Genomic DNA, 114,880 nt, shown 5'->3' with positions numbered 1-114,880 from the left:
ATCCGCGCGTACACCCGGAAGCCGCCGCCGGGCCGCGGGCCGGTCCGCAGGACCCCACCGTAGAGGGCGACCCGCTCCCGCATGCCGACCAGACCGTGTCCGATTCGATCGGCCACCGGCGCCGGGCCGCGCCCGGTGTCGGTGACCTCCACCGCCAGGAAGCCCGGGGTGACGGTGAGCCGGACCAGCGCGGTGGCCCGGCCGGCGTGCTTGAGCGCGTTGGTCAGCGCCTCCTGCACGATCCGGTAGACGGTCAACGCCACCCCGTCCTCCATCGGCCCGGGCGTGCCGTCGACCCGCAGCGTGACCGGCAGCCCGGCCTCGCGGATCTGCTCGACGAGGGCCTCGATGCCGGTCAGCCCCGGCTGCGGGGTCAGCTCGGCGGCCGGTTCGGTGTCGGTGCGCAGCACGTCCAGGAGCCGGCGCAGCTCCCGCAGCGTGGCCCGGCCGGTCTCCTCGACCGTGGCCATCGCCTCGTCCGCCGCGTCCGGGTCCCGGCGCAGCACCCGGCGCGCCCCGGTGGCCAGCACGCCCATCACGCTGACGTGGTGGGCCACCACGTCGTGCAGCTCCCGGGCGATCCGGCGCCGCTCGTCGGCGACCGCCTGCTCGGCCAACGACCGCTGGGTGGCCTCGGCGATCCGCGCCCGTTCCCGCAGCATCCGGGTGGACTGCCGGCGCGCGTGCACCGCCCGGCCCACCGCGAACGCCACCGACGCGGTGAGCAGGTTGTCCAGCACCAGCACGCCGGGGCCCATGTCGAGCACCCCGTCCAGCGGCGCGACCACGTTCGCCAGCACCACCGGCACCCAGAGCAGCAGCGCGGCCAGGGCGGCCGCGCGCAGCGGCCGGTGCGCCGCCATGGTGTAGGTGAGGACGACGAAGGTCAGCCCCTGGGTGGTGGGCGCCAGCGCGAACAGCACCGGCACGGCCAGCGAGGCCACCGCCGCGCCCACGGCCGCCCACGGGGCGACCCGGCGGATCGCCACCGGGGCGGCGCAGAGCACGCTCCAGCCCAGCGCCGCCCAGAGCTGCTCGGGTCGCAGCTCCCGCGGGGTCAGCAGCAGGAACGCCGCGTCCACGAGCGCCAGCGCGACGGCCGTGGCGGCGTCCGCGGCCAGCGGCCGGTCCCGCGCCCACGCGCGCAGCCGGTTGGTCATGCTCCGACGCTAGCCGCCGCCCGGCGCCGGCCCTCGTCGCCGAAGCCGAACCCGGCCTCCTCCGCGAGGAGGAGGATCACTCGTCCGCGCCGGGCGCGGACGGCCGGGACCGGGCGTCGGTCAGCGGGTCGGCCGGCCCGGCCACCGGGAACGGCGGCGGCGTGCCGCCGAAGCTCGGGCACAGCGCCTGGTGACTGCACCAGTCGCACAGCCGGCTCGGCCGGGGCCGGAAGTCCTGCCGGGCGGTGGCCTGCTCGATGGCCTGCCAGAGCGCCACCACCGTGCGTTCGAAGCGCAGCAACTCCTCGGCGTCGGGGGAGTAGTCGCACACCTCGGCGTCCTTGAGGTAGAGCAGCCGCAGCACCCGCGGCACCACCCCCCGGGTCCGCCACAGCACCAGGGCGTAGAACTTCAGCTGGAACAGCGCCCGCGCCTCGAACGCCTCGCGCGGGGCGCCGCCGGTCTTGTAGTCGACCACCCGCAGGGCGCCGTCGGGTGCCACGTCGAGCCGGTCGAGGTAGCCGCGGATGAGCAGCTCGTCGTCGACCACCGCGGAGATCAGCGCCTCCCGCTCGGCCGGCTCCAGCCGGCGCGGGTCCTCCACCGCGAAGTAGCCCTCCAGCAGCGCCGCCGCCGAGCGGAGGAACCCCTCCACGGCGGCCGTGTCGCCCTCGGCGAACAGCGTCGCCAGCTCCGGCTGCTCGGTGACCAGCCGGTCCCACTGCGGGGCGACCAGGTCGCCGGCCGACTCCGGGGTGCGGGCCGCCGCCGGCAGGTCGAACAGGCGCTCCAGCACGGCGTGCACGAGCGTGCCCCGCACCTGCTCGACGGTGGGTCGCTCGGGCAGCCGGTCGATGCTGCGGAACCGGTAGAGCAGCGGGCAGGTCTTGAAGTCGGCCGCCCGCGACGGCGACAGCGACGCCCGGACGGTGGCCGGTGCCCCTGCTGTCGGGCCGTGCTGCGTGTCGATCACCGGTTCCGCCGTCATGCCCGGAAGGTTAGGGCACCGGTGTGACAGGGCTGCCGTCGCCGCACCGGTGCATGATCGGCCCCGCGTAGCATCGTCGAAGTGGAGCAGCGGACCCGACCGTCACGCCGGCCCGGGCTGACCCTCGGCCGGGTCTTCGGGGTGCCGCTGCGCGCCGACGCCTCGATGCTGCTGCTCAGCGCGGTCGTCACCGTGCTCTACGCCGCGCTGGCCCGCCGCCAGCTCGACCTCGGCCACCTCGGCGGCTACCTGGTCGGCCTCGGCTTCGTGGTCTCCCTGCTCGGCTCGGTGCTGCTGCACGAGCTGGGGCACGCGCTGACCGCCCGGCGCTACGGCATCGGTGTGCGGGGGATCACTCTGGAGCTGCTCGGCGGCTACACCGAGATGGACCGGGACGCCCCCAGCCCCAAGGTCGACCTGCTGGTCTCCCTCGCCGGGCCGGCCGTCTCGGCGGTGCTCGGCGCCGGCGCGGTCGCCGCCACCCTGGCCCTGCCCGCCGGCACCCTCGCCCATCAGTTCGCCTTCCAGCTCGCGGTCAGCAACGTCGTGGTCGCCGTCTTCAACAGCCTGCCCGGGCTGCCCCTGGACGGCGGCCGGGCGCTGCGCGCCGCGGTCTGGGCGGTCACCCGCGACCGGCACCGGGGCACCGAGGTGGCCGGCTGGGTCGGCCGCGCGGTGGCGGTCGCCACCGTGGCCCTGGTCGTGCTGCTCACCCTGCGGCGGGCGCTCGCCCCGCTCGCCCTGCCGCTCATGCTGCTGGTCGCCGTGACGCTCTGGCGGGGCGCCGGCCAGTCCATCCGGATGGCCCGGATCGGCCGCCGCCTGCCGCTGGTCGACCTGGCCCGGCTGGCCCGGCCGCTGCTGCCGGTGCCCACCGGCACCCCGCTGGCCGAGGCGCAGCGCCGCCGCGCCGAGGGGGCCACGCCCGACGCCGCGCTCGCCGTGGTCGACTCCGCCGGCCGCCCGGTGGCGCTGGTCGACCCGGCCCGCGTCGCCGCCGTACCCCCGGAAGGGCGCCCGTGGCTCGCGGTGGACGCGGTGGCCCGCGACCTGGGCCGCGTGCCCGCGCTGCCGGTCGACGCCGACGGCGAGCGGGTGCTGGAGACCCTGCGCACCCACCCGGGCGCGCAGTACGTCGTGACGGCAGGCGAAGATGTGGTCGGCGTCCTGCACATCGCGGATCTCGCCCAGCTCCTCGAACCCAAACGGAAGACGAACACGTGACCGCAGACACCTCCACCGTCCCGGCGCTGCCCCCGGTCCACCGGGGGCCGTTCCGCCCCGGCGACCGGGTCCAGTTGACCGACCCGAAGGGCCGGATGCACACCGTGACGCTGGAGCCCGGCAAGGAGTTCCACACCCACCGGGGCATCCTCAGCCACGACACGCTGATCGGCCTCCCCGACGGCAGCGTGGTCACCACCGCCGGCGGCGGCACCGCGTTCCTGGCCCTGCGGCCGCTGCTGTCCGACTACGTGCTGTCCATGCCGCGCGGCGCCCAGGTGATCTACCCGAAGGACTCGGCGCAGATCGTCGCCATGGGCGACATCTTCCCCGGCGCGAAGGTCCTGGAGGCCGGCGCCGGCTCCGGCGCGCTGTCCTGCTCGCTGCTTCGAGCCGTCGGCACCGAGGGCGAGCTGCACTCGTTCGAGGTGCGCGACGACTTCGCCCAGATCGCCCGGCGCAACGTCGAGGCGTTCTTCAACGGCCCGCACCCGGCGTGGCGGCTGCACGTCGGCGACGTCGCCGAGTGCGCCGAGACCGGGTTCGACCGGATCATCCTGGACATGCTCACCCCCTGGGAGATGCTCGACATGGTCGAGCGGGCCCTCGTTCCCGGCGGTGTGCTGATCGGCTACGTGGCCACCACGCCGCAGCTCTCCGAGCTGGTCGAGGCGCTGCGCGAGCGGGGCGGCTGGACCGAGCCCCGCGCCTGGGAGTCCCTGGTCCGGGACTGGCACGCCGAGGGGCTCGCGGTCCGACCCGACCACCGCATGATCGCGCACACCGCCTTCCTGGTCTCCGCGCGCAAGCTCGCCCCCGGGGTCACCGCCCCGCCGCGACGCCGCAAGCCCAGCAAGGGCGCCGAGGCGTACGCCCAGCGCCGCGACGCGCTGCGCGCCGCCGAGGCGGCCCGGCGGTCCGCCGCCGAGGGGGAGGAGCCGGAGCGGGCGTGACCCCGCGGCGCGGGCGCGGATGAGCGGGCGGATCATGGGTCCCGGCGGGGACGACACCGAGCGGGTGGAGACGGTGGCATGAGCGAGCGGATCGGGGCACGCGGCGGGCGCCGCGCCTGCCCCGGCGGTCCGGACCGGCGGCGCGCGGGCCGGGAGGCGGTGGTATGAGCAACCCGGGCTACGGCAACGGCGACCTGCCCGCCGTGTTCCCCGACTGGTCGCCCTACACCGACCTGGAGTCGGCCGCCCGGGCCTACCTGCGCGACCCCGACATCGCCCTGGACGCCCTCGGCGGGGTGCTGCGCGGTGCCTCCGTGCTCGGCTTCACGCTGGAACGCTTCGTCAACGAGGTCAACGGGGTGTGGCAGGAGGTCGTCGTCTGCGACGGCAGCCGGCTGGTGCTCTGGCACGGCGAGGACGTCCCGCCGGGGGAGGGGCCGGCCGGCTCGATGACCTCATCGCTGCGGGTGGTGCCGGTCTCCACGGTCACCGAGGTCGGCTGCCGCCGGCGGCTCACCCGCGCCGACACCGGCGAGGTACGGGTCGACAGCATCGACGTCTACCTGCTGCTCAGCTCGCTGGACGAGGCGCCGCCCAGCGACGAGATGACCGGCGCGCCCCGGCACGACGCGCTGCGCTTCGGCAAGACCCTCGACGACGGCGGCGCCGGGCAGATCACCCGGCTGGAGGAGTTCGCCCGGCTGGTCGCCTCGGTCGTCGGCCGCCCGATGCTTTGAGACACCGCGGGCCGGGGACCCCGCGGTCTCCGGCCCGTCGTGCCCTTCAGCTCAGTCGTCGGCCTCCGGGCCGGCCACCTCCGTGCCGTCGCCGGCGCGCACCACGTGGATGCACTCGCCGGGGCACTCCTTCGCCGAGTCGATCACCTCGAGCCGCAGGTGCTCCGGCACGTCCACCCGGGCGCCCGGGGCCTGGCGCAGCTCGCCGTCCGGCCCCTTGACGTACGCGAGGCCGTCGACGTCGAACTCGAAGACCTCCGGCGCGTACTGCACGCACAGCCCGTCACCCGTGCACAGGTCCTGATCGACCCAGACCTGCAGCTGGTCCGTCGCGACGTCGGTCACGAAGCACCCCCCATGTTCTCCCGTCCCACGCTCCGACGGTACCCGAACGCCCGTACCCGCCCGACGACCAGCCCTTGGCGATCAAGCTTCGGTGACGAGCGCGTTGCGGAGGACCGAATCGGGCTCATAGCGGCTAGTGTTAGGTCAGAACGTTCAAGCCCCCCGGGGAGGTGGGACGTGGCACGCAGCGACGACGCGGACTCGCGCGCCGCACGGTGGGAGAAGGAGGCCCACGATCTCTCCACGCAGGTTGCGTTCCTTCAAGAGGAACTCGCCCTGGTGCGGCGCAAGTTGACCGAAAGCCCCCGACACGTCCGGCAGCTCGAGGAGCGGCTGGCGGCCACCCAGGCGCAGTTGGCGCGGCTGACCGAGAACAACGAACGGCTCGTGAGCACCCTCAAGGAGGCTCGCGCGCAGATCGTGACGCTCAAGGAGGAGATCGACCGCCTCGCCCAGCCGCCGAGCGGCTACGGCGTCTTCCTGGCCAAGCACGACGACGGCACCGTGGACGTCTTCACCGGCGGCCGCAAGCTCCGGGTTGCCGTCTCGCCCTCGCTCGAGGTCGACGAGCTGCGTCGGGGCCAGGAGGTCCTGCTCAACGACGCGCTCAACATCGTCGACGCGTTCGGCTACGAGCGGGTCGGCGAGGTCGTGATGCTCAAGGAGATCCTCGCGGGTCCCGACGGCGCGCCGGGCGACCGCGCGCTGGTGGTCTCGCACTCCGACGAGGAGCGGATCGTGCACCTCGCCGAGACCCTGATCGGTGCGCCGATCCGGGCCGGTGACTCGCTCATGATCGAGCCCCGCTCGGCGTACGCGTACGAGCGGATCCCGAAGAGCGAGGTCGAGGAGCTCGTCCTGGAGGAGGTGCCCGACGTCGACTACACCGACATCGGTGGCCTCCACTCGCAGATCGAGCAGATCCGCGACGCGGTCGAGCTGCCCTTCCTGCACGCCGACCTGTTCCGCGAGCACCAGCTCCGGCCGCCGAAGGGCATCCTGCTCTACGGCCCGCCCGGCTGCGGCAAGACGCTCATCGCCAAGGCGGTGGCCAACTCGCTGGCCAAGAAGATCGCCGAGCGGGAGGGCAAGGAGCGGCACACCAGCTTCTTCCTCAACATCAAGGGCCCCGAGCTGCTCAACAAGTACGTCGGCGAGACCGAGCGGCACATCCGGCTGATCTTCCAGCGGGCGCGGGAGAAGGCCGGCGAGGGCACGCCGGTGATCGTCTTCTTCGACGAGATGGACTCCGTCTTCCGCACCCGCGGCTCCGGTGTCTCCTCGGACGTGGAGAACACGATCGTCCCGCAGCTGCTCAGCGAGATCGACGGCGTGGAGGGCCTGGAGAACGTCATCGTCATCGGCGCCTCCAACCGGGAAGACATGATCGACCCGGCGATCCTGCGCCCCGGCCGGCTCGACGTGAAGATCAAGATCGAGCGGCCGGACGCCGAGGCGGCCAAGGACATCTTCTCCAAGTACATCCTCTCCGGCCTGCCGCTGCACGCGGACGACCTCGCCGAGCACGGCGGTGACCCGCAGGCCACCGTCGCGGCGATGATCGACGCGGTCGTGCTGCGGATGTACTCGGAGACCGAGGAGAACCGCTTCCTCGAGGTCACCTACGCCAACGGCGACAAGGAAGTCCTCTACTTCAAGGACTTCAACTCCGGCGCGATGATCCAGAACATCGTCGACCGGGGCAAGAAGATGGCCATCAAGGAGTTCCTCACCTCCGGACGCAAGGGCCTCCGGCTCCAGCACCTCCTCGACGCCTGCGTCGACGAGTTCCGGGAGAACGAGGACCTGCCCAACACCACCAACCCCGACGACTGGGCCCGCATCTCCGGCAAGAAGGGCGAGCGGATCGTCTACATCCGCACGCTCGTCTCCGGCGGCAAGGGCGCTGAGGCCGGCCGGTCCATCGAGACCGCCAGCAACACCGGCCAGTACCTCTGAGATCGACCGGCCGGGGCGGCGCCGCGCAGGCGCCGCCCCGGCCGCCGTTCCCGTGGGCCACGAAAGCGCGGCGCGCCCGCTAAGGTCCCTCGCGTGCGAAGATCACTCGTCCCGGCCCTGGCCCTCGGCCTCACCGTCCTGCTGACCGCCTGCGGCACCGCCGACGACGCCGGCCCCGCGCCGGCCGCCTCGGCGTCCGCCTCCACCGCCGCGACGGTCGTGGCCGACCCGGTTGCCGCGGTCCGGCAGGGCTTCGACCGGAGCCTGGAGGGGACGGTCAAGCTGGACGTCCTCATCACCGTGGCCGGCCAGAACATCACCATGAGCTCCGCCGTCGAACCCGACACCGGCCGGATGACGCTGCACATGAAGACCCCCGAGCCGGTCACCATGGTCGCCACCAAGGACGCCGTCTACGTCCAGCAGGACGAATCGGACGGCAAACCCTGGTTGAAGCTCGACCGGGACCGCCTCCGGCCGGAAGGACAACTCGCCCAGGGTCTCGACCTCCGGGCGCAGGCCGGCATCCTCGGCGGGGTCGTCTCCGCCGAGCGGACCGGCGACGGCCGCTACACGGGCGTCGCCGACTCCGAGAAGGCCGTCGCCGCGGCGAGCAGCGACAGCCAGCGCGCGGCCCTGCGGAGGGCGTTCAAGGTGCTCAAGCAGAAGTCGGTGCCGTTCGAGGCCACGCTGGACGCCGAAGGGCGGCTCACCCTGCTCACCTACACCTTCGACACCACGGCCGGCGTCATCAAAAACGAGTTGAAGCTGCACAGCTTCGGCGAGCCGCTCGCCATCAGCGCGCCGCAGGCATCGGAGACCGAGGACGCGACGGCCGACGTGTACCGGTTCTTCTGACCCCCTCGAACGGATGTGGGCGGGGCGACGACCGGGGTCCCGCCCACACCGCGTACCAGGGAACCGCGCTCGCCGGGGCCCGGCGCGCCACCTACCGTCGAAGCGGCGACTACTCTCGACCTGACGGGGGACCGGGACGGGCGAGCGGAGCGGGCAGGTCGATGAGCGTTAGACGGATCATGGGCACCGAGGTCGAGTACGGCATCTCCGTGCCCGGCCAGGCCGGAGCCAACCCGATGGTCACCTCCTCCCAGGTGGTCAACGCCTACGGGGCGCGGCCGGAACTCAACCGGGGCGGCCGGGCCCGCTGGGACTACGAGGAGGAGTCGCCGCTGCGCGACGCCCGCGGCTTCACCTACTCCGGGGCGGCCTACGACCCGGCCGAGGCGCTCGCCGACGAGGATCTCGGGCTGGCCAACGTCATACTCACCAACGGCGCCCGCCTCTACGTCGACCACGCGCACCCCGAATACTCGACGCCCGAGGTGACCAACCCCCTCGACGTGGTGCGCTGGGACAAGGCCGGTGAGCGGGTGATGGCCGAGGCGTCCAAGCGGGCCGCCACGATCCCGGGCACCCACCCGATCCACCTCTACAAGAACAACACCGACAACAAGGGCGCCAGCTACGGCTCCCACGAGAACTACCTGATGCGTCGGCAGACCCCGTTCGCCGACATCGTGGCGTACCTGACGCCGTTCTTCGTCACCCGGCAGATCGTCTGCGGCGCCGGCCGGGTCGGCATCGGCCAGGACGGCGGCCAGAGCGGCTTCCAGATCTCCCAGCGCGCCGACTTCTTCGAGGTCGAGGTGGGGCTGGAGACCACCCTCAAGCGGCCCATCATCAACACGCGGGACGAGCCGCACGCCGACGCCGACAAGTACCGCCGGCTGCACGTCATCATCGGCGACGCCAACCTCTCCGAGATCTCCACCTATCTGAAGGTCGGCACCACGGCGCTGATCCTCACCATGATCGAGGAGAAGGCGCTCGGCTCCGACCTGGGCATCGCCGACCCGGTCAGCGAGCTGCGCGCGGTCAGTCACGACCCGTCGCTCAAGCACCTCATGCGGCTGCGCGACGGCCGCAAGCTGACGGCGCTGGACGTGCAGTGGGCGTATCTGGAGCGGGTCCGGTCCTTCGTGGACGACCGCTACGGCGCCGACGCCGACGCCCAGACCATCGACGTCCTCGACCGGTGGGAGAGCGTGCTGGACCGGCTCGGCCGGGACGCGTTCCTCTGCGCCGACGAGCTGGACTGGGTGGCGAAGCTGCGGCTGCTGGAGGGCTACCGGGAGCGGGAGAAGCTCGGCTGGGGCTCGCACAAGCTCCAGCTGGTCGACCTGCAGTACTCGGACGTGCGCCCGGAGAAGGGCCTCTACCACCGGCTGGTGCAGCGGGGCTCGATGAAGACCCTGCTCACCGACGAGCAGACCCGCTCGGCGATGACCGAGCCGCCGGAGGACACCCGGGCCTACTTCCGTGGCCGCTGCCTCGCCCAGTACGCCTCCGAGGTGGTCGCCGCGAGCTGGGACTCGGTCATCTTCGACGTGGGCCGGGAGTCGCTGGTCCGGGTGCCGATGATGGAGCCGGAGCGGGGCACCCGCGCGCACGTGGGGGCGCTCTTCGACCGCTGCGACACCGCCAAGGACCTGCTGGAGATGCTGACCGGCGGCTGAGTCGGATGCCGGAAGGCCCGTCCCGTGCCGGGACCCGGCGCGCGACGGGCTTTTCGTCGTCGGCGCGAGGTAAGTTGATCGCAGGCGATCGTGGAGGAGGCACACCATGGCGACCCAAGAAGGCGGCCAGACCCAGTCCGGCAAGTCGCACGAGGAGGTCGAGGAGGTCACCGCGCAGGCCAACCCCGAGGTTGCCGAGCGGCACGCCGAGATCACCGAGGACGTCGACGACCTGCTCGACGAGATCGACTCCGTCCTGGAGGAGAACGCAGAAGAGTTCGTCCGAGGCTACGTACAAAAAGGCGGCCAGTAGACGTATCGGGTGGAAACGGACATGCCGCTTCCCCTCGATCATCAGAAGGGCCGACGCCGTTGTCGCGACCGCGGGGACTTCAAGCCGCTCGAGGAGTTCTGTGCGAGCAGCAAGCGTCCCGGCGGTCGCGGCAGCTACCGCAAGCCTTGTTTCAACGCGCGCTCCAAGGCGAGCTACGCCAGGCGGGTGAAGGAGCAATACGACCCTGAGGTGAAGCCGGCGCGGGAAGTGCCGGATGGCCACCGCTCCTACGCCGACTGTGGAACCGTCAAGCCCGTGGCCGACTTCCCCCGCAACCGCTCCGACAGCACGGGCTACGCCACCTACTGCAAGCCGGGCCACAACACCCGCACTCGTGAGGCAAAGCAGCGGCTCCACGGCGGCAATCGGGAGTACCACCTGCGCCGGCGCTACGGCGTGGGGGAGAAGGAGTTCCAGGAGCTTCTCGCCGAGCAGGGTGGCGTGTGCGCGATCTGCGGGTCACCCGACCCGGAACACCTGGACCACGATCATCGCACCGGATGGGTGCGCGGGATACTCTGCTTCAACTGCAACGGTGGTCTTGGCCGGTTCAAGGACAGCCCCGAGAGTCCGGCCAGGGCGATCACGTACCTGAGAGGAACCACGTGGCAGCGGGTTTTGATCCATCCGGGCGTCTTCCAGATGTGTTCACCAACGCGGGGACGTCCTCCTTCACAGCGTTCCTGAGCAAGGTGGCTCCCGAGATGCTGCCCGGCCGTCGGCCGCTGCCGCCCGGCATGGCCGCCGACCTGGCGCCGCACGCGACGACCATCGTGGCCATCTCGGCCAGCGGTGGCGTGGTGATGGCCGGCGACCGGCGCGCCACGATGGGCAACCTGATCGCCCAGCGGGACATCGAGAAGGTGCACCCGGCCGACGCGTACTCGCTGGTCGGCATCGCGGGCACCGCGGGCATCGGCATCGAGCTGATGCGACTGTTCCAGGTGGAGCTGGAGCACTACGAGAAGATCGAGGGCGCCATGCTCTCGCTCGACGGCAAGGCCAACCGGCTGGCCTCGATGATCCGGGGCAACCTGGGCGCCGCCATGCAGGGCCTCGCCGTGATCCCGCTCTTCGCCGGCTTCGACCTGGCCGCCGCCGACCCGGCCCGCGCCGGGCGGATCTTCAGCTTCGACGTGACCGGCGGCCCCTACGAGGAGACCGGCTACGACGCGATCGGCTCCGGCTCGCTGTTCGCCAAGTCCGCCCTGAAGAAGCGGTTCCGGGCGGGGCTGTCGATCGACGACGCGACCCGGCTGGCCGTCGAGGCGCTCTACGACGCGGCCGACGACGACACCGCGACCGGTGGCCCCGACCTGACCCGCCGGATCTACCCGGTGGTGATGACCGCGACCGCCGAGGGCACGCACCGGCTCACCGACGCCGAGACCGCGGCGATCGCCGAGGGCGTGGTGTCCGGCCGGATGGAGAACCCGGGCGGCTGACCCCGCTCCCACCACCTGAGTCAGCAGTCCGCAGCACAGCGCCCGAAGGAGAACCGCCGCCGTGGCCATGCAGTTCTACGCCTCGCCCGAGCAGATCATGCGCGACCGTTCCGAGCTGGCTCGCAAGGGCATCGCCCGGGGCCGCAGCGCGGTGGTCCTGAGTTACGAGGGCGGGGTGCTCTTCGTCGCGGAGAACCTGTCCAGCACCCTGCACAAGGTCAGTGAGATCTACGACCGGATCGGCTTCGCCGCGGTGGGCCGGTACAACGAGTTCGAGAACCTGCGCCGGGCCGGGGTGCGGATGGCCGACCTGAACGGCCTGAGCTACGACCGGCGGGACGTGACCGGGCTGGGCCTGGCGAACGCGTTCGCGCAGACGCTGGGCGCGATCTTCACCGAGCAGTCGAAGCCGTTCGAGGTGGAGATCTGCGTCGCCGAGGTGGGCGCCACGCCGGACGACGACTCGCTCTACCGGCTGACCTACGACGGGTCGGTCAACGACGAGCCGGGCCGGATGGCGATGGGCGGCCAGGCCGAGGCGATCACCGGGGTGCTGAAGAACGAGCACCGGCCGGACATGTCGTTGTCGGAGGCGGTGCGGGCGGCCATGAAGGCGCTGAGCAGCGTCGGCGGCGAGGGCGGGGCGGCGCGCACGATCGCGGCGAACCAGCTGGAGGTGGCGGTCCTGGACCGGCGCCGGGTGGGGCGGACGTTCCGGCGGATCACCGGGGCGGCGCTGACCGCGTTGCTGGACGGCGACGCGAGCGCGGACGCGGCGCCGGCGGCCGGGCGGGCGAAGACCCCGACGGTGCCGACGGAGGAGGCGAAGAAGCCGACCACGTCGGCGGGCTCGGCCGACCTGGAGGGTCAGCCGCAGGAGGAGCAGCCCGAGGAGTGACGCCGCCGGCCGGGTGCCGGGTCGCGGGCCCGGCCCCCGTCAGCGGTGCGGCTTCAGGGGCGTCCACCAGGAGCGGTTGGCCCGGTACCAGTCGACGGTGGCGGCCAACCCGTGGTCGAGGTCGACCGCGGGGGTCCAGCCGAGCTCGCGGCGGGTGGTGGCGCAGTCCAGGGCGTACCGGCGGTCGTGGCCCTTGCGGTCGGCGACCGGCCGGACCCGCTCCCAGCCGGTGCCGCACGCGGCGAGCAGCCGGCCGGTGAGTTCCCGGTTGGTGAGTTCCGCGCCGCCGCTCAGGTGGTAGACGCCGCCGGCCCGGCCGCGGGTCTGGGCGAGCGTGACGCCGTGGCAGTGGTCGTCGACGTGCAGCCAGTCCCGCACGTTGCCGCCGTCGCCGTAGAGGGGCACGTCGTGCCCGTCGAGCAGGTTGGTGACGAACAGCGGGATGATCTTCTCGGGGTACTGGTAGGGCCCGTAGGTGTTGGCGCCGCGGGTGACCACGACGTCGAGGCCGTGGGTGCGGTGGTAGGCCAGCGCGAGCAGGTCGCCGGCGGCCTTGCTGGCCGAGTACGGGGAGCTGGGGTCGAGCGGGGCCTGTTCGGTCCAGGCACCGGTGGCGATGGACCCGTACACCTCGTCGGTGGAAACCTGCACGAAGCGGCGCACCCCGTGGCGCAGGGCCGCGTCGAGCAGGGTCTGGGTGCCGACCACGTTGGTGGTCACGAAGTCGGCGGCGGCGGCGATGGAGCGGTCCACGTGCGACTCGGCGGCGAAGTGCACGACGACGTCGTGGCCGGCGACGGTGGCGTCGACCAGGGCGGGGTCGCGGATGTCGCCGCGGACGATCCGCAGCCTCGGGTCGGCGCGGACGGGGTCGAGGGCGCCCTCGGTGGCGGCGTAGGTGTAGGCGTCGAGCACGGTGACGGCGTCCGCCGTGAGGTCCGGCTCGGCACCGGTGAGCAGCCGCCGGACGTACGCCGAGCCGATGAAGCCGGCGCCGCCGGTGACGAGGATTCTCACGGCTGGGACCGTACCCGGCCGTGGGAGGTGCGAACGCGGGGAATGCCCGGCCCGGTGCGGATGAGACCAGTGGGTTGAGCGCTGCCCATCCGGGGCCCCGGGCGGCTAATGTCACATCATGGAGCGGCGAATCTTCGGCCTCGAAACCGAGTACGGCGTCACCTGCACCTATCGCGGGCAACGTCGACTGTCCCCCGACGAGGTCGCGCGGTACCTGTTCCGGCGGGTGGTGTCGTGGGGCCGGTCGAGCAACGTCTTCCTGCGCAACGGAGCCCGCCTCTACCTGGACGTGGGCTCGCACCCCGAGTACGCGACGCCGGAGTGCGACTCGGTGACCGACCTGGTGGCCCACGACCGGGCGGGGGAGCGGATCCTGGAAGGGCTGCTCGTCGACGCGGAGAAGCGGCTGCACGACGAGGGCATCGCGGGCGAGATCTACCTGTTCAAGAACAACACCGACTCGGCCGGCAACTCGTACGGCTGCCACGAGAACTACCTGGTGTCCCGGCACGGCGAGTTCGGCCGGCTGGCCGACGTGCTGATCCCGTTCCTGGTCACCCGCCAGTTGATCTGCGGCGCCGGCAAGGTGCTCCAGACGCCGCGCGGTGCGGTCTACTGCCTGTCGCAGCGGGCCGAGCACATCTGGGAGGGCGTCTCCTCGGCGACCACCCGCAGCCGGCCCATCATCAACACCCGGGACGAGCCGCACGCCGACGCCGAGCGCTACCGGCGGCTGCACGTGATCGTCGGCGACTCGAACATGAACGAGGTCACCACGCTGCTGAAGGTCGGCACGGCCGACATCGTGCTGCGGATGATCGAGGCCGGCGTGGTGATGCGGGACCTGACGCTGGAGAACCCGATCCGTGCGATCCGGGAGGTGTCCCACGACATCACCGGGCGACGCAAGGTGCGGCTGGCCTCCGGCAAGGAGGTCTCGGCGCTGGACATCCAGCAGGAATACCTGGCGAAGGCGACCGAGTTCGTGGAGCGCCGCGGCGGCGACCAGACCGCGAAGCGGGTGGTGGACCTGTGGGCGCGGGTGCTGCGGGCCGTGGAGACCGGCGACCTGGACCCGGTGTCCCGGGAGATCGACTGGGTGACGAAGCTGCGGCTGATCGAGCGCTACCAGCGCAAGCACGACCTACCGCTGTCGCACCCGCGGGTGGCGCAGATGGACCTGGCCTACCACGACCTGCGGCGCGGCCGGGGGCTCTACGGGCTGCTGGAGCGGCGCGGCGAGGTGGACCGGGTGGCCACCGACCCGGAGATCTTCGAGGCGAAGGAAACCCCGCCGCAGACCACCCGGGCGCGGCTGCGCGGCGAGTTCATCCGGCACGCCCAGGAGAAGCGGCGGGACTTCACCGTCGACTGGGTGCACCTGAAGCTGAACGACCAGGCGCAGCGCACGGTGCTGTGCAAGGACCCGTTCCGGGCGTACGACGAGCGGGTGGAGCGGCTCATCGCGAGCATGTGACCCGGGTTCGGGCGGCCGGTGCCGGGGCGCCGGCCGCCGCGTCCACGGGTACGCTGGCGTCGCGATGAACACTTCCGAACCTGCCGGCCGCCCGGGCCGCGACACGTCCGCCGCCCGCGACCGCGGCACCGAGAAGCTCAACTGGGTCGAACGGCGCCGGGAGAAGATCCGCGCCGAGGTCGAGCGCAACCGCCGCGGCGAGTTCGCCGTGCCGACCTGGGTGCTGGCGGCGGCGCTGGTGCTGATCGTGGGCGCCTGGCTGGCCCTGATCTTCCTGGCCGGTTGAACCGAGGGCGCGCGGTCGGCGATCGTGTCGGGGGTGGGCGCTAGCCTCCTGACCGACGGGAGCCGAATCCCCGCCCTTTCGTCCGCCGACGGGAGGAGTCGTGGGTGCCGAGGCGCAGCATGCCGGCCGGAGTGCCGCTGCTGTCCCGCCGGGCGCTGAACCGGGCCACCCTTGCCCGGCAGCTTCTGTTGGACCGGGCCCGCGTGCCGGCGCTCGACGCGGTGCGCCGGCTGGTGGGGTTGCAGGGTCAGGTGCCGACCGCGCCCTACGTGGGGTTGTGGTCCCGGGTCGCCGGGTTTCGCCGCGACGACCTGACCGAGTTGCTGTCGCGACGCGAGGTGGTCCGGGCGACCACCGTGCGCGGGACGTTGCACGTGCTCGCGTCCGACGACTACCGGTGGCTGCGTCCGCTGCTGCAACCGCTGATGGCGGGCCTGCAACGGCAGTTCATGGGCCGGGCAACGGCGGGCGTCGATCCCGTCGAGCTGGTGGCGTATGCCGCGGAACTGCTGGCGGGGGAGCCGCTGAGCCGCACCCGACTTCGGGAGCTTCTGGCGCGGCGCTGGCCGGATCGGGACCGCTCGGCCCTGCTGCACTCGGTGCAGTACCTGCTGCCGCTGGTGCACCTGCCGCCGGCCGGCACGTGGGGCGGTCGCGTGGACGGCCCGTGCGGTCTGGCCGAGGGCTGGCTCGGCGCGCCGCTGGACGCGGCGGATCCGGCCGTCCTGGTCCGCCGCTACCTGGCCGCTTTCGGGCCGGCGAGCGTGGCGGACGTGCAGGCCTGGTCCGGGATGACCCGACTGGCCGAGGTCGTGGAGCCGCTCCGGGGCGAGCTGCGGGTGTTCCGCGACGAGCAGGGGCGGGAACTGTTCGACCTGCCGGACGCGGAGCGACCCGACCCGGACACGCCGGCCCCGCCGCGGCTGCTGCCGGAGTACGACAACCTCCTGCTGTCCTACGCCGACCGGACCCGGGTGCTCGGTGACGTGGAGCACCGGCGGGTGATCACCCCGGCGGTGGCTGCCACTGTGGTGGTCGACGGGTTCGTGGCCGGCACGTGGACGCTCGCACGGCACGACGGCGCGGCGACGCTGGAGCTGCGGCCGTTCCGCCCGCTCACCGGAGCGGTCCGGGACGCGCTGGCCGACCAGGCGGAAAAGCTGCTCGCCTTCGCCGCTCCGGAGCTGCCGGAGCGGGCGGTCCGGGTCGCCGGGCCCGGGCCTTGACCGCGTCACCGACCGCATGATCGTCTATGGCTCACGGGGGACGCCGAGACCTGCGCTCGGGCGCCCCCCAGCCGACGACGAGGGAGCGTGACGTCATCGCACACATCGACCTCGGCCTGGACGAGCAGGCCCACCCCGGCATCAACGGGCTGGCCCGCTACCGCCCGGAGACGGCCAAGCCGCTGTTCGACCTCGCCGACGCGCTGCTGCACGCCCCGCATCCCACGCTGACCGCGGGGGAGCGGGAACTCATCGCCGCGTACGTGTCGGATCTGAACGCCTGCACGTTCTGCTGCGCGTCGCACTCGGCGTTCGCCGCCGCCCAGTTGCCCGCGGGGATGCCGCTGGTGCAGCAGGTCCGCCGGGACCTGGACGGCGCGCCGGTCGAGGGGAAGCTACGGGCGCTGCTGCGGATCGCCGGGGCGGTGCAGCGCAGCGGCCGGGAGGTCACCACCGAACTGGTCGAGGCGGCCCGCGCCGAGGGCGCCACCGACCTCGAGATCCACGACACGGTGCTGATCGCCGCCGCGTTCTGCATGTACAACCGCTACGTCGACGGCCTGGGCACGCTGGCGCCGGCCGACCCGGCGGGCTACACGCGGGCCGCGGAGCACATCGTCGCCCACGGCTACGGGGCGCGCTGAGGGTCAGCCGAGCAGGCGGGCCGCGTGCCGGCCGGCGGCGGCCGCGGTCAGGAAGTAGGCGTGGTCGCCGTCGAGCCCGCGCCCCATCGTCGACAGGCCGACCGGGCTGGCCCGCAGCGCCGCGTCCAGGCCGTCGCCGGGCACGGTGACGATCCGGTGCCGCGCCGCGAGCGGGGCCAGCGCCGCACCCACCTCGGCCGCGAGAGCGGGATCCAGGCCGTCCGGCACGACCAGCTCCGCGGGGGCCAGGGCGACCCGTCCGTACGCGGTGAGGCTGTGGTGGGAGACGCCGCGGTGCCGGGGGCGGGGGTCGGCCGCGGAGATCCGCAGCGAGCCGACCGGCCGCCCGCCGAGCGTGGCGACCGCGTTGACCGCCTCGCCGACGGCCACCCCGGAGAAGCCCCAGCGGGTGCCGGTGCCCAGGTTGCCGGGGCCCTGGGCGACGATCGCGACGTCGGCGCCGAGCACGTGCCGGGCGGCGAGCAGGCCGCTGTGCAGGGTGCTCGCCTCCAGGTCGCCGCCGAACGCCTGGCCCACGCTGACCGTGCCCGCGAGGTGGCCGGCGAGCCCGGCGAGGGTGCGGGAGAACCAGGCCGGCAGCGCCCCGCCGTCGGTGAGCAGGTAGGCCACCCGGGCGTCCGGGGCGTCGGCGTGGACACCGGCCAGGATCGCCGGCAGGGCGGAGTGCAGGTCGGCGGTCACCACCGGCATCCCGTCGACGGACTCGGCGGCGGCCAGGCACGCGTGGTGCGGTGAGGCTTCCTCGTCGACGCCCAGCAGGATCGGCTGCAGCGGGGTGTAGCGGGCCTTGACCAGGTGCCCGGCGTCGCGGGTGTCGGCGGCCTGCGGCGGGTCGGCGGGGAGCCGGTCGGGCAGGGCCACGACGAGGGCGTACCCGCCGGTGCCGAGGCCCATCAGCAGGGCGCCGGCGTTGAGCAGCACCCGGTCGCCGGGCTCCGGGTCGCCGACCAGAGCCGGGTAGGCCAGGGCGCGCATCCGGGCGCCGTCGGGCAGGTCGACGTCGAGTTCGGCGGCGCCGGCCCACCGCCGCCGTACCGCCGCCACCGTGCCGGACCGCCATCGCACCATGCCGGGCACGGTATCGGCCGGCGCCGGGCCGGCCTGCGGCCGGGTCGCCGGCCCGCCGGTCAGGGCACCCCGCCCGGCTCCTGGTCCACGGCCCGCTCGTCCTCGTCCTGGGTGGTCCGGGCCCGGTGCCCGTCGCTGCCGCGCCTCGACCGGGTCGGGTCGAGGAAGACGTACCCGATCTCCGGGAACCTGTCGGTGAGCCGCCGCTCGGCCTCGTCGGCGGCGGCCTCGATGTCCGCGCCGGTGGCAGCGTCGTGGAAGTCGACCTTGGCGGCGACCAGGATGTCCTCGGGGCCGAGGAACATGGTCATCAGGGTGTCGATCCGCTCCACCGCGGGCAGCCCGGCCAGCTCGTGCTCGATCTGCCGGTGCACCCGGTCGGACACCGCCCGGCCGACCAGCAGCGAGATGTTGCTGCGGGCCAGGATGCCGGCGACCACCAGCAGCAGCACGCCGATGAGGATCGAGGCGCCGCCGTCGTAGACCTCGTCGCCGGTGAGGTGTGACAGCGTGAGCCCGGCGGCGGCGAGCAGCAGGCCGATCAGGGCGGCGCTGTCCTCCAGGAAGACCGCCTTGACCGTGGTGTCGGCGGTCAGCCGCAGGTAGCGGCGCGGGGTGGCCCGCCAGCGGCGGGACTCGTTGCGGACCTGCCGGACCGCCCGGGCCAGCGAGACCGACTCGATGGCGAAGGAGACCGCCAGCACGACGTACGAGGCCAGGTAGTCGCCGGTGTGCTCGTGCACGAGGATCGTGGTGACGCCGTGGGTGATGGCGAAGCCGGCGCCGACCACGAACGTGAAGAGCGCGGCGAGGAAGGCCCAGACGTAGCTCTCCTTGCCGTACCCGAAGGGGTGCCGGGTGTCGGCGGGCCGCGCCCCGCGGCGCAGCGCCATGTAGAGCAGGGCCTCGGTGGTGGTGTCGGCGACCGAGTGGGCGGCCTCGGAGAGCATCGCCGCGGAGCCGGAGAGCAGGCCCGCGATCAGCTTGGCGATCGCGATGGCGAGGTTCGCCGCGCCGGCCACCACGACCGTGCCGACGCTCTCGCTCTTGACCTCCGGCTCCGCCATGCGACCCACCATATGGCCGTCATCGGCCCTCCGCGCGGCGACCGGGGCGGGCCCGGGGCGGTGTGGCGCGCATCGCCTCCGCGGCGGGACTCCCGCGCGCCGCGCCCGCGCGGGTGCGCGCTGCGGACGTGCGGGCTGCTAGCGTTTCCCACGTGTCGCGGACCCGTACCGAACGCCTGGTCAACCTGGTGATCTGCCTGCTGTCCACGCGACGGTTCCTGACCGCCGCGCAGATCGCCGCGACCGTGCCCGGCTACGAGCACGATCCGGACGACGCCAAGGACCACGAGGCGTTCCAGCGCAAGTTCGAGCGGGACAAGGCCGAGCTGCGGGAGCTCGGGGTGCCGCTGGAGACCGGCACGGCCAGCGTGTTCGACGCCGAGCCGGGCTACCGGATCGCGCCCCGCGAGTACGCCCTGCCCGACATCCCCCTCGAACCGGACGAGGCCGCCGCCGTGGGCATCGCGGCCCGGCTGTGGCAGCACGCCGGCCTGGCCGCCGCCGCCTCCTCGGGGCTGGCGAAGCTGCGCGCCGCCGGCATCGACGTGGACCCGCAGGCCACGCTGGGCCTGGAGCCGATGGTCACGGTCGACCCGGCGTTCGCGCCGCTGACCGCCGCCGCGCGCGACCGGCGCGAGGTCAACTTCGACTACCGGGTGCCCGACCGGGACGCGCCGACCCGCCGCCGCGTGCAGCCGTGGGGCGTGGTGTGCTGGCGCGGCCGCTGGTACGTGGTCGGCCACGACCTGGACCGGGCGGCGACCCGCTGCTTCCGGCTCTCCCGGGTGGTGGGCGCGGTCCGGGTGACCGGCGAGCCCGGGGCGTACGAGCCGCCCGCCGGCGTGGACCTGATCAGCCACGTGGCCCGCTGGTCCGGGCCGGTGGAGCGCACCGGCCGGGCCACCGTGCTGGTCGCCGCCGGCCGCGCGGCGGGGCTGCGCCGCTGGGCGGTGGAGACCCACGCCGGGCCGGACGGCGACCGTCTCGTCCTGCCCTACGCCGACGCCGACTACCTGGCCGGCCACATCGTCGGCTACGGCCCGGACGTGCGGGTGCTGGAGCCGCCGGAGGTCCGTGAGGCGGTCATCCAGCGGCTGAAGGAGATCGCGACCCGGCACGACGACCTGGCCGTGGCGGGGGGTGCCCGGTGACCCGCCCGGCGGCCCGGGGCGGCCGCGCGTCGGCGGACCGGCTGGCCCGGCTGCTCAACCTGGTGCCCTACCTGCTGGCCCGCCCCGGCATCGAGATCGCCGAGGCGGCGCACGACCTCGGAGTGACCGAGAAGCAGCTCCGCGAGGACCTGGAGCTGCTCTGGGTGTGCGGGCTGCCCGGTTACGGCCCCGGTGACCTGATCGACATGGCGTTCGACGGCGACCGGGTGACCATCACCTACGACGCCGGCATCGACCGCCCGCTGCGGCTCACCCCCGACGAGGCCCTGGCCCTCGTGGTGGCGCTGCGGATGCTGGCCGAGACGCCCGGGGTGGCCAACCGCGAGGCGGTCGAGCGCGCCCTCGCCAAGATCGAGAGCGCGGCCGGTGACCTGGCCGGCGCCCCGGTCGAGGTGCGGCTGCCCGGCGACACGGCCCGGGTCCGCGAGCTGCGCGCCGCCGTGGAGCGCGGCCGCGCGCTGCGGATCACCTACTACACGGCCGCCCGGGACGAGACCACCGAGCGCACCATCGACCCGCTGCGGATGCTGATGGTCGGCGGCCGGGCGTACGTGGAGGCGTGGTGCCGCCGGGCCGAGGCGGTCCGGCTGTTCCGGGCCGACCGGATCGACGCGGTCACCGAGCTGGCCGAGCAGGCGGTGGTCCCGCCACAGGCCCGCCCGCACGACCTCAGCGACGGGGTGTTCCGGCCCTCGCCGGACCTGCCGCTGATCACCCTGCGGATCGGCCGGGGCGAGCGGTGGATCACCGAGTACTACCCGTGCGAGCGGGTCGAGGCCGACGGCGAGCAGTGGCTCGTGTCGCTGCGGGTCACCGACCTGGGCTGGGCCCGCCGGTTCGTGCTCGGGCTCGGGCCGGACGTGACGGTGGTCGCGCCGACCGAGCTGGCCGAGCAGGTGCGGGCCCAGGCGGCCGCCGCGCTCGACGCGTACGCCACTCCGGTCGACCGCGCCGACCCGGCGGTGGCCGGCGTCACCCAGTAGGCTGACCGCCGTGGTGACGTGGATCGTGCTCGGGGTCGTGCTGTTCGCGCTGGTCGTGCTGGCCCTGGCGGTCCGGCCGGTGCTGGCCCGGCTGCCCCGGCTGCGCCGCACGGCGGCGGCCCTGCAGCGGCGCCAGGCCGAGGCGGAGTCGCTGCGCTCCGCCGCCGAGGAGCTCCAGGCGCGGGCCGCGTCGCTGCAGGAGCGGGTAACCGTCGCGCAGGAGCGGATGACGGTGATCAAGGCCCGGCGCGGGGACTGATCGACGCAGACCGCTCCGGCGCGCGTCGGCTGCGCGTTCCGGGACGGGTGCGCGCACGATCGCGCGGCCGCGGGTGGTTGACGGGACACTTCGGGTTGGTCGAGACTTCACCGGCCGGGTCCGCACCAGCAGGCCGGGTGGGGTGGCAAGCCGCTGCGACGCACGTACGATGGGCGGCGACCACCCGTGACCGATACAAAGCGACTGGAGCTTCCCATGGGTTTCCTCAAGCCGTGGCACATCGCGGTACTCGTGGTCGTGCTGATCCTGCTCTTCGGCGCGAAGCGGCTCCCCGACACGGCCCGCTCGCTGGGCCGCTCGCTGCGGATCCTCAAGGCCGAGACCAAGAGCCTGCACGACGACGACGACCGTGACCTGGCCGAGAAGGCCGACGCGCAGGCCGGCTACCAGCCGCTCCCGCCGCAGCAGCAGCACGCTCAGCCGCAGCAGCCGGTCACCCCGCCGGTCGACCCGGTGCAGCGCGTCCGCGAGAACTGATCCGAAAGGGCCCCACCACCGTGGCCTTCGGGTTGAAGAAGCGCGGCCCGAGCACGTTCGAGCGGGCCGCCGACGGCTCGATGACGCTCATCGAGCACTTCCGGGAACTGCGTAACCGGCTGTTCCGCGCGTCGCTGGCGATCGTGGTCGGCTTCGGGTTCGGCGTCTGGCTCTCCGGCCGGGTCCTGCACGTGCTGCAGATGCCCTACTGCAACCTGCCGAAGGCGCGGCTCGCCAACGGCGACTGCAACTTCGTCCAGCTCGGTCCGGCCGACCTGTTCCTGCTGCAGATGAAGGTCGCTCTCTGGGTCGGCCTGATCATCGCGGCACCGATCTGGCTCTACCAGCTCTGGGCGTTCATCGCCCCGGGCCTGCACCGGCACGAGCGGCGGTACGCCTACTTCTTTACCGCCCTGGCCGCGCCGCTGTTCGCGGCCGGCGCGGTGCTGGCGTTCTTCGTCACGTCCAAGGGCCTGGAGTTCCTGCTCAACGTCTCCGGTGGCGGCGACGTCACCACGACGCTGGACATCACCCGCTACATCGGCTTCGTCACGAACCTGATCCTGCTGTTCGGGGTGGCGTTCGAGTTCCCGCTCATCGTGCTGATGCTCAACTTCGTCGGGCTGGCCAGCGCCAAGCGCCTGCTGGGCTGGTGGCGGGTGGCGATCTTCGTGTTCTTCGCGTTCTCCGCGGTGGTCACGCCGACGCCCGACCCGTTCGGCATGACGGCGCTGGCGTTCTGCCTCTCCGCGCTCTACTTCGGCGCGGTGGCGGTGGCGTTCATCAACGACAAGCGGCGGAGGCGCGGCCGGGAGATCTACGCCGACGTGCCCGACGACGAGGTCTCGCCGTTGGACCTGACCGTCGAACCGGTCGGGGCCGTCGGTGGGGTCGAGGCGACCGCCCCGGTCGGAGCGCCCGAGCCGGTCGCCGCCCCGGCGCCGATCGAGCGCCGCTACGACGACATGACCTGAGGCCTGTCGCCGCCGCCCCTCGACAGACCCGGGAGGCGGGGCCGAGCCTTTCACCGGCGTCTCTCGTCCGGCCGGCGCCGTCTCCGGTGCCGGCCGGACGAGCAACGCCGGGGGTCCGGATGGGCCGTCAGATCCCGCCGTTCAAGCCGCTGCGGCCATCTGGTGCCGTCCCAGCGGCGTCCGGAGCGTGGCCACGCAACCTCGCCGACGCTCCGCCGGATGCCGAGCGGGCGGTCCGGGAACAGCGGGCCTGGTCGGTCATCCGACAGGCGCCAGGTGAGCACGAGGGTGGCCGGCCACCAGCCGTCGACGGGCACCTATGCGAGGGCCTCGACGTGTAGTGTGGCGTCGACCGACCCAAGCCGACTGCGCGGTTCAGGAACCGTCGTACACCTCGATGCAATCGGCGTTCCGACGTCGCATTGTGCGAGGCTCGCATTTCCTGCCGGCGGACTGGCGGCTCGATTTCTCGCACGCGCTGGGGGCCGAGGAATTTTCCGGCCCACTCCGTCGACGTCGTTTCTCTTAATGCGCTGCCGATATGCGGGCAGATATGTGTGCGAGGAAAAGGCGCGTGTGCGACGTAGGGGGAAGGAGTCAGTCCAAAAACGACATCGAAATCGGTCGTAGTCAACTCCTTGCGCCCGGTAGCGGGAACATGGCAGAGTCATCCGCACACGGGGGTGTGGTTGCGGCGCTGGAACGCCGCAACCACGTGCACCCCACAACTCGCACCCTAGGAGGGTTTGTGGAGGGCAACAAGATTGTACCTGCCATTCGCAGGTACGCTACCGTCGCTGCGGCCGTGGCCGCGCTGACCATGGGGGCCGCCGCACCGGCTCTCGCCGTCGAAGGTCCTGGTGCCGGCGGGCCGGAGAAGGTTTCGGGCTCGAACTGGTCCGGGTTCTCCAACGGCGCCCGTCTCAACGCCGAGATCTGGATCGAGACCTGGGCGAGCGGCGGGTGCGCCGACTGGACCTCGTCGGCGTTCATCACGAGCGGCAGCAACCCGGTCTCCGGCCACGACTGGATCAAGAACACCACCAAGTTCGACCCCTGGGGCGTCTCGCCGTCGGTGACCGCCTTCGGTCAGAGCGGTGACCCGATCCAGGGCTCGTGGACCAACAACAACGGCTCGCGCGGCTCCTACATGTCGGGCAGCCTCTGCACGAACTGGCGGACGGTGGGCGTCACCGGTTACGAGACCGCGACCGCCTACTACAACGGTCAGACCAAGGTCGTCACGGCGAGCACCTGACATGACCCGCACCGCCACTGAGGCGGGAAGGAGCCGCAGCCGCGTGCTGCGGCTCCTTCCGCGAGGGCGCGCCGCCGCCGCGCTGGTAACCGCACTGGTCCTGGGAGCCGCCGGCGCCGTCGTGATGCTTCCTGACGGCAGATCCGACACCGGGTACGGGGCTTACGCAGGGGTCATCGGAGACCTCCGTGGTCTTGTCGGAGAGAACTCCCTCTACATTCGTCCTGGTCTGAGCTCCGACGGGCAGCCGTCACTCGCGGCCAGCGGCTACGCGCTTCCGGCGCTGGCCGCCGCCACCGGCGAACCCACGGCGGTGAACGACGTCGCAGCCTTGTCGTCGGTCGTCGCGCTCCAGTCGACAACCGATCCCCTGTGGGCCCGTTGGCAGGCTGCCATGATCAAGGAGAGCGGCCAGGTCGCCTTGTCGCGCGACCTCTTCACCGGAATCTCCGACGTCCCGCTACCGACCGGTCCCGCTGCTGTCCAGGTTGCGGGCGTGGCCGCCGTGGTGGAGGTCGCCGCGGCAGCGGACATCCCGCTCGACAGGGCCAAGCGGTCCCAGTTGGCCGACGTGCTGCACGGCGCGGCGGGCGAGAGCCTCGGAGCGTTCTCCAGGTGCCGCGCGGCTCAGGCGGCGGACGGGTTGGGACTGGACCCGTCCCCCTGGCGGACCGGCGGGTCCGCTGGCATCGCGCTTCCGCCGACCCGGTCGGCCGAGTCGTTGATGGACGTCTACGGAGCGCTCTGCCTCGCTCAACGGGCGAAGGTCAGTCTGGACGACGACGTCAGGCGATCGGTGCGCGACTGGCTCCAGCCGCTGCTCGTGATGCCGGCCGCGGGCAACGAACTCGAGTCCTACTACCTCGTCCGATCCTGGCTCGCTGCCGGTCTTCCGCGGGACAGCCTGCGGCCGCTTGCCGCGCGGATCAGCGACAGGCGGGACGACCGGACCGGACTGGTCCGCGACCACATCGTCCGGTTGGGGACGCTCGAGAACACCTACTATGTTGCGGTCCTCGCGAAAAAGGCAGGTGCTGTCGGCGACATGCTGCCGACGGCGACCATTGACGCCGTGCGCGCTCTCATTCCGCAGATCAAGGCCAAGAACAGTCTGACGGACATGCTCATGGCCGCCGTCATTCTTCGGTATGGAGGCAGGGCCGACAGGAACCTGGAGCGAGAGGCGGAAAGCTCCTCCGTCGCATGGTTGTCCAAAGGCTTGACTCGGCAAAATGTGTCCCAGGGCGACCGCGTTATTTCGTTGATGAACGAGTTGGGCATGACGGTGCCACCGGTCCGCGGAACAGCTTTTCCGGTGGTGGGAGAAGAGGACCGCTATCTCGCCTGGACAATGCTCGGCATTTCGAAATTCCTGCAGAACCGTCCCGAGGTGGAAGCCTCTTTCCCGTCACTGCCGAGCCTCGTCGGGCCGGCGTTGCGGAAGCCCGACGGCCTGCTCGTGAAGGAGGTGGCGATTGCCATGCAGGTGCCGGGTAACGGTGTGGAGCCGGATGCGCCGCCTGACTCGTTGTCGACGTGGAGCCGGAGCATCCGCGGCTGTCCCGGCTTCGAGTCGCTCTACCGGCCGGTGCAGCAGGAGACGCGGTGCAGTCTGGAGGCCACGGTGCAGATCATGGACCTCGGGCTCGCGTCCCGGCCTGGTTGAGTCCCGCCGCTGGGCAGGGTCGCACCGAGCACCTGACGCGAGCGCCGTCCCCGCCCCCGGGGGCGGTGCTCGCATCGTCGGCGGTCAGCTGGGCCAGCAGCCGGTCCAGCGGGCCGGGCGTGCGGGCCGGCGGGGCAGGCCCCCCGGTGGCTCGGCATACTGGCGGCCGTGATCGACAACGACCGGGCCGGGCGCCCCGACCTGCCCTCCGCGCTGCGCTTCCTGACCGAACTGGTCGCCTGGGTCGCCACCCCGTGGGCTCTCGCCCGGCACTCCGTGGTGCTGGCGGTCGCCTCGGTGGTCCTGCTGATCGGCCTGCCCACCGTGTTCGCCACCCCCGGCGACAAGCGGCAGGTCATCGTGCCGGTGTCCGGGCCGGTCACCGTCGCGCTGGTGCTGCTGCAACTGGTCGCCGCCGCGCTCGGGGCCTGGGCGGCCTGGCCGCGGCCGGTCGCGGTCGCGGTGACCCTGCTGGCGGCGGCCACCGTGGTGACCGAGCTGCCCCGCTGGCGGCGGCTCGCCCCGCTCGGTCGCGACGGCCGTCCGGCCCGCCGCGCCGCCTGAGCCGCCCCGGCCGGGCCGACGTCACCTCGGTGAGACGGGTGGTCGGGTCGGCGGGACGCCGCCGCCCGCGCGGGGCGTGACCGGAGCCGGCCGGCTCAGGCCACCCGGCGGGCGGCGCCCTCCGGCGCGGCGGGGACGGCGTCCGGGTGCAGGATCGCCGCGATCGCCTCGGCGCCGTCGACCAGGCGCGGGCCGGCCCGCACCACCAGGCCGTCCGCGTCCAGCGCCCAGACCTCCGCGCCGGGGAAGTGCGCGGTCACCCCGGCGGCCTGCCCGGCGGCCCCGTCCAGGTCGAAGCCGCACGGCGCGACCAGCACCACCTCCGGCCGGGCGGCCCGCAGCGCCGCCCAGGTGGTCGGCGTGGACCGGGCACCGGGGTGGGTCGCCACCGGCTCGCCGCCGGCGGCCTCGACCAGGTCGGGGATCCAGTGCCCGGCGCCGAACGGCGGGTCCACCCACTCGACGACGGCGACCCGCCGCCGGGGCCGGCCGGCCACCGCCGCGCGGATCGCCGCGAGCCGCGCCCGCAGCGCGTCCACCAGGGCCTCCGCCCGGTCCGGCACCCGGGCCGCCGCGCCCACGGCCAGGATCGTGTCCAGCACGTCCGCCAGGGTGTACGGGTCGAGCGACAGCACCTCCGCCCGGCAGCCGAGGTGCTCGACGGCGTCCGCCACCCGGCCCGACGGCAGCGCGCAGACCCGGCACAGGTCCTGGGTGAGGATCAGGTCCGGGTCCAGCCCGGCCAGCGCCCCGGCGTGCAGGGTGTAGAGGTCCGCGCCGGCGGCGAGCTGGCCCTTGACGTAGGCGTCGATCTCGCCGGGGCTCATGCCGCGGGTGTCCCGGCCGCCGACCACGACCGTGGTGCCGGACCGGTACGCGGGTGGCACCACGCACTCGAAGGTGACCCCGACCAGGTCGTCGCCGAGCCCGAGGGCGTAGGCGATCTCGGTGGCCGAGGGGAGCAGGGAGACCAGGCGCATCCCGCCATCCTGCCGGCCTCCGCAGTTCCCCCGATCCCCGGGTCCGTGCCGGGGCCCGGCGATAGTCTGGGGCGGCGCCCGAGGCGGTGCGGACGCGCCCGTCGTCGCGGCCCGCCGGGCATCGGTGCCGGCGGCGCGCCGGCCCTCTCCCGGGAGGCGGTGCGGTGTCCGATCCGATCGAGGCGTTCTTCGCGCAGCTCGCCCGGCAGGCACCCGAGCGGGTGCTGCGCCGCACCACCGGCACGATCCGGTTCGAGCTGGAAGGGTCCGACGGGGTCGACGCCTGGCACGTCACCATCCACCACGGCCGGCTCACGGTGGACCACCGCGCGCGGCACGCCGACACGGTGATCCGGACCCGGCGGGACGTCTTCGTCCGGATGGCCCGGGGTGAGGTGAAACCGCTGACCGCCTGGCTGCGCAACGAGATCGTCGCCGACGGGCACTTCCGGTTCGTGGTGCTGCTGGAGCGCCTCTTCCCGGCGCCGGCCGGGGCGCGGCACCCGCGGGAGCGCGCCGGGAAGAGGCCCGGATGAACCAGAACCTGGTACGCGTGCTGGACGGCAACGTCTTCGTGCTCAGCGACGACAACGGCGACATCGAGGCGACCGTGGCCAACCCGGTCGGCTTCTTCGACTTCGACACCCGCTTCCTGTCGGTCTGGCGCCTCACGCTCAACGGCGAGCGGCTGACGTCGCTCTCGATCGCCGAGCGGGACCACCTCCAGATGCGGTTCTTCCTGGTCCCCGGCGCCCCGACGCACTACGTGGACGCCAAGTCGTCGCTCATCCGGGAGCGCGCGATCACCGGCGGCGCCTTCGAGGAGCGGTTGACCCTGTTCAACCACCACCACGTGCCGGAGGAGTTCACCGTCCGGCTGGACGTGGGCAGCGACTTCGCGCCGATCCTGGGCGTCGCCACCGAGCGCACGCCGCCGGGGCGGCTCTACCGGCAGGTCGAGGAGCGCGGGCTGCGCCTCGGCTACCAGCGGGAGAGGTTCCAGCGGGAGACCGTGGTGACCAGCAGCGCACCGGTGCGGGTGGACGAGCGGGGTCTCACCTGGACGGTGCGGCTGACGCCCAAGGAGGCCTGGACGACGACGCTTCGGGTGCGGTCGTTCGTGCTGCGCCCGGACGGCATCGACGTCCGGGACCGGTTGGAGCGGCGGCCCCGGGCCAGCGCCGAGGAACGGCAGGACGATTTGAACGCGTGGCTGTCCCGCACGCCGCAGCTCACCTGTGACTGGGAGGCGTTGACCGAGGCCTACCGGCACAGCCTCGTGGACCTGGCGGCGCTGCGCTACTCGCCGCTGACCCTGCCCGACCAGGTGATGCCCGCCGCCGGTCTGCCCTGGGCGGCCACCATCACCGGCCGCGACAGCATCCTGACCAGCTTCATGGCGCTGCCGGTGGCGCCGGAGCTGGCGTCGGCGACGGTGCGGATGCTCGGCATCGACCAGGGCTCGGTGCTCGACGACTTCCGCGACGAGGAACCCGGCAAGATCCTCCGCGAGTTCCGGTACGGGGAGATGGTGGCGTTCGAGGAGCGCCCGCAGTCCCCGTACTACGGCACCGCCGACGCCACCCCGCTCTACGTGATCCTGCTCGACGAGTACGAGCGGTGGAGCGGCGACGTGGGCCTGGTGCGGGAGTTCGAGGACGAGGCCCGGGCGGCCCTGCGGTGGATCGACGAGTACGGCGACCTGCTGGGCGACGGCTACGTCCGGTACCTGTGGCGCAACGAGCGTTCGGGGGTGGCCAACCAGGGGTGGAAGGACTCGCCGGAGGCGATCTGTTACGCCGACGGGCGGCTGCCCGGCCCGCCGCTGGCCACCTGCGAACTCCAGGGGTACGCGTACGACGCGAAGCTGCGGGGCGCCCGGATGGCCCGGGAGTTCTGGGGCGACCCGGCGTACGCCGACCGGTTGGAGCGGGAGGCCGCGGCGCTGCGGGAACGCTTCGACCGGGACTTCTGGATCGCCGACGGGGGCTACTACGCGCTGGCCCTGGACGGTGACGGCGGGCAGGTCGACGCGCTGGCGTCCAACATGGGCCACCTGCTGTGGAGCGGCATCGTCCCGCCGGAGCGGGCCGCGGAGGTCGCCGCGCACCTGGTCGGGCCCCGGCTCTTCTCCGGCTGGGGCATCCGCAGCCTGGCCGCCGGGCAGGAGCGGTACAACCCGCTCGGCTACCACGTCGGTGCCGTGTGGCCGTTCGACAACGCGCTGATCACCTGGGGCCTGCGCCGCTACGGCTTCGCCGAGGAGGCGGGGCGGATCGCCGAGGCCATCGTGGACGTCTCCCGCTTTTTCCACGGCCGGCTACCCGAGGCGTTCGCCGGCTACGACCGGGCGCTGACGGAGTATCCGGTGGGCTTTCCGACCGCGAACAGCCCGCAGGCGATGGCGACGGCGGCCCCGTTCCTGCTGCTGCGGGCCCTGCTCGGGCTGGAGGCGGCCGGTGAGCACCTGCTGATGGCGCCGCGGGTGCCGGCCCGGTTCGGCCGGGTGGAGCTGCTCGACGTGCCGGGCCGGTGGGGGCGGCGGGACGTGATCGGCAGTGGGCTGGCGCATCTCGCCCGCTGACCAGCCTCGGCGGGTGGCCACGGTCGCGCCAACCTGTCCCCTTGCCAGGGCGGCCGGCCCGCTTAGACTCTCCTGACTCCGCCGAGGTCCCCCCGGGCGGTGTGCCGGGGGTGGTTGTCGGCGTCCGTCCTGGTCAGCCCGCTGACCTCCGCCCCGGAGAGCCGATGAAGAGCCGTACCGCCGCCGTCGTGGCCGCGATCTGCGCCACCGCCGCCCTCACCGCCTGCGGTGACGACGACCCCGCCCCCGCCGGTTGGCAGGTCCCGGTGACCGCCACCGACACCAGCTGCGAGGTCGCCACCACCCTCTTCAACCCGGGCGCGGTCACGTTCGCGGTGACCAACCGGGGGCAGCAGGCCACCGGGGTCTACCTGTACGGCCGTGAGGGGGCCGGCTTCACGAAGGTGGTCGCCGAGGCGGCGGACGTCGCACCCGGGAAGACCGGGGACCTGCTGGCCACCCTCGCCACCGGCCTGTACGAGATGGCCTGCAAGCCGGGCCGGCAGGGCGACGGTGTGCGGACCCGGATCACCGTCTCCGACGACGGCACCGTGGCCAGCGCCGTGGCCGAGACGGCGTACGACCGGGATGTCGCCGTCGAGCTGACGGCGGCCGGTATCACCGGCGCGGAGGGGCTGATCGCCGAGCCGGGCGAGAAGATCCAGTTCCGGGTGACCAACAAGACCACGGCGGCCCGGACGCTGGACGTGCTCGACCCGGACGGCAAGCGCGCGGCCGAGGTCAAGGCCCCCCCGAACGGCACGGCGGACACGGTCGTGACGTTCGGCAGCGCCGGCACCTGGACGCTGAAGGCCAAGGGCGACGGCGCCGCCCCGGTGACCAGGCAGCTCATCGTGCGCTGAGTGGTGAGCCCCGCCACGCGACCGGTGAAGGGAATTCGCGGCGTGTCCCGGGCGGTCTAGTGTTCGCCCGGGGCCGCCCGCCCCGCCGCCGGCCGCACCGTCCCGGCGCCCGCCCCGCTCACCGGGAGGACCTCCACCCATGCGCGCCACCGTGATCCACGGCCCGAACGACGTCCGGGTCGAGGAGGTGCCGGACGCGGCCGTCCGCACCCCCACCGACGCCGTCGTCCGCACCGTCCTGGCCTGCATCTGCGGCAGTGACCTGTGGGCGTACCGGGGGGTCGCCCAGCGGCAGCCGGGGCAGCGCATCGGTCACGAGTTCCTCGGCGTGGTCGAGGCCGTCGGCGCCGAGGTCGGCTCGGTGCGGGTCGGCGACCTGGTGGTGGCGCCGTTCGTCTGGTCCGACGGCACCTGCGACTTCTGCCGCGAGGGGCTGCACACTTCCTGCCCGCACGGCGGCTTCTGGGGTTCCGTCGGCTCGGACGGCGGTCAGGGCGAGGCCGTGCGTGTCCCGTACGCCGACGGCACCCTGGTGAAGCTGCCCGCCGAGGCGGCCGGCGACCCGCGGCTGCTCACCGCGCTGCTGGCGCTCTCCGACGTGCTGGCCACCGGGCACCACGCGGCGCTCGCCGCCCGGGTCCGCCCCGGGGCCACCGTCGCCGTGGTCGGTGACGGCGCGGTCGGGCTCTGCGGGGTGCTCGCCGCGAAGCGGCTCGGCGCCGAGCAGATCATCGCGCTGGGCCGGCACACCGCGCGGACCGACATCGCCCGCTCCTTCGGCGCCACCGACGTGGTCGCCGAGCGAGGCGAGGCGGCGATCGCCGCGGTCCGGGAGCTGACCAGGGGTCAGGGCGCGCACGCCGTGCTGGAGGCGGTCGGCACCGAGGAGTCGATGCGGACCGCGATCTCGATCGCCCGGGACGGCGGCGCGGTGGGCTACGTGGGCGTGCCGCACGGCGGCAGCGCCGGGGTGGACATCCAGCAGATGTTCGACCGCAACGTGTCCGTCGCCGGCGGCGTCGCGCCGGCCCGCGCGTACATCCCCGAGCTGCTGGCCGACGTGCTGGACGGCGCCATCGACCCGTCCCCGGTCTTCGACCGCTCAGTGACCCTCGACGGGGTGCCGGACGGCTACCGGGCGATGGACGAGCGGACCGCGCTGAAGGTGCGCATCACCTTCTGACCCTCAGTGCGGGTAGCGGCCGAACTGGCTGCTCAGCGCCGTGCCGGCCGTGCACGGCAGCTCCCCGGGGGGCGAGCTGGGTGTGGGAGGGCCGCCACGTCTGGGCGCCCGTCGGGCCGACCCGGGCCAGCAGGCAGTCGTACTGGGCGGCGCGCAGAGCCACCCCGACCGTGCCGCGGGCGGCGGCGATCTCCCGCCGCACGGCCGGGTCGAGCCCGAGGCCGTCGACCGCGGCGCGGACGGCCGTCTCGTCCGGGCCGGCGGCCGCGAGGGTCCGCTTCAGGCGGTCGTCCACGCCGCTGAGGGAGGGGTCCGGGCGGATCGGGATCGGGTCGCCCGACGGGCAGTCGACGCCGTCGTCGCGGGCGTCCCGCTCGGGGCCCAGCCGGAACCGGAAGCAGACCTGTACGTCCCCCTGGACGACCGCGCCGTTGCCGTTGACGCCCTGCCCGTGCCCGGTGATCCGGAGCACCAGGGTGACCCCGGTCTGCCAGTGCGTCTCGCCGTGGACCTGGAGCACGGCCACCGCGGGCTCCTGGCCGGCGGTGTGCGCGTAGTCCGCCGCCTTGTAGAGGTGATCGCGTGTGAAGCGCGCCTGGATCCGGTCGGCCGTCTCGGTGGCGTCGGCGACCGCGTTGTCGTGCCAGGCCGGCTCGACCGGGCGCTGGGCCCACCAGAGGCCGCCGGCCAGCAGGAGCGGGGCGAGCGCGATCGGAGCCGCGACGGCGAGCAGGGTGCGCGTGCGCATCACGGGGAGTATGCCGGGCGGTCGCCCGCCGCGCCGCCCCGTCCGTCGTGAACGACGATGTCGCCCCTGGTGAGGGGCGTGGCTCGTGCCGTACGGTGCTCGCCGTGACCGCGCACGATCTTGTCCCGCCCGGCCCGGTGGCCGTGCTCGCCAACCCGACCGCCGGCCGGGGACGGCACCGGGGCCTGCTGCCCCAGCTCCTGGAGCGGCTGGGCGCCGCCGGCCGGCCGGTCGAGCTGCTGCGGGCGCGTACCCCCGAGGAGGCCGAGGCGGCGTGCCACGCGGCGGTCGCGGACGGCGCCGGCGCACTGGTCGCCGTCGGCGGGGACGGCACGGTGCACCGGGCGTTGCAGGCGGTCGGCGGCACGACGGTGCCGTTCGGCCCGGTGCCCGCCGGCACCGGCAACGACTTCGCCGTGGACACCGGCTTCCCGGCCGACCCCCTGGCGGCCGTCGAGGTGATCGCCGAGGCGCTGCGCGCCGGCCGCGCCCGCCCGGTCGACCTGGCCCGGCTGACCACCCCGGGCGGCGGCGAGCGCTGGTACGGCGCCGTACTGGCCGCCGGTTTCGACGCGATCGTCAACGAGCGGGCCAACCGGATGCGCTGGCCGCGCGGTCCGCGCCGCTACGACCTGGCCATCCTGGTCGAGCTGGCCCGGCTCCGGCCGCGCCGCTACCGGCTGCGCCTCGACGGCGCCGAACACGAGGTGGACGCGGTGCTGGTGGCGGTGGGCAACGCAGCCAGCTACGGCGGCGGCATGCGGATCTGCCCCGACGCCGACCCGCACGACGGCCTGCTGGACGTGGTGGTCGGCGGCCGGTTCGACAGGCGCACCCTCATGCGGGTCAAGCCCCGGATCTACCAGGGCACCCACGTCACGCACCCGCTGGTCCGCAGCTACCGGGCCCGCACCGTCGAGCTGGACGCCGAGGGCATCACCACGTACGCCGACGGGGAGCGGGCGTTCGACCTGCCGGTGCGGGTCAGCGCGGTGCCGGCGGCGCTGCGGCTGCTGCGCTGACCAGCGCGCCGCTCTCGGCGTCCGGCCCGGCGGGCGGCGGCGCGGCGGCCAGGGCGCCGGCGCGTACGGCGCCGATACTCGCGGCGATCACCAGGCCGATGGCCAGCACCTCCACCGGGTGCAGCGCCTGGTCGAGCACCAGCCACCCGGCCAGCGCGGCGATGGCCGGCCCGAGGCTCATCAGCACGGCGAACGTCGCCGTGGGCAGCCGCCGCAGCGCCAGCAGCTCCAGGGTGTACGGCAGCACCGAGGCGAGCAGGGCCAGTCCGGTGCCGAGCCCGAGCACCGCCGGGTGCCAGAGCCGGCCGCCCGACCCCACCAGCCCGATGGGCAGGGTGATCAGCGCGGCCACCGCGAGCGCCAGCGCCAGCCCGTCGGCCCGGGGGAACCGCCCGCCGACCCGGGCCGAGCAGACGATGTACGCCGCCCACAGCGCGCCCGCGACCAGCGCCAGCGCGGCGCCGACCGGGTCCAGCCGGTCGAATCCGCCCTGACCGAGCAGGGCCACCCCGGCCAGGGCCAGCCCGGCCCAGCACCAGGCGGCCAGCCGCCGGGCGGTGACCACCGACATCGCCAGTGGGCCGAGCACCTCCAGGGTCACCGCCGGTCCCAGCGGGATCCGCTCGATGGCCTGGTAGAAGATCGAGTTCATGCCGGCCAGGGCCAGCCCGAACGCGACCACGGCCGCCCAGCCGCCCCGGCCGTGCCCGCGTAGCCGCGGGCGGCACCCGGCGAGGCTCAGCAGCGCGCCGATGGTCAGCCGCAGGGTGACCGCCCCGGCCACCCCGGTACGCGGGAACAGCAGCGCGGCCACGGCCGAGCCGAACTGCACCGACAGCGCCCCGCCGAGCACCAGCCCGACGGCGCCGAGCCGGCCCCCGGAGAGCCGTCCGGTGAGCCGGGCACGAAAGGAGCGGTCGGGCGTCATGCCGTGACGCTAGCGCCGCTGGTCAGCTCCGGCGCCGCCGGGCCGCCGGCCGGCAGCCGGCGCACCCGGGCGGTGCGGTCAGTTCCGGAGGGCGAGGTCGAGCACGGCGCCCAGCCCGTTCGGCCGGCCCGGGTCGGCGCCGGGCAGCACCAGCACCTCGCAGCCCGCCGCCACGGCGCCCGCGTCGGCGGGGCTGTCGCCCACCATGAGCGCCCGCTCCGGGTCGACGCCGAGCATCCCGCAGGCCCGGAGGAAGATCCCCGGGTCCGGCTTGCAGCGCCCCACCTCGTACGACAGGGCCCAGGCGTCGACCAGCCCGTCCAGCTTCCACGCGGCGAACAGCGGCCGGAGGTCGAAGCCGACGTTGCTGACGAGCGCCACCTTCACGCCGGCCTCCCGGAGCGTGGCCAGCACCGGCTCGGTGTCCGGGTACGGCACCCAGCCCTCGGGCACCAGCACCCGGCCGTAGAGCGCGTCGGCGAAGCCGTCGATGCCGGCGTCGACCGTTTCGGCCAGCCCCGTGTAGGCGCCCCGGTGGGCGTGCGGGTAGAGGTCGCGGTCGGCCCAGAGCTCCGCCAGCCGGGGCGGCACCCGGGCCGGCAGCGGCCCGCCCGCCCGGCCGGCGGTGAGCAGCCGGTCGGCCAGCGAGGTGGCTCGCACCCGGTCCAGCTCGACCCCGCAGGCCGACGCGGCGGCGATCACCCACTCGCGGGGCTCCTCCACCTGCGCGAGGGTGCCGTGGAAGTCGAAGAGCACCGCCTCGACGGGGCGACGGGACGGGCTCGGGCGGACGGCGTCGTCGGCGCCGCTCGAGAGTCGGGGCGGTTCGGCATGATCCGGCACGTCGTGCACCCTACCGACCCGCTCCGACCCACCTGCCGGACGGCCTTGGGGGGTGGTCGTCGTCGGTACCGATTAATCTTGGGGACATGTCGAGTCCCGCCGAGCGGTACGCCGCGGCGCGCCGCCGGGCCGCGCAGGCTTCCGCCTTTCCGGCCCTGGACGAATTCGCGCTCGATCTGGGGTTCGACCTGGACGACTTCCAGCGGGAGGCGTGCGAGGCCCTGGAACGGGGAAGCGGCGTGCTGGTCTGCGCGCCCACCGGCGCCGGCAAGACCGTGGTGGGCGAGTTCGCCGTACACCTGGCGCTGAGTGGCACGCCCGGTAAGCCGGCGGCGGCCGACGGCGGCGGTGGGCCGACCACCCGGCGCAAGTGCTTCTACACCACGCCGATCAAGGCGCTCTCCAACCAGAAGTACCACGACCTGGTCGACCGCTACGGCGCCGAGCAGGTCGGCCTGCTCACCGGCGACAACGCGATCAACGGCGACGCGCCCGTGGTGGTGATGACCACCGAGGTGCTGCGCAACATGCTCTACGCCGGCTCGGCCACACTGGAGGGCCTGGCCTACGTGGTGATGGACGAGGTGCACTACCTCGCCGACCGATTCCGCGGTGGCGTCTGGGAAGAGGTGATCATCCACCTGCCCGCCTCGGTCACCCTGGTCTCGCTCTCCGCCACCGTCTCCAACGCCGAGGAGTTCGCCGACTGGCTGGTCACCGTGCGCGGCGAGACCGCCGTGGTGGTCAGCGAGCACCGCCCGGTGCCGCTCTGGCAGCACATGCTGGTCGGCAAGCGGATGTTCGACCTGTTCCACGACGCCGACGCGGCCCGCAAGCACGACGTCCATCCGGAGCTGCTGCGCTACACCCGGGACACCGTGCGCCGGCTGGAGCTGGGGGAGGGGCGCAGCGCCGGCCCCGGCGCGGGCCGGCGCGGGCCCCGCTGGCGCGGGCCGATGCGCCCCGACATCGTCGAGCGGCTGGACCGGGAGAACCTGCTCCCGGCGATCCTGTTCATCTTCAGCCGGGCCGGCTGCCAGGCGGCCGTCCAGCAGTGCCTCGCCGCCGGGCTGCGGCTCACCTCGCCCGAGGAACGCACCGAGATCCGCCAGGTGGTCGAATCGCGGATCACGGCCATCCCCGGCGAGGACCTGACCGTGCTGGGCTACTGGGAGTGGCTCGACGGCCTGGAGCGCGGGCTCGCCGCCCACCATGCCGGCATGCTGCCCGCGTTCAAGGAGGTCGTCGAGGAGCTGTTCGTCCGCGGCCTGGTCAAGGCCGTCTTCGCCACCGAGACCCTCGCCCTGGGCATCAACATGCCGGCCCGCTGCGTGGTGCTGGAGCGTCTGGTCAAGTTCAACGGCGAGGCGCACGTCGACCTCACCCCGGGCGAATACACGCAGCTCACCGGGCGGGCCGGCCGGCGCGGCATCGACGTCGAGGGGCACGCCGTGGTGGTCTGGTCGCCGGAGACCGACCCCCGGCACGTCGCCGGCCTCGCCTCCACCCGCACCTACCCGCTGCGGTCCAGCTTCCGGCCCTCCTACAACATGGCGGTCAACCTGGTCGGCACCGTCGGCGCGGAGCCGGCCCGGGCCCTGTTGGAGTCCTCCTTCGCGCAGTTCCAGGCCGACCGGTCGGTGGTCGGCCTGGCCCGGCAGGTGCAGCGCAACACCGAGACCATCGAGGCGTACGGCGCCGAGGCGTCCTGCCACCAGGGCGACTTCGACGAGTACTTCGCCCTGCGGGTGGCCATCGCCGACCGCGAGCGCGCCATGGCCCGGCAGGGCCAGACCCAGCGCAAGGCGGCGGCCGTCGCCTCGCTGGAGCGGCTGCGGGTGGGCGACGTGATCCGGGTGCCCTCGGGCCGGCGGGCCGGCCTGGCGGTGGTGCTCGACCCGGCCACCGGCGGCTTCGGCGAGCCGCGCCCGCTGGTGCTCACGCAGGACCGGTGGGCCGGGCGGGTCAGCCCCGGCGACTTCAGCACCCCGGCGGAGGTGCTCGCCCGGATCCGGGTGCCCAAGCACTTCAACCACCGTTCGCCGGCGGCCCGCCGGGACCTGGCGGCCGAGGTCAGCGGCACCGGGCTGGACCGGCACGGCGGTCGCCGCGGCGGCCGCTCCCGGCAGGCGGTCGGTGAGGACCACCAGCTCAGCCAGCTCCGCACCGAGCTGCGCCGGCACCCCTGCCACGCCTGCCCGGACCGGGAGGAGCACGCCCGCTGGGCCGAGCGGCGGCGCCGCCTGGAGCGCGACACCGAGGAGCTGCGCCAGCGGGTGGCCGGGCGGACCGGTTCGCTGGCCCGCACGTTCGACCGGATCGTCGCGCTGCTGACCGCGCGTGGCTACCTCTCCGCCGACGGCGAGGTCACCGACGCCGGCCGGACGCTGGGCCGGATCTGGACCGAGGCCGACCTGCTGGTCGCCGAGTGCCTGCGCCGCAAGGTGTGGGACGGGCTCTCCCCGGCCGAGCTGGCCGCCGCGGTCTCGGTGGTGGTCTTCGAGGCCCGGCGCGACGTCGACGAGCGGGCGTCGCTGCCGCGCGGCGCGGTCGTCGACGCGGTCGACGAGACGCTGAAGCTGTGGGGCGATATCGAGGCGGACGAGGCCTCCCGGGGCCTGGTGGTCACCCGCGAGCCGGATCTCGGCTTCGCCTGGCCGATCTACCGGTGGGCGCGCGGCGAGGCCCTCGCCAAGGTGCTCGCCAGCGGGCACCAGATCGACGGCGAGATGCCGGCCGGCGACTTCGTCCGCTGGGCCCGGCAGGTGGTCGACCTCCTCGGCCAGTTGGCCGATTCCGGTGGCGCCTCCAGCGAGCTGCGCTCCACCGCCCGGCAGGCGATCGCGTCGGTCAACCGGGGCGTGCTGGCCTATCACGCGGCGGCCTGAACGGGCCGGGCCGCACCTGGCCCGGCCGGGCCGTCAGGAGCGGGGCATGGCGAGCGCGTCCACGAGGCGCCGGCACGAGCCGGCGAGGTTCCACCGCTGCGCCAGCTCCAGCAGCCGGTCCGGGTCCGCGGGCGCCGTCGGCAGCGCGGTGGCCAGGTCCGGCAGCGGTACGTCGAGGGCGACCTGGACCACCTTCGGCGCGACGGCCAGGTAGTCCCGGGCCGCGTTGAGCTTGGTGCGCAGCCCTGGGGCGAAGCCGGAGCCCGGGTCGTCCAGCGCGGCGAGGATGCCGGGCAGGCCGTCGTAGCGTTCGATGAGGCGGGCCGCGGTCTTCTCGCCCACCCCGGGCACGCCGGGCAGGCCGTCGCTCGGGTCCCCGCGCAGCGCCGCGAAGTCGGCGTAGCGGTTGGCCGGGACGCCGTAGCGGGCGCGGACCGCCGCGTCGTCGCAGTCGTCGAGCTTGGCCACGCCGCGCCCGACGTAGAGCAGCCGCACCGGGCGGTCGTCGTCGACGAGCTGGAACAGGTCACGGTCGCCGGAGACCACCTCGGCCGGGCCGGGCTGGGTGACCGACAGGGTGCCGAGCACGTCGTCGGCCTCGTAGCCGGTGGCGCCGACCGCGGTGATGCCGAGCGCGTCGAGGACCTCGAGGATCATCGGCACCTGCGGGGAGAGCGTGTCCGGCACCACCTCGCCGCCCTCGGGCGCCACCCGGTGCGCCTTGTACGACGGCAGCAGCTCCACCCGCCACGCCGGGCGCCAGTCGTGGTCGAGCGCGCAGACCATCCGGTCGGGCCGCCGGGTGCGGACGAGCTGGGCCAGCATGTCGAGGAAACCACGGACGGCGTTGACCGGCTGGCCGTCGTCCGTCTTCGCCGCCGACTCGGGGATGCCGAAGTAGGCGCGGAAGTAGAGGCTCGGGGAGTCGATCAGCAGGATCGGGGGTCGGTGTGCCACGCCGACAGCCTGGCACAGGCCACCGACGAGGTGGGGGACCCGCCGGCAAAATACTAGCCATGTACATCATGTACATGTACGGTTTCCGGCATGGACGGAATCCCGATCGGTCCCAGCCCCGGCCATCTGGTCTGGCGGCTGGCGATGCGCTGGCGGGTGGCGGTCGACCGGGCGCTCGCCCCGCTCGGCCTCACCCACGCGCAGTACGTGCTGCTCTCCTCGCTGCACGGGATGCGCCGCGCCGGCCTGCACCCGAGCCAGCGGGAGCTGGCCGACCACACCGGCCTGGAGCCGCTCTACGTGTCGAAGCTGGCCCGGGCCCTGGAGGCCGACGGCCTGGTCGGGCGCGAGCGCGACGCCGCCGACACCCGGGCGGTCCGGCTCACCCTGACCGACCGCGGCCGCGAGGTGGTCCGCCCGGCGATCGACACCGTCCAGGCGCTGCTCGGCCAGTTGCTCGCCCCCCTCGGGGGCCGGGACGACCCGCGCACGGCGGGGTTCGTCCGTGACCTGACCGCGCTGCTGGACACCCCGCTCGATCCACCCGACTGACGAACTCGACCCATCCGACTGACGAAGGAGCGCCGGGACATGCCCGAGACGCGCGTGCTCGACTCGACCATCCACCACACCGAGACCGGCGACGGCCCGGCGTTCGTCTTCCTGCACGGCAACCCCGGCTCGTCGCACACCTGGCGCGGCGTGCTGCCCCGGATCGGGGCGGGCCGGCTGCTCGCACCCGACCTCATCGGCATGGGCCGCTCCGGCAAGCCCGATTCCCCGTACCTCTTCGCCGACCACGCGCGCTACCTGGACGCCTGGTTCGACGCTCTCGACCTGACCGACGTGGTGCTGGTCGGCCACGACTGGGGCGGCGCGCTCGCCTTCGACTGGGCGGCCCGACACCCCGAGCGGGTCCGCGGCGTGGCGTTCCTGGAGACCATGGTCAAGCCGATGGCGTGGAGCGACCTCTCGCCGCAGGCCCGGGCCCGGTCCGAGGCGATCCGCACGCCGGGCGTGGGCGAGCAGCTCGTGCTCGACCAGGACCTGCTCGTCCGGCAGGCGTTCACCGGCGGGGTGCTCCAGCCGGTGGGGGAGGAGGACCTGAAGACCTACCTCGCGCCGTACCCGACCCGGGAGAGCCGCCGGCCGCTGCTGGCCTGGGCGCGCCAGATGCCGCTCGGCGGCGAGCCGGCCGAGCTGGTCGCCCGGATCGAGGCGTACGACCGGTGGCTGGCCACCAGCGACCGCGTACCGAAGCTGCTGCTGACCTTCGAGGGCTCACCGACGCTGCTGATCACCCCGGAGCTGGCCGACTGGTGCGCGCGGAACATGGCGGCGCTGGAGACGGTGGCGTGCGGGCCGGCCGGGCACCACGCGCCGGAGGACCGGCCCGCCGAGATCGCCGCCGCCATCTCCGCCTGGGCGAACCGCCACCACCTCCGCTGACGGGCGGCGCCGGGTGGAAACCGGGCGGCGCGGGCGGCCCGCCGTGCGCAGACTGGCGGGGTGACGTTCCTACCTGGGCTGACCCTGGCGCACCGCTTCCACGACGAGGTGGTCGCCCCGCTGCTGGCCCGCCGGCTGCCCGACCTGCGCTACGCGGCCGCGCTGCTCGACGGTGGCTCCGAGCTTCTCAGCCTGGACACGCCCCGGTCGACCGACCACGACTGGGGGCCGCGCGCCCAGCTCTTCGTCGCCGACGCGGCCGAGGTGGCGTCCGTGCGAGCGGTCCTCGACGCGGAACTGCCGGCCGAGTTCCTCGGCTGGCCGACCCGGTTCACCGGCGGCCCGACGGCCCGGCTCGGCGTGGCCCGCGCGGACGGTAAGCGGCACGGGGTGAGCGTCGACGAGCTGGGGGTGTGGCTGCGGGACCGGCTGGGCGGGGACCCGCGGGCCGGAATGACGGTGGCGGACTGGCTGGCCACGCCCACCCAGCGGCTCGCGGAACTGACCGGCGGGGCGGTGTTCCACGACGGGCTGGGCGGGGCGCTCACCGCCGTCCGGGCCCGCCTGGCGTGGTATCCGGACGACGTCTGGCGGCACGTGCTGGCGGCCGGGTGGCAGCGGGTCGGGCAGGCCGAGCACCTGGCCGGCCGCTGCGCCGAGGTCGGCGACGAGCTGGGCAGCCGGGTGGTGACCGCCGGGCTGGCCCGCGACCTGATGCGGCTCGGCCTGCTGCTGCACCGCCGCTGGCCCCCGTACGCGAAGTGGCTCGGCACGGTCTTCGCCGCGGTGCCGGCCGCGGCGCCGGTGGTGGACGCGCTGACCGTCGCCCTCGGGGCGGGCGGGTGGCCCCGGCGGCAGGCCGGGCTGGTCCGGGCGCTGGAGGCGGTGGCGGCGTGGACGAACGACACCGGGCTGGCCGTGCCGGTCGACCCGGCCGCCCGGCCGTTCCACGGCCGGCCGTTCCTCGTCCTGCACGCCGAGCGGTTCACCGCCGCGCTGCGCGCCGCCATCGTGGACCCGGCGCTGCGTGCCCGCCCGCCGGTCGGCGCGGTGGACCAGTACCTGGACAACGTCGACGTGCTCACCCGCCCGGCGCGGGCCCGCCGGGTCGCCGAGGCCGTCCTGCCGGACTGAGGGCTTCAGGTCACCGGGCCGCCGCGACGCTCTCCCGGTCGGTCGGCTCCTCGACCCGCAGGTCGGCCAGGTCGCGCAGGTGGCGCACCGGGGACAGCAGCAGGGCCAGCGGAGCCAGCACGGTGGCCGCGGCGAAGCAGAACAGGGTGACCCGGCCCCCGGCGAGCCCGGCGAGCGCACCGGCTAGCAGCCCGCCCACCGGGATGGCGCCCCAGGAGACGAAGCGGACCGTCGCCATCACCCGGGAGAGCAGGTCGGGTGGGCTGGCGGTCTGCCGGTAGGTGCGGGTGGTCACGCTGAGCACCACGACGCCACCGGCGAAGAGCACGTTGCCGGCCGCGAACGCGAGGTACGCCGGCCAGCCGGCGCCCAGCGGCACCAGGAACGCCCCGCCGACGGCCACCACGCAGGCGACCAGCAGCGACCGGGCGGTGCCCCAGCGCCCGGTGATCCAGGGGGTCAGGGTCGCGCCGACCAGCGAGCCGACCCCCTCGACCGCGAGCAGCACACCGACCAGCGCGGCCGGGGCGTGCAGCTCGCGGACCAGGTAGAGGGGGTAGAGGGCGAGCTGCGCCCCGCAGACGAAGTTGACCGCGGTGGCCGTCCACATGGTCGGGCCCATCACCGGATGCCGGGTGACGTACCGCCAGCCCTCGCCGATCATGGCGCGGATTGGGGGCCAGCGGTCCGGTGCGTCGACCCGGCGGGCGGGCAGCGACCCGAGCAGCGCCGCGGAGAACAGGTAGCTGGCCGCGTCGACCAGCACGGCCGGCACCGCGCCGAGGGCCTGCACCGCGAGGCCGCCCAGGGACGGGCCGCTGAGCTGGGTGGCGGCGTGGGTGGCCGAGGTGAGGCTGTTGCGGGCGTGCAGCTGGTCACGGCCGACGATGGCCGGCAGGAAGGTGGAGTTGGCGACGTCGAACAGCACGTTGGCGAAGCTGACCACCAGCGCCACGATCACCAGCTGGGTCACGGTGAGCCGGCCCCACCACCAGGCGAGCGGCACGGAGACCACCGCGGCCGCCCGGGCCAGGTCGGCGCCGACCTGCGCCCCGCGCAGCGGCAGCCGCTGCACGATCACGCCGGCGGGCAGCCCGATGACCAGCCAGGCCACGTAGCTCGCGGCGGCCACGAGCCCCATCTCGAACGCGGACGCGTCCAGCACGGTCAGTGCGGTGAGCGGCAACGCGACGGCTCCGACCGCCGACCCCACCGAACTGGTGGTGCCGGCGGCCCACCAGCGCCAGAACACCCCGGCCCCCTGCCCGACGGACATGCCGCCAACCCCCGATCCGAGCCAGTGAGTTCCAAACTGAAACGCACTATAGTCGGGGCTGCGGGCCGAGCGGGAGGTGGGATGTGAGACGGGCGGACCTCGGCGACGCCGACTGCGGCATCGCGCAGGCGCTCGGCGTGCTGGGCGACTGGTGGACCGTGCTGATCGTGCGCGAGATCGCCGGCGGCGTCACCCGGTTCGATGGCCTGCAGCGCGAGCTGGGCGTCAGCCGCCGGGCGCTCACCGAGCGGCTCGGCGGGCTGGTCACGCACGGCGTGCTGCGGCGCGAGCCCTACTCGGCGCACCCGCCGCGCCACGACTACCTGCTCACCGAGAAGGGGGAGGCACTCCTGCCCGTGCTGGTCGCCCTTCAGGACTGGGGCACCCGGCACGTCATGGGCGACGGCGCGCTGACCGCCACCGCCGACGAGGACTCGGCCGAGGCCCGCCGGGCGCACCGGCTGGTCGGCCGCCGCGTACCCCCGATGAGCCTGCGCCGGCACGACGGCGGCGCGGAGCCGCCCGCGGCGCCCGGGCGGTGGACCGTGCTCTATTTCTTCCCGGGGGCGTTCGCGCCCGGCGCACCGGCCCTCCCGCCGGACTGGGGTGCGATCCCCGGCGCCGCCGGGTGCACGCTGGAGTCGCGGACGTACGCCGACCGGCACCCGCTGTTCCGCGCGGCCGGAGCGGAGGTGCGGGGGGTGAGCACCCAGCGCCCGGACCAGCTCGCCGCCTTCGCCGCGCACGCCCGGTTGCCGTTCCCGCTGCTGTCCGACGAGGACGGTCGGCTCGCCGCCGGCCTGCTGCTGCCGACCTTCCGGGCCGGTGGCGTGGCCCGGTTGAAGCGGCTCACCCTGCTGCTGGACCCGGAGGCGGTGGTACGGGCGGTCCAGTTCCCGGTCACCGACCCGGCCGGCTCGGTGGACGGGATGCTCGCCGAGGTGCGCCGCCGCACCGCCGCCGCGGCGGCCTAGGCCCGCCTTCCGATCGTGTCCGGCGTCCTGTGGCCAAGCGTTGACTGCAGCCGCGAAGTAGCGATGAGCTGGTGATCGGGACCGTACGATTGTTTGTCATGTCAACTGATGTGCGCTGCGCCGTGCTGGACGACTACCAGGGGGTGGCACTCGGCCTGGCGGACTGGTCCCGGGTCCGGGCCACCAGCTTCCGCGAGCACTTCACCAGCGCCGACGAGCTCGTGGCGGCCATCCACGACTGCGAGATCGTCGTCGCCATGAGGGAACGCACGCCGTTTCCCGCCGAGGTGTTCGACAGGTTGCCCCACCTGCGGCTGCTCGTCACCACCGGCATGAGCAACGCCGCCATCGACCTGGCGGCGGCGCGGGCGCACGGCGTCACGGTGTGCGGCACGGGCGGCGGCTCGACCTCGACGGTCGAGCTGACGTGGGCGCTGATCCTCGGCCTGGCACGCCACCTGGTGCCCGAGGCGACCGCGCTGCGCACCGACGGGCCCTGGCAGCAGACCCTCGGCACCGACCTGCACGGACGTACCCTCGGGCTGCTCGGCCTGGGCAGGATCGGGTCGCAGGTGGCGGCGATCGGCCGGGCGTTCGGCATGGAGGTGCTGGCCTGGAGCCAGAACCTGACGCGTGAGCGGGCCGAGGAGGGCGGCGCGCGGCTGGCCCCAGGCCTGGACGCCCTGCTCGCCGGCTCCGACGTCGTCTCCGTTCACCTCGTGCTCAGCGACCGGACCCGCGGGCTCGTCGGCGCGCGGGAACTCGTGCGGATGAAGCCCACCGCCTACCTCGTCAACACCTCGCGGGCCGCGATCGTCGACCAGTCCGCCCTGGCGTCCGCGCTGCGCGAGGGGCGGATCGCCGGGGCCGGGCTGGACGTGTTCGACGAGGAACCGCTGCCCGCCCGCCATGAGTTCCGTACGCTGCCGAACGTGCTGGCCACGCCGCACCTCGGCTATGTCAGCGAGCTGAACTACGCGACGTTCTTCCGGGACGCCGTGGATGACATCGGCGCCTTCCTCGACGGCAGCCCGACCCGGGTGCTGACCTGACTCATCCGACTCCGGTCCCGGCCGGGGAAGGTGTCCTGGAGGCCGCCGGGCCCGTGGTGCGCAGCGTGCAGACCCAGTGGCGGTGTCTGCACGCTGCGCACGGAACCGCTCGACGAGGTGTTCGCCCGGCTCGACCGGCTGGAACGTTGTCGGTCAGAGCCGCTGGGGCGTGGCCGCACACCCACGGGCGGCGAGGGGCCGTTCGTGGGTGTGCGGTCACCGCCGGGGCTGGGGTCAGCGCTCCAGCAGGCGCATCGCGGCTTCGTCGTGGGTGTCGCCGACAGCGGGAGGAAGGTTGTCGAGCTTCTCGATCTGCTCGGCGGTCAGCTCCACGGCGTCGGCGGCACTGTTCTCCTCGACGCGTGCCACGCGCTTGGTGCCGGGGATCGGGGCGATGTCGTCGCCTCGGGTCAGCAGCCAGGCCAGTGCGACCTGCGCCGCGGTGACCCCCGCTTCGGCGGCAACGGCCTGGACCTCGTCTGCGAGCCGCAGGTTGCGCTGGAAGTTCTCGCCCGTGAAGCGCGGGTTGTTCTTCCGCAGGTCGGTCTCGTCGAAGCCGCTGGTCGAGCGGATCTGCCCGGTGAGGAATCCGCGTCCCAGGGGCGAGTAGGGCACGAAGCCGATGTTCAGCTCGCGCAGCAGGGGCAGCACCTGTGCCTCCGGGTGCCGGGTCCACAGGGAGTACTCCGACTGGACGGCAGCGATGGGATGCACGGCGTGGGCGCGGCGGATCGTCTCCGGTCCGGCCTCGGACAGGCCGATGTGGCGGATCTTGCCCTCGCTGATCAGTTCGGCCAGCGTCCCGACGGTGTCCTCGATGGGCGTGTTCGGGTCGACTCGGTGCTGGTAGTACAGGTCGATGTAGTCGGTGCCCAGCCGCTTGAGCGAGCCTTCCACGGAGGTGCGGATGTTGGCCGGGCTGCTGTCCAGTTGCCCCGCCCCGCCGCCCGCGTGCGAGATCATGCCGAACTTCGTCGCCACCACGGCCTGGTCGCGGCGGCCCTTGAGCGCCTTGCCGAGGAGTTCCTCGTTGATGTAGGGGCCGTAGACCTCGGCGGTGTCGAGGAAAGTGACGCCCAGGTCCAGGGCCCGGTGGATGGTGCGGATCGACTCGGCGTCGTCCGTGCCGGCTCCCGTGTAGGCGTAGGACATCGATACCAGGCCCAGACCGATACGGGAGACGTCCAGGTCCCCCAGCTTGATGTGCTTCATGACAGTTCTCCGTTTCGCTGGCAATTCGTACGAGTTGCTGGCACTGCGAACGCTGCGCCGCAACCACCGGGTGGGACGGTCAGGCGACGGGGATCCAGGTGAACCGGCCGTCGGGGCGGCGCTCGGCGCGTCCGAAGACCACGTCGGCGAAGTGGCAGCCGTAGCCGATGGTGTCGGGACGGCTCAGCTCCTGGACCAGGCGGCGGCGGTACTCGCCGGCTTCGGCGGGGTCGTGGTCGATCCCACAGCCCCACTCGGGGTGGGTGACCTGGACCGGCGCGTGCATGGCGTCACCGAACGCGATGAGCCGCTGGTCGCCGTCGGTGATGGTGTACGTGGTGTGGCCGACGGTGTGTCCGACCGAGAACGAGGCCCGCACGCCGGGGAAGATCTCCTCGCCGTCCTCGGCCATCCGGACGCGGGGCGCGAAGGCGGCCAGACGTTCCTCGGTCGCCCCGCCCTCGGCGGCCAGGGCGCGCCGCTCCCACTCGGGTGCCGCGACGAAGTGGGTGGCGTGCGCGAACGGCGGCGCGTCGGTGCCAGGCTCGTTGCTCCAGGCCCAGCCCAGGTGGTCGAGGTGCAGGTGGGTGATGGCGACGGCCTCGATCTGGCGCGGCTCCCGGCCCAGCCGCCGCAGGCCGTCCAGCAGTTCACCGCCGTGGATGCTGCCCAGCATCGGGTTGGCCGGGTCGTCGGGGTGGGACTCGGGTCCGAACCCGGTGTCGATGAGCAGGGCCCGGTCACCGCGCTCGACCAGCAGCCCGCCGATGGCTGCGGGCAGGAAACCGCCGTCGTCGAGATGATCGCGGTTGGCCGCCCAGTCGGCGTCGGTGGCGGCGGGCAGCCAGCCCCGCGGTTTGCACAGAGCCAGCCCGTCCGGGACGTAGGTGATCTTCAGTTCACCCAGGCGGAGCGAACGAACGCGCGGTGCGCTGGTCAGCCGTACGCGGTCGAAACCGGTCGTCGTGGCCATATGGTCCTACCTCTTGCTTCGAGAAGGCGCCGCCGGGCGGCGGTGCCGACTGGAAGTTATAACTAGAACAGCTCTAACTGCAACTATGTGAGCTGCAGTAGACTGTTGCCATGGCCACTGAGCGTGAGACCCCAGCCGACGGCGATCGCCAGCTGTGCGGGCTGGTCAAGGACCTGGCCAATCACATCGAAGCCCACCTTCGGGTCCGGGCGGCCACCCTCGGTCTCACCGCCTCGCAGGGCACCGCGCTGCGCGAGCTGACCGGCCCCATGACCCTGCGCGAACTCGCCGAACGGATGAGCTGCGAGCCTTCCAACGTCACCTTCCTCGCCGATCGCCTCGAAGAGCAGGGCTACCTGGAACGCCATCCACACCCCGGCGACCGACGCGCCAAGCAGCTCGTCCTGACCCCCAAGGGCACCGAACTGCGCGAACGCCTCCTCGAGCTGCTCTCCGAAGACTCCCCTCTGTCCCCTCTCGCCCCCGAAGAGCAGGACGCCCTGCAGCACCTCCTCACCCGCGCCCTCATCCGCTGACCCGACGGCTCGGCGTGTGGGGGCCCGCTCTGTCTGGCAGGGACCCGCCGACGGCGGATCAGACGAGCCCCAACCCCGAGAGTCGGCCTAGGCGCCGGTCGCCGGCCCGGCCGGCCGCCACTCGGCCGCCAGCAGCGACCAGAGCTCGATGTCGACCCGCTCGCCGAGGAACGGGAACGCCGAGCGCAGCACGCCCTCCCGGGTCATGCCCAGCCGCCGCGCCACCGCCCGGCTGCGCGCGTTGTGCGGCACGGTCCGCCACTCCACCCGGGCCAGGCCACGCTCGCCGAGAGCCCAGTCGATCATGCGCTGGGCGGCCCGGGTCACCAGCCCGTGCCCCTCGGCCTCCGGCCCGAGCCAGACCCCGATCTCGCAGACTCCGGCCGCGGCGTCGAAGGTGCGGAACAGGGTGCCGCCGACCAGCTTGCCGTCCAGCCGGATGCCGTGGATGGAGCCGGCGTCGCGGGCCTGGGCGTCGGCGTAGCGCTGGAGGAAGGCGCGGGCGGTGTCGGTGTCGGTGATCGTGTGCGCCCAGGGCAGCCAGGGCGCGAGGTGGGTGCGGGTGCGCGCGACGAAGTCGGCGAACTCCGCGGCCTGCCACGGGGCGAGCGGGTGCAGGGTGGCCCGGTCGGTGAGGGAAAGGGAGAACATGGCGCTCCAAAGTGCGTACCGAACGTTTGTTATGTACTCTAGCCCCCATGCCGGCACGAGGTGACCACGACGCCCGCCGCGCCGACGTCTCGGCGGCGGTCTGGCGGGTGCTGGCCGCCCGCGGTTTCGGCGGGCTGACCCTGCGCGCGGTCGCCACCGAGATGGGGGTCTCCACCGGCCTGCTGACCCACTACTTCCCGAACAAGCGGGCGCTGGTGCGGCACGCCGTCGACGTGGCCGAGCGGCACACCGACGCGCGGGACCGCCACGCCGCGGCGGGGGAGGGCCGGTCCGCGCTGCGGGCCGCCCTGCTCGACGTGCTGCCGCTGACGGACGAGGCGACCGTGATGAGCCGGGTCTGGGTCAGCTACTGGGACGGCGCCCTGGCCGACGAGGAGTTCACGGCCGATCAGCGCCGCCGCTACGACCGGTGGCGGGCGCGGCTGCGCGCCCATGTGGACGCCGCGCTCCGCGGGGCGCCGACCGGACCGGGCGCCGACCCCGACGACCTGGTGGCCACCTGCGCGGCCTTCGCGCACGGCCTGGTCGTCCAGGCGCTCTTCGACCCGGCGGCGTTTCCGGCCCACCGGCAGGTGGCCCTGCTCGACCGCTTTCTCGCCGACCTGATTCCGGCCTGACCGAATCCCGGCCGCCGGCCGGCCGGAGGACTTCCGGAAGTTGTTGTGGGCCATCCGGCCGCGCCCTAAACTCCGATTCGGACCGCCTTGATTCGCGGTCGTCTATCTCGTCTCCGAGGGTCCGGGCCGCCGTCGAAGGCGCCTCGCCGGCGAGCACGCCGCGGGCGCACCTGCCCTGCGCGGCGTCCCCACCACCTCAGGAGATGCCATGCTGCCCAGAAGGAGAAGACTCAGACTGCTCGGCGCCGCCGTGGCCGCCGCCGGGCTGGCCGCCCTGGCGGCACTCACCGCCCCCGGCCCCGCCACGGCCGCCGCGCTGACCGAGGTCACCAACTTCGGCGCCAACCCGAGCAACCTGCGTATGTACCTGTACGTCCCGGACACCGTCGCGGCGCGGCCCGGCCTGCTCGTGGTCAACCACTACTGCACCGGGTCCGGGCCGGCCATGTACTCCGGCACCCAGTTCGCGGCCCTGGCCGACCGGTACGGCTACCTTGTCGTCTACCCGTCGGTGACCCGCAGCAGCCAGTGCTTCGACGTCTCCTCGCCCCAGGCGCTGCGCCGCGACGGCGGCAGCGACCCGGTCGGCATCAAGTCGATGGTCGACCACGTCCGGCAGCGGTACCCCGTCGACCCGAACCGGATCTTCGCCACCGGCGTCTCCTCGGGCGCCATGATGACCAACGTGCTGCTCGGGCTCTACCCGGACGTGTTCAGCGCGGGCGCGGCCTTCGCCGGAGTACCCTTCGGCTGCTTCGCCACCACCAACGGCTCGGAGTGGAACAGCGAGTGCGCCAACGGCCAGGTCGTGAAGACCCCGCAGCAGTGGGGTGACCTGGTCCGCAACGCGTACCCGGGGTACAGCGGGCGGCGGCCCCGGATGCAGCTCTGGCACGGGACCAACGACGAGACCCTGCGCTACCCGAACTTCACCGAAGAGATCAAGCAGTGGACCGACGTGAACGGGTTGGGTCAGACGCCGACGTACACCGACAGCCCGCAGGCCGGCTACACCCGCACCCGCTACGGCGGCGCCGGCGGCACCGCGACGGTCGAGGCGATCAGCATGCAGGGCGTCTCGCACAACCTGCCGGTCGACGCGGCCCAGGCCGTGCGGTTCTTCGGTCTGGACACCACGACGCCGCCGACCAGTCCGCCGCCCACCAGCCCGCCGCCGACGAGCCCCCCGCCCACGACGCCGCCGCCGAGCACGCCGCCGCCGTCCGGCGGGTGCCGGGTCGCGTACGGGGTGAACGCGTGGAACACCGGGCTCACGGCGTCCGTGACGATCACCAACACGGCCGCCACGGCGGTCAACGGCTGGGCCCTCGCCTTCACCCTGCCCGGCGGGCAGAGCATCACCAACGGCTGGAACGCCACGTACGCCCCGGCCAGCGGGGCGGTGACCGCCCGCAACGTCTCCTACAACGGCACCATCGCCCCGAACGGCTCGGTGAGCATCGGTTTCCAGGCCACCCACACCGGCAACACCGGGCGGCCCACCGCCTTCACCCTCAACGGCGCCCCCTGCACCGTCACCTGACCCCGACGGCGGCGGCCGGGAGGGCGCTCCCGGCGGCCGCCCCCGCTTAGTTCCGGACTTTTCACAAGGCGCGAAAAAAGCCCTGCCCGGTGCTCCGAGGAATTGACACACGTCCCTGTCCGGAGGAAGGGTCCAGCGGAACGGCAGCCGCAACATCTTGGTAACCCGTCTGTCGTTCCGCTCCCCACCACCCCCCGCCACGGAGACGCCCATGTCACCCGTCCCGCCGCACCACAGCCCACCCCGCCCGCCGCTGCGCCGGCTGCTCGCCGTGCTGGCCGCGCTCCTCGCCACCGTGGCCCTGGTGGCACCGCCGTCCCCGGCCCGGGCCGCCGACCCGCTGCTCTCCCAGGGGCGTCCCACCACCGCCTCCTCGGTGGAGAACGCCGGCGTACCGGCCAGCAACGCCACCGACGGCAACACCGGCACCCGGTGGTCCAGCGCCTTCGGCGATCCCCAGTGGATCCAGGTCGACCTGGGCGCCACCGCCACCGTCTCCCGGGTCACCCTGGTCTGGGAGGCGGCGTACGCCCGGGCGTACCAGATCCAGACCTCCGCCGACGGCGTCACCTGGACCACCGTGTTCAGCACCGCGGCCGGTGACGGCGGCACCGACGACCTCACGGTCAGCGGCACCGGCCGCTACGTGCGGATGACCGGCACCACCCGGGCCACCGCCTACGGCTACTCGCTGTGGGAGTTCCAGGTCTACGGCGTCACCGGCGGCGGCGCCGGCTGCGACACCGCGACGAACGCGGCCCAGGGCCGCCCGGCCACCGCCTCGTCCACCGAGAACGCCGGCACCCCGGCCGGGGCGGCGGTGGACGGCAGCGCGACCACCCGGTGGGCCAGCGCGGCGAGCGATCCGCAGTGGCTCCAGGTCGACCTCGGCAGCGTCCGCACCCTCTGCCGGGTCGTGCTGAGCTGGGAGGCCGCCTACGGGCGCGCGTACCAGATCCAGACCTCGACCGACGGCGCCGCCTGGACCACCGTGTACGCCACCACCACCGGGGACGGGGGGACCGACACCCTCACCGTGAGCGGCTCCGGCCGCTACGTGCGGATGTACGGCACCGCCCGCGCCACCGGCTGGGGATACTCGCTCTGGGAGCTCACCGTGAACACCACCGGCGGCGGCACCATCCCGGGCGGCGGCTCGCTCGGGCCGAACGTCATCACCTTCGACCCGTCGATGTCCAGCGCGAGCATCCAGAGCCAGCTCGACGCGGTCTTCCGGACCCAGGAGTCCAACCAGTTCGGCACCCAGCGGTACGCCCTCATGTTCAAGCCGGGCGACTACTCGGGCATCAACGCGCAGATCGGCTTCTACACCTCGATCATGGGGCTCGGCCGGAACCCGGGCGACGTCCGGATCCACGGGGACGTCACCGTCGACGCCGGCTGGTTCAACGGCAACGCTACCCAGAACTTCTGGCGGTCGGCGTCGAACATGCAGGTGTTCCCGTCGGCCGGGTTCACCCGGTGGGCCGTCTCGCAGGCCGCGCCGTTCCGCCGGATGGACATCCAGGGCGACCTCAACCTGGCCCCGAACGGCTACGGCTGGGCCAGCGGCGGCTACATCGCGGACAGCCGGGTCACCGGCGTGGTCCAGCCGTACTCGCAGCAGCAGTGGTACACCCGGGACAGCAACGTGGGCGGCTACCTCAACGCCGTGTGGAACATGACCAACTCCGGGGTGGTCGGCGCGCCGGCCACCAGCTTCCCCAACCCGGCCTACACCACCCTGGCGCAGACCCCGGTCAGCCGCGACATCCCGTACCTCTACCTCGACGGCGGCGGTACCTACCAGGTCTTCGTCCCGTCGACCCGGACCAACGCCAGCGGCGCGTCCTGGCTGGGCGGCGCCACACCCGGCACCTCGGTGCCGCTGAGCCAGTTCTACGTCGCCAAGCCCGGCGACTCGGCCGCCACCATCAACGCGGCTCTGGCGCAGGGCCTGAACCTGCTCTTCACCCCCGGCGTCTACCCGGTGAGCCAGACCATCACGGTCACCCGTCCCGGCACCGTGGTGCTCGGCGTCGGCTACCCGACGCTGATCCCGCAGAACGGGGTCGTCCCCATGACCGTCGCCGACGTGGACGGCGTCCGGCTCGCCGGGCTGCTCTTCGACGCCGGCCCGACCAACTCGCCGGTGCTGCTCCAGGTCGGCCCGGCCGGCGCGACCGCGAGTCACGCCGCCAACCCGACCTCGATCCAGGACGTCTTCTTCCGCATCGGCGGCGCCGGCGCGGGCAAGGCCACCACGAGCCTGGTGGTCAACCAGAACGATGCGTTGATCGACCACATCTGGGCCTGGCGTGCCGACCACGGCAGCGGCGTCGGCTGGACCGTGAACACGGCCGACACGGGCTTGATCGTCAACGGCAACAACGTGACGGCGCTCGGGCTCTTCGTCGAGCACTACCAGAAGTACGAGGTGATCTGGAACGGCAACAACGGGCGGACGATCTTCTTCCAGAACGAGTTGCCGTACGACCCGCCGAGCGCGTCGGCCTGGATGAACGGCTCGCGGGTCGGCTACGCCGCGTTCAAGGTGGCCGACGCGGTCAGCACGTTCGAGGGCTGGGGGATGGGCAGCTACTGCTACTTCAACGTCGACCCCACCATCGCGGCGTACCACGGCTTCGAGGCGCCGAACCGGGCCGGCGTGCGGTTCCACAGCCTGCTCACCGTCTCGCTGGGCGGCAACGGGTCGATCACCCACGTCATCAACGACACCGGTGGCACGGCGCAGGGAACGAACACCGTCCCGGTGAACGTGGTCAGCTACCCCTGACCGGGCCCGGGGGTGGCAGGGCAGCCTGCCGCCCCCGGTTTCCCGCGCATGACGGTGGCCCCTGCGGGTACCCGACCCCGAACGGGGAAACCAGCGGGAACGGAGGAACGGGATGAAGGTCCGAAGCTCCCTGCGCGCGCTCAAGCGCAAGGCCAACTCGATCGTGGTACGCCGCCGAGGCAAGGTGTTCGTGCTCAACAAGGCGGATCCCCGGCAGAAGGCCCGGCAGGGTTGACCGAGGTGGCCGACATCCTCATCACCGGGGCCGGCAGCGGCCTCGGCCGGGGTGCCGCCCTCGGCCTGGCCCGGGCCGGCCACCACGTGATCGCCGGCGCCGAGATCTGGCCGCAGGTGCGCGACCTGCGCGCCGAGGCCGAGCGCACCGGGGTGACCCTCGACGTGATCAAGCTGGACGTGACGGACCCGGCCGACCGCGCCGCCGCCCGGCGGCACCGCGCGGACATCCTGGTGCTCAACGCCGGCGTCCAGGAGGCCGGGGCGGTGGTGGAGATCCCGATGGACCGGATCCGCCGGTCCTTCGAGGTGAACGTCTTCGCGCACGTCCAGCTCGTGCAGGACCTCGTGCCGCCGATGCTGGCGCGGGGAGCCGGCAAGGTCGTCTGGGTGTCCTCCGCGGTCGGCATCCGGACCCGGCCGTTCATCGGCGTCTACGCCGCCACCAAGCACGCCATCGAGGCGCTGGCCTGGGCCATGAAGGGCGAGCTGGAACCGCGCGGCGTCCGGGTGGCCGTCATCAACCCCGGCCCCTACCGGACCGGCTACAACGACACCGGCGTCGAGGCGATGTCCCAGTGGTGGGACTCCTCGACCGCCCTGCTGGACCGGCCCGACTTCGCCGACTTTCTGGAGCACCAGCGCGACCCGCGGGAGATGGTCGAGGAGATGGTCCGGGTGATCCCGGCCGACCACCATTCCTTCCGGACGGCCTGGCCGCAGGAGATGCGGCAACAGCTCAGGGAGTTCGAGTCGCAGGTCTGGGACGAGACGACGTGACCTCGGCCGGCGTCACCCCGCCGCCGCGCCGGTCCGGCCCGAGCAGCCGGGCGGCGGCGAACCGCACCAGCGGCCCGTAGATCCGGGCCGAGTCGGTCAGCGAGGAGAAGTGCGACGAGGCGTTGCCGGCCTGGTAGCGGGTGGCGATCGGGACCTGTTCGATCGGCAGTCCGGCCCGGGCCGCGTGCAGCAGCACGTTCATCTCGTACTCGAACCGCTCGCCGGGGACGGTCCGCAGCCAGCCGAGCAGCCCGGCCGGGTACGCCCGCAGCCCGGTCTGGGTGTCCCGCACGGGGACGCCGGTGGCCAGGCGGAACGCGGCCCGGGTCGCCACGTTGCCGAACCGGCTGCGCAGCGGCACCTCGCCGTCGAACCGGCGCACGCCCAGTGCCAACGCGCCGGTGTCGCGCATCCGGTCGGCGACCCGGACGACGTCGGGGATCAGGTGCTGCCCGTCGGCGTCCACGCACACCACGTCGCGACCCGGGTGATGGCCGGCGACGTAGCGGAAGCCGGTCTTCAGCACGATGCCCTTGCCCCGGTTGACGCGGCGCTCCAGCACGGTGGCGCCCCGGTCGCGGGCGGCCGCGAGCGCTCCGGCCGCGGTCGGGCCGCTGCCGTCGTCGACGACCACCACGTGCGCCGCGGGCAGCGCGGCGGCCAGGTCGACGACGAGCCGCGGCAGGCGGTCCCCGGGTCGGTACACCGGCACCAGCACGATCACGGAACCTCCCGGGTGGACCCGTCGCCCGCCGGCCCCGCCGTCGGGGCCGATCGACGACCGTCCTTACCCGTGACGCCGGTCGGCGAATCCCTCCCGTCAGCGGCCGAACAGGTCCGCGACGCGCTGCGCGGAGCGGGCCAGGCCGCGTTCCCGCCGCAGCAGGGCCTCCGGGCTGCGCAGGCCCAGATAGCAGACGCGGCTGGCGGCCCGGGCCACCCGCTCGCGGCCGGCGGGCACCGGGTCGGGCCCGGCCACCGGCACGTCCAGCAGCGCCGCGCCGGACAGCCCGAGCACCTTGCCGGCGAGGAACCGGATCCGGGGCAGGTGCCACGGGTGGGAGACCAGCCCGAGCGGCCGGGCCGGGGTGAAGACCTCGCCGGCGAGCAGTCCGTCCTGAACGGTGTGCGCCAGGTTCTGCAGGGTGGTCCGGGATCGCGTCTCGGCGTGCAGCCGGGCGTATCCGTCGATCCCGGCGGCGCGGGCCAGGGCGAGCATCAGCTCGGCCTCCCGGTACCCGGCGGGCGGGCCCGGCGCCCCGGCGGGGCCGTGCGGCCAGCCGCCGGTGAACACCACCCGCGCCCCGGCGGCCCGCCGGAACTCGGCGGCGTGCGCGCGGACGTACCCGATGGCCGCGCCGGCCCGGGCGGCGCTCCCGGCGCTGAGCCGGTAGCCGGCGTCGCCCGCGACCACCCCGCGTCCGAACACCAGCAGGACGGTGGCGGTCGGCGTCATCCGACCCACGGTACGCCGGGCGGGGGTCGCTCCTGGCCCGCGTCGCGCGGCGGTTCAGTCCTTGTCGGAGTCGGGCGGCCACGGCGGGACGCCCACGCCGGTGATCCGCACCCCGCCCCACGGGTCGGCCTCGGCGAGCCGGCCCCGGGCGACCCGCTCGCCGACCCGGACCTCGACGTCGCGCCGGCCGGACCGGAGCAGCCGCAGCATGCGGGGCTCCGGCTCGATCCGCCCGGCCCAGTGGTAGCGCCCGTCGACCGGCTCCCAGCGCCCGCTGGCGTGCAGCCGGACCGTGGTGCCGGCGATCTCCGCCGGACCCTGCCAGCTCACCGCTCGATCCGTTCGTGCGCGCGGGTCAGCTCGTGGGGCAGGTCGGCGCCGCGCCGGACGCCCTCGATGCCGCTCCAGAGCAGGGTGGTCAGGTAGTCGGTGAGCGCGGCCCGGCGGATCGGCTGGCCGTGCGTGGCCCACCAGTCGCCGACCGCCTGCACGAACCCGACCAGCCCGTACGCCCAGGGTTCGGCGGGGCCGGCGTCGAGCCCGAGCGCGCGCAACCGGTCGCCGATGACCCGGGCCAGGCCGGTGGCCACCTGCCGGCTCGTGCCGCTCACCACCTGCTGGATGCCGGGATGCCCGGCCTCGTGCAGCAGGAACCGGTAGAGCGTCGGCTCGGACTCGATGATGCTCAGGTAGGCGTCGATGGTGGCCTCGACCAGCGCGCGCTCCTCGCGGACCCGCTCGACGGCGGGGGCCACGGCGTCGACGACCCGGGCCGCCACCACCTCGCTGACGGCCAACCAGAGCTGCGCCTTGTCGGCGAAGTAGCGGTAGAGCACCGGCTTGCTGACCCCGGCCGTGGCGGCCACCTGATCCATGTCGACGGTCGGCCCGTGCCGCAGCAGCGCCTGCACGGCGGCTCCGATCAGCTCCTGCCGCCGCTGCTCGCGGTGGTCGGCCCAGCGGTCGCGCCGGCCGGTGCGCGCGGGTGTGGCCGGCTCCGGCGGTGTGGCCGGGCCATTGACATCGGTGGAGGTGCGTCGCATGCTACCACTCGTAACAGTTACTCGAAGTTACGTCAACCAGGAGGGGTCATGGAGGGGACGCCGGCCGGATTCCCGCGCGAGGCGGTGGCCACCCGCCTGCTCGCCGCCTCGGTGCGTACGAGCTACGACCCCGTGGTCGACATCGACTGGTCGGCGCCGCACGTCCCCGGGGCGTACTGGATGCCGCCGCAGCGCAGCAGCCTCTACGGCACCGCCCTGTGGGAGGGGATGACCGAGGAGCAGCGGATCGCGCTGACCAGGCACGAGGTGGCCAGTGTGGCCAGCGCCGGGCTGTGGTTCGAGACGATCCTCATGCAGATGCTCATCCGGCACTACTACGACGCCGACCCCACCAGCCGGCACGCCCAGTACGCGCTCACCGAGGTCGCCGACGAGTGCCGGCACTCCATCATGTTCGGTCGGCTCATCGAGGCCCTCGACTGCCCGGTCTACCGGGCCGACCCGGTCGACCACCTGCTCGGGCGCTGGCTCAAGGCCACCGCCACCGGCCCGCAGATGTACGCGGCCATCCTCATCGCCGAGGAGATGCTCGACGCGTTCCAGCGGGAGGCCATGGCCGACGAGTCGATCCAGCCGCTGATCCGGATGGTGTCCCGGATCCACGTCGTGGAGGAGGCCCGGCACGTGCGTTTCGCCCGGGACGAGCTGGCCCGTCAGGTCGAGGCCGCCGGCCCGGTCGCCCTGGGCTACGCGCGGCTGGTGATCGGGCGGGCCGCGTACTCGATCACCCGCCGCCTGGTCAATCCGCGGGCGTACGCGGCCGTCGGCATCCCGCCGGCGGACGCGGTGGCCGCGGCCCGGGCGAACCCGCACTGGCGGGCCACGCTGCGCTGGTCGGCGCAGCGCATCGCCGAGCACCTCACCGAGCTGGGCCTGATCGCCGGTCCGGGCCGGCTGCTCTGGCGCCGCGCCGGCCTCCTGGCGGACTGACCGGCGGCGGCCCCCTGAGGGAGCGCCGCCGCCGGTCGCGCCGGTCAGGACGTGGGGAAGTTGTCCGGGGTGCGGATGCGGTTGCGCATGAAGTTCCCCGAGTCGGTCAGCGGCCGCGGCGCCACCGGGAGCGCAGCCGCAGCGCGTTGCAGACGTCGAACACCCCGGAGACGTCCCAGGCCAGCTCGCCGGCCGCCCGCCGGGTCTCCGGATCGGTCACCACCCCGGCCAGGATCACCACCCGGTTCTGCACCGTGACCGTGATCTGCTGGCGCCGGGTGGTCCAGTCGATGCTCAACCGCTGCGCCACCAGGGCGGCGAGCCGCACGTCCGCGCCGTCGGGCGGGGGCCCGTCGCCGGCGAACGGGAAATCGGGGTACGGCCAGGACATCACGAGCTGCGGGCTCCTTCGGCTCGTTCGCGGCTCTCCACCGGCGCCACGGGACGGCGCCGCGCCGGACCGACCGGCGCGCCCAGCGCCCGGGCCCGGTTGTCGACGACCGCGAAGACCCCGTCCAGCCGCATCGTGTGCAACACGGTACGCACGAACCGGGACGGCGCCACCAGGCACAGCCGTCGCCCGTCGCGCCGGGTCTCCTGGTGGGCACGGACCAGCAGCCCGAGCCCGGCCGAGTCGATCACCTCGACCTCGGTGAGGTCGACAAGCACCCGGTCGCCCACTGTGGCGGCCTCCGCCAGCGCCCGGCGTACCCGATCGGCGGAGTCGGCGTCGGGGACGGCCGGCGCCCCACCCACCTCGTCGAGGTCGTCGACGCCGAGGCCGCCGCCGTGCAGGGTGGCCCGCGCGCCGCACCGGGGGCAGTGGTGCGGCCCGGACGCGAAGGGCGAGCCGACCCAGCCGTTCTCGAACACCAGCGTCCAGACCACCTCGGCGTCCGGCAGGATGCAGCCGGTGCCCGTGACGCTGTCACCACAGCCGTCGCAGATGAGCAGCATCAGGTGCTCCGCGGGTACGACCGTCACAATCCCTCCTTCCGCCGCGCGCCCGGTCGGGGCGGCGGTTCCCTTCCGGGCGCCGGACGCCCGGCGGCCAGCGCCGCGAGGACGACCGCGACGGCGGCGAACCCGGACTGCACGACCAGCGGCCACACCGCCGGCCCGCCGGGACCGGCGTCCACCAGGCCCACGACGATCGCGCCGAGCAGCGCGGCGGCCACCCCGAGCGCGAGGGTCAGCCACACCGGCGCGGCCGTGCGTCCGGGCACGACCAGGCGACCCACCGTGCCGACGGCGAGCCCGACGACGAGCGCCCCGACCAGCGTGCTGCCGTTCACGGTTCCTCCCTCGCCGCCCGCGACTGTCCGGTCCGGCTCCCACCCTGCGCACCGACCGTGGAGGGCGCCGCGCGGTTGTGTGACAGTTCCATGACAAAAGCTGGGAACGGCTGACGCGGTTGGGCGGCCCGGGGGCGGGCCGTCATGATGCGCATATGACGGCCGTACTGGTGATCGAGGACGACGACCGCATCCGGCTCGCGCTGCTGCTCGCCCTGGAGGAGGAGGGCTATTCCGCGTCCGGGGCGGCCACCGCGGAGGAGGGGCTGCGCCGGCAGCGCGAGGACCCGGCCGACCACGTGCTGGTCGACCTCATGCTGCCCGGCCTCGACGGGTTCGAGTGCATCCGCCGGCTGCGCCGCGACGACGACGTCCCGATCGTGGTGGTCAGCGCCCGCGACGACACCCACGACATCGTGGCCGCGCTCGAGGCCGGCGCCGACGACTACGTGGTCAAGCCCGTGGCGATCAAGGAGCTGTCCGCCCGGCTGCGGGCCCTGCGCCGGCGCGGCCGGGTCGTGACGGACGCCGTCCCGGCCCAGGTCTTCGGCGACCTGGAGATCAGCGCCGAGGCCGGCGAGGTCCGCCGCGCGGGCCGGCCCGTCGCGGTCACCCGCACCGAGTTCCGGCTGCTCTGCGAGCTGGCCGAACACGCCGGCCGGGTGCTGTCCCGGCAGCAGCTGCTGCGCCGGGTCTGGGGGTACGAGACCGGCGACGAGCGGCTGGTCGACGTGCACGTGGGGCGGCTGCGACAGAAGATCGAGCCGGACCCGGCCAACCCGCGGCACCTGGTCACCCTCCGCGGCCTCGGCTACAAGCTCCAGCGATGACCCGCCTCGGACTGCGCGCCCGCGTCACCGCCGCGTTCGCCGTCGGCGCGTTGCTGCTCGCCGCCGTGATGGCCCTCTTCTCGTACGACCTGACCCGCCGCTCGCTGCTCGACGAGCGGGAGCGCGCGGCCGTCCGGGCCGCCTACTACGACGCCGCAGTGGTCCGCTCCGGGCTGGACACCGGGACCCCGGACGTGGTGGCGGTGCTGCGCTCGCTGGACACCGGCAGCAGCCGCCGCCCGCTGCTGCACCTGCGCGACGGCTGGTACGCCCGCACCGCCGACGTCGGGGCCGGCTCGGTTCCGGTGGAGCTGCAACGCCTGGTCGCGGACGGCCAGCCGGCCGTGCAGCGGGTCCGCCTCGACGGGCAGCCGACGCTGCTGGTCGGCGTCCCGCTCTCCGGTGAGCGGGGCTACTACGAGCTGACCTCGTTGCGTGAGGTCGAGGGGACCTTCCAGGTGGTCGGGCTGGCGCTGACCGCGGTGGCCATCATGGTGGCCGGGGCCGGCGCGGCTCTCGGCTGGTACGCGACCCGGCACAGCGTCCGGCCGCTCACCGCGGTCGCCGACGCCGCCGAGCGGATCGCGGCCGGCGACTTCGCCACCCGGCTCGACCCCACCACCGACCCGGACCTCACCCGGCTCTCCACCTCGTTCAACCACATGGTCGACCAGTTGGTGCGGCGGATCGAGCGGGACCGCCGGTTCGCCGCCGACGTGAGCCACGAGCTGCGCTCCCCGTTGCAGACCCTGGCCGCCGCCGCGAGCGTGCTGACCCGCCGCCGGGAGCACCAGGACACGCGGACCGCGACCGCTGCGGGACTGGTCGCCGACGAGGTAGCCCGGTTCCAGCGCCTCGTGGACGACCTGATCCAGCTGGCCCGCACCGAGCAGCCCGCGCACCGCGACACGGTCGACGTGGCCGCGCTGGCCCGCGCCGCCTGCCGCGAGCGGGCGCTGCCGGAGAGCCTCGTCGAGATGGTCGACGGCACCCCGGCCCGGTGGCGGGTCGACCGGCGCCGGGTCGAGCAGATCCTGCTGAACCTGCTCGACAACGCCGTGCGCTACGGCGGCGGCCCGGTCGCCGTACGCCTCGGGATGCACGACGGGATCGGCGTCCTGGAGGTCGACGACGAGGGACCGGGCGTGCCGGAAACCGATCGGGAGGTCATCTTCGACCGCTTCGTCCGTGGCCGGGCCGCGCACGCCCGGGCCGGCACCGACGGCACCGGCCTCGGTCTCGCCCTGGTGGCCCAGCACGCCGCCGCGCACGGCGGGCACGCGGTCGTGGTGGACCGGGAGCCGGGCGCCCGGTTCCGGGTCGAGCTGCCGGGGGCGGGCGCATGACCCGGCGGCTGCTCCCGGTGCTGGTCGCCGCGGCCCTGCTGGGCGGCTGCGGCGTGCCGGTCGACGACGAGCCCCGCCCGGTGCGGCCGCCGGCCGGCGGCTTCCCGACCCCGGCGGGCACGGCGACGGCCGAGCCGGACGGGCGGGTGGACGAGCCGCTGTGCTTCGTCCGGGGCGACGGGCTGGCGGCGGTCACCCGCCGGGTCGACGGCCTGCCGGAGGTGGACACCCACCTGCAACACCTGCTGGCCGGGCCGGACGGCGCCGAGCGGGGCCGCGGGCTGGCCACCGCCCTGCCCGGCACGGTCGCGGTGGCCGGCGCCACCCTGGCCGGCGCCGTGGTGACCGTCGACGTGCGCCAGGCGGGCGAGGAGACCGGCCGCAACGACGAGGTCCTCGCCTTCGGGCAGATCGTCTGCACGCTGACCCAGCGCCCCGACGTGGACAGCGTCGCGTTCCGCCGGGACGGGCAGCCGCTGGAGGTGCCCCGGGCCGACGGGAACGTGTCGTCGCTCCCACTCACCGCCGCCGACTACCGGCCGCTGCTGGACCGCTGACCGCCCAAGTGAGGCGCATCGCCAGGCATTTGTCCGCTTCTGAGGGAAATCTCCATCGTCCGTTCGGTTGATCGGACGGCAGACTTTGGTCTAGGGTGACTGGCACGACCGGTGCTCGGGAGGCACCCGTTCTCCTCAGGACAGGAAGGGCAGCATGACCACGATGACCATCGCGCCGACCACGACCGGCGAGGTGCACCGCACGGCGGTGACCGGCGAGGAGACCCGGGCCAGCGAGCTGATCGCCGCCCTGGCCGAGCTGCCCGAGGGCCACCCGGGGCGGCCGGCCCTGCGCAACCAGGTCATCGAGGCGTGGCTGCCGCTGGCCAACCACCTCGCCGCCCGCTACAGCGGCCGCGGCGAGCCGGCCGGCGACCTGGCCCAGACCGCGGCCCTCGGCCTGATCAAGGCCGTGGACCGGTTCGACGCCTCCCGGGGCGTGGACTTCGCCGGCTTCGCCATCCCGACCATCCTGGGTGAGATCAAGCGGCACTTCCGTGACCGCACCTGGAACATCCGGGTCCCGCGCCGCCTCCAGGAGCTGCGGCTGCGCATCTCCGAGGCCAACAGCACGCTGACCCAGACCCTCAACCGTGCCCCGACGGTCGCCGACATCGCCAGCCACCTCGACGTCACCGAGGAAGAGGTGCTCGAGGGCCTGGAGGGCGCCCGCGCCTACAACGCCGTCTCGCTCTCCACCCCGATCGGTGACGGCGACAGCGCCACCGAGCTGGGCGACACCATCGGCACCGAGGACAACGAGTACGAGCTGGCCGAGCTGCGCGCCTCCCTCGGCCCGGCGCTCGCCACCCTCGACGAGCGTGAGCAGAAGATCCTCACCCTGCGCTTCTACGGCAACCTGACCCAGAGCGAGATCGCCGTCCGGGTCGGCGTGTCCCAGATGCACGTGTCCCGGCTGCTCGCCCGCGCGCTGACCAAGCTGCGGGGCCAGCTCACCGAGGCCTGATCCGTCCCGGGCGGTCCGCCGCCCGGCCGTTCACCACCCGGTCCGACGCGAGCGCTGCCGCCTCGCCCCGGGCTCACGCACCGCCACCGACTCCCCTCGGTGGCGGTGCGTTTCCCTCTTTCACGCCTCGCCCGTGCACCGTGCCCGGCGCGGGTCTGTGCATACTTGCGCGGTTGCAATCGTTGCCGGGGAGCACCCGGCTGTCCCGGAGGCGGTAGTGGTGGTCGACCAGACGATCCCGCGGCGACGCGAAACGACCCCGGCGGCCGGTGCCCCGGTGGCCGACCCGGGCCTGCGGCAGCTGCTGGCCGGTCTCACCGCGGTCCGGGACGGCGACTTCGGCACCCGCCTGCCCGAGGACGCCGACGGGCTGCTCGGGGAGATCGCCACCGTCTTCAACGGCATGGTCGACCAGCTGTCGCTGTTCACCTCCGAGGTGACCCGGGTGGCCCGGGAGGTCGGCACCGAGGGTCAGCTCGGCGGCCAGGCCGACGTGCCGGGCGTCTCGGGCACGTGGAAGGACCTGACCGATTCGGTCAACGCGATGGCCGGCAACCTGACCGACCAGGTGCGTGACATCGCCGAGGTGGCCACGGCGGTGGCCCGGGGCGACCTGTCGCAGAAGATCACCGTCGACGTGCGCGGCGAGATCCTGGAGCTGAAGGTCACCATCAACACGATGGTGGACCAGCTCTCGTCGTTCGCCGACGAGGTGACCCGGGTGGCCCGGGAGGTCGGCAGCGAGGGCCGCCTGGGCGGCCAGGCCGAGGTGCCCGGCGTCGCCGGCACCTGGCGCGACCTGACCGACTCGGTGAACTTCATGGCCGGCAACCTGACCAGCCAGGTGCGCAACATCGCCCAGGTGACCACGGCCGTGGCCCGGGGCGACCTGTCCCAGAAGATCACCGTCGACGCCCGGGGCGAGATCCTGGAGCTCAAGAGCACCATCAACACGATGGTGGACCAGCTCTCGTCGTTCGCCGACGAGGTGACCCGGGTGGCCCGGGAGGTCGGCACCGACGGCCGGCTCGGCGGGCAGGCCCAGGTCAGCGGCGTCGCCGGCACCTGGCGCGACCTGACCGACTCGGTGAACTCGATGGCCGTCAACCTCACCGACCAGGTGCGCAGCATCGCCCAGGTGGCCACGGCGGTCGCCCGGGGCGACCTGTCCCAGAAGATCACCGTCACCGCGCACGGCGAGATCCTGGAGCTGAAGAACACGATCAACACGATGGTGGACCAGCTCTCGTCGTTCGCCGACGAGGTGACCCGGGTGGCCCGCGAGGTGGGCACCGAGGGCCGCCTCGGCGGCCAGGCCGACGTCAAGGGCGTCTCCGGCACCTGGAAGGACCTCACCGAGTCGGTGAATGTCATGGCGGACAACCTCACCGCCCAGGTTCGCAGCATCGCCGAGGTCACCACCGCGGTCGCCAAGGGCGATCTGACGCAGAAGATCCGGGTTGACGCCCGGGGCGAGATCCTCGCCCTGAAGGAGACCATCAACACGATGGTCGACCAGCTCTCCGCGTTCGCCGACGAGGTGACCCGGGTGGCCCGCGAGGTGGGCACCGAGGGCCGGCTCGGCGGTCAGGCCCGGGTCTCCAATGTGGCCGGCACCTGGAAGGACCTGACCGACAACGTCAACGAGATGGCGAACAACCTGACCAACCAGGTGCGCTCCATCGCGCTGGTCGCCACCGCGGTCGCCCAGGGCGACCTGAGCCGGCAGATCACGGTCGAGGCCAAGGGTGAGGTCGCCGTGCTCGCCCAGACCATCAACACGATGGTGGACCAGCTGAGCGCGTTCGCCGACGAGGTGACCCGGGTGGCCCGCGAGGTCGGCACCGAGGGGCAGCTGGGCGGTCAGGCCCGGGTGCCGAACGTGGCCGGCACCTGGAAGGACCTGACCGACAACGTCAACTCGATGGCGAACAACCTCACCGGCCAGGTGCGCAACATCGCCCAGGTCACCACCGCGGTGGCGCAGGGCGACCTCACCAAGAAGATCGACGTGGACGCCCGCGGCGAGATCCTGGAACTCAAGACCACGATCAACACGATGGTCGACCAGCTCTCCAGCTTCGCGGCCGAGGTCACCCGGGTGGCCCGGGAGGTCGGCAGCGAGGGCCGCCTCGGCGGCCAGGCCGAGGTCGAGGGCGTCTCCGGCACCTGGAAGCGGCTCACCGAGAACGTCAACGAGCTGGCTGGGAACCTCACTCGGCAGGTGCGGGCCATCGCCGAGGTGACCAGCGCGGTCGCCACCGGCGACCTGACCCGCTCGATCACGGTCGACGCCTCCGGCGAGGTCGCCGAACTGAAGGACAACATCAACTCCATGGTGGAGTCGCTGCGCGAGACCACCCGGACAAACCAGGAACAGGACTGGCTCAAGACCAACCTGGCCCGGATCTCCGGCCTCATGCAGGGCCACCGGGACCTGGAGGTGGTCGCCGGCCTGGTGATGAACGAGCTGGCCCCGCTGGTCTCCGCGCAGCTCGGCACGTTCCTGCTGGTCGACGACACCGCTGACAGCCGGGGCCTGCGGGTGGTCGGCGGCTACGGCCACGACGCCACCCGCCGCCGGTACGCCCTCGGCGACTCCCTGGTGGGGCAGGCCGCGCTGAGCAAGCGGGCCATCGTGGTGGACGCCGTGCCGGCCGACTACGTCACCGTCTCGTCCAGCCTGGGCGCGGCCGTGCCGCTGCACCTGGTGGTGCTGCCGATCCTCTTCGAGGACCAGGTTCTCGGTGTCATCGAGCTGGCCAGCATGGGCCGGTTCACCGACGTCCAGCGGGACTTCCTGGAGCAGCTCACCGAGACCATCGGCGTCAACGTCAACACCATCGTCGCCAACGCCCGCACCGACGTGCTGCTGACCGAGTCGCAGCGGCTGGCGGCCGAGCTCCAGGCCCGCTCCGAGGAGCTGCAGGCCCGCTCCGAGGAACTCCAGAGCTCCAACGCCGAGCTGGAGGAGAAGGCCGCCCTGCTGGCCCGGCAGAACCACGACATCGAGACGAAGAACTCCGAGATCGAGCAGGCCCGCCAGGAGCTGGAGGCCCGCGCCCAGCAGCTCGCGCTCGCCTCGAAGTACAAGTCGGAATTCCTCGCCAACATGAGCCACGAGCTGCGTACGCCGCTGAACTCGCTGCTCATCCTGGCGCAGCTGCTGGCCCAGAACCCCAACCGCAACCTCACCCCGAAGCAGGTGGAGTACGCCACCGTCATCCACTCGGCCGGCGCCGACCTGCTCCAGCTCATCAACGACATCCTCGACCTGTCGAAGGTCGAGGCCGGCAAGATGGACATCAACCCGGAGACGTTCGAGCTGTCCACCCTGCGCGACTACGTCGACGCCACGTTCCGCCCGCTCACCACGCCGCGCGGGCTGGAGCTGGAGCTGCTCACCGGCCCGGACGTGCCGGCCCGGCTGCACACCGACGAGCAGCGGCTGCGGCAGGTGCTGCGCAACCTGGTCTCCAACGCGGTCAAGTTCACCGAGAAGGGCCGGGTGCAGCTGCGCATCGAGCAGGCCCGCCCGGACGAGCTGCCGGCCGGGATGCCGCCGGCGGAGACGGTCATCGCGTTCCGCGTGGTCGACACCGGCATCGGCATCGCCGAGCAGCACCTGACCGCCATCTTCGACGCGTTCCAGCAGGCCGACGGCACCACCAGCCGGCGCTACGGCGGCACCGGCCTGGGCCTGTCCATCAGCCGGGAGATCGCCCGGCTGCTCGGCGGGCAGATCACCGCGGAAAGTGTCCTCGGCCAGGGCAGCACCTTCACCCTCTACCTGCCCGCCACGGCCACCGCGCCGCTGCCCGAGACCGGCCCCGGCGCTCCGGCCCTGACGGCGGCACCGCTGGAGTCGGACGCCCAGCGCTGGGTGGAGCAGCAGCAGCGGCGGGTGCTGGTGCTCGAACCGCACGAGAAGGGGCTGCTCACCCTGCTGGCGCGCGGGGTGGCCGCGGAGATCGGCGGCCCGGTCGAGCTGTCGACCGCGCTGGACGTCGAGGCGGCCGTCGACGCGCTCGCCCGGCACCGCCACCACCTGCTCGTCGTGCAGCTCGACGCGGGCGACGAGCGCGGCACCGCGCTGCTCAGGGCGCTGCACGAGCACCCGGGCCTGCGCGGCCTGCCGGTGCTCGCGTACCACGGGCAGCCGCTCGCGGCGGGGCAGGACAGTCTGCTCCACGGCATGGCCACGGACCGCCCGCTGGAGATCCTCGGCAGCCTCGACGAGCTTCGGGAGCGGATCGTGCTGCACCTGACGGCGGACGCCCCGGAGCGGGTGCCGTCGTTCACGGCGCCGGCCGTGGACCGCACCCCGGTCGCTGGCCCGGTGGTCCGGGAGCTGTCCGGCCGCAAGGTGCTCGTGGTGGACGACGACGCCCGCAACGTCTTCGCCCTGACCAACATCCTCGAACTGCACGGCATGGACGTGGTCTACGCGGAGAACGGGCGCAAGGGCATCGAGACGCTGATGCGGCACGACGACATCGACCTGGTGCTGATGGACGTGATGATGCCCGAGATGGACGGGTACGCGGCCACCGCCGCGATCCGCGCCATGCCCCGCTACGCGGACCTGCCGATCATCGCGGTGACCGCGAAGGCGATGCACGGGGACCGGGAGAAGAGCATCTCCTCGGGCGCCAGCGACTACGTCACCAAGCCGGTGGATGCGGAAGACCTCCTCACCTGCATCCACCGCTGGCTGACCAGCTGACCCACCATCCGCGGGTTCGGGGTTCGAGTCCCGGACGACGCCTCGATCAAGGCCCTGGCCTGGCGCTACTCCCAGGTCAGGGCGGCGACGCAGACAGCACCGAGACCGATCGTGCGGACCCGCCTTTCACCCTCGGTGGTCCGACTTCTCGCCTGCCGCCTGCACGCGGAACGCGGGGTACTGCGCCGCGATGGCCGCGAACTCGGCCAGGGGTGCGTGCCGGTCGACGGGGACGTGCGGCCGGGCTCCCGGTACCGTCGCCAGGTACCGCTTGAGGATCGGTGGGCGCTCGTCGACCGGCACCTCGACCAGTCGGCAGGCCCGGGCCCGCCCGTGCCGGATGGTCACCAGCCCGTCGGCCGCCCGTACGTTGCGGACCCAGTTGCAGTTCTCGCCCAGCATCGATACCAGATACCATTCGCCCCGCCAGTCGGCCATGCCCAGCGGGAAGCGGGTCAGCCGTCGGCTGCGGCGTCCGGCGACCTCCAGTGTCACCCAGCGCCGGGGTAGCAGGCCGGCACCGTGCACGGCCGCCCACACCCGGGCGAACCGGCGGGCCGCCGCGTTGCCGCGGCCTCCCGCGTACATCGCGCGAACGGCGTTCTCGGACAACGGCCAGCTCCCCAGCTTCGCCACCACGTCCTCCTTCGACCGGTCCGGCTCAAGCTTCAGGGTCGGCGATCCAGGGCGGGAAATGCAGGGCACAAGGTCCCGATCACCCCGACCGTTCATCCTCGGTACCTCGATGGTGCTGACCTGCGGGGGCAACCGCCTCCGCGGGCTCAAGGCGTCATTCGACCATCATGGTCGACAACGTGCGGAGCTTCGCCCTCGCCGTGCAGGCGGCGCTGCGCGACTGGATCCGCCTCGGTGCTGGTGGAGCGCTCGGGGTGATCAGCCGCCCCTGGCCGGACGGAGGCGGCCCGCCGGGCAGATCGCCCGCCGGGCCGCTCCGGAAGGGATCAGCTCACCACGGCGTCGGGGCTGGCGGCGGCACCACCGGGGGGCGGTCGTCGCAGGTGATGGTGTTGGGCAGCAGCCAGGGGGCGAGCCAGCCGCCGTCGTTGCCGCCGAGGTCGGTGAGGGTGAACTCCGACCCGGCCGGGGTGAAGTGGAACGACCCGCAGTTGTTGACCCCGACCGCGCCGACGTTGCGCGCGTCCACGTCGGCGAAGGAGGCGGAGCCGGCGGTGCGGGCGCTCACCACCGAGGTGCCGGTGCCGTCGACCCGGATGTCCCGGAAGTGGACGCTGTCGATCGAGACCGTGTCCTTCACCGGCCAGTCGCTGACCAGCATGATCGCGTTGTAGGTGTTGTCGAGGTAGTGGTCGCCGACCACCTGGATGTCGGCGTCGATGCTGCGGTCCAGCGCGTAGAACCAGATCGCGCCGAGGCCGATGTTCCAGTTCAGGTCGTACGTGCCGGCCCGGACCGTGGTGTTGCCGGTGATCCGGAGCTGGCCGGCGAAGGGTTCGGCACCGAACCGGGAGCCGATCTGGATGGCGCTGCCCTCGCGGACCGGGTCGGCGATCAGGTTGTGCGAGACGGTGAGGTCGCTGCCGCCGTAGAGGGCGATGCCGTTGGCCAGCACGGGGGACTGCACGGTGTTGTGGTCGAAGGTGTTGTGCGCGTTGCTGGTCCGCTCCGACCACATGGCCAGGGCGTCGTCGCCGGTGTTGCGGATGAAGCTGTGCGAGATGGAGGAGTGCGTGACGCCGGTGTGGAAGTTGAGCCCGTCGGCGATCTGGTCGGCGATGACCGTGCCGGTCACCCGCAGGTCGGTCATCGGGCCGTCGAACCACAGGCCGACCTTGGTGTGGTGCAGGTAGAGGCCGTCGACGGTGGAGTGGTTGAGCGCCCCGCCGATGCCGTTGACCTGGTCGGTGTCGATGCGTTCCCGCACGTCGCCCTCGATGGCGAAGCCGGAGAGGTGCACGTCGCTGCTGCCGCCGTCGGCGGCGTCGCGGCCGTAGAAGCCGACGCCGGTGTGCACCGAGCCGTCGGGTGCCGGGGTGTCCAGGGCGACCTCGCGGCCCTTGACGATCGTGTACCAGCTGCCGGCGCCCGCGATCGTCACGTCGTCCACGGTGATGTGCCGGTTCACCTGGTAGGTGCCCGGCGGCAGGTACAGCGTGCGGTCGGCCCGGCGGGCGTACGCGACGGCCCGGTCGAACGCGTCGGCGGACTCCCGGCGGCCGGTCGGGTCGGCGCCGAAGGCCAGCACGTTCACGGCGTGGGGCAGCACCCGGGGCGGAGCGACGAGGTGCGCGTCGAGCAGGTCGATCACCGTCCACGCGGCGGCCGTGCCGGTCGGCGCGGTCAGCCGGACCACCTCGCCGGCCCGGTGGGTGCGTCCCAGCAGCAGGCGCTGCTCGTCGTAGAAGTGGTGTGGCCGGAACGGCTTGCTGATGGTGGGCGCGGGCGTGGTGGCCGCCGGCACGCACGAGCACTCGGTGATCCACCAGTCCGGGTGGAGCAGGTCGGCGCCGGGGTCGTTGGTGAACGGGTACTGGTTGTAGAGCCAGGCGTACTGGGAGGTGAGGGTCATGGTGCGGGCCGGTCCGCGGCCGACGGTGACGCGCAGCGGCGCGGTGATCCCGCCGCCGCCGGGGGCGTCGGGGATGCTGTACCGGACGGTGAGCGCGTTGGCCGCCCGCGGGAGCGTGAACTCGACGTACTGGCCGGGGGAGAGGCGGACCGCCCGCCGCCCGGACGCCTCGCCGGCGAGGGTGTAGGCGGCGCGGTCCGGGCCGATGACCGTGCCGGTGGTCCGGGCGTGCTCGGCCTCCTGCTCGACGAAGTCCACGTTGGCGCCCCGGCCGGTGACCAGCGCCGGGTCGAGCCCGGCCCGGGTGATCACCGGCGTCGGGCCGGTGCGGCCGGCCGCCAGGGCGGCGCTGCCGGACGGTACGGCCAGCGCGACGGCGGTGGCCGCCACCGCGAGGATCCTGGCGATCGGCACGGCCGGGCGCCGGCCCGCCGCGCCTTCCACGCTCCGCTGCATCGGGCTACCCACTTTCACCGGGGGACGGGGGAGACGGTGGTGGCGTCGGCGCGGCTGGGACGCGCCCGCCGAGAAGTGCCTCATGTTATTCCGGGCCTTTGTCAATATTCAAGCTTCTGTTTGTTCGAATCTTTCCGGGCCTCGCAGCCACCCCGGACCCGTCCGCGTGGCCCTCCGGCGACCCGGACCAGGCGGATCCGCCACCAGCCCTTGTTCATTTCTTGCAAGAACACGACGTAGGATTGCGGCCGTGACGAAACGGTTGACGGAGGTGGCCCGCAAGGCGGGCGTCAGCGAGGCCACCGTGAGCCGGGTGCTCAACGGGCGCGGGGGCGTGTCCGAGGCGACCCGGACCGCGGTGCTCACCGCGCTCGACGTGCTCGGCTACGAGCGCCCGACCAAGCTGCGCGGCGAGCGGGCCCGGCTGGTCGGCCTGGTCCTGCCCGAGCTGCAGAACCCGATCTTCCCGGCGCTCGCCGAGGTGGTGACCGGCTCCCTCGCGCAACGAGGCTTCACCCCGGCGCTCTGTGCCCGCACGATCGGCGGCGTGTCCGAGTCGGACTACGTCGAGATGCTCCTCGACCACCAGGTGTCCGGCGTGATCTTCGCGGGCGGGTCGTACGCCCTGGCCGACGCCACGCACGAGCACTACCGCCGGCTGACCGACCGGGGCCTGCCCGTGGTGCTGGTCAACGCCGGCGTCGACGAGCTGGGCTTCCCCCGGGTCTCCACCGACGACGCGGTGGCCGTCGAGCAGGCGTACGGGCACCTGCGCTCGCTCGGGCACGAGCGCATCGGCATGGTGCTCGGTCCGGAGGGGCACGTCCCGTCCCGGCGGAAGCTGGCCGCGATGATCCAGGCGGCGGGCTGGGCCGACGACACCGCGTACGTCGAGCGCTCCAGCTTCTCCATGGAGGGGGCGCGGGTCGCGGCGAGCAAGCTGATCGAGCGGGGCGTCACCGGCGTCATCTGCGCCAGCGACGTGTTGGCCCTGGGCACCATCCGGGCGGCGCGGCGGCTGGGCCGTGCGGTGCCCACCGACGTGTCGGTGGTGGGCTTCGACGATTCCGCGTTCATGACCTGCACGGACCCGCCGTTGACCACTGTCCGGCAGCCCATCGAGACCATGGGGCAGGCCGCCGTGGACCTGCTGGTGACCCAGATCGAGGGGGCCGGCGTGCTGCGCGACGAGCTGCTGTTCGAGCCCGAACTCGTGGTGCGTGGTTCCACCGCGCCCGCCCCCGGTCGCTGACCATCGCGCCGGGTGCCGAGCGCGCGCCCGACGGCGTACCGCCTGCCTGACCTTCTGACGACGCTCCGGCCGTCGACCGCTGAACCGCGGTCGGCGGCCGTTCTCGTTGTCGCCCGCCGAGCTCGGGACCGACAAGCTGTCGACATCTGTCGTCACAAAGTCGTGTCCTTTCACGGCACGATCGAAACCTTGCCGCAATGAGTCGGTCTCGCTACAGTGACTCCACTCACACCGGCCCCGACGTCGGGCGGTGGCGATCACGGCAAACCAAGCGAAGGCCATGGATACACCCGTTCCCCGAAGGGATGGACAGATGTCCGTACCGCAGTACCGGAAGGCTGCGGCGATAGCGCTCGTGGCCGGCCTGGGGCTCAGCCTGGCGGCTTGCTCCACGAAGAGCGACGACGCGGCGAAGGACGCCAGCGGCAAGGTCACCATCACCGTCGACTGCCAGCCGGTCGGCGCCCAGAAAGAGCTGCTGAAGAACTGGAACGACGACGTAGCCGAGTTCCAGCGGCAGAACCCGAACATCGTCATCAAGAGCGTCAGCGTCGGCGAGCAGTGCAACAACCCGCCGGACTTCACCGCCCGCCTCGCCGGCGGCACGGTGACCGACGTGTTCTACGGGTACATGACCGATCTCCAGCAGGTGCTGGACTCCGGTCAGGCCATGGACGTCACGGAGTACGCCAACAAGGACACGATCCCGACCTGGGACAGCGTCGACCCGGCGCTCAAGGGGGTCTTCACCGACGGCGGCAAGCTCTACGCCGTCCCGGTGAAGAACTACTCGATGGGCCTGGTCTACAACAAGGTGCTGTTCCAGCGGGCCGGCCTCGACGTGAACAACCCGCCCAAGACCTGGGCGGAGGTCCGGGCGGCGGCCAAGAAGATCTCCGCCCTGGGCAACGGCATCGCCGGCTACTCCGAGTACAGCGCCGGCAACACCGGCGGCTGGCACTTCACCTCCCTGCTCTACTCCCAGGGCGGTCAGGTGCTGACCGAGGACGGCAAGAAGGCCGACTTCAACAACGCGATGGGCAAGCAGGTCCTGCAGAACCTCAAGGACATGCGGTACGGCGACAACAGCATGGGCAGCCGCCAGCTGCTCCAGTGGGGTGACCTGCTGACCAACGCCGGCGCAGGCAAGGTCGGCATGTTCATCGGCGCCCCGGACGCCACCCAGGCGATCGTCAGCCAGTTCCAGGGCAAGTTCCAGGACTGGGCCATGGGCCCGCTTCCCGGCCAGGACGGTGCCGCGAAGGCGACGCTCGGTGGCGGCGAGGGCTACTTCTTCAAGAAGGGCCTGACCCCCGAGCAGGTCAAGGCCGGTCTGAAGTGGGTCGCCTACCAGAAGTTGATGCCGGGCAAGGGCCAGTTCGACTACGTCCGGGCCAAGCCGCAGAACTACCCGGTGGGTCTGCCCCAGCCGCTGCTGTTCGCCAACGGGAGTGACGCGCAGAAGAAGGAGCTGGAGCTGCGCAAGGCGAACGCCAACGTCGACACGGCGAACTTTGCGATCTTCGAGGCGAACCCGGTCCCGATCAAGGGCGAGCCCCGCAACGCCCAGGCGATCTACGCGGTGCTCGACGCGGCGATGTCCGGGGTTCTGACGAACCCGAACGCGAACATCGACGCGCTGCTCAAGACGGCCGAAGAAAAGGTCAACCAGCTGCTGGCCGCCGGCAGCTGAGCCGACCGGTGTGGGGGCCGGCGCGCCGGCCCCCACACCCCGCCCCGTCCCGTCCGGTCACCGACGTCCGCAGGAGAAGCCTTGGCGATCATCACCGTCCCGGGTACCACCAGGAAACCGGGTCGCCCCGAGCCGCCGTACCCGTCGAGCCGCCGCCGGGCGAGCCTCGGCCGCAAGGTACGGGACAACCTCACCGGGCACACGTTCCTGATCGGCGCGCTCGTCTGCTTCGCCGTCTTCTCCTGGTACCCGATGGTCCGCGGCATCGTGATGAGCTTCCAGCGCACCCGCAGGGGTGAGACCACCTGGGTGGGCTGGGACAACTACACCCGCATCATCGCCGACCCGAGCTTCTGGACCGCCTGGAAGAACACGTTCTACTTCACGTTCCTCGCGCTGGTCCTCGGGTACGCGGTGCCGTTCTTCGTGGCCATCCTGCTCAACGAGTTCCGCCACGCCCGAGGCTACCTGCGGATCCTGGTCTACCTGCCGGTCATGCTGCCGCCCGCGTCGGCGCTCTTCCTCTTCAAGTTCTACGCCTACGACCCCAGCGAGGCGGGCCTGTTCAACGCGATCCTCGCGGCGCTGCACCTGCCGACCTCGGAGTGGATGCAGTCACCCGGGATGACCATGCCGGCCATGGTGCTCGCGTCGACCTGGATGAACATGGGCAGCGCCGTGCTGATCTACCTGGCGGCGCTGCAGAACATCCCCGGCGAACTCTACGAGGCGGCCGAACTCGACGGCGCCGGGATATGGCGGCGGATCCGGCACGTCACCATCCCGCAGACCCGGCTGATCCTGGCGCTCCTGGCGATGATGCAGATCGTCGCCACCATGCAGCTCTTCATCGAGCCGCTGATCCTCGCCAACGGCGCGGGCACGGGCGACTCGGCCACGTCGGTGGCGTACCTCATCTACCAGCACGGGTTCTTCCAGAACGACCTCAACGGCGCCGCCGCGCTCGGCGTGATCATGCTCGTCGTGCTGGCCGGCTTCTCGGCCGTCTACGTGCGGCTGACCGCGAAACAGGACTAGGACGGACGAGGAATGGCACAGGACTCCGGGACCCGGACCCTCATCTCCCAGGCCCAGCTCGAACGGGGACGCGGCCGGATCATCTACTGGACGCTGCTCGCCGTCGTCGTGGTGGCGTTCACGCTCGTCTTCATCGGGCCGCTCTACTGGATGGTCACCGGCGCGCTCAAGTCCGGCCAGGAGATCGCGCAGACCCCGCCGTCGCTGTACCCGAAGGACCCCCAGCCGCAGAACTACGTCGACGCGTGGAACAACCTGGACCTCGCCAAGCTGCTGTTCAACACGTTCTACTACGCGACCGGCGCGGTGCTGTTCCAACTCGTCCTGGACACGGCGGCGGCGTACTCGCTGTCGAAGCTCCGGCCGATCTTCGGCAACGCGATCCTCGGCCTGATGCTGGCGACGCTGATGATCCCCGCGATGGTCCTCATCGTCCCGCAGTACGTGACGGTCATCGACCTGCCGATCCTGCACCTCAACCTGCTCGACTCGCCGTTCGCCATCTGGCTGCCCCTGGTGGCCAACGCGTTCAACATCTTCCTGTTGAAACGGTTCTTCGACTCGATCCCGGAGGACCTCATGGCGGCGGCCTTCGTGGACGGGGCGACCCCGCTGCGCACGCTCTGGTCGATCATCCTGCCGATGTCGCGCCCCATCCTCGGCGTGGTCTCGATCTTCGCGGTGACGGCGGTCTGGAAGGACTTCCTCTGGCCGAAGCTGGTCATGCCGTCGCCCGAGACCCGCACGGTCAGCGTCGGCATCTACGCCTTCGCCGGCGGCACCCCGATGAACGTGGTGATCGCCGCCTCGGTCATCGCCGCGATCCCCACCGTCGTCATCTTCCTGATCTTCCAGCGCAACATCATGTCCGGCCTGACCACCGGCAGCCTCAAGGGCTGACCGGCCGGACACCACCGGCGTAACCACCCGAGGCGACCGACGACCGTTCGCCCGACACATCCAGGTCCGGCGAACCCGCCGACGTACCGACGCAGAAAGCAGGTGCTCGTGTCCACAGCAGACAGCGGTCCGTGGTGGCGTGGAGCGGTGATCTACCAGGTGTACCCGCGGAGCTTCGCCGACGGCGGTGGCGACGGCATCGGTGACATCGCCGGCATCCGGTCCCGGCTCCACTACCTGTCCGAGCTCGGCGTCGACGCGATCTGGTTCAGCCCCTGGTACCCCTCCCCGATGGCCGACGCCGGCTACGACGTGGCCGACTACCGCGACATCGACCCGGTCTTCGGCACCATCGCCGAGGCCGAGGCGCTGATCAGCGAGGCACACGCGCTGGGCATCCGGACCATCGTCGACATCGTGCCGAACCACTGCTCCGACGCGCACCCCTGGTTCCAGGCGGCCCTGGCCGGCGGGCCGGACGCGCCGGAGCGGGAGCTGTTCTGGTTCCGGCCCGGCCGCGGCCCGGACGGCGACCAGCGGCCCACCGACTGGGTCGGCGAGTTCGGCGGCCCCACCTGGACCCGGACCGTCAACCCGGACGGCACTCCCGGCGACTGGTACCTGCACCTGTTCGCACCCGAGCAGCCGGACTTCAACTGGGACCACCCGCGGGTGCGCGCCGAGTTCGAGGACGTCCTGCGGTTCTGGTTCGACCGGGGCGTGGACGGCATCCGGATCGACTCGGCCGGGCTGCTGGTCAAGGACGGCACGCTGCCCGAGACCCGGCCCGACCGGCCGCACCCCTTCCGGGACCTCGACGGGGTGCACGACATCTACCGGAGCTGGCGGCGGGTCGCCGACTCCTACCCCGGCGACCGGGCGCTGATCGGCGAGGTGTGGCTCCCGGACCGGGAGCGGTTCGCCAACTACCTGCGGCCGGACGAGCTGCACGCCGCCTTCAACTTCGACTTCCTCGGCTGCGCCTGGGACGCCTCGGCGCTGCGCGAGAGCATCGACGGGACGGTGCACGCGCACGCGCCGGTCGGCGCACCGGCCACCTGGGTGCTCTCCAACCACGACGTCACCCGGCACGTCACCCGCTACGGCCGGGCGGACACCCGGTTCAGCTTCGCGGCCAAGCGCGAGGGCATCCCCACCGACCTGGAACTGGGCACCCGCCGGGCCCGGGCCGCCGCGCTGCTCTCCCTGGCGCTGCCCGGCGCCGCGTACGTCTACCAGGGGGAGGAGCTGGGCCTCTGGGAGGTCGAGGACATCCCGTACGAGCTGCGCCAGGACCCCATGTGGGAACGGTCCGGCCGGGTCGACCCCGGCCGGGACGGCTGTCGAGTGCCGCTGCCCTGGGCCGGTGACACCCCGCCGTTCGGGTTCAGCCCCGACGGCGCGGCGGCCGGGCCCTGGCTGCCCCAGCCGGCCGACTGGAAGGACCGCACGGTCCGCGCCCAGACCGGCGACCCGCACTCGATGCTGGAGCTCTACCGGGCGGCCATCGCGATCCGCCGGTCCGAGGCCGCGCTCGGCGACGGCACGCTCACCTGGCTGCCCGCCCCAGACCAGGTGCTCGCCTTCGCCCGGGAACCCGGCCTCACCTGCCTGGTCAACCTCTCCGCCGCCGCCGTGCCGCTGCCCGGGCACGAGCGGCTGCTGCTGGCCAGCGGTCCGCTCGACGACGACCGGCTGCCGCCGGACACCGCGGTCTGGCTGCGGACCGGCTGACCCGTCCCCGGCGCCGGCGGGCACCCCGCCGGCGCCGCCCGCCGCGCCACCCGAACAGGAGGGAGGAGGAGCCACCGCACCGCACGGGGGACCTGGCCATCCGACGAAAGGGAGCGCACCCCTCATGGCCGAGCACACCACCCCGCACCAACCCCACCGCAGCCGGCTCCGCGCGGGGCTCGCCGTCCTGGCCGGCGCCGCGCTGGCCGCCACCTCCGTCACCGTCGTGGCGCTCAGCACCACCGCCACCCCGGCCCGCGCCGCCGGGCTGTCCCCGTTCGCCATCGCCGGTCGCGGCGCCACCGTCGGCTTCGTCGAGCAGGAGGCGGAGAACGCGGCGCACACCGGCACCCGCATCGGCCCCGACCGCCGCTACGGCACCCTCCCGTCGGAGGCCTCCGGCCGGGAGGCGGTCACCCTCGACGCCGTCGGCGAATACGTCGAGTTCACCCTCACCGCGCCGGCCAACGCGGTCACCTTCCGGTACAGCCTGCCGGACAACGCCGCCGGCACCGGCCGGGACGCCAGCATCGACCTGCGCGCCGGGAGCACCCTCGTCAAGTCCGTCCCGGTCACCTCCCGGTACGGCTGGTACTACGGCGGCTACCCGTTCAACAACAACCCGGGCGACACCAACCCGCACCACTTCTACGACGAGACCCGCACCCTGTTCGGCACCACGTACCCGGCGGGCACGAAGATCCGCCTCCAGGTCTCCTCGACCGCGCAGTCGCCCAGCTTCACCATCGACCTGGCCGACTTCGAGCTGGTCGGCGGGCAGATCGCCAAGCCCGCGGGCGTGCTGGACGTGGTCACCGACTTCGGCGCCGACCCGAGCGGCGCGACCGACTCGACGGCGAAGTTCCAGGCCGCCGTGGACGCCGGCAAGGCCCAGGGGAAGACCGTCTGGATCCCCGCCGGCACGTTCACCCTCTGGGACCACGTGGTGGTCGACGGGGTGACTCTGCGCGGCGCCGGGCCCTGGTACTCGGTGCTCGGCGGCCGGCACCCCACCGACCGCAAGCGGGCCGCCGGCATCTACGGCAAGTACGTGCCCGGTGGCGGCTACAGCGGCGAGATCCGGCCGCACGAGGCCGGCGGGCCCAGCCGCAACGTCACCCTGCGGGACTTCGCCATCATCGGCGACATCCGCGAGCGGGTCGACGAGGACCAGGTCAACGCCCTGGGCGGGGCCATGTCGAACTCGGTGGTGGACAACCTCTGGTTGCAGCACACCAAGGTCGGGGCCTGGATGGACGGCCCCATGGACAACTTCACCATCCGCAACAGCCGGATCCTCGACCAGACGGCCGACGGGGTGAACTTCCACTGGGGCGTCACCAACTCCACGGTGACGAACACGTTCGTCCGCAACACCGGCGACGACGGCCTGGCCATGTGGGCGCAGAGCGTGCCGAACGTCAACAACGCCTTCACCTTCAACACCGTCGGCGTCACCATCCTGGCGAATAACCTGGTCACCTACGGGGGCCGGGACATCCGGATCACCGACAACGTGACGGCCGACTCGGTCACCAACGGCGGCGGCATCCACGTGGCCAACCGCTATCCCGGCGTGAACGGCCCGACCGCCGTCGCCGGCACGATCACCGTCGCCCGCAACACCCTGATCCGCAACGGGAACTCCGACTACAACTGGCGTTTTGGCGTCGGCGCACTCTGGTTCTCGGCGCTCAACGAGCCGATCCAGGGCGCCACCATCAACGTCACCGACACCGACATCCTGGACAGCTCCTACGCCGCGCTGCACTGGATCGAGGGGCAGACCAGTGGGATCAACCTGAACAACGTGCGCATCGACGGCGCGGGGACCTTCGCGCTCCAGGTGCAGGCGCCCAGCCAGGTCAGCTTCACCAACGTCCGGGCCACCGGCATCGCCCAGGCCAACCCGATGTACAACTGCGTCGGCAGCGGCTTCCAGATCACCCAGGGCGCCGGCAACTCCGGCTGGTACTCGGCGAGCCCGTACTGCGGGCCGTGGCCCGAGCCGCAGTGGGGCAACGGCCCGTCCACCCCGCCCACCCCGACCCCGACCAGCCCCACGCCGAGCCCGACCCCGACCACCCCACCGCCGTCCGGCGGCAACCTCGCGCTCGGTCGGCCGGCCACCGCGTCGAGCAGCACCCAGACGTACGCGGCGGCGAACGCGGTGGACGGCAACGCCGCGACCTACTGGGAGAGCGCCAACAACGCGTTCCCGCAGACGCTGACCGTGGACCTCGGCGCGGCGCGCAGCGTCGACCGGGTGGTGGTCAAGCTGCCGCCCGGCTGGGAGCGGCGTACCCAGACCCTGTCGGTGCTCGGCTCCACCGACGGGTCGACCTGGAGCACGCTGAAGGCTTCGGCCGGCTACACCTTCGACCCGGCCACCGGCAACACCGTGTCGATCCCGCTGGCCGTGGGACAGTGGCGGCACCTGCGGCTCAGCGTCACGGGCAACACCGGCTGGCCGGCCGGCCAGGCCGCCGAGTTCGAGGTGTACGGCGGCAGCACCACCACCCCGCCGCCGACCACCACGCCGCCCCCGACCACCACCCCGCCGCCGCCCGGCGGGAACCTGGCCGCCGGGCGGCCGGTCACCGAGACCAGCCACGCCGACGTGTACGGCGCGGCCAACACGGTCGACGGCAACGCCGCCACGTACTGGGAGAGCGCCAACAGCGCCTTCCCGCAGTCGCTGACCGTGGACCTCGGCGCGACGTACCCGGTGTCCCGGGTGGTGCTGAAGCTGCCACCGGCGTCGGCCTGGCAGACCCGCACCCAGACCCTGTCGGTGCTCGGCTCCACCGACGGCTCCACCTGGACCACCGTGAAGGCGTCGGCCGGCTACACCTTCGACCCGGCCACCGGCAACACCGCCACCATCACCTTCCCCTCCGCCGGGCGCCGGCACCTCCGGCTGACCTTCACCGGCAACACCGGCTGGCCCGCCGGCCAACTCGGCGAGTTCGAGGTGTACGCCAGCTGACCGCCCCCGGGGTCCCCGCGGCGCGGCGGGGACCCCGGCCACCCCCCACCACACCCACCTCTCCACGTCCCCGGAAGAAGGTGTCCCTCCACCATGTCCAGATTCCGTACCCGGCTGGTCGCGGTGCTCGCCGCGGTCGCGCTGGCCGTCACGGCCCCGCCCCCGTCCCCGGCCGCCGCGGCCGGCGGCCCCAACCTCGCGCTCGGCCGCACCGCCACGGCCAGCAGCGTCAACGGCCCCTACGCGGCCGGCAACCTCACCGACGGCAACGCCGGCAGCTACTGGGAGAGCGCCGGCGCGTTTCCCCAGTGGGCCCAGGTCGACCTCGGTTCCGCCCAGTCGGTCGACCAGGTCGTGCTGAAGCTCCCCGCCGGCTGGGAGACCCGCACCGAGACCCTGTCGGTGCAGGGCAGCACCGACGGCGGCACCTTCACCACCCTGGTCGCCTCGGCGGGCCGCACCTTCAGCCCGGCCAACGGCAACACGGTCACGCTGAGCTTCCCGGCGACCAGCGCCCGCCACGTCCGGATCGCGGTCACTGCCAACACCGGCTGGGCCGCCGCGCAGCTCGCCGAGCTGGAGGTGTACGGATCGGCGAGCGCGTCGGCCAACCTGGCCCTGGGCCGGACCATGGCGGAGAGCGGCCACTCCGACGTCTACGGCGCGGCCAACGCCAACGACGGCAACCCGGCCACCTACTGGGAGAGCGCCAACAACGCATTCCCGCAGTGGATCCGGGTCGACCTGGGCGCCGCCGTGGCGGTCAACAAGGTGGTGCTGAAGCTTCCCGCCGGCTGGCCGGCACGCACCCAGACACTCACCGTGCAGAGCAGCACCGACGGGTCCACCTTCGGCACCCTCGCCGGCTCCGCCGGGTACGCGTTCGACCCCGGCAGCGGCAACACGGTCACCGTCACCTTCGGCACGGCCACCACCCGCTACGTGCGGCTGCTGTTCACCGCCAACACCGGCTGGCCCGCCGGCCAGCTCGCCGAACTGGAGGTCTACGGCCCGGCCACCGGCGACACCCAGCCGCCGAGCGCTCCCGGCAACCTCGCCTTCACCGAGCCCGCCGCCGACCAGGTCCGGCTCGCCTGGACGGCGTCGACCGACAACGTCGGCGTGACCGGCTACGACGTCTACGCCAACGGCACGCTGCGCACCAGCGTCAGCGGCTCGACCCTCACCTGGACCGATACCCAGCCGGCCGGGTCGACGGTCTCCTACTACGTCCGGGCCCGCGACGCCGCCGGCAACCAGTCGGCCAGCAGCAACACCGTCACCCGCACCGGCAACACCGGCGACACCACGGCGCCGACAGCGCCGGGCAACCTGGCGTACACCCAGCCGGCGAGCGGGCAGATCCGGCTGACCTGGACGGCGTCGACCGACAACGTCGGCGTGACCGGCTACGACGTCTACGCCAACAACGCGCTGCGCGGCAGCGTCAGCGGCTCGACCCTCACCTACACCGACACCCAGCCGGACAGCGCCACCGTCTCGTACTTCGTCCGGGCCCGGGACGCGGCCGGGAACGTCTCGGCGACCTCCAACACGGTCACCCGGACCGGCAGCACCCCGGGAGGCACCAACCTGGCCGCCGGCAAGCCGATCACCGCCTCCTCGGTGGTGCACGTGTTCACCGCGGCCAACGCCAACGACGGTGACGTGACGACCTACTGGGAGGGCGCGCCGGGGGCGTACCCGAGCACGCTGACCGTCGCGCTGGGCGCCAACGCCAGCATCAGCGCGATCGTCGTCAAGCTCAACCCGGACCCGGTCTGGGGGCCGCGCACGCAGACCTTCCAGGTGCTCGGCCGGGAGCAGTCCGCGTCCGGGTTCACCAGCGTGGTCGGCTCGGCGACGTACTCGTTCAGCCCGAGCAGCAGCAACACGGTGACCATCCCGGTCAGCGCCACGGCCGCGGACGTGCGGCTGCAGTTCACCGCCAACTCGGGCTCGTCCAACGGTCAGGTCGCCGAGTTCCAGGTGATCGGCACGCCGGCGCCGAACCCGGACCTCACCGTCACCGCGCTGTCCGCGGCACCGTCCGCGCCGGTGGAGACCGACGCCGTCACGCTCTCCGCCACCGTCCGCAACGCCGGCACCGCGCCGGCCGCCGCCTCCGCGGTCACCTTCTCCCTGGGTACGACCAAGGTCGGCACCGCGGCCGTCGGGGCGCTCGCGGCCGGTGCGTCGGCGACCGTCACCGTGGGCATCGGCGCGCGCAACGCCGGCAGCTACGAGGTGACGGCCACCGCCGACGAGGCGAACACCGTCATCGAGCAGAACGAGTCGAACAACAGCCGGACCACCGCGCTGACCGTCAGCCCGGTGCCCAGCTCCGACCTGGTCGCGGGCGCGGTGAGCTGGTCACCCGGCACGCCGAGCGCCGGCACCGCGGTCAGCTTCGCGGTGTCGATCCGCAACCAGGGCACGGTCGCCTCGGCCGGCGGGGCGCACGGCATCACCCTCACCCTGCTCAGCGACAACGGCGCGGTGGTGCGGACCCTGACCGGCTCGTACAGCGGAACCCTGGCGGCCGGGGCGACCAGCCCGCCGGTCGACCTGGGCGGCTGGACGGCGGCGAACGGGAAGTACACGGTGCGGGTGGCACTCGCCGCCGACGCCAACGAGCTGCCCGTCAAGCAGCAGAACAACACCACCGAGCGGCCGCTGTTCGTGGGCCGGGGCGCGAACGTCCCGTACGACATGTACGAGGCCGAGGACGGCCGGGTCGGCGGCGGCGCGCAGGTGCTCGGGCCGAACCGGACCATCGGCGACCTGGCCGGTGAGGCGTCCGGCCGCCGCGCGGTCACCCTGAACACCACCGGCGCGTACGTCGAGTGGACCACCCGGGCGTCCACCAACACCCTGGTCACCCGCTTCTCCATCCCGGACGCCCCGGGCGGCGGCGGGATCGACTCGACGTTGAACATCTACGTCAACGGCGTGCTGCACAAGCCGATCAACCTGACCTCGAAGCACATCTGGCTCTACGGCGCCGAGGCCGGCCCCAGCGACTCACCGGGCGCCGGCGCGCCCCGCCACCTGTACGACGAGGCCAACGTGATGTTGAACTCGACCGTACCGGCCGGCGCCACCATCCGGCTCCAGAAGGACCCGGCCAACAGCACCACGTACGCGATCGACTTCGTCAACACCGAGCTGGTGTCGCCCCGGGCCAACCCGGACCCGGCCCGGTACGCGGTGCCGAACGGCTTCAGCCACGCGGACGTGCAGAACGCCCTGGACGCCGTCCGGATGGACGCCACCGGCAACCTGGTCGGCGTCTACCTGCCGCCCGGCACCTACGACACCGCCCAGAAGTTCCAGGTGTACGGCAAGCCGGTCCGGGTGGTCGGCGCGGGCATGTGGTACACCCGCTTCCAGACGCCCACCAACCAGCAGAACACCGACGCCGGCTTCCGGGTGGAGTCCTCGGCCAGCGGGTCGACCTTCGCCCACCTGGCCTTCTTCGGCAACTACACCACCCGGATCGACGGTCCGGGCAAGGTGTGGGGCGAGCTGAAGGACGTCGACAACATGACGCTGGACAGCGTCTGGGTCGAGCACACCGTCTGCGCGTACTGGGGGGTGAGCGTCAGCGGGCTGACCATCCGGGACAGCCGCTTCCGCGACACCTTCGCCGACGCGGTCAACATGACCAACGCCAGCACGAACAACCTGGTCACCAACTCGGAGGGCCGATCCAACGGCGACGACGCCTTCGCGCTGTTCTCCGCGACCGACCAGGGCGGCTCGGGCGGCAACCACGGCAACGTGTTCGAGAACCTCACCGCCACACTGACGTGGCGGGCGGCCGGCGTGGCGGTCTACGGCGGCTACGACAACGTCTTCCGCAACCTCTACATCGCCGACCAGCTGACGTACTCGGGCATCACCATCAGCTCGCTGGACTTCGGCTACCCGTTCGTCGGGTTCGGCGCCAGCCCACCCACCCAGTTCCAGAACGTCTCGCTGATCCGGTCGGGCGGGCACTTCTGGGGCCAGCAGACGTTCCCGGCCCTGTGGCTCTTCTCTGCCTCCAAGGAGTTCCGCGGCATCCGGATCTCCGACGTGGACATCGTCGACCCGACGTACTCCGGGATCATGTTCCAGACCAAGTACACCGGCAGCCAACCGGAGAATCCGGTCACCGACACGGTCCTGACCAATGTGTCGATCTCCGGGGCGAAGCGCAGCGGTGACGCCTTCGACGCCAAGTCCGGCTTCGGCATCTGGGTCAACGAGATGCCCGAGCCGGGACAGGGCCCGGCGGTCGGCTCCGCCACCTTCACCAACCTCCGGCTGACCGACAACTACCAGGACATCAGGAACACGACCAGCACCTTCACCATCAACCGGAACTGATCCCTCGGTCAGCGGCGCCGCCGGGAGGAACGATCCTCCCGGCGGCGCCGTGCCGTGGCCGAACCCGCGTCACAGCCCGGAGCAGGCCGCCCCGTCCACCGTGCAGCCCTCCGGCCCCGTGGCCGACAGGTCGGGATCCCGCACGTCGAACCGGATCGTGGTCGACCCGCCCGCCGGCACCGCCGCGCCCGTGAAGGTGACCACCGCGCCGTCCTGCTTGGCCTCGGCCCCGTTGACGCTGCTGACCGTGGCGTCGTCGCCCAGCGTCACGGTCACCGTCCAGTCCTGCCTCGCCGCCGGACCGGGATTGCGCAGCACCACCTGGCTCCGGTAGCCGAAGACCCGGTCGGAGACGGTCTCGTAGCTGGCGGCCAGCCGCGCGGCCGGCGGCGGGCTGAGGCTGGGCCTTCGGGTGGGGGAGGCGGGCGCGCTCGTCGCCGGCGCGACGCTGCGGCGGCTGGCCGACGGCGTGGGCCGGGACGGGGTGGCCCGGGGCGGTGCGCTGCTCGTGGCCGGCGCGGGCGGCGACGACGGCGGTGTCGACGCCGGCGCGGCGGCCGGCGCGGTCGGGGCGGGCCTGGTGGCCCACACCGTCCCCCCGGCGGCCACGCCGAGCATCGCCAGCACGCCGGCCGCCAGCAGCACCAGACGACGACGCCCGGACCGGCCGTCCGCCGCACCGGGCCCGACCATCGGCAGTTCGGCGGTCAGCCCGCCCTCGGCCCGGCGCAGGTCGATCTCCTGGAACGCCAGCCAGTCGAGGATCGCCGGGAGCCGTCCGGTCACCGCCCGCTGGTGTTGCTCGGCGCGCCGGTCGGCGTCCCAGTCGCCCTCCTCCAGCACCTCCCGCACGGACAGCCGCGAGCCGTGACCGATGGGGACCAGGTCGCACGCCAGCCGGGTGCTCCGGGTGCCCTCGCGGCAGCGCAGCACCAGCCGTTCCGGCGCGCGCAGCTCGACCACCTCCACGTCGGTGTCGGCGTCGTAGCCGGGCAGCCCTCCGGTCCGCAGCAGCGTCCGGTCGCCCAGCGACTCGCTGCCGGCGAACCATTTGGCGAGCAGCGCCTGTTCCGTCAGCGCCCGCCAGATTCGTGCCGGCGGGTGGGACAGGTCGACCTCGGTGGCGATCTCGATCACGCGGAGACTCTAAGGCCAGCCCGTCCCACCATGGGGAACGGGCGACCGGCTACCCCGCGGACCGGTCCGGGCCGCCGTCGTGCCAGCGGGCACGGAACGCCGCCTCGCCCGCCTCGTGGCTGGCCTTCTCCTCGTACACCGCCCGCCGCAGCGCGGTTCGGGCCTCCGCCATCGTCACCACCTCGTACGCGACGAGCGCGACGCAGATGGCGGTGAGCAGCCCGAGCGCGGCGAGCGCGGGCAGGTGCCCGGCGACCGGCAACCCGGCGGCGAGCGCGATGAGGGCGCCGAGCCGGCTCCAGGACAGGGTCTTCAGGGTGCGCAGCTGGAAGGCCATGTCGGCGGCCAGGTAGATCATCACCCCGGCGAAGAGCAACGGCACGGCCGGCCCGTGCGCCCGCTCGGCCACCCCGCCGACCGGGTCGGTGATCGTCCGCACCAGCTCCTCCGCGCCGATGGCGAAAAGGATCACCCCGGCGATCATGGGCAGGTAGAGATAGGCGTACGCGTCCCGGGCCATCGCCACGCGCGGGCGGCCCTCGGCGGCGTGCAGAGCGATCCGTGCGGCCGGACCGATCATGTCGAAGTGCACCCACCAGAGCGCCGCGGTGAACAGGATGCCGAAGATCGCCGCGGGGATGGCCGGCCAGGTGACCGGCTTGCCGAGCAGGTTGCCGCCGACGCCGACCGAGATCACCGACTCGCCCAGCGCGATGATCAGGATCAGGTCGTAGCGTTCGGTCCAGTGCTCGGCGGAGGTGATCTGCCAGCCCTCCGCGCCGGACAGCAGGCCGCCGGCGTACTGCACGACCACCACGCCGATCCAGAGCCCGTCGCGCAGCCACAACCCGACGTCCGGGTCCCCGACCATGGGCGGGAGCAGCGCCGCGACCAGCAGCAGGAGGGTGGTGATCAGCACCTCGGGGAGGAAATGCCACAGCTTGCGCCGTCCCGCCGGGTCGCCCCGGGTCGCGTACACGTAGAGCGACAGGTGCACGGTGCGGGTCACCACGTAGCTGACGGTGACCAGCATGGGCCCGGCGCTGCCCTGCTGGAGGTCGCCGAAGGTCTGCGGCAGGGCCAGCGCGAAGGTGAACAACGCGATCATGCCGATCACCATGAGCGCCGGGACGAAACCCTCGCCCAGCCGCAGCCGGCTGGCTACCACGCTGTGGACCACCCAGCACCACCAGAGCACGGCGAGGACCAGCATGGCGTGCAGCAGTTCGCGCCCGGTCACGTTCGCCGCGGTGGCGCGCGTGATGAGGAAGAACGAGACCACGAAGACGAGGTCGAAGAAGATCTCGAACTTGTCCACCCGGGCGGCGGGGGCGATCGGCATGGCGGGGCCCAGCCCCTTGCCCCACCGGTCGCCGCCCACCGCACGAGTCTGTCAGCGCCGGGCCGGCCGGCGGGGCGGAATCGATCGCCGTGCCGCGACACGCCCGGACCGTCGTCGCAGCTCAGGTGGTGGACCGCCCGAGGTAGGTGAGCGGGCCCGGGTCGGGCACCGGGATGACGTGGAAGCCCAGCCGGTCGTAGAAGCCGCGCGCGCGGACGTTGGCGGTGACCATGCCGACGTGCAGCGCGGGCGCGCCGGCGCGGGCGGCGGCGGCCCGGAACGTGTCCAGCAGCCGCCGGCCGTGGCCGCGACCCTGGTGGCTGGGGAGCAGGTCGATGTGCAGGTGGGCCGGGTGGTCGGCCAGCTCCGGCAGGAGCATCCGCTCGGGGTGGTGGTGCAGGGCGATCATCTCCTCGTCCGGGGTGCACGGGTCGCCGGCCGGCGCGGGGTAGCGGTGTGCCAGCCGGGGGATCCAGACGCGCCGGTAGGCGCGGACGAAGGCGGCGGTGTCGGCGGTGCCGACCACGTAGCCGACCACCCGGCCGGCGTCGGCCAGGACGAATGCCAGGTCGGGTTCGAGGTGCAGGTAGGGCCCGGCGAACAGGTCGGGCATGAGGTCGTCCGAGGCGTACCGGCCCCGGGCGTCGCCGCCGGCGTCGGCGGTGCGCACGCAGATGTCGTAGACCGCGTCGTGGTCGGCGGGCCGGTACGGCCGCACGGCCGCCGTGGATGTCGTGGTGCCGCTCATGCCGGGACCGTACGGCGTGGTACCGCTCTCACCGAAGCCCCCGCCGGCCGCGGTTACCCGCCTAGCCGCTGGCGGGCCAGGAACTTCGGCACCACCATCCGCCACGCCTCGCACACCAGCTCGGTCATCTGGTCGTGGTCGAGCCGCTCCAGGTGGCAGCAGACCCAGTTGAAGCGCAGGTCGGAGGGCCGGGGCAAAAAGAACAGCGCCGGCTCGGCGGCGATCAGCCCGTCCCGCTGCTCCTTCGGGTAGCCGAAGCCCATGCTCCGCTCGTCGCGGCTGAACGCGACGTAGACGATCGCGCCGACCCGGAACTTGATCCGGTCGTGGATCAGGTGCTCGCTGGTGCGGGGCAGCGTGCGTGCCAGGGCGCGGACGTCGTCGACGGTGACCACGCCGAGGACGCTAGCCCCACGGTGCGACAGTCAGCCGGCCGCCGGGGCGGCGTGGGCGAGCGCGGCCCGCAGCGTGTCGGTCAGCGGCTGATCCGGTTGCTCGATCCACTGCTGGACGGCGACCCGCAGGGTGGCCAGGAAGGTGGCGGTCAGGATTCGCGCGCGCAGCGCCATGTCGGGGCCGGTGATCCGGCGGCCGAGCTCCCCGGCCAGCTCCCGCTCGATCGCCGTGTACGCGGCCACCTGGTGCGCCAGCAGGCCCGGGTTGCCGTGCAGCCGGCGGCGCCGGTTGAGCCAGGATTCGGCGGTCTCGTCGTACATCTCGTCGGCCTGGCACAGGGCGGCCCGGCTCAGCGCCGCCCACGGTGTCAGGTCGGCGGGTTGCTCGGCGATCAGGTCGAGCAGCCGGCGCAGCCGCATGGTGTCGCCGTGGAAGAGCGCCTCCTCCTTGCTGGAGAAGTAGTTGGAGAAGGTGCGCCGGGACACGTTGGCGGCGTCGGCGATCGCCTCGACGGTGACCCGGTCGGGCCCCTGCTCGGCGGCGAGACGGAGGGCCGCCTCGTGCAGGGCGAGGCGCGTCGCCGCCTTCTTCCGCTCGCGCAGCCCGGTCGACTCGTCCATGGCTCCCCAGCGTACGTGATCCGTTTCTCAATGAGCAAACTTGCCTGATGGGCAAGATTCGCGAATCATTGCTTGAGGCAACCAAGGCAGGGGGAGGGGAAGAGTGGACGCGACCAGCCGAGAACTCGTCGCCCGGTTGCAGGACCTGCTGACCGGCGTGCGGGTGCTCAAGCAGCGGCGCGCGCACGACCGGCCGGCCGTGCCGCCCGGCCTGGTGGGCCTGCTCCGGCACATCGACCGGGACGGCGCCACCGGCTGCCACGCCCGGGACCTGGCAGAGCGGGGCCGGCTCGACCCCTCGACGGTGAGCCGGGCGGTCGCCGCCCTGGTCGCCGACGGCCTGGTCGACCGGCGCGCCGACCCGCAGGACCGGCGGGCCAGTCACCTGACGATCACCCCGGCCGGCCGGGCCGCCATGACCGAGGCCTACGACTGGTACGGCGGGGTGATCTCCCGGGCACTCGCCGACTGGACCCCCGACGAGGTGGCGGCCCTGTCCACCGCGCTCGCACGCCTCACCCGCGACCTTGAGGTCGCCCTCACCCGACACGACAACCTGGAGGACGCGCGATGAGCGCACCCACCGCGACGGCGGACGCCGCGCCCATGAGCCGGCGGAAGACGCTGGAAGCCCTCAGCGGCCTGTTGCTGGTGCTCTTCGTGGCCATGCTGAGCAGCACGGTCGTCTCGACCGCCCTACCGAAGATCATCGGAGCCCTCAACGGCTCGCAGACGCAGTACACCTGGGTGGTCACCGCCACCCTGCTCACCGCCACGGCGACCACCCCGATCTGGGGCAAGCTCGCCGACCTGTTCAACAAGAAGCTGCTCATCCAGGTCGCCATCGTGGTCTTCCTGGCCGGCTCGGTCGCGGCCGGCTTCTCGCACTCGGCCGGCCAGCTCATCGCCGCCCGCGCCTTCCAGGGCATCGGCGTCGGCGGTCTCCAGGCCCTGGTCCAGGTGGCCATCGCCGCGATGATCCCGCCCCGGGAGCGCGGCCGCTACAACGGTTACCTGGGCGGCGTCATGGCCCTCGCCACGGTCGGCGGCCCGCTGCTCGGCGGCCTCATCGTGGACACCTCCTGGCTCGGCTGGCGCTGGTGCTTCTTCGTCGGCGTGCCCGTCGCGGCCGTCGCGCTGCTCCTGCTCCAGGCCACCCTGCACCTGCCCACCGCGCGGCGCGACAACGTGAAGATCGACTACCTGGGCGCCACCCTGATCGCCGCCGGCGTCAGCCTCCTGCTGATCTGGATCTCGTTCGTCGACAGCTCCTTCGCCTGGCTGTCCTGGCAGACCGGAGCGATGGTCGGCGGCTCGGTGCTGCTGCTCGCCCTCGCCGTCCTGGTGGAGTCGCGGGCCGCCGAGCCGGTCGTGCCGCTGGAGATCGTCCGCGAGCGCACCACGGCGCTGGCGATCCTCGGCAGCCTCGCGGTCGGCATGGCGATGTTCGGGGGCGCGGTCTTCCTCGGCCAGTACTTCCAGATCGGCCGCGGCTACAGCCCGACCGAGGCCGGCCTGCTCACCATCCCGATGATGGCCGGCGTGCTGCTCTCCTCGATCGTCGCCGGCCGGCTGATCACGTCCTCCGGGAAGATCAAGCCGTACATCGTCGCCGGGTCGATCATCCTGGTCGTCGGCTTCGCCCTGCTCGGCACCATCGACCACGAGACCTCGCTGGTCCTGGTCGGCGCCGCCATGTTCATCGTCGGCGTGGGCGTCGGCATGACCATGCAGAACCTGGTGCTCGCGGTGCAGAACACGGTGGCGCTCAAGGACATCGGCGCGGCCAGCTCCAGCGTGGCGTTCTTCCGCTCGCTCGGCGGCACCATCGGCGTGTCGGTGCTCGGCGCGGTCCTGGCCCGCCAGGTCACCGACCGGATCACCCACGACCTGGCCGCGGCGGGGATCCCCACCACGGGTGGCGGCGGCAGCAGCACGCTCAACCTCGCCGCCCTGCCCGCGCCGGTGCAGGAGATTGTGCGGGCCGCGTATGGTGACGCGACCGGGCACATCTTCCTGATCTCGGCCGCCATCGCGGTCGTCGGGATCCTGGCCGCGCTGCTGCTCAAGCCGGTCACCCTGCGGTCCAGCCTGGACCTGCCCGACACCGCCCGTTCGGTCGCCGTCGCGGCCGACGCGGTCGACGGGGCGCCCGCCTTCGACGAGGTGGCCGTGGACGTCGCGGGGCCGGGTGAACGCGCCCGCCGCTGACGCCCTGTCGTCCCAGGGCCGTCGCCGATCCGGCGGCGGCCCTGGTCCGTGCCCACCCGGGCCGGCATGACGCCGGCCCTTGACCGAATCGAGGCGCCGTGGACACCACGCAGCCCGCGCCACCACCGGTGACCGTCGACGCGCGGCCGACCGGGGCGGTGCGCCGGGCGGTCCGCGAGCTGAGCCTCGTCGCCGCGCTCTTCCTCGCCTACAAGGCGGGCCGGACGCTGGTGGCCGGGCGGTCCGGCACCGCACTGGTCAACGGGGAGCGGATCTGGTGGCTGGAGCGGCTGCTCCACCTGCCGGACGAGGCCGCCGTGCAGGCCCCGTTGCTGGTCCACGAGCTGCCGGTCCGGCTGGCCAACTGCTACTACGCCTACGTGCACTTCCCGGCCACCGTGCTCTGCCTGGTGTGGCTCTACCTCCGCCATCCCGTGCACTACCGGTGGATGCGGCGGGCCCTCGCCGTGCTCACCGCGGCGGCGCTGGCCCTGCACGTCCTCGTGCCGCTCGCTCCGCCCCGGATGACCGCGCTCACCGGCCTGGTGGACACCGGCAGCCGGTACGGCCCCGCCGTCTACGGCCCGCCCGACACCGACACGCTGAGCAACCAGTACGCCGCGATGCCCTCCCTGCACGTCGGCTGGGCTGTGGCCGTCGCCGTCGCGCTGATCACGGTGACCTCCGGGCGGTGGCGGTGGTTCTGGCTGGCCCATCCCGTGCTCACCCTGCTGGTGGTGGTCGGCACCGGTAACCACTACTGGCTCGACGGGATCGTCGCGGTGACGCTGCTCGGGGTGATCCTGGCGGGGCTGCCCCGGCCGGGCGCGTCCCGCCGGCGACCGGCCGGGCCGGAGTACGCCGCGCGCCTGCGCCCGCACGTCGTCCCGGCCCCGCGCCGCCCCGGCGGCGTGGGCCGCCGACGGAGCCCGCGGACCCCGTCGGCGGCCGACGGCCGGCTCCGGCCACCCCGGCGGGGGTGACCTCGGCCCGGTTCACCCCGTGGCGCACACGGTTCCGTTGAGCCGGAACGCGCCGGGCGGCACGTTCGGCCCGCTGTACGCGCCGACGAATCCGGCGCTGGTGCTGCCGCCACCGGCGGCGAGCCGGCGGTTGTCGGCGGTGCTGGTCGCCGTGACCCGGGTGCCCACCTGCGACCAGTTGGCGCTCCAGCCGCTGCTCACCTGCTGCCAGTCGGTGGGCCAGGTCCAGGTGAGTGTCCAGCCGTCGATCGCGCTCGGGCCGGTGTTCACGATGTCCACGGTCGCCACGTAGCCGTTGCCCCAGTCGGTGTCCGGGTGGAAGCGGACGGCGCAGGTGCTGGCGGCCGGGCTACCGGTGGCGAAGGTGAGCGGCGGGGAGGACCAGGAGACCCGGCCCGCGGTGTCCCGGGCCAGCACGTTGACCGTGTACCGGGTGCCGGGTTCGAGGTTGCCGACCGTGAGCGAGGTGCGGGCCGTCTCGCCGAGCTGCTCGCTGACCGCCCCGTGCTGCCGGTACACCTCGTACTTGGCGATCGGCGCGCCGCCGGGCGCGGCCGGCGGCCAGGTGATCGTCGCCGTCCGGTCGGTGACCGCGCCGGCGGTGGGCCGGCCCGGCGCGCCGGGCCGGCCGGCGACCACACCGGCCGGGCGCAGCACGAGCGTGGTCAGCGAGTACGGCGGCAGCGTCCGGCTGGTCGCGTCGCCGGACCGCCCGGTGGCCACCCCGGCCGCGCCGTTGGTCAGCGTGTGCACCGTCGGCGCCTCGTCCGCCGGGGTGAAGCCGGCGTAGTCGATGGCCACCGGGTACGCGGTGTCCGGGTCCCTGTTCAGCAGCAGGACCGCGAGGCTGCCGTCGGGCCGGCGGGCCGCGTGCGCGGCGACCAGGGGCTGGTCGGTGGCGGCGCGGACGAACTGGTCGCCGGCCCGGGCGAAGAGGTTCATCATGGACAACCCGTGGTATGGCGCGAACGGCGTGTTGAGCGGCGGCTCGCAGACCGACCCGTCGGCGGTGCACCCGCCGCTGGAGAGCAGCCCGAAGTCGCCGTAGTCGGTCTGGCCGGCGACCTGCGAGACCGTGCCGATCCCGTTGTGCGTGTTCCACCACTGCACGGTGAAGACACCCTGCTCCAGCAGCCCGCTGTAGGCGTCGGCCAGGAAGAGCGCGCCCGGCTGGGTGTTCTGGCCGGCGCCGACGTTCAGCTCGGTGAAGCTGATCCCGATCCGGCCGGCGTCCGGGCCGGCGTAGCGGGCGATCTGCTGGCGCAGCAGCCAGGCGGCGTCGGGGAGGTGGCTGGTCCGGGCGAGGGACTCGGCGGCCGTGCCGCCCGGGTACCAGTGCACGTCGACGAAGTCGATCTTCGGGCCGGCGAGGGAGAGCACGGTCTGGTTCCAGGGGCCGGGGTCCGCGCCGGCGGTCAGCCCGTCCGGCCAGTTGCCCGGCATGGTCAGCACCGCGCCGACCTTGATGTCCGGGTCGACCGCCTTCATGGCGTCGGCGTACTCGACGACCAGCCGGGCGTACTGGCTGGCGCTCTTGTCGGGGTGGTCGTCGGCCTCCCAGGCCGAGCCGTAGTGGCCGTTGCCGTAGTTCTCGTTGCCGACCGTCCACCACCTCGCGTCGTAGCCCTTGGTGACGTTGGCGTACCGCACCCACTCGGCGGCCTCGGCCGGGGTGCCGGTGCCGTAGTTGGCGATGATCATCGGCTCGGCGCCGACCCGCCGGGCCGCGGCCATGAAGGTGTCGAAGTCGGTGTTCGGGGCGACGTAGCCGCCCGGCGCGGTGTGGTTCCGCCAGTGGTAGATGTCGGCGTAGGAGCCGCCCGGGTAGCGCAGCATCCGCACGCCGGCCGCCCGGAGCAGGTCCGAGGTCTCGGTGCTGCCGAGCTGCTCGTCCCAGATGGCGTGGTTGACGCCGAGCGCGGTGTCCGGCACGGTCGCCAGCCCGGCGCGGGCGTTCACGGTCACCGTCACCGGGTCGGCCGCCGCGCCGGCGGCGGGCGGGCCGACGGCGGCCGGCGCGGCGAGGGCGAGCAGCAGGCTCGCCGCGTACGCCGTGACCCGGCGCGGGGTGGAGGGGGTTCTGCTCATGCGGGGTTCCTTCGGAGGTCGGGCGATCGTCTGTCCTGCGTCGCCCTCCCGGTGTCCGGGTGCCCAAGGAGCGACGGTCGGCCCCGCGCAGAGCCATCGACGTCCCAGAATCCCATGCGGGTGCCGGGGCGCTCAAGGACGGCCCCGGATACGCGGCTTAATTTATAGACAGGAGTCTTTACTGTTAACAAGGTTTAATTTATGTTCATTGACATCTCCTCCCACCGCCCCGAAGGAGTTGCCGCCATGCGCCGAAGAATCACCCTGCCGCTGCTCACCACGGGTGCCGTCACCGCCACCCTGGCGGTCGCCGCACCCGCCCAGGCCCACGGCTACGTCTCGTCGCCCCCCAGCCGCCAGGCACTCTGCGCCCAGAACCGGGTGCCCGACTGCGGCCAGATCAAGTACGAGCCGCAGAGCGTCGAGGGACCCAAGGGCCTCAAGAGCTGCCACGCGGGCATCGCCCAGTTCGCCGTGCTCAACGACGACAGCCGCGGCTGGCCGGCCACCTCAGTCGGCAGCTCGGTGACGTTCACCTGGGTCAACACCGCCCGGCACGCCACGTCCAACTGGGAATACTGGATCGGCAACACCCGGGTCGCGGTCGTCGACGGCGGCGGCCGCCAGCCCGACGCCACCGTGTCGCACACCGTCAACCTGGGTGGCTTCTCCGGCCGGCAGAAGCTCCTCGCCGTGTGGAACATCGCCGACACCGCCAACGCCTTCTACTCCTGCGTCGACCTCCAGATCGGCGGGGGCGGCGGCAACCCCACGCCCAGCCCGACGCCGACCCCCGCGCCGACGACCCCGACGCCCCGGCCCACCCCGACCAGCTCGCCGGCCCCCGGCGGCACCTGGACCGCCGGGCGCGCCTACCAGGTGGGGGACACGGTCACCTACAACGGCCTGACCTACCGCTGCCGCCAGGCGCACACCGCGATCCCCGGCTGGGAACCGCCGAACGTGCCGGCGCTGTGGCTCCAGATCTGACCGGACGGGTGCGGCCGCGCCCCGCGTGCGCCGCACCCGGCACCCGGCGTACCCCCGACCGCAGGGCCGGCCTGCGCGGCCCGCTCGCCGCCGCCCTGCTGGCCGTGCTGCTGGCCGCGGCCGGCTGCACCGGCCAGCCGGCGCCGACCGCCGCCACCCGTCCCGGGCCCGCCGCCGAGACCGCGACCAGCGGCATCGACGCGCTCTTCCTGGCCATGATGGTGGCGCACACCGAGCAGACCCTGGACATCGTGGGGCTCGGGCTCGACCGCACCACCGACCCGGAGATCCGCACGCTGATCGCCGCCGTCCGGGCCACCGAGACCGACGAACTGGCCACCATGCGCGGCTGGCTGCGCGAGGCCGGCCCGTCCGCAATGGCGGCCGCCGAGCGGCACGACCACTCCGGCCACAGCGACGCCGCCGCCGGGCTGGCGCGGCTGCGGGCCGCCCCGCCCGGCCAGGCCGACCGGGTGCTGCTCGACGTGCTCGGCGCCCACCAGCGGATCGCCGCCGAGCTGGCCCGCGCCCAGGTCCAGGCCGGCACGAGCGCCCGGGTACGCGACCTCGCCGGCCGGATCGAACGATCCCGCACCGCCGAGGTCGCGTTGCTGGCGAAGCTGCGCGACCGGTGACCCGGACGTCGGTCAGCCGGGCAGCGACCGGGCCACCAGCAGCGCCACGCCGAGGCAGCCGAAGGCGGCGGTGTTGAGCACCGCCCGGACCACGTTCCAGCCGACCCAGGCGCTCTCGAACGCCGCGCGCAGCTCCGCCGGGTCGGCCAGCCGGGCGGCCCCCGCCTCCAGCCGGTCGTTGAGCGGCACGTTCACGGCGGCGGTCACCGCGAGCACCAGCACGTAGAGCGTCAGGCCGGCGACCAGCCAGGGCAGGGGCCCGCGCAGCCGCGCGGGCAGGTGCAGCAGGACGGCCGCGAGGGTGCAGACCAGCGCGCCGCCGAAGCAGAGCGCGAACCAGCCGTTGAGGATGGCCTGGTTGATCGACCGCATGCCGGCGACGAACGCCCGGTCGTCGACCCGGGCCAGGCCCGGCATCACCGCGTACGCGAAGGCCGCGAAGAGCCCCGCCGTCAGGCCCGTCGTCATGGTGGCCAGCAGCAGCACGCCGGCCCGGATGTTCGATGCGGTCATGAGGACCATTGGACCCGGGGATCGCTGGACGATCCATGGCCGGAACGCCCCGACCCATACGTGAGCGTCTACGCTCACCGGGTGGACGTGCTCGCCGACGTGCTCCGCGGGCTGCGCGCCCGGGACGCGTTCCTGCTCCGTACCGTGATGGACCCGCCCTGGTCGATCCTGGTCCGCGACGCCGCCCCGCTGAGCGTCACCACGGTGGTCCGGGGCAGCGCCTGGGTGGTGCCCCACGGCGGCGCCCCCGCGTCGCTGCGCCCCGGGGACGTGGCCGTGCTGCGCGGGCCCGACCCGTACACGGTGGCCGACCATCCGGACACCCCACCGCAGGTGGTGATCCATCCCGGGCAGCGCTGCACCACCCTCGCCGGGGAGGAGCTGACCGACACCATGGCGCTGGGCCTGCGTACCTGGGGCACCCGGCCGGACGGCGCCACCGCCCTGCTCACCGGCACGTACGCCAGCAGCGGCGCGGTCGGCGCCGGCCTGCTCGCGGCCCTGCCGCCCCTGGTGGTGCTGACCGCCGCCGACGGCGAGCTGCCGGTCGTCGCGCTGCTCGCCGCGGAGCTGGACCGCGACGGACCCGGGCAGGAGGCGGTGCTGGACCGGCTGCTCGACCTGCTCGTCATCGGGGTGCTGCGCACCTGGCTGGCCCGTCCCGGCGCGCGGCCGCCCGGCTGGTACCGGGCCTACACCGACCCGGTCGTCGGCCACGCGGTCCGGCTGGTCCAGCACGATCCGGCCCGGACCTGGACGGTGGGCGGTCTGGCCGCCGCCACCGGCGCCTCCCGGGCGGCGTTCGCCCGCCGGTTCACCGAACTGGTCGGCGAGCCGCCCATGACCTTCGTCACCAACTGGCGCCTCGCGCTCGCCGCCGACCTGCTGCGCGACACCGAGCTGACCCTCACCTCGGTGGCCCGCAGAGTCGGTTACAGCAGCCCGTTCGCGCTCAGTGCGGCGTTCAAGCGGGTCCGCGGCGTCAATCCGCGCGACCATCGGGCCATGGTCTGAGCCCGTCGCGCGTCGCCGGTGATCCCGGTAAACCGGCCGCGCGATGTCGCAGCCGGTCGCTACGCTTCCTGCCGGACGCCGCCCCATTGCACGTGACCCCGCGCTCCTCAAGGCGCGCGGCGCCGCCACCGCCCCCGACCGGACCTGAACCAGGAGACTGTTTGTGACCCAGCAACCTGTCGCGACATCGAACAAGCTCGACGCCGCGGTGCTCAAGGTGGCCGGCGTCGTCGTGCTCGGTGCGATCATGTCGATCCTCGACGTGACGGTCGTCAGCGTGGCGCTGCCGACCTTCCAGAGCGAGTTCGACGCCTCGTACGCCCGGGTGGCGTGGACGATGACCGGCTACACCCTCGCGCTGGCCACGGTGATCCCGCTCAGCGGGTGGGCCGCCGACCGGTTCGGCACCAAACGCCTCTACATGGTGGCGCTCGCGCTGTTCACCATCGGCTCGGGGCTGTGCGCCACCGCCGACTCGATCGGTGAGCTGATCGGCTGGCGTGTGGTCCAGGGCCTCGGCGGCGGCATGCTCATGCCGCTCGGCATGACGATCATGACCCGGGCCGCCGGCCCGCACCGGATCGGCCGGCTGATGGCCGTCCTCGGCATCCCGATGCTGCTCGGCCCGATCGGCGGCCCGATCCTCGGCGGCTGGCTCATCGACACCGCCAGCTGGCACTGGATCTTCCTGATCAACCTGCCGATCGGCGTGGTCGCGCTGATCTACGCCCAGCTCGCCCTGCCGAAGGACAACCCCGAGCCGTCGGAGTCGTTCGACTTCCTCGGCATGCTGATGCTCTCGCCCGGCCTGGCGCTCTTCCTCTACGGCGTCTCCTCGCTGCCGGAGGCCGGCACGGTGCGCGACAACAAGGTGTGGCTGCCCATGCTGGTCGGCGCCGTGCTCGTGGTGTCCTTCGTGGTCTACTCGTTCCGGCCCCGGCACCCGCTGCTCGACCTGCGGCTGTTCCGCAACCGCAACCTGAGCATCGCCACGGTGACCCTGTTCGTCTTCATCATCGCGTTCATGGGTGCGGGTCTGCTCTTCCCGAGCTACTTCCTGCAGGTCCGCGGCGAGTCGACGCTGACCGCCGGCCTGCTGATGGCGCCGCAGGGTCTCGGCGCGATGCTGACCATGCCGATCGCCGGCATGCTGGCCGACAAGGTTCCGGTCGGCCGGACGGTGCCGTTCGCGCTGGTGCTCATCGCCGCCGGGTTCTTCACCTTCACCCAGGTCGACCCGCACACGTCCTACTGGCTGCTCTGCGGCTCGCTGTTCGTGATGGGTCTGGGCATGGGTGGCACCATGATGCCGATCATGACCTCGGCGCTGAAGACCCTGCACGCCGCCGAGGTGGCCCGCGGCTCCACGCTGGTCAACATCCTCCAGCAGATCGGCGGCTCGGTCGGCGCCGCGGTGATGTCGGTGATCCTCACCAGCAAGCTGAACGGTTCCGAGGTGATCCCCGGCGTGACCGACCCGAGCGGCAAGCCGGTCACCCAGGCCGGCCTGGCCATCGCCGCGCAGCAGCGGCCGGAGCTGCTCCAGCAGTTCCCGGTGCCGCCGTCGCTGATCGAGCGCGGGCTCGACTTTGCGGCCAGCTCCTTCGCGACCACCTTCTGGGTGGGCTTCGGGCTGGTGCTGCTCACCTTCATCCCGGCCGCGCTCCTGCCCCGCCGGCGCGAGCCGTCGCACCTGCTCGACGGCGGGACGGGCGAGGAGCAGCGCCCCACGCCGGTGCCGATCCACTGACCGCCGGTCGGGCCGCCGGGCGTCGCCCGGCGGTTCGAACCCGGTCCGGCTCGCCGTTGCGGGGCCTGACGCCGAACGGGCGTCAGGCCCCGCCGGCCGTTCCGGCGCCGGCGGCGCGGCGGATGTCGAGCAGGTGGTGCTCGGCCTCGTGGACCGTGTGCCGGCCGAGCCAGCGCAGCGTCCGCGTCTCGGGCCGCGGCCACGGGTAGACGCCGGTGCGGGCCAGTTCGGTCTCCCCGAGCGCCGCGAAGCGGGCCGCGAACCCGTCGGCGGCCGTGGCCAGGTCGGCGAGGACCACCTCCGGCTCCTGCGCGTTGTAGCGCTCGGTGACCACCAGTTCGTCGCGGCCCATCGGCGCGAACTCCGGCGCGTCCACGCGCAGGGCCAGGGCCAGCCGGTCGGCCTGCACGCGGAACACGTCCCGGACGTGGCAGGCGTACTCCAGCGGCGACCACACCTCCGGTGCGGGGCGCCGGCGCGGGTCCGGCACCTCGCGCAGGGCGGCCGGATAGCGCCCGGCCAGGTCGCGCAACCGCTGCGGCAGCGCGCCGCTGTCGAGCGCGGAGTAGACGAACAGGCACTCGTCACACCGATCCACGCGTTCAAGATAGGCGGTGCGGCGGTGCGGCGGTGGGCTGCGGTGTGCCCGGTCGGTGGACGGCGCGTCGAATCCGCCCCGGCCGTGGACGCGCCGGCGGAGGATGAGCCGGGGCGGCCGAGGTCCGGGGTGCCCGGCGCAGGACGAGAACGGGAGCCGCCGATGACCGCCAACCGGGAGATCGTGGCGGACGCCTTCGCTTCCTGGTCCGCCGGCACCGGCGGCATCACCGGCATCTTCGCCGAGGACATGCGGTGGGAGATCACCGGCCGCTCCGTGGCCGCCGGGACGTACCATCCGACGCGCCAGTTCGTCGACGAGGTGCTGACCCCCTTCGACGCGCGCTTCACGGCCGAGGATCCCTTCCGGCCCGTGCTCATCCGGGGCATTCACGAGGACCCGACCACCGACACGGTGATCGTCGCGTGGAACGGCGCGGGCACCACCACGATCGGCACGACGTTCACCGACACGGTCGCCTGGTTCCTGCGGATGCGGGACGGCAAGGTGGTCGAGGGGACCGCTTTCTTCGACAGCACCGCCTTCAACGAACTCTGGCAGGACGTGCCCGCGTAGCGGAGGGGCGGCCGGCCCCGCCCCCGCCCCTGCCGTCGACCTCGACGAGACTGGACGGCATGCTGACGACGGTCGCGCCGGTGTCCCCGGGCCACGACGCGTTCGAGCCGGTGGTCGCCCTCTTCGACGACTACCGCGCGCACTACGGCCAACCACCGTCCGCTCCGCGCACCCGCGCCTGGCTGCACGACCAGGTCGCACAGCGCCGGCTCGCGGTCGCTGCCGCCGTCCGCGGCGAACAGGTCTGTGGCTTCATCACGACGGCCGTCATCCCGGCTTCGCTGCTGCTGGGTGCCGCGTGGTCGATCCGCGATCTCTACGTCGACCCGCACCACCGGCGCGGCGGTGTCGCGAAGGCGCTGCTCCAGCACGTCGTCGACGAGGCGCGGGCGGCCGGCGCGCTCCGCGTGTCCCTGCAGACGGAGGTCGACAACACTCCGGCCCGGACGCTCTACGCCGAGGTCGGCTTCCGGCCGGTGTCGGGACTGGAGCTGCTCAACCTCACCCTTGCCCCGAGCCGCCCGTATTCAGATATCTCCGCCGATTGATTCGTGTCACCGCGTTACATCGACGTTAACTGCTATACCAATCATCGTTATACGGCTATATGATGCCGATCAACAGATCAGCGTCGCCTCACAAAACGCCAGCCTCAGTCACATTTTCCGCGCCTGCGGGCCGCCGCGCGTCCGAATCCACCCGCGCCCGGCGGCCGATTCCCACCACCTGTGCCGCGCGTGCACCGGTCACTGTCCGGCGCGTGGAAAGGCCTCGCGAAAAGGGTGGAACGGAAGGGCGGATGATGGCGGGGGTGCCGTCCTTGGTCATCGGTATCGCGTCCTCGGCCGCGGAGCGCCGGCAGTTGGCCCAACTGCTCGGCGGCACCGAGACGTTCCTGATCGTCTCAAGCGCGCACCAGGCGCGACGCTTCCTCGACCTGCTCCGCGCGCCCGGTGCGGCGCGCCCCGCCCCCGCCCGCGACGCGGTCGCCGACGACCCGCCGCCGGCCGGCCCGGCGGTGTCCGGCCTGGACGTCGACTCCGACCGGCGCATGTTGCGGTGGCGGGAGCGCGAGGTCGGGTTGACGCCGCTGGAACACGACCTCCTGGTCTGCCTCGCCCGCACACCGGGCCAGGTTTGGACCTACGCGCAGCTGCACCGGGCGGTGTGGGGCAACGACCACCTGGGGCGCGGCTCCGACATGCACTCGGTGGTGCGCCGGGTGCGGCGCAAGCTGGGCCGGATCGGTGCCGCGCCGACGATCCTCGCGGTGCGCGGCATCGGTTTCCGCCTCGCGGCGTCCTGACCCGGCACGCGCCCGTCGGCGCGTGCGGAAGGCCGCGCGTAGACCCTCTGAGCAGGGCCGCGATCGTGGTCCGGGCCGCCCGGCGGGGGAGCGCCGGGCGGGCCGGACCTCACGGTCGGCGGTCAGGGGTCAACAGCGGATGGGGGACAGGGTGAAGTCCTCCACGGTGGGCGTGGTGTTGTTGATCTTCGTCTGGCGCGTCTGGGGCTTCCAGCCGTCCTTGGCGACGATGATGCTGAGCGGGTTGTTGCGCCGGTCCATCCAGTAGGCGTACCTGCCGTCGGCGTCGGTGGCGAAGGTCCAGGACATCGCCCACGAGTCGACCTGGACGACCGCGCCGGGAAGCGGTGTGACGGCGCCCTGGCAGCTCCTGCCGGAGACCGTGCCCATCAGCTTGCCCCAGCTGGTCGGCGGCTGCGCGATCATCGTGACCGCCACCGGCGGCACGGTGTACGGCGTGTTCTCCTTGATCGCGACCGACGCCGAGTAGGTGCCCGGCTGGTCCACGTTGGCCGTCATGCCGACGGTGACCGTGACCTTCTCACCGGGCGCCAGGGTGACCTTCGACTTGTCGATGGTCAGCCAGCTGACGTCCGCCGGGCCCTCGGCGCACTCCTCGAGGCCGGGCAGCACCTCGCTGTCGGCCGTGGCGTTGAAGCTGCCCGAGGAGCCGCCGATCTTGTAGAAGCCGCACGCCGCACCACCGCGGTAGCGGGGGGTGTTGGCGTTGGGCAGGTTCGCCCACGAGTCGGTGGCCGGGTCGTACGCGAAGCCGGCGTTGGTGATGGCGCCGCCCTGCGAGCCACCGACCACCAGGAGCTTGCCGTTCGCCACGGCGAACGAGCTCGCCCAGTTGTCGGCCGGGGCGTCCGCGACGGCGGTCCAGGCGTTTGCGGCCGGGTCGAACGCGTAGCTGGCCTTCTGCGCGACGGAACCGTCGTTGCCGCCGGTGCAGTAGACCGTGCCGCCGATCCCGCCGCAGGACGCGAACGCGACCGACTTCGGGTAGTTCGGCAGGGTCTCCCAGGCGTCGGTGCCCGGGTCGTAGCGGACCACCGAGTTGGACATCGGCAAGCAGCTGGCGGTGGTGCAGCCGCCGACGGCGTACAGCTTGCCGTCCGCGACGGCCTGACCGGCGGCGGCCCGCGGCGCCGGGTTGTCGGCCTTCCTCGTCCAGGTGTTGGCCGCCGGGTCGTACGACCAGGTGGCGGCATCCGGTCCGGCGGCGCCCCAGCCGCCGGTGGCGATGATCTTGCCGTCGACCACCCCGACCGTCATGGCGTTGCGGGCGGAGGGGAGGTCGGCGATCGCCGTCCAGCTCTGGGCGATCGGGTCGTACACGTAGTTCTTCGCGCTGGACGTCGTGCCGTCACCGCCGGCGATCGAGTAGATCTTGCCGTCGAGGTTCACCACCCGGTTGTCCATCACGTTGGCCGGGTAGTTGGCGATGCCCGTCCAGGGTTGCGCCTGGGGACCGGCCGGCGCGGCGGCCGCGGTGGCCGACTTGCCGGACGGACGGGCGGCGAGCGACGTCGGGGTGGTGAGCCGCTGCGCCGGCGCGCCGGTCGAGCCGAGCAGCTTCTGCTCGGACAGCTGGGACCCGTCGGCCCGCTGCAGCACGAACCCGCCGTCACGCTCGCTGAACTCGACGGTGACCGGGGCCCCGCCGGTGTTGGTCACCGTGAAGGTCTTGCTGACCTTGCCGGTGGGCATCCGAACCGTGCCGGTCACCGACGTCGGCTGCACGGCCAGCCGGCCCGCGGCCAGCTGGAAGTTCGCCGCCGTCGCCCAGTCGGTCTCGACGTCGACCTGCTTGGTCTGGCTGACGTAGTTGCCGGCCCTGGCGGTGAACGGGTGCTGGCCGGTCAGCGACGAGAACATCCAGTAGAAGCCGTCGGGGAGCTCGGTGTCGTCCGGGGTCGCCACGGTGGTGGCCTTCTCCGCCGGGCGGTCGTCACTCGTGACGGTGGCGCCGTTGACGTAGCCGCTGTCGTTCTTGTCCCGGACGTGGCCGAGCACCAGCCCGCCCTCGACCGGCTTGCAGACGATCTTGCTGCCGATCAGCACGTTGTCGACCTGCCACCACCATTCCCAGGAGGCGTCGTAGTAGTGGAAGCGCACCTGGACCTGCGCCTGGCCCGCCGCCTGCGGGATGGGCACCTCGGTGACCCGCGGCCCGCGCACGTCGGCCGCCTGCCGCAGCACGTTGCTCCAGGTGGTGCCGCCGTCGAGGCTCAGGTCGACGTCCGCCCGGTCGGAGCTCAGCCAGTTGAAGTCCTGGTTGAACCGGATCACCGGTGCGGCGACATCGGTCAGGTTGACGACGGGGCTGACCAGCGAGGTGTCCTGCCGGCCGCCGCTGCCGTAGTCGTCGCTGTCGATGATGGCGAACCCGCCGGAGCCGCCGGTCAGGTTGCCCCGGTCGCCGCTGTCGGTGAACTTCCAGACCTGGCCGGTGCCGGCGTTGTCCACGACGGACCAGCCGTCGGGCACGCTCGTGCCGTCGAAGGTCTCGTACTCGCCGTCGGAGCTGTTGGTGTAGCCGGGCGCCGCGGTGCACGCGTTCGGGTCGACCGGGACGGCGATGTTGCTGGTGGTGTTGCCCGAGCCGACCACGACCTCCTTGGTCACGGCCGGGTAGCCCGGGTACTGCGACTCGACCTTGAGCCGGTAGGTCGCCCCGGCCGGCAGCCTCAGGCTGTAGCGGCCGTTGGCGGGAGTGGTGTAGTCGGAGACCGGCAGGCCCTCGACGCTCACCTTCGCGTAGAGCGGCCAGCCGTGTCCGGAGCCGTCCGTGACCTGGCCGCTGACGGTGACGCTCGGCACCGCCGTCAGCGCGACGTCGAGCGTCGTGGTCGCGTTCTTGGTCACCGTCGCCGTGAGCGTCCTGGTCTGGTAACCGAACGCCGAGACGGTGACCTGGTAGTCGCCCGCCGGCAGCAGAGACGAGTACGTCCCGTCGGCGGCGGTGGTCAGCGAGCGGGTCGCCGGGCCGGTCAGGGCGATGGTGGCGCCGGCGACCGGGGCGCCGGTGGCCGAGTCGGTCACCTTGCCGGCCAGGGTGCCGTTGTCGCCGATCGGTGCGGCGTTGAGCAGCGCCAGCGCGTCCAGCCGGCCCTCCCCGTAGACGTTGTTGTCGTCGGTGGTGCCACCGCACTGCGTGTCGGCCTTGTCCACGGCGGTGTCGTTCAGCAGCGCGCGGGTCGCCGTGACGTCACCGACGAGCGTGGGCGCCGCCGACCAGAGCAGCGCGATCGCCCCGGCGAGGTGCGGCGCCGCCATCGAGGTGCCGCTGTAGCTGGCGTAGGAGTTGTCCGGGACGCTGGACCGGACGTTGACCCCGGGCGCCGACAGGTTCGGCTTGATCTCGCCGTTCTGCCCGGTGCCGCGGGAGGAGAAGCTGGCGATGTTGTTGTTGATGTCGTACGCGCCGGCCGAGTAGTTGCTGGCCAGGCTGCCCGGGGAGCCGCTGGTCTGGCAGGCCGGCCCGTTGTTGCCGTTGGACCAGGTGCCGAAGATGCCCGAGGCGGTCCAGGCGTTGGTCACGTCCTCCATGAACGGCTCGGTGGAGGGCAGCGTGGTGCCCCACGAGTTGTTGATGATGTTCGGCCGTTTGCTGGCGTCCGGGTTCTGCCCGTTGAGGTCGGTGGGCTCCAGCATCCACTGGCCGGAGGAGACCAGCGCGGCGTCGGTCGGGCAGCACCCGTTCGCGGCGATCCACTTGACCTCGGGGGCGACGCCGATCTGGTTGGCGCCGTCGGAGCCGGCCATGGTGCCCATCGTGTGCGTGCCGTGGCCGTCCTCGTCGCACGGCGTGGTGGCGCAGGTGCCGGCGGCGTCGAACCAGTTGTAGTTGTGGTCGAAGGTGCCGTCACCGTTGTTGCCGCGGTACGAGTTGACCAGCGCCGGGTGGTCGAACTGGACGCCGCTGTCGATGCTCGCCACGGTGATGCCGGCGCCCTTGACCCCGTACTGCGACCAGACGTCGTCGGCGTTGATGTTCGCGATGCCCCACTCCAGGGCGTTCACCGACTTCTCGTCGGTGCCCTGGGTCACCTCGGGGAGCTTGTACTCGACCGGGGCGTAGAGGCCGTCCACCTCGGCGTGGGCGGCGAGGTTCTGCGCCATGGTGAGCGAACTGCCGGTGACCTTGATGGCGTTGGTGGCCCAGAAGGTCTGGTACTTCGTGCCGGAGCGGTCAAGCTCGGCGCGGATCTTCGCCTGGCTGTCGGCGGCGGTCTTCTTCAGCGCGTCGGCGACCGCGGTGCCCCGCTCGGCCCAGTCCTTGACGGCCCCGGCCTTGCCCAGGTCGGCCTTGGCGCCGAAGTGGATCCAGAAGTCGCCCTCGCTCTTGCCCTGCAGCTGCCGGGTGAGTTCGGGGCGGATCTTGTCGTCGGCGGACGCGCCGGTTCCCGTTCCGGTCTGCGCAGCCTGTGCGGCTGTGCCGGTGGCGGCCAGGGCGGTCGCGGCGAGAACCAGGGCCGCGCCCGCGCTCACCAGCCGACCGGCCAGGCCCCTCCTGTGTGGATGTCTCAGCATCGGTGCTGCCTCCTCCAGAACGACCCGCGGATGTTCGAGCCATGGCGGAAGGCGCAGGAGACACCCTCTCCCCTCGGATCGCGCCGGATTGAACGAGCCCCCCAAGCCCCCTGGGCGCCGTGCGGGTCTACGCCGGCTGCCTGAGTGGACACTATGATCGACAGGAAAGCGCGATCAAGCACTCTACGTGAGCAACATGTCACCAACAGGCCCCCGTCGGTCGGCCCGGTTGACATTGACTGTCATGGCGATTCTCGAGAGCGGCGATCCGTGCCGCCGGTTGCTCCGGGCGGGGGTGACGGTGACCGAGAAGGACACGAGCGGGGCGACCGGTGGTCCCGACCCGGTGGAGCACCCGTTCCCGCTGGTGATCGGGGTGACGTCGTCACCGGCCGAACGGATCCGCCTCACCGAGCTCCTCGACGGCGTCGCGCCCCTGCTCCTGGTCGCCGACCTCGACGAACTGCGCAGGCTGCTCACGCCCGCCGCGCCACCGGCGGATCTCGACGTGCCGCCACCCGCCACCCCGGCGCCTCCGGCGCCGGACGACACGCTGGTGATCGACGCCGCCCGCTCCACCGCCCGGTGGGGCGACCGGGAGATCGTCCTCACCCGCCTCGAACGCGACCTGCTGGCCTGCCTGACCACCGAGCCCGTCCGGGTCTGGAGCTACGCCGAGCTGCACCGATCCGTCTGGCACGACGAGGGGCTGCGACACAAGGCGGACGTCCAGTCCCTGGTCAAGCGGCTGCGCCGCAAGCTCGACCAGTTGGGCACCGGCGTCACCGTCGTCGCGGTGCGCGGTGTCGGACTCCGGCTGACCGACCACCGGCGGCCCCGGGCGCAGGGCACCGGCCACCGGCCGAACGGCCGCTAGGACCCGCGTCGACCGTCCACGCGGGTGACGGACTACGTCGGGGAGCGTACGGGTGTACCCGCCCTGACGTACCCCGGAGACCGCCCCACGTCGGACGGCACGCCGCCCGCGCGCTGACACCATGACTTTCCGATGGACGCGCGTACCGGATCGTCCGGCGCGTCCGGCCACAAGGGAGGGTCGAATGGGACCGAATCGGATCAGGGAGGCGGACGGTGCGGCGCCGCCGCGGGCGGCGGATGCCCCGGCCCGGCACTGGGGCTGGTGGGGCATCGTCTTCGTGGTCGCCTTCGTCGCCAGCATCGTCGCCGGCAGCCTTCTGAAGGTGGGGGAGAGCCTCTATCTGCCCGACGCCTCCGTCGCGCAGCTGCGGGGCTTCTACGCCACGAGCGCCGTGGCGGTGCTGGTCCAGTCCGCGTTGCAGATCCTGTCGGCGGTCGCCCTGTACCGGTTCGGGTGGCGGCTGCGCGCCGCCCTGCGGACGGAAGGCACCCGTGCCGGCGCCGTGCTGGGTTGGGGGACCGCGATCACGGCGGGGTCGCTGCTCGCCTCGGTGGTGTGCGGGCTGGTCCTGCTGCTGGTCGCGGCGCGGGCCGGCGACACGACCGTCGCCGCTCTCGGCCGGGCCGCGCTGCTGCTCGGCGGTGCGGCGCACCTGCTCGGCGCCGGCCTCCTGATCACCGCGGCCTCGGCGGTCGCGCGGGGTTCGCACCGGCGGCCGCGCTGGGTGTTCGGCTACGGGCGGGTCGTGGGACCGCTGGTGGCGGCCTCCGCCCTGTCGATCCTGGTGCCGCCGCTCGTCCGGCCGGAGCCGGCGTTCCGGCTCCTCGCGGCCGTCTGGCTCGTCGGCATGGGCGTCGGCGTCCTGCGGAGGGCCTTCGACGAAGTGGGGCAGGACGTGCCGGCGTAGCGCCTAGGCTGGCGGAAGGAGGTGGCAGCGGTGGACGTTCGCGGGGACCGGTCGACGGCGCGGCGGAAGCGCCTGCTCCTGGCCGGCCTGCTGGCGGTGGTCGGGCTGATCCTGCTGCTGCTCGGCCTCACCGTCGCCAACGGCGCCGTGGCCGGCGTCGAGGTCGTGCTGGCCCTGCTGCTCCTGGTCGGCAGCTACGCGATCCAGCACGTGGCCCGCCGCGACACCCTCTACCGCGACGAGCGGCCTCGGTGAGCGGGCCGGACCCGGAACCCGGCTAGGCTGGCCGGCGTGGATCAGGAAGACCGGATCGCGCTGTTCCTCGACTACGAGAACCTGGCGCTGGGTGTGCGTGACCATCACGGCGGTCGGCCGTTCGATTTCCGCCCGATCGCCGACGCTCTCGCCGAGCGCGGCCGGGTGGTGGTGCGCCGCGCCTACGCGGACTGGTCGTACTTCGACGAGGACCGGCGGATGCTCACCCGGTCGCACGTCGAGCTCATCGAGATACCGCAGCGGATGGGCGCCTCCCGGAAGAACGCGGCCGACATCAAGATGGCCGTCGACGCCGTCGAGCTGGCCTTCGAGCGGGGGTACATCTCCACGTTCGTGATCTGCACCGGGGACAGCGACTTCACGCCGCTGGTGCACAAGCTCCGCGAACTCAACAAGCGGGTGATCGGGGTCGGTGTGGAGAACTCCACCTCGGCGCTGCTTCCGCCCGCCTGCGACGAGTTCCTCTTCTACGACCGCCTCGAAGGGGTCGACGTGCCGCCCGCGGCCGGCCGCCGGGGTCGGGCGGCCCGCCCGGCCGGGCCCGAGACGACGCCGCCGGCGGAGCCGCAGGCCGAGGCGCCGGCCGAGGTCGCGCCGGCCGGGGAGGAAGCCGCCCGGGACGTCGACACGCTCGCCGTGCTGGTGGCCCAGACCGTGGCCGGTATGCAGGGCAGCTCCAGCGGCGAGGTGACGGCCTCCGGCCTGAAGCGCACCCTGCTCCGCAAGGACCCGACGTTCAGCGAGTCCGACTACGGCTTCCGCACCTTCGGGGAGCTGCTTCGCCACCTGGCCGGGCACAACGTCATCGAGCTCGCCGAGGGACCCGCCAAGGGCGACCCGGAGGTGTCGCTGCCCGAGCGCGGCGACCGGGAGGTGGCCTTCGCGCTGCTGCGGTCCGTGGTGGTGGACCTGGCCGGCGAGGGCGGCGCGGTGGCGCTGTCCGGGCTCAAGGACCAGCTCCGCCGGGCGCGGCCCGACTTCAGCGAGAAGAAGCTCGGCTACCGCAGCTTCCTCCAGTTCTGCAAGGCGGCCGCCACGAGCGGCGCCGTGGCGCTGCGGTGGAGCCCGGAGGCGGAGGACTACCTGCTCACCCCGCAGACCCCCTGAGGTCGGGTGCCGCCCTCGTTCAGGTGCGGCGGCACAGCAGCGGGTCCAGCACCGGCAGGCGGAGCGGATCCAGGCAGACGCCCGCCCGGGCGGGCTCGGTCGGGGACGGCGAGCCGGTCGGCGTGACGGAGGGGCTCGCGGTCGGTGCCACGGCCGGGGGCGGGCTCCCGGTGGGGCTCACCACCGGCGGAGGGGTCGACGGTGCGGGTGCCGGGGGCGTCGTGGCGCGGGAGGGCGCGGGCAGCGCGACGGGCTCCGTGCCGACCGGGACCGAAGGTCCGGCCGGGCGCCGGCCACCGTCGGCCGGCCGGGGGCGCCGGGTGGGTTCGCCGGCGGGAGACCGGGCCGGGCCACCGTCGGGCTGGTCGGGTGTGTTGAGGGCCGGGTCCGCTGCGAGGTCGTCGTCGGGGTCTTCGGCCGGGCCGACCTGGGCCCCTGCGGCCGGGCGCAGCGGCCCGGCCGTCGCCGGCCAGGTGCCCGCGGCCGCCACCCCGAGGAGCACCGCGACCGCTACGGCACCGGCCGCGACCAGGCGCTCGGGACGCCGCCGCTCCGCCGGGGCGTCCGCGACACCGAGCGGTCGCGGCGGGCGCGGCCGGGCGGCGCGGTGTGCGGCCAGCAACGCGTCGAGCTGAGTGCCGACAGCGTCGCGGGTCCCGGTGGCGGTGGCGTACGCCAGAGTGAGGTAGAAGCGGAAGTTCGCCGCGCCGGTGACCGGCACCCGGAGTCCGTCCGGGCGCCGGCCGTCCCCCGGGTGCAGCAGGGTGACCGGCAGGTCGGTGTGGTGCCCGAGGCCGAGCAGCTCACCGTGGGCCCACTCGCGGCGGACGGCCCGCCCGGCGAAGGCGACCCGCCGGTCGGTCACCACGGCGGCGCCGCTGTCGACCACCCGCAGGCCGGCCGGGAGCACGCCGTCGGCCGGGTCGAGCAGGTCCGCGGTCAGCGCCGGAGCCGGCGCGGGGAGCCCGGGCACGTGCCGGGCCTCCGCCTCGACCAGCTCGACGACCGGCACGATGCGGTAGACCACCTCGCCGTCGTCCAGCCCGATCGGAAGCTCCGTGCCGGGGAGGGTGCACCCGTGGAACCCGGTCGCCTCGATCCGGAGCCGCTCCAGGTGCTCGTCGCGCCGGCGCCACGTCCGGGCCGCCGCCTCGTGCGCGCGCCGCCGGCGTTCGTTCTCGCGCCGTGCCCACGCAATCTGTCGTCCCAGCTCCGGGTGACGCCCGGCCGGGGGAAACCGTCTCGCCGTCACAACCGGTACAACGGCCTCCACCCAGCGTGGACACGTGAGGATGGCTATCGTCCGCTTTGGTGCCGGTACGTCCGTGCGAGAATCGGCGCATGCCGCAGATCGTCCAGTTGCTGGCCTCGCCGGTGCACCGCTACGTGGGCCGGCCGGCCGACGGCCCGGCCCCCGCGCCGCCCGGCGAACTGGTCGAGGACGTCCGGATCCGGGCCGGTCTGGGCATCGTCGGCGACCGCTACTTCGGCCGGCCGGCGCACCGCGAGGCGAGCGTGACCCTGATCGCGCAGGAGTCGCTGCCCGCCGGCGCCGACCTCACCCAGGTCCGGCGCAACGTGCTGACCCACGGCATTCCCGTGGACGAGCTGGTCGGCCTGGTGCTCACCCTGGACTCCGGCGACGGGCCGGTCCGCCTGCGCGTCCACCGGGCCGCGCCGCCCTGCGCCTGGCTGGACGTCACCGTCGCGCCCGGCACCTGGAAGGCGCTGCGCGGCCGGGGCGGCGTCCGCTGTGCCCCGCTCAACGACGGCGTCCTGCGGGTCGGGCCGGTCGAGGTGACCGTCGACTCCTGACCCGGCCCGGGAACTTTCCGGCCCCGCCGGCCGACCAACCTGCGACCGTCCGGTCGGCGGCGGGGTGACGAGGAGGACGGCGGGATGAACCGAGCGGGGCCCGCGCCCGTACCGTCGACCATGACGGTGGTGGACCGGCGGGCCGGTCGCGGATGAGCGCCGAGCCCGACGACGAGCAGGTGACCCGATGGGCGCGGCGGGCCGGCCGGGGCGACCAGCAGGCCGCCGCCGCGTTTGTCCGGGCACTCCAGGGGCCGGTGTGGCGGTTCCTCGCGCACCTGGCCGGTCCCGCCGAGGCCGACGACCTGACCCAGGAGACGTTTCTGCGCGCGCTGCGCAGCCTGCCCGGTTTCGCCGGCCGGTCCGCGGCCCGTACCTGGGTGTTCACCATCGCCCGCCGGGTCGCCGTGGACCACGTCCGGGCCGCGACGGCGCGCCCCCGGGTGGCCGCGCTGCCGGACTGGCAGGCCGCCGCCGAGACGGCCGGGGCGGTCACCCCGGGCGGGGACGAGGCCGTGACCCTGCGCGGGCTGATCGCCGGGCTCGCCCCGGAGCGGCGGGAGGCGTTCGTCGCCACCCAGGTGCTCGGCCTCTCCTACGCCGAGGCCGCGGAAGTGTGCGGCTGCCCGGTCGGCACCATCCGGTCCCGGGTCGCCCGGGCCCGTGAGGACCTGGTCGCCGCCTGGCAGGGCGACGCCCGGCCGACCCGGGGCAGCCGGGTGGTCTGACGGCGCCCGACGGTCAGGCGGCCCGGCGGTCGCGGGCCTGCGCGGCGTACGGCGTGGGCGGCAGCAGGCGCAGCGGGGCCGGCTCGGACGGCTCCTCGGTGCGCAGCGACCAGCGGGACCCGGCCGACCGGCCCTGCCGGGGCGGTGTGCCGCCCGGGCGCCACCGGGGCCGGGCGAGCAGCACCATCACCACCCAGCCGACCAGCAGGAAGCCGTGGCTGACCAGCCGCTGCACCGCCACCTGCCCGGTGATCAGGTCGTTCACCGACAGCAGCACCAGGGTGGCGACGAACGCGCTGAGCATCGGCAGCAGCCCGGCCGGGGCGGAGCGCCGCAGCGCCACGTAGAGGAAGCCGGCGCCCACGGCCACGTTCCAGGCGGCCGACTCGTGCCAGAGGTGCTGGCCGGTGGTGTGCACGTGGTCGATCACGGCCTCCCGGCCCACCTGGGCCAGGCCGAGCACGAGCTGCACGGCGCCGAGCAGCCCGAGCACCCCGCGCAGCCCGAGCGCCACGCGCTCCGGCCACCCGGGCCGGGCCGGCGGCGCCGCGGCGAGCACCGCGTCGACCAGGTCGGGCACCGGCGGGGCGAGCTGCGTCCGGGCCCGCCGGGTCACCGCGACGGCCGACTCGAACCAGCCCCGGCAGCCGGCGCAGCCCGCCAGGTGCGCCTCGGCCGCCGCGCTCTCCGACCGGGTCGCCTCCCCGTCCAGCTCCGCCGACAGGATCTCCCGCCACTGCTCACACGCCATGTACAGGTAGTCGTCCGCACCGGCCGCCTGGTTCCCGGGGGTCCCGGCGCGGGGTCACCCCTCGGCCAGCAGGTTCTTCTGCACTTTCCCCATGGCGTTGCGGGGCAGGGCGTCGACGAGCCGCACCTGCCGGGGGCGCTTGTGCGCCGACAGCTGCCGGGCCACGAAGTCGATCAGCTCGGCCTCCCGCAGGCCGTCCCCGACCACGTAGGCGGTCACCTGCTGGCCCAGGTCCGGGTGCGGCGTGCCCACCACGGCCGCCTCGCGCACCCCGGGATGGGTGAGCAGGGCGTCCTCCACCTCGCCGGCCCCGATCCGGTAGCCGCCGCTCTTGATGAGGTCGGTGGCGGCCCGGCCGACGAACCGGTGGCAGCCGTCCGGCCCGACCGTCGCCACGTCGCCGGTGCGGAACCAGCCGTCCGCCGTCCGGCTGGCCGCGTCGGCGTCCGGCCGGTGCAGGTAGCCGTCGAAGAGGGTGCCGCCGCGCACCTGGAGTTCGCCCATCGCGTCGGCGGGCAGCGGGTCGCCCTGCTCGTCCACCACCCGCGTGTGCACCCCGGGCAGCGGCAGGCCCACCGTGCCGGGCCGCCGCGGCCCGTCGTCCCGGGCGCTCACGGTGATCAGGGTCTCGGTCATGCCGTACCGCTCGACGACCCGGTGACCGGCCAGGCCGGCGAGCGCCGCGAAGACCGGCTCGGGCAGCGCCGCGCTGCCGGAGACCAGCAGCCGCGCCCCGCGCAGCGCCCGCGCCGCGTCCCGGTCCGCGGCGATCCGCGACCAGATCGTGGGTACGCCGAAGTAGAGCGAGCCGCCGGCGGCCGCGTACCGCTCGGGGCGGGGCCGGCCGACGTGGTGCAGCCGGCCGCCGAGCCGCAGCGGGCCGAGCACGCCGAGCACCAGCCCGTGCACGTGGAACAGCGGCAGCCCGTGCACCAGCAGGTCGTCGGGCGTCCACGACCAGGCGTCGGCGAGCCCGTCCAGGCAGGCGGCGACGGCCCGGCGGGACAGCACCGCGCCCTTCGGGGCGCCCGTGGTGCCGCTCGTGTAGAGGATCAGCGCGGTGGCCGCAGGCTCCGGATCCGGGTGCCGGGTGTCCGACCGCCGGGTCAGGTCGACCGGCACGGCCGGGGGTGCCGCGGCAGACCCGAACGGTTCGCCGCCGGCGGGCGTCAGCAGCGCCTCGGCGCCCGAGTCGCGCAGGATGTGGTCGCGTTCCACCGGCCCGGCGTCCGGCGGCACCGGGACGACGGCCGCGCCGGCCAGCAGCCCGCCCACCACCCCGACCACGGTTTCCAGGGTGGGCGTGGCCGGCACGGCGACCCGTCCGACGCCGCGCAGGTCGTCGGCGACCGCGGCGGCCATCCGGCGCAGCTCGACCCAGGACACCGACCGGTCGCCGACCCGGACCGCCTCCGGACCCTCGTCGGTCGACTCGGACAGCCAGCTCAGCAGCGGCACGCCACGGCTCCTCCCCGATCGCACCACGGCCCCGCGTCGCCGGGGCGAAGCCCGGCTGCCGGGCCCGTGGGCAGTGTGCCATCGTTGGCCGTCCGGAACGGCATGGAGCAGGTCGAGGTGCCCGACGAGGCCGGTGAGCCGGTGCGCGCGGGCGATCGTTGACCAGACGCGCGAAAAGGGCCCGACCCCTTCGTGGGGTCGGGCCCTTTCGTGTGTTGCTGTTTTGTCAGGAGGCGCTGTAGCCGCGGGTGGCGATCCAGTCGGCCAGGTTGTCGACGCTGATGCGGTAGGAGGCGGTGTTGGGGTTGGCGCTGTCGGCGATGGTCACGGTGTGGCCGTCGTTCTGGTAGCC

Annotated in this window: 104 protein-coding genes and 1 pseudogene (1 of these 105 cut by a window edge); 68 read left to right on the top strand and 37 right to left on the bottom strand. The window is 73.3% G+C overall.

Annotated features, from left to right (window positions below):
• Positions 1-1,160, bottom strand: the 5' portion of a protein-coding gene (locus tag NFX44_RS25460; protein ID WP_262286126.1) for a sensor histidine kinase. 34 nt of this gene lie to the left of the window's left edge; 1,160 of the gene's 1,194 nt are visible here — the first part of the coding sequence; its start codon is at positions 1,158-1,160; the stop codon falls past the left edge of the window.
• Between the two features lie 76 nt (positions 1,161-1,236).
• Complete coding sequence (locus NFX44_RS25455; protein WP_262286125.1) at positions 1,237-2,148, bottom strand: PD-(D/E)XK nuclease family protein; 912 nt, start codon at positions 2,146-2,148, stop codon at positions 1,237-1,239.
• A 165-nt stretch (positions 2,149-2,313) separates the two neighbouring features.
• Here NFX44_RS25455 and NFX44_RS25450 point away from each other — a divergent pair, with 165 nt between their 5' ends.
• From NFX44_RS25450 to NFX44_RS25440, 3 genes are all read left to right on the top strand, one after another.
• The gene (locus NFX44_RS25450) at positions 2,314-3,372 is read left to right on the top strand and encodes a M50 family metallopeptidase (RefSeq protein WP_262286161.1); all 1,059 of its coding nucleotides are present in this window, start codon (positions 2,314-2,316) and stop codon (positions 3,370-3,372) included.
• A complete protein-coding gene (locus NFX44_RS25445) occupies positions 3,369-4,325 on the top strand; it encodes a tRNA (adenine-N1)-methyltransferase (RefSeq protein ID WP_262286124.1) in 957 nt (318 codons plus the stop codon). The genes NFX44_RS25450 and NFX44_RS25445 overlap by 4 nt, the downstream gene beginning before the upstream one ends.
• Positions 4,326-4,489: 164 nt before the next feature.
• A complete protein-coding gene (locus tag NFX44_RS25440) occupies positions 4,490-5,062 on the top strand; it encodes a hypothetical protein (RefSeq protein ID WP_262286123.1) in 573 nt (190 codons plus the stop codon).
• A 51-nt stretch (positions 5,063-5,113) separates the two neighbouring features.
• On the opposite strand, the gene NFX44_RS25435 is transcribed toward NFX44_RS25440, so the two are convergent.
• Entirely contained in the window at positions 5,114-5,407 is a 294-nt protein-coding gene (locus NFX44_RS25435) for a ferredoxin (RefSeq protein ID WP_262286122.1), read from the bottom strand.
• 177 nt (positions 5,408-5,584) lie between these two features.
• Here NFX44_RS25435 and arc point away from each other — a divergent pair, with 177 nt between their 5' ends.
• The 7 genes from arc to prcA all read left to right on the top strand — a co-directional run bounded on the left by arc (position 5,585) and on the right by prcA (position 12,580).
• Positions 5,585-7,366 carry a proteasome ATPase gene (gene arc, locus NFX44_RS25430; protein ID WP_262286121.1) on the top strand — a complete coding sequence of 594 codons (1,782 nt, stop codon included), beginning with the start codon at positions 5,585-5,587 and terminating at the stop codon, positions 7,364-7,366.
• 93 nt (positions 7,367-7,459) lie between these two features.
• Entirely contained in the window at positions 7,460-8,224 is a 765-nt protein-coding gene (locus NFX44_RS25425; RefSeq protein WP_262286120.1) for a hypothetical protein, read from the top strand.
• Between the two features lie 161 nt (positions 8,225-8,385).
• Positions 8,386-9,903: a depupylase/deamidase Dop gene (gene dop / locus NFX44_RS25420; RefSeq protein ID WP_369015348.1), complete on the top strand. Its 1,518-nt coding sequence runs from the start codon at positions 8,386-8,388 to the stop codon at positions 9,901-9,903.
• A 106-nt stretch (positions 9,904-10,009) separates the two neighbouring features.
• Positions 10,010-10,216, top strand: a complete 207-nt coding sequence (locus tag NFX44_RS25415) for a ubiquitin-like protein Pup (protein ID WP_073836803.1) — start codon at positions 10,010-10,012, stop codon at positions 10,214-10,216.
• A 9-nt stretch (positions 10,217-10,225) separates the two neighbouring features.
• Positions 10,226-10,924, top strand: a complete 699-nt coding sequence (locus NFX44_RS25410) for an endonuclease VII domain-containing protein (RefSeq protein ID WP_262286119.1) — start codon at positions 10,226-10,228, stop codon at positions 10,922-10,924.
• On the top strand, positions 10,843-11,682 hold the full coding sequence (gene prcB, locus NFX44_RS25405; RefSeq protein ID WP_262286118.1) for a proteasome subunit beta: 840 nt from the start codon (positions 10,843-10,845) through the stop codon (positions 11,680-11,682). Before NFX44_RS25410 ends, prcB begins: the two co-directional genes overlap by 82 nt.
• A 61-nt stretch (positions 11,683-11,743) precedes the next feature.
• Positions 11,744-12,580, top strand: coding sequence for a proteasome subunit alpha (gene prcA, locus NFX44_RS25400; RefSeq protein WP_262286117.1), 837 nt, complete (start codon positions 11,744-11,746; stop codon positions 12,578-12,580).
• 39 nt (positions 12,581-12,619) lie between these two features.
• Here prcA and rfbB read toward each other — a convergent pair whose 3' ends face one another.
• A complete protein-coding gene (rfbB, locus tag NFX44_RS25395; protein WP_262286116.1) occupies positions 12,620-13,597 on the bottom strand; it encodes a dTDP-glucose 4,6-dehydratase in 978 nt (325 codons plus the stop codon).
• A gap of 118 nt (positions 13,598-13,715) precedes the next feature.
• Between rfbB and pafA the strand changes: the two genes are divergently transcribed.
• The 4 genes from pafA to NFX44_RS25375 all read left to right on the top strand — a co-directional run bounded on the left by pafA (position 13,716) and on the right by NFX44_RS25375 (position 17,230).
• Entirely contained in the window at positions 13,716-15,074 is a 1,359-nt protein-coding gene (gene pafA, locus NFX44_RS25390) for a Pup--protein ligase (protein WP_262286115.1), read from the top strand.
• A 64-nt stretch (positions 15,075-15,138) separates the two neighbouring features.
• Entirely contained in the window at positions 15,139-15,360 is a 222-nt protein-coding gene (locus tag NFX44_RS25385) for a hypothetical protein (protein WP_262286114.1), read from the top strand.
• A gap of 104 nt (positions 15,361-15,464) precedes the next feature.
• Positions 15,465-16,586, top strand: coding sequence for a winged helix DNA-binding domain-containing protein (locus NFX44_RS25380; protein ID WP_262286113.1), 1,122 nt, complete (start codon positions 15,465-15,467; stop codon positions 16,584-16,586).
• A gap of 95 nt (positions 16,587-16,681) precedes the next feature.
• Positions 16,682-17,230: a carboxymuconolactone decarboxylase family protein gene (locus tag NFX44_RS25375; RefSeq protein WP_262286159.1), complete on the top strand. Its 549-nt coding sequence runs from the start codon at positions 16,682-16,684 to the stop codon at positions 17,228-17,230.
• Positions 17,231-17,233: 3 nt separating this feature from the next.
• On the opposite strand, the gene NFX44_RS25370 is transcribed toward NFX44_RS25375, so the two are convergent.
• Positions 17,234-18,319 (bottom strand): DUF3866 family protein, encoded by a 1,086-nt coding sequence (locus NFX44_RS25370; RefSeq protein WP_262286112.1) that lies wholly within the window; start codon positions 18,317-18,319, stop codon positions 17,234-17,236.
• 59 nt (positions 18,320-18,378) lie between these two features.
• Complete coding sequence (locus NFX44_RS25365) at positions 18,379-19,386, bottom strand: cation diffusion facilitator family transporter (RefSeq protein WP_262286111.1); 1,008 nt, start codon at positions 19,384-19,386, stop codon at positions 18,379-18,381.
• A gap of 152 nt (positions 19,387-19,538) precedes the next feature.
• Here NFX44_RS25365 and NFX44_RS25360 point away from each other — a divergent pair, with 152 nt between their 5' ends.
• The 8 genes from NFX44_RS25360 (at position 19,539) to NFX44_RS25325 (ending at position 26,760) form a co-directional block, all read left to right on the top strand.
• Entirely contained in the window at positions 19,539-20,537 is a 999-nt protein-coding gene (locus NFX44_RS25360) for a YafY family protein (RefSeq protein ID WP_262286110.1), read from the top strand.
• Positions 20,534-21,541 carry a YafY family protein gene (locus tag NFX44_RS25355; protein WP_262286109.1) on the top strand — a complete coding sequence of 336 codons (1,008 nt, stop codon included), beginning with the start codon at positions 20,534-20,536 and terminating at the stop codon, positions 21,539-21,541. Before NFX44_RS25360 ends, NFX44_RS25355 begins: the two co-directional genes overlap by 4 nt.
• 10 nt (positions 21,542-21,551) lie before the next feature.
• Positions 21,552-21,800: a hypothetical protein gene (locus NFX44_RS25350; protein ID WP_262286108.1), complete on the top strand. Its 249-nt coding sequence runs from the start codon at positions 21,552-21,554 to the stop codon at positions 21,798-21,800.
• A 216-nt stretch (positions 21,801-22,016) separates the two neighbouring features.
• Positions 22,017-22,298 (top strand): Sec-independent protein translocase subunit TatA, encoded by a 282-nt coding sequence (tatA, locus tag NFX44_RS25345; protein ID WP_262286107.1) that lies wholly within the window; start codon positions 22,017-22,019, stop codon positions 22,296-22,298.
• Between the two features lie 20 nt (positions 22,299-22,318).
• Entirely contained in the window at positions 22,319-23,272 is a 954-nt protein-coding gene (gene tatC / locus NFX44_RS25340) for a twin-arginine translocase subunit TatC (RefSeq protein WP_262286106.1), read from the top strand.
• 748 nt (positions 23,273-24,020) lie between these two features.
• Positions 24,021-24,530, top strand: coding sequence for a hypothetical protein (locus NFX44_RS25335; protein ID WP_262286105.1), 510 nt, complete (start codon positions 24,021-24,023; stop codon positions 24,528-24,530).
• A 1-nt stretch (position 24,531) separates the two neighbouring features.
• Positions 24,532-26,196: a hypothetical protein gene (locus NFX44_RS25330; RefSeq protein WP_262286104.1), complete on the top strand. Its 1,665-nt coding sequence runs from the start codon at positions 24,532-24,534 to the stop codon at positions 26,194-26,196.
• 168 nt (positions 26,197-26,364) lie between these two features.
• Positions 26,365-26,760 (top strand): hypothetical protein, encoded by a 396-nt coding sequence (locus NFX44_RS25325; protein WP_262286103.1) that lies wholly within the window; start codon positions 26,365-26,367, stop codon positions 26,758-26,760.
• 95 nt (positions 26,761-26,855) lie between these two features.
• Here NFX44_RS25325 and NFX44_RS25320 read toward each other — a convergent pair whose 3' ends face one another.
• Positions 26,856-27,740 (bottom strand): ABC transporter substrate-binding protein, encoded by an 885-nt coding sequence (locus tag NFX44_RS25320; RefSeq protein ID WP_262286102.1) that lies wholly within the window; start codon positions 27,738-27,740, stop codon positions 26,856-26,858.
• A gap of 164 nt (positions 27,741-27,904) precedes the next feature.
• On the opposite strand from NFX44_RS25320, the gene NFX44_RS25315 reads away from it, so the two are divergent.
• The 4 genes from NFX44_RS25315 (at position 27,905) to NFX44_RS25300 (ending at position 32,370) form a co-directional block, all read left to right on the top strand.
• On the top strand, positions 27,905-28,276 hold the full coding sequence (locus tag NFX44_RS25315) for an SCP2 sterol-binding domain-containing protein (RefSeq protein WP_262286101.1): 372 nt from the start codon (positions 27,905-27,907) through the stop codon (positions 28,274-28,276).
• The gene (locus NFX44_RS25310; RefSeq protein WP_262286100.1) at positions 28,273-30,324 is read left to right on the top strand and encodes a glycogen debranching N-terminal domain-containing protein; all 2,052 of its coding nucleotides are present in this window, start codon (positions 28,273-28,275) and stop codon (positions 30,322-30,324) included. Before NFX44_RS25315 ends, NFX44_RS25310 begins: the two co-directional genes overlap by 4 nt.
• A 164-nt stretch (positions 30,325-30,488) precedes the next feature.
• Complete coding sequence (locus NFX44_RS25305) at positions 30,489-31,187, top strand: hypothetical protein (RefSeq protein WP_262286099.1); 699 nt, start codon at positions 30,489-30,491, stop codon at positions 31,185-31,187.
• A gap of 139 nt (positions 31,188-31,326) precedes the next feature.
• A complete protein-coding gene (locus tag NFX44_RS25300) occupies positions 31,327-32,370 on the top strand; it encodes a zinc-dependent alcohol dehydrogenase family protein (RefSeq protein ID WP_262286098.1) in 1,044 nt (347 codons plus the stop codon).
• Here NFX44_RS25300 and NFX44_RS25295 read toward each other — a convergent pair.
• The gene (locus NFX44_RS25295) at positions 32,360-33,118 is read right to left on the bottom strand and encodes a hypothetical protein (RefSeq protein WP_262286097.1); all 759 of its coding nucleotides are present in this window, start codon (positions 33,116-33,118) and stop codon (positions 32,360-32,362) included. The genes NFX44_RS25300 and NFX44_RS25295 overlap by 11 nt on opposite strands.
• A gap of 95 nt (positions 33,119-33,213) precedes the next feature.
• Here NFX44_RS25295 and NFX44_RS25290 point away from each other — a divergent pair, with 95 nt between their 5' ends.
• Positions 33,214-34,140, top strand: coding sequence for a diacylglycerol kinase (locus NFX44_RS25290; RefSeq protein ID WP_262286096.1), 927 nt, complete (start codon positions 33,214-33,216; stop codon positions 34,138-34,140).
• On the opposite strand, the gene NFX44_RS25285 is transcribed toward NFX44_RS25290, so the two are convergent.
• Positions 34,103-35,068 (bottom strand): DMT family transporter, encoded by a 966-nt coding sequence (locus NFX44_RS25285; RefSeq protein ID WP_262286095.1) that lies wholly within the window; start codon positions 35,066-35,068, stop codon positions 34,103-34,105. The two genes, NFX44_RS25290 and NFX44_RS25285, sit on opposite strands and share 38 nt — an antisense overlap.
• Positions 35,069-35,146: 78 nt before the next feature.
• The gene (locus NFX44_RS25280; RefSeq protein ID WP_262286094.1) at positions 35,147-35,920 is read right to left on the bottom strand and encodes an HAD family hydrolase; all 774 of its coding nucleotides are present in this window, start codon (positions 35,918-35,920) and stop codon (positions 35,147-35,149) included.
• Positions 35,921-35,997: 77 nt separating this feature from the next.
• On the opposite strand from NFX44_RS25280, the gene NFX44_RS25275 reads away from it, so the two are divergent.
• Entirely contained in the window at positions 35,998-38,799 is a 2,802-nt protein-coding gene (locus tag NFX44_RS25275) for an RNA helicase (RefSeq protein WP_262286093.1), read from the top strand.
• Positions 38,800-38,832: 33 nt separating this feature from the next.
• Here the strand turns inward: NFX44_RS25275 and NFX44_RS25270 are convergent, their stop codons facing one another.
• Positions 38,833-39,756 carry a 5'-3' exonuclease gene (locus NFX44_RS25270; RefSeq protein WP_262286092.1) on the bottom strand — a complete coding sequence of 308 codons (924 nt, stop codon included), beginning with the start codon at positions 39,754-39,756 and terminating at the stop codon, positions 38,833-38,835.
• Between the two features lie 90 nt (positions 39,757-39,846).
• Here NFX44_RS25270 and NFX44_RS25265 point away from each other — a divergent pair, with 90 nt between their 5' ends.
• Genes NFX44_RS25265 through NFX44_RS25255 form a run of 3 tightly spaced genes read left to right on the top strand, consistent with a single transcriptional unit; the run spans position 39,847 to position 42,339 of the window.
• Complete coding sequence (locus NFX44_RS25265; RefSeq protein ID WP_262286091.1) at positions 39,847-40,308, top strand: MarR family winged helix-turn-helix transcriptional regulator; 462 nt, start codon at positions 39,847-39,849, stop codon at positions 40,306-40,308.
• 39 nt (positions 40,309-40,347) lie between these two features.
• Positions 40,348-41,205: a haloalkane dehalogenase gene (locus NFX44_RS25260; RefSeq protein WP_262286090.1), complete on the top strand. Its 858-nt coding sequence runs from the start codon at positions 40,348-40,350 to the stop codon at positions 41,203-41,205.
• A 60-nt stretch (positions 41,206-41,265) separates the two neighbouring features.
• A complete protein-coding gene (locus NFX44_RS25255; RefSeq protein WP_262286089.1) occupies positions 41,266-42,339 on the top strand; it encodes a DUF4037 domain-containing protein in 1,074 nt (357 codons plus the stop codon).
• Between the two features lie 10 nt (positions 42,340-42,349).
• Here the strand turns inward: NFX44_RS25255 and NFX44_RS25250 are convergent, their stop codons facing one another.
• Positions 42,350-43,615 carry an MFS transporter gene (locus NFX44_RS25250; protein WP_262286088.1) on the bottom strand — a complete coding sequence of 422 codons (1,266 nt, stop codon included), beginning with the start codon at positions 43,613-43,615 and terminating at the stop codon, positions 42,350-42,352.
• An 83-nt stretch (positions 43,616-43,698) separates the two neighbouring features.
• On the opposite strand from NFX44_RS25250, the gene NFX44_RS25245 reads away from it, so the two are divergent.
• Both NFX44_RS25245 and NFX44_RS25240 read left to right on the top strand, forming a co-directional pair.
• Positions 43,699-44,589: a winged helix-turn-helix transcriptional regulator gene (locus NFX44_RS25245; RefSeq protein WP_262286087.1), complete on the top strand. Its 891-nt coding sequence runs from the start codon at positions 43,699-43,701 to the stop codon at positions 44,587-44,589.
• A 98-nt stretch (positions 44,590-44,687) separates the two neighbouring features.
• A complete protein-coding gene (locus NFX44_RS25240; RefSeq protein WP_262286086.1) occupies positions 44,688-45,641 on the top strand; it encodes a D-2-hydroxyacid dehydrogenase family protein in 954 nt (317 codons plus the stop codon).
• A gap of 234 nt (positions 45,642-45,875) precedes the next feature.
• On the opposite strand, the gene NFX44_RS25235 is transcribed toward NFX44_RS25240, so the two are convergent.
• Both NFX44_RS25235 and NFX44_RS25230 read right to left on the bottom strand, forming a co-directional pair.
• Positions 45,876-46,853, bottom strand: a complete 978-nt coding sequence (locus NFX44_RS25235; protein WP_262286085.1) for an aldo/keto reductase — start codon at positions 46,851-46,853, stop codon at positions 45,876-45,878.
• A 79-nt stretch (positions 46,854-46,932) separates the two neighbouring features.
• Positions 46,933-47,826, bottom strand: coding sequence for an MBL fold metallo-hydrolase (locus NFX44_RS25230; protein WP_262286084.1), 894 nt, complete (start codon positions 47,824-47,826; stop codon positions 46,933-46,935).
• 110 nt (positions 47,827-47,936) lie between these two features.
• Here NFX44_RS25230 and NFX44_RS25225 point away from each other — a divergent pair, with 110 nt between their 5' ends.
• The gene (locus NFX44_RS25225) at positions 47,937-48,362 is read left to right on the top strand and encodes a MarR family winged helix-turn-helix transcriptional regulator (protein WP_262286083.1); all 426 of its coding nucleotides are present in this window, start codon (positions 47,937-47,939) and stop codon (positions 48,360-48,362) included.
• 87 nt (positions 48,363-48,449) lie between these two features.
• On the opposite strand, the gene NFX44_RS25220 is transcribed toward NFX44_RS25225, so the two are convergent.
• Positions 48,450-49,013 carry a GNAT family N-acetyltransferase gene (locus NFX44_RS25220; RefSeq protein WP_262286082.1) on the bottom strand — a complete coding sequence of 188 codons (564 nt, stop codon included), beginning with the start codon at positions 49,011-49,013 and terminating at the stop codon, positions 48,450-48,452.
• A gap of 47 nt (positions 49,014-49,060) precedes the next feature.
• Here NFX44_RS25220 and NFX44_RS25215 point away from each other — a divergent pair, with 47 nt between their 5' ends.
• From NFX44_RS25215 to NFX44_RS25195, 5 genes are all read left to right on the top strand, one after another.
• Positions 49,061-49,651, top strand: a complete 591-nt coding sequence (locus NFX44_RS25215) for a TetR/AcrR family transcriptional regulator (RefSeq protein ID WP_262286081.1) — start codon at positions 49,061-49,063, stop codon at positions 49,649-49,651.
• A gap of 208 nt (positions 49,652-49,859) precedes the next feature.
• Positions 49,860-51,194 (top strand): PHB depolymerase family esterase, encoded by a 1,335-nt coding sequence (locus NFX44_RS25210; RefSeq protein WP_262286080.1) that lies wholly within the window; start codon positions 49,860-49,862, stop codon positions 51,192-51,194.
• A 211-nt stretch (positions 51,195-51,405) separates the two neighbouring features.
• Positions 51,406-53,991, top strand: a complete 2,586-nt coding sequence (locus NFX44_RS25205) for a discoidin domain-containing protein (protein WP_262286079.1) — start codon at positions 51,406-51,408, stop codon at positions 53,989-53,991.
• Positions 53,992-54,103: 112 nt separating this feature from the next.
• Positions 54,104-54,226, top strand: coding sequence for a 50S ribosomal protein L36 (locus tag NFX44_RS25200; protein WP_091265774.1), 123 nt, complete (start codon positions 54,104-54,106; stop codon positions 54,224-54,226).
• 5 nt (positions 54,227-54,231) lie between these two features.
• A complete protein-coding gene (locus NFX44_RS25195; protein ID WP_262286078.1) occupies positions 54,232-55,005 on the top strand; it encodes an SDR family oxidoreductase in 774 nt (257 codons plus the stop codon).
• On the opposite strand, the gene NFX44_RS25190 is transcribed toward NFX44_RS25195, so the two are convergent.
• The 4 genes from NFX44_RS25190 to NFX44_RS25175 all read right to left on the bottom strand — a co-directional run bounded on the left by NFX44_RS25190 (position 54,965) and on the right by NFX44_RS25175 (position 57,504).
• Complete coding sequence (locus NFX44_RS25190; protein ID WP_262286077.1) at positions 54,965-55,729, bottom strand: glycosyltransferase family 2 protein; 765 nt, start codon at positions 55,727-55,729, stop codon at positions 54,965-54,967. The genes NFX44_RS25195 and NFX44_RS25190 overlap by 41 nt on opposite strands.
• Before the next feature lie 96 nt (positions 55,730-55,825).
• Positions 55,826-56,461 (bottom strand): YdcF family protein, encoded by a 636-nt coding sequence (locus NFX44_RS25185; protein WP_262286076.1) that lies wholly within the window; start codon positions 56,459-56,461, stop codon positions 55,826-55,828.
• Positions 56,462-56,515: 54 nt separating this feature from the next.
• Positions 56,516-56,791, bottom strand: a complete 276-nt coding sequence (locus tag NFX44_RS25180; protein ID WP_262286075.1) for a DUF4873 domain-containing protein — start codon at positions 56,789-56,791, stop codon at positions 56,516-56,518.
• Entirely contained in the window at positions 56,788-57,504 is a 717-nt protein-coding gene (locus NFX44_RS25175) for a TetR/AcrR family transcriptional regulator (RefSeq protein ID WP_262286074.1), read from the bottom strand. The genes NFX44_RS25180 and NFX44_RS25175 overlap by 4 nt, the downstream gene beginning before the upstream one ends.
• A gap of 48 nt (positions 57,505-57,552) precedes the next feature.
• Here NFX44_RS25175 and NFX44_RS25170 point away from each other — a divergent pair, with 48 nt between their 5' ends.
• Complete coding sequence (locus tag NFX44_RS25170) at positions 57,553-58,455, top strand: diiron oxygenase (RefSeq protein ID WP_262286073.1); 903 nt, start codon at positions 57,553-57,555, stop codon at positions 58,453-58,455.
• A gap of 106 nt (positions 58,456-58,561) precedes the next feature.
• On the opposite strand, the gene NFX44_RS25165 is transcribed toward NFX44_RS25170, so the two are convergent.
• Genes NFX44_RS25165 through NFX44_RS25155 form a run of 3 tightly spaced genes read right to left on the bottom strand, consistent with a single transcriptional unit; the run spans position 58,562 to position 59,750 of the window.
• Positions 58,562-58,846 (bottom strand): BON domain-containing protein, encoded by a 285-nt coding sequence (locus NFX44_RS25165; protein ID WP_262286072.1) that lies wholly within the window; start codon positions 58,844-58,846, stop codon positions 58,562-58,564.
• Positions 58,846-59,439 (bottom strand): STAS domain-containing protein, encoded by a 594-nt coding sequence (locus NFX44_RS25160; protein ID WP_262286071.1) that lies wholly within the window; start codon positions 59,437-59,439, stop codon positions 58,846-58,848. The genes NFX44_RS25165 and NFX44_RS25160 overlap by 1 nt, the downstream gene beginning before the upstream one ends.
• Positions 59,436-59,750 carry a hypothetical protein gene (locus tag NFX44_RS25155; RefSeq protein ID WP_262286070.1) on the bottom strand — a complete coding sequence of 105 codons (315 nt, stop codon included), beginning with the start codon at positions 59,748-59,750 and terminating at the stop codon, positions 59,436-59,438. Before NFX44_RS25155 ends, NFX44_RS25160 begins: the two co-directional genes overlap by 4 nt.
• Before the next feature lie 155 nt (positions 59,751-59,905).
• Here NFX44_RS25155 and NFX44_RS25150 point away from each other — a divergent pair, with 155 nt between their 5' ends.
• The 5 genes from NFX44_RS25150 to NFX44_RS25130 all read left to right on the top strand — a co-directional run bounded on the left by NFX44_RS25150 (position 59,906) and on the right by NFX44_RS25130 (position 68,176).
• Positions 59,906-60,580, top strand: a complete 675-nt coding sequence (locus tag NFX44_RS25150; protein ID WP_262286069.1) for a response regulator transcription factor — start codon at positions 59,906-59,908, stop codon at positions 60,578-60,580.
• Positions 60,577-61,926 carry a cell wall metabolism sensor histidine kinase WalK gene (locus NFX44_RS25145; RefSeq protein ID WP_262286068.1) on the top strand — a complete coding sequence of 450 codons (1,350 nt, stop codon included), beginning with the start codon at positions 60,577-60,579 and terminating at the stop codon, positions 61,924-61,926. The genes NFX44_RS25150 and NFX44_RS25145 overlap by 4 nt, the downstream gene beginning before the upstream one ends.
• Positions 61,923-62,483, top strand: coding sequence for a GerMN domain-containing protein (locus NFX44_RS25140; protein ID WP_262286067.1), 561 nt, complete (start codon positions 61,923-61,925; stop codon positions 62,481-62,483). Before NFX44_RS25145 ends, NFX44_RS25140 begins: the two co-directional genes overlap by 4 nt.
• A gap of 154 nt (positions 62,484-62,637) precedes the next feature.
• Positions 62,638-63,450 carry a SigB/SigF/SigG family RNA polymerase sigma factor gene (locus tag NFX44_RS25135; protein ID WP_262286066.1) on the top strand — a complete coding sequence of 271 codons (813 nt, stop codon included), beginning with the start codon at positions 62,638-62,640 and terminating at the stop codon, positions 63,448-63,450.
• A gap of 220 nt (positions 63,451-63,670) precedes the next feature.
• Entirely contained in the window at positions 63,671-68,176 is a 4,506-nt protein-coding gene (locus NFX44_RS25130; protein WP_262286065.1) for a HAMP domain-containing protein, read from the top strand.
• Between the two features lie 126 nt (positions 68,177-68,302).
• On the opposite strand, the gene NFX44_RS25125 is transcribed toward NFX44_RS25130, so the two are convergent.
• Both NFX44_RS25125 and NFX44_RS25120 read right to left on the bottom strand, forming a co-directional pair.
• A complete protein-coding gene (locus NFX44_RS25125; protein ID WP_262286064.1) occupies positions 68,303-68,812 on the bottom strand; it encodes a nitroreductase/quinone reductase family protein in 510 nt (169 codons plus the stop codon).
• Positions 68,813-69,143: 331 nt separating this feature from the next.
• Complete coding sequence (locus NFX44_RS25120; protein ID WP_262286063.1) at positions 69,144-71,180, bottom strand: glycosyl hydrolase family 28-related protein; 2,037 nt, start codon at positions 71,178-71,180, stop codon at positions 69,144-69,146.
• A 250-nt stretch (positions 71,181-71,430) separates the two neighbouring features.
• Between NFX44_RS25120 and NFX44_RS25115 the strand changes: the two genes are divergently transcribed.
• From NFX44_RS25115 to NFX44_RS25085, 7 genes are all read left to right on the top strand, one after another.
• Positions 71,431-72,432, top strand: coding sequence for a LacI family DNA-binding transcriptional regulator (locus tag NFX44_RS25115; protein WP_369015347.1), 1,002 nt, complete (start codon positions 71,431-71,433; stop codon positions 72,430-72,432).
• A gap of 313 nt (positions 72,433-72,745) precedes the next feature.
• Positions 72,746-74,125, top strand: coding sequence for an ABC transporter substrate-binding protein (locus tag NFX44_RS25110; protein ID WP_262286061.1), 1,380 nt, complete (start codon positions 72,746-72,748; stop codon positions 74,123-74,125).
• A gap of 81 nt (positions 74,126-74,206) precedes the next feature.
• A complete protein-coding gene (locus tag NFX44_RS25105; RefSeq protein ID WP_262286060.1) occupies positions 74,207-75,163 on the top strand; it encodes a carbohydrate ABC transporter permease in 957 nt (318 codons plus the stop codon).
• A gap of 12 nt (positions 75,164-75,175) precedes the next feature.
• Positions 75,176-76,063, top strand: a complete 888-nt coding sequence (locus NFX44_RS25100; RefSeq protein WP_262286059.1) for a carbohydrate ABC transporter permease — start codon at positions 75,176-75,178, stop codon at positions 76,061-76,063.
• A 108-nt stretch (positions 76,064-76,171) separates the two neighbouring features.
• Complete coding sequence (locus NFX44_RS25095) at positions 76,172-77,797, top strand: glycoside hydrolase family 13 protein (protein ID WP_262286058.1); 1,626 nt, start codon at positions 76,172-76,174, stop codon at positions 77,795-77,797.
• Positions 77,798-77,921: 124 nt separating this feature from the next.
• Positions 77,922-80,786, top strand: coding sequence for a discoidin domain-containing protein (locus tag NFX44_RS25090; protein WP_262286057.1), 2,865 nt, complete (start codon positions 77,922-77,924; stop codon positions 80,784-80,786).
• Positions 80,787-80,879: 93 nt separating this feature from the next.
• Entirely contained in the window at positions 80,880-85,160 is a 4,281-nt protein-coding gene (locus NFX44_RS25085) for a discoidin domain-containing protein (RefSeq protein WP_262286056.1), read from the top strand.
• A 69-nt stretch (positions 85,161-85,229) separates the two neighbouring features.
• Here NFX44_RS25085 and NFX44_RS25080 read toward each other — a convergent pair whose 3' ends face one another.
• The 5 genes from NFX44_RS25080 to NFX44_RS25060 form a co-directional block, all read right to left on the bottom strand.
• On the bottom strand, positions 85,230-86,297 hold the full coding sequence (locus NFX44_RS25080) for an SRPBCC domain-containing protein (RefSeq protein ID WP_262286055.1): 1,068 nt from the start codon (positions 86,295-86,297) through the stop codon (positions 85,230-85,232).
• A gap of 49 nt (positions 86,298-86,346) precedes the next feature.
• Positions 86,347-87,678, bottom strand: coding sequence for a low temperature requirement protein A (locus NFX44_RS25075; RefSeq protein WP_262286054.1), 1,332 nt, complete (start codon positions 87,676-87,678; stop codon positions 86,347-86,349).
• A gap of 82 nt (positions 87,679-87,760) precedes the next feature.
• Positions 87,761-88,387, bottom strand: coding sequence for a GNAT family N-acetyltransferase (locus NFX44_RS25070; RefSeq protein WP_262286053.1), 627 nt, complete (start codon positions 88,385-88,387; stop codon positions 87,761-87,763).
• A 53-nt stretch (positions 88,388-88,440) separates the two neighbouring features.
• Positions 88,441-88,782 carry an MmcQ/YjbR family DNA-binding protein gene (locus NFX44_RS25065; RefSeq protein ID WP_262286052.1) on the bottom strand — a complete coding sequence of 114 codons (342 nt, stop codon included), beginning with the start codon at positions 88,780-88,782 and terminating at the stop codon, positions 88,441-88,443.
• A gap of 30 nt (positions 88,783-88,812) precedes the next feature.
• On the bottom strand, positions 88,813-89,403 hold the full coding sequence (locus NFX44_RS25060) for a TetR/AcrR family transcriptional regulator (protein ID WP_262286051.1): 591 nt from the start codon (positions 89,401-89,403) through the stop codon (positions 88,813-88,815).
• 103 nt (positions 89,404-89,506) lie between these two features.
• On the opposite strand from NFX44_RS25060, the gene NFX44_RS25055 reads away from it, so the two are divergent.
• The 3 genes from NFX44_RS25055 (at position 89,507) to NFX44_RS25045 (ending at position 92,597) form a co-directional block, all read left to right on the top strand.
• Positions 89,507-89,977: a MarR family winged helix-turn-helix transcriptional regulator gene (locus NFX44_RS25055; protein WP_262286050.1), complete on the top strand. Its 471-nt coding sequence runs from the start codon at positions 89,507-89,509 to the stop codon at positions 89,975-89,977.
• Positions 89,974-91,614, top strand: coding sequence for an MDR family MFS transporter (locus NFX44_RS25050; protein ID WP_262286049.1), 1,641 nt, complete (start codon positions 89,974-89,976; stop codon positions 91,612-91,614). Before NFX44_RS25055 ends, NFX44_RS25050 begins: the two co-directional genes overlap by 4 nt.
• 98 nt (positions 91,615-91,712) lie before the next feature.
• Positions 91,713-92,597 (top strand): phosphatase PAP2 family protein, encoded by an 885-nt coding sequence (locus NFX44_RS25045; protein ID WP_262286048.1) that lies wholly within the window; start codon positions 91,713-91,715, stop codon positions 92,595-92,597.
• Positions 92,598-92,609: 12 nt separating this feature from the next.
• Here NFX44_RS25045 and NFX44_RS25040 read toward each other — a convergent pair whose 3' ends face one another.
• A complete protein-coding gene (locus NFX44_RS25040) occupies positions 92,610-94,685 on the bottom strand; it encodes a cellulose binding domain-containing protein (protein WP_262286047.1) in 2,076 nt (691 codons plus the stop codon).
• Positions 94,686-94,931: 246 nt separating this feature from the next.
• Here NFX44_RS25040 and NFX44_RS25035 point away from each other — a divergent pair, with 246 nt between their 5' ends.
• Positions 94,932-95,675 (top strand): lytic polysaccharide monooxygenase, encoded by a 744-nt coding sequence (locus NFX44_RS25035; RefSeq protein WP_262286046.1) that lies wholly within the window; start codon positions 94,932-94,934, stop codon positions 95,673-95,675.
• Entirely contained in the window at positions 95,660-96,310 is a 651-nt protein-coding gene (locus NFX44_RS25030) for a DUF305 domain-containing protein (protein ID WP_262286045.1), read from the top strand. Before NFX44_RS25035 ends, NFX44_RS25030 begins: the two co-directional genes overlap by 16 nt.
• Positions 96,311-96,322: 12 nt before the next feature.
• On the opposite strand, the gene NFX44_RS25025 is transcribed toward NFX44_RS25030, so the two are convergent.
• Complete coding sequence (locus tag NFX44_RS25025; RefSeq protein ID WP_262286044.1) at positions 96,323-96,823, bottom strand: DUF1772 domain-containing protein; 501 nt, start codon at positions 96,821-96,823, stop codon at positions 96,323-96,325.
• Between the two features lie 81 nt (positions 96,824-96,904).
• Between NFX44_RS25025 and NFX44_RS25020 the strand changes: the two genes are divergently transcribed.
• Both NFX44_RS25020 and NFX44_RS25015 read left to right on the top strand, forming a co-directional pair.
• On the top strand, positions 96,905-97,837 hold the full coding sequence (locus tag NFX44_RS25020) for an AraC family transcriptional regulator (protein ID WP_262286158.1): 933 nt from the start codon (positions 96,905-96,907) through the stop codon (positions 97,835-97,837).
• A gap of 163 nt (positions 97,838-98,000) precedes the next feature.
• Positions 98,001-99,587, top strand: coding sequence for a DHA2 family efflux MFS transporter permease subunit (locus NFX44_RS25015; RefSeq protein ID WP_262286043.1), 1,587 nt, complete (start codon positions 98,001-98,003; stop codon positions 99,585-99,587).
• Between the two features lie 82 nt (positions 99,588-99,669).
• On the opposite strand, the gene NFX44_RS25010 is transcribed toward NFX44_RS25015, so the two are convergent.
• On the bottom strand, positions 99,670-100,185 hold the full coding sequence (locus NFX44_RS25010) for a DinB family protein (protein ID WP_262286042.1): 516 nt from the start codon (positions 100,183-100,185) through the stop codon (positions 99,670-99,672).
• Between the two features lie 162 nt (positions 100,186-100,347).
• Here NFX44_RS25010 and NFX44_RS25005 point away from each other — a divergent pair, with 162 nt between their 5' ends.
• The 3 genes from NFX44_RS25005 to NFX44_RS24995 all read left to right on the top strand — a co-directional run bounded on the left by NFX44_RS25005 (position 100,348) and on the right by NFX44_RS24995 (position 102,067).
• Positions 100,348-100,761 carry a nuclear transport factor 2 family protein gene (locus NFX44_RS25005; RefSeq protein WP_262286041.1) on the top strand — a complete coding sequence of 138 codons (414 nt, stop codon included), beginning with the start codon at positions 100,348-100,350 and terminating at the stop codon, positions 100,759-100,761.
• Between the two features lie 59 nt (positions 100,762-100,820).
• On the top strand, positions 100,821-101,309 hold the full coding sequence (locus NFX44_RS25000) for an N-acetyltransferase (protein ID WP_262286040.1): 489 nt from the start codon (positions 100,821-100,823) through the stop codon (positions 101,307-101,309).
• A gap of 263 nt (positions 101,310-101,572) precedes the next feature.
• Positions 101,573-102,067 carry a winged helix-turn-helix domain-containing protein gene (locus NFX44_RS24995; protein WP_262286039.1) on the top strand — a complete coding sequence of 165 codons (495 nt, stop codon included), beginning with the start codon at positions 101,573-101,575 and terminating at the stop codon, positions 102,065-102,067.
• Between the two features lie 129 nt (positions 102,068-102,196).
• On the opposite strand, the gene NFX44_RS24990 is transcribed toward NFX44_RS24995, so the two are convergent.
• On the bottom strand, positions 102,197-106,606 hold the full coding sequence (locus tag NFX44_RS24990; RefSeq protein WP_262286038.1) for a S8 family serine peptidase: 4,410 nt from the start codon (positions 106,604-106,606) through the stop codon (positions 102,197-102,199).
• A 244-nt stretch (positions 106,607-106,850) separates the two neighbouring features.
• Here NFX44_RS24990 and NFX44_RS24985 point away from each other — a divergent pair, with 244 nt between their 5' ends.
• The 4 genes from NFX44_RS24985 to NFX44_RS24970 all read left to right on the top strand — a co-directional run bounded on the left by NFX44_RS24985 (position 106,851) and on the right by NFX44_RS24970 (position 109,776).
• A complete protein-coding gene (locus NFX44_RS24985) occupies positions 106,851-107,483 on the top strand; it encodes a winged helix-turn-helix domain-containing protein (RefSeq protein WP_262286037.1) in 633 nt (210 codons plus the stop codon).
• A gap of 184 nt (positions 107,484-107,667) precedes the next feature.
• Positions 107,668-108,393, top strand: a complete 726-nt coding sequence (locus tag NFX44_RS24980) for a hypothetical protein (RefSeq protein ID WP_262286036.1) — start codon at positions 107,668-107,670, stop codon at positions 108,391-108,393.
• 30 nt (positions 108,394-108,423) lie between these two features.
• Complete coding sequence (locus tag NFX44_RS24975) at positions 108,424-108,648, top strand: hypothetical protein (protein ID WP_262286035.1); 225 nt, start codon at positions 108,424-108,426, stop codon at positions 108,646-108,648.
• A gap of 36 nt (positions 108,649-108,684) precedes the next feature.
• Entirely contained in the window at positions 108,685-109,776 is a 1,092-nt protein-coding gene (locus NFX44_RS24970) for a PIN domain-containing protein (RefSeq protein ID WP_262286034.1), read from the top strand.
• Between the two features lie 19 nt (positions 109,777-109,795).
• Here NFX44_RS24970 and NFX44_RS24965 read toward each other — a convergent pair whose 3' ends face one another.
• Positions 109,796-111,028 carry a hypothetical protein gene (locus NFX44_RS24965; RefSeq protein ID WP_262286033.1) on the bottom strand — a complete coding sequence of 411 codons (1,233 nt, stop codon included), beginning with the start codon at positions 111,026-111,028 and terminating at the stop codon, positions 109,796-109,798.
• Between the two features lie 89 nt (positions 111,029-111,117).
• On the opposite strand from NFX44_RS24965, the gene NFX44_RS24960 reads away from it, so the two are divergent.
• Together NFX44_RS24960 and NFX44_RS24955 are read left to right on the top strand one after the other, a co-directional pair.
• Positions 111,118-111,591: a molybdenum cofactor biosysynthesis protein gene (locus tag NFX44_RS24960; protein WP_262286032.1), complete on the top strand. Its 474-nt coding sequence runs from the start codon at positions 111,118-111,120 to the stop codon at positions 111,589-111,591.
• 152 nt (positions 111,592-111,743) lie between these two features.
• Entirely contained in the window at positions 111,744-112,319 is a 576-nt protein-coding gene (locus NFX44_RS24955; protein WP_262286031.1) for a sigma-70 family RNA polymerase sigma factor, read from the top strand.
• 13 nt (positions 112,320-112,332) lie between these two features.
• Here the strand turns inward: NFX44_RS24955 and NFX44_RS24950 are convergent, their stop codons facing one another.
• From NFX44_RS24950 to NFX44_RS24940, 3 genes and pseudogenes are all read right to left on the bottom strand, one after another.
• Entirely contained in the window at positions 112,333-113,070 is a 738-nt protein-coding gene (locus tag NFX44_RS24950) for a zf-HC2 domain-containing protein (protein ID WP_262286030.1), read from the bottom strand.
• 54 nt (positions 113,071-113,124) lie between these two features.
• Positions 113,125-114,528: an acyl-CoA synthetase gene (locus NFX44_RS24945; RefSeq protein ID WP_262286029.1), complete on the bottom strand. Its 1,404-nt coding sequence runs from the start codon at positions 114,526-114,528 to the stop codon at positions 113,125-113,127.
• A gap of 226 nt (positions 114,529-114,754) precedes the next feature.
• A pseudogene (locus tag NFX44_RS24940) lies at positions 114,755-114,880 on the bottom strand (phytochelatin synthase); the annotation flags it as partial.

Source organism: Micromonospora sp. MA102 (assembly GCF_025460765.1).
Lineage (GTDB): Bacteria > Actinomycetota > Actinomycetes > Mycobacteriales > Micromonosporaceae > Micromonospora > Micromonospora halotolerans.
This window is presented reverse-complemented; position numbering and strand designations above follow the sequence as displayed.

Bases quoted from the DNA above. Each gene is read 5' to 3' on its own strand.
- NFX44_RS25455 (WP_262286125.1), bottom strand. From the start codon at position 2,148: ATGACGGCGGAACCGGTGATCGACACGCAGCACGGCCCGACAGCAGGG.
- NFX44_RS25450 (WP_262286161.1), top strand. From the start codon at position 2,314: ATGCTGCTGCTCAGCGCGGTCGTCACCGTGCTCTACGCCGCGCTGGCC.
- NFX44_RS25440 (WP_262286123.1), top strand. From the start codon at position 4,490: ATGAGCAACCCGGGCTACGGCAACGGCGACCTGCCCGCCGTGTTCCCC.
- dop (WP_369015348.1), top strand. From the start codon at position 8,386: ATGAGCGTTAGACGGATCATGGGCACCGAGGTCGAGTACGGCATCTCC.
- NFX44_RS25415 (WP_073836803.1), top strand. From the start codon at position 10,010: ATGGCGACCCAAGAAGGCGGCCAGACCCAGTCCGGCAAGTCGCACGAG.
- pafA (WP_262286115.1), top strand. From the start codon at position 13,716: ATGGAGCGGCGAATCTTCGGCCTCGAAACCGAGTACGGCGTCACCTGC.
- NFX44_RS25385 (WP_262286114.1), top strand. From the start codon at position 15,139: ATGAACACTTCCGAACCTGCCGGCCGCCCGGGCCGCGACACGTCCGCC.
- NFX44_RS25370 (WP_262286112.1), bottom strand. From the start codon at position 18,319: ATGGTGCGATGGCGGTCCGGCACGGTGGCGGCGGTACGGCGGCGGTGG.
- NFX44_RS25365 (WP_262286111.1), bottom strand. From the start codon at position 19,386: ATGGCGGAGCCGGAGGTCAAGAGCGAGAGCGTCGGCACGGTCGTGGTG.
- tatA (WP_262286107.1), top strand. From the start codon at position 22,017: ATGGGTTTCCTCAAGCCGTGGCACATCGCGGTACTCGTGGTCGTGCTG.
- NFX44_RS25330 (WP_262286104.1), top strand. From the start codon at position 24,532: ATGACCCGCACCGCCACTGAGGCGGGAAGGAGCCGCAGCCGCGTGCTG.
- NFX44_RS25320 (WP_262286102.1), bottom strand. From the start codon at position 27,740: ATGCGCCTGGTCTCCCTGCTCCCCTCGGCCACCGAGATCGCCTACGCC.
- NFX44_RS25310 (WP_262286100.1), top strand. From the start codon at position 28,273: ATGAACCAGAACCTGGTACGCGTGCTGGACGGCAACGTCTTCGTGCTC.
- NFX44_RS25305 (WP_262286099.1), top strand. From the start codon at position 30,489: ATGAAGAGCCGTACCGCCGCCGTCGTGGCCGCGATCTGCGCCACCGCC.
- NFX44_RS25300 (WP_262286098.1), top strand. From the start codon at position 31,327: ATGCGCGCCACCGTGATCCACGGCCCGAACGACGTCCGGGTCGAGGAG.
- NFX44_RS25295 (WP_262286097.1), bottom strand. From the start codon at position 33,118: ATGCGCACGCGCACCCTGCTCGCCGTCGCGGCTCCGATCGCGCTCGCC.
- NFX44_RS25285 (WP_262286095.1), bottom strand. From the start codon at position 35,068: ATGACGCCCGACCGCTCCTTTCGTGCCCGGCTCACCGGACGGCTCTCC.
- NFX44_RS25275 (WP_262286093.1), top strand. From the start codon at position 35,998: ATGTCGAGTCCCGCCGAGCGGTACGCCGCGGCGCGCCGCCGGGCCGCG.
- NFX44_RS25265 (WP_262286091.1), top strand. From the start codon at position 39,847: ATGGACGGAATCCCGATCGGTCCCAGCCCCGGCCATCTGGTCTGGCGG.
- NFX44_RS25260 (WP_262286090.1), top strand. From the start codon at position 40,348: ATGCCCGAGACGCGCGTGCTCGACTCGACCATCCACCACACCGAGACC.
- NFX44_RS25250 (WP_262286088.1), bottom strand. From the start codon at position 43,615: ATGTCCGTCGGGCAGGGGGCCGGGGTGTTCTGGCGCTGGTGGGCCGCC.
- NFX44_RS25240 (WP_262286086.1), top strand. From the start codon at position 44,688: ATGTCAACTGATGTGCGCTGCGCCGTGCTGGACGACTACCAGGGGGTG.
- NFX44_RS25235 (WP_262286085.1), bottom strand. From the start codon at position 46,853: ATGAAGCACATCAAGCTGGGGGACCTGGACGTCTCCCGTATCGGTCTG.
- NFX44_RS25230 (WP_262286084.1), bottom strand. From the start codon at position 47,826: ATGGCCACGACGACCGGTTTCGACCGCGTACGGCTGACCAGCGCACCG.
- NFX44_RS25225 (WP_262286083.1), top strand. From the start codon at position 47,937: ATGGCCACTGAGCGTGAGACCCCAGCCGACGGCGATCGCCAGCTGTGC.
- NFX44_RS25220 (WP_262286082.1), bottom strand. From the start codon at position 49,013: ATGTTCTCCCTTTCCCTCACCGACCGGGCCACCCTGCACCCGCTCGCC.
- NFX44_RS25215 (WP_262286081.1), top strand. From the start codon at position 49,061: ATGCCGGCACGAGGTGACCACGACGCCCGCCGCGCCGACGTCTCGGCG.
- NFX44_RS25210 (WP_262286080.1), top strand. From the start codon at position 49,860: ATGCTGCCCAGAAGGAGAAGACTCAGACTGCTCGGCGCCGCCGTGGCC.
- NFX44_RS25205 (WP_262286079.1), top strand. From the start codon at position 51,406: ATGTCACCCGTCCCGCCGCACCACAGCCCACCCCGCCCGCCGCTGCGC.
- NFX44_RS25200 (WP_091265774.1), top strand. From the start codon at position 54,104: ATGAAGGTCCGAAGCTCCCTGCGCGCGCTCAAGCGCAAGGCCAACTCG.
- NFX44_RS25185 (WP_262286076.1), bottom strand. From the start codon at position 56,461: ATGACGCCGACCGCCACCGTCCTGCTGGTGTTCGGACGCGGGGTGGTC.
- NFX44_RS25175 (WP_262286074.1), bottom strand. From the start codon at position 57,504: ATGCGACGCACCTCCACCGATGTCAATGGCCCGGCCACACCGCCGGAG.
- NFX44_RS25170 (WP_262286073.1), top strand. From the start codon at position 57,553: ATGGAGGGGACGCCGGCCGGATTCCCGCGCGAGGCGGTGGCCACCCGC.
- NFX44_RS25165 (WP_262286072.1), bottom strand. From the start codon at position 58,846: ATGTCCTGGCCGTACCCCGATTTCCCGTTCGCCGGCGACGGGCCCCCG.
- NFX44_RS25150 (WP_262286069.1), top strand. From the start codon at position 59,906: ATGACGGCCGTACTGGTGATCGAGGACGACGACCGCATCCGGCTCGCG.
- NFX44_RS25145 (WP_262286068.1), top strand. From the start codon at position 60,577: ATGACCCGCCTCGGACTGCGCGCCCGCGTCACCGCCGCGTTCGCCGTC.
- NFX44_RS25140 (WP_262286067.1), top strand. From the start codon at position 61,923: ATGACCCGGCGGCTGCTCCCGGTGCTGGTCGCCGCGGCCCTGCTGGGC.
- NFX44_RS25135 (WP_262286066.1), top strand. From the start codon at position 62,638: ATGACCACGATGACCATCGCGCCGACCACGACCGGCGAGGTGCACCGC.
- NFX44_RS25120 (WP_262286063.1), bottom strand. From the start codon at position 71,180: ATGCAGCGGAGCGTGGAAGGCGCGGCGGGCCGGCGCCCGGCCGTGCCG.
- NFX44_RS25110 (WP_262286061.1), top strand. From the start codon at position 72,746: ATGTCCGTACCGCAGTACCGGAAGGCTGCGGCGATAGCGCTCGTGGCC.
- NFX44_RS25100 (WP_262286059.1), top strand. From the start codon at position 75,176: ATGGCACAGGACTCCGGGACCCGGACCCTCATCTCCCAGGCCCAGCTC.
- NFX44_RS25090 (WP_262286057.1), top strand. From the start codon at position 77,922: ATGGCCGAGCACACCACCCCGCACCAACCCCACCGCAGCCGGCTCCGC.
- NFX44_RS25085 (WP_262286056.1), top strand. From the start codon at position 80,880: ATGTCCAGATTCCGTACCCGGCTGGTCGCGGTGCTCGCCGCGGTCGCG.
- NFX44_RS25070 (WP_262286053.1), bottom strand. From the start codon at position 88,387: ATGAGCGGCACCACGACATCCACGGCGGCCGTGCGGCCGTACCGGCCC.
- NFX44_RS25060 (WP_262286051.1), bottom strand. From the start codon at position 89,403: ATGGACGAGTCGACCGGGCTGCGCGAGCGGAAGAAGGCGGCGACGCGC.
- NFX44_RS25050 (WP_262286049.1), top strand. From the start codon at position 89,974: ATGAGCGCACCCACCGCGACGGCGGACGCCGCGCCCATGAGCCGGCGG.
- NFX44_RS25040 (WP_262286047.1), bottom strand. From the start codon at position 94,685: ATGAGCAGAACCCCCTCCACCCCGCGCCGGGTCACGGCGTACGCGGCG.
- NFX44_RS25035 (WP_262286046.1), top strand. From the start codon at position 94,932: ATGCGCCGAAGAATCACCCTGCCGCTGCTCACCACGGGTGCCGTCACC.
- NFX44_RS25025 (WP_262286044.1), bottom strand. From the start codon at position 96,823: ATGACCGCATCGAACATCCGGGCCGGCGTGCTGCTGCTGGCCACCATG.
- NFX44_RS25005 (WP_262286041.1), top strand. From the start codon at position 100,348: ATGACCGCCAACCGGGAGATCGTGGCGGACGCCTTCGCTTCCTGGTCC.
- NFX44_RS25000 (WP_262286040.1), top strand. From the start codon at position 100,821: ATGCTGACGACGGTCGCGCCGGTGTCCCCGGGCCACGACGCGTTCGAG.
- NFX44_RS24990 (WP_262286038.1), bottom strand. From the start codon at position 106,606: ATGCTGAGACATCCACACAGGAGGGGCCTGGCCGGTCGGCTGGTGAGC.
- NFX44_RS24985 (WP_262286037.1), top strand. From the start codon at position 106,851: ATGGCGATTCTCGAGAGCGGCGATCCGTGCCGCCGGTTGCTCCGGGCG.
- NFX44_RS24980 (WP_262286036.1), top strand. From the start codon at position 107,668: ATGGGACCGAATCGGATCAGGGAGGCGGACGGTGCGGCGCCGCCGCGG.
- NFX44_RS24960 (WP_262286032.1), top strand. From the start codon at position 111,118: ATGCCGCAGATCGTCCAGTTGCTGGCCTCGCCGGTGCACCGCTACGTG.
- NFX44_RS24955 (WP_262286031.1), top strand. From the start codon at position 111,744: ATGAGCGCCGAGCCCGACGACGAGCAGGTGACCCGATGGGCGCGGCGG.
- NFX44_RS24950 (WP_262286030.1), bottom strand. From the start codon at position 113,070: ATGGCGTGTGAGCAGTGGCGGGAGATCCTGTCGGCGGAGCTGGACGGG.